The organism is Streptomyces sp. SID5469 (assembly GCF_009862865.1).
Classification (GTDB): domain Bacteria; phylum Actinomycetota; class Actinomycetes; order Streptomycetales; family Streptomycetaceae; genus Streptomyces; species Streptomyces avermitilis.
Window position 1 is genome coordinate 113884 of record NZ_WWIN01000001.1, and the last position, 115343, is coordinate 229226.

General features: G+C 69.6%; 91 protein-coding genes and 11 pseudogenes (1 of these 102 running past the window's edge). 73 read left to right on the top strand and 29 right to left on the bottom strand.

Annotation, left to right across the window (positions count from 1 at the left end):
• Both GTY58_RS00525 and GTY58_RS00530 read left to right on the top strand, forming a co-directional pair.
• On the top strand, window positions 1–983 hold the 3' portion of the coding sequence (locus tag GTY58_RS00525; protein WP_010981536.1) for a polyketide synthase. Its footprint begins 523 nt before the window's first position; only the last 983 of its 1506 coding nucleotides appear in the window; its start codon lies beyond the left edge, outside the window; the stop codon is at window positions 981–983.
• On the top strand, window positions 977–4711 hold the full coding sequence (locus GTY58_RS00530) for an aminotransferase class I/II-fold pyridoxal phosphate-dependent enzyme (RefSeq protein WP_010981537.1): 3735 nt from the start codon (window positions 977–979) through the stop codon (window positions 4709–4711). Before GTY58_RS00525 ends, GTY58_RS00530 begins: the two co-directional genes overlap by 7 nt.
• Before the next feature lie 273 nt (window positions 4712–4984).
• Here the strand turns inward: GTY58_RS00530 and GTY58_RS00535 are convergent, their stop codons facing one another.
• Entirely contained in the window at window positions 4985–5338 is a 354-nt protein-coding gene (locus GTY58_RS00535) for a hypothetical protein (protein ID WP_010981538.1), read from the bottom strand.
• A gap of 386 nt (window positions 5339–5724) precedes the next feature.
• Between GTY58_RS00535 and GTY58_RS00540 the strand changes: the two are divergent.
• A pseudogene (locus GTY58_RS00540) lies at window positions 5725–6728 on the top strand (IS256 family transposase); the annotation flags it as partial.
• Window positions 6729–6757: 29 nt separating this feature from the next.
• Here the strand turns inward: GTY58_RS00540 and GTY58_RS00545 are convergent.
• Entirely contained in the window at window positions 6758–7117 is a 360-nt protein-coding gene (locus GTY58_RS00545; RefSeq protein ID WP_037652246.1) for a hypothetical protein, read from the bottom strand.
• 934 nt (window positions 7118–8051) lie between these two features.
• Window positions 8052–8279 carry a hypothetical protein gene (locus tag GTY58_RS00550; protein ID WP_010981541.1) on the bottom strand — a complete coding sequence of 76 codons (228 nt, stop codon included), beginning with the start codon at window positions 8277–8279 and terminating at the stop codon, window positions 8052–8054.
• A 1474-nt stretch (window positions 8280–9753) separates the two neighbouring features.
• On the opposite strand from GTY58_RS00550, the gene GTY58_RS00555 reads away from it, so the two are divergent.
• The 4 genes and pseudogenes from GTY58_RS00555 to GTY58_RS40020 form a co-directional block, all read left to right on the top strand.
• Window positions 9754–10317, top strand: a complete 564-nt coding sequence (locus GTY58_RS00555; protein ID WP_010981542.1) for a hypothetical protein — start codon at window positions 9754–9756, stop codon at window positions 10315–10317.
• Window positions 10318–10571: 254 nt separating this feature from the next.
• Window positions 10572–11481, top strand: a pseudogene (locus GTY58_RS00560) (glycoside hydrolase family 15 protein); the annotation flags it as partial.
• 630 nt (window positions 11482–12111) lie between these two features.
• The gene (locus GTY58_RS00570) at window positions 12112–13347 is read left to right on the top strand and encodes a cytochrome P450 (protein WP_010981545.1); all 1236 of its coding nucleotides are present in this window, start codon (window positions 12112–12114) and stop codon (window positions 13345–13347) included.
• 216 nt (window positions 13348–13563) lie between these two features.
• A pseudogene (locus GTY58_RS40020) lies at window positions 13564–14025 on the top strand (transposase family protein); the annotation flags it as partial.
• 505 nt (window positions 14026–14530) lie between these two features.
• Here the strand turns inward: GTY58_RS40020 and GTY58_RS00580 are convergent.
• Window positions 14531–14797, bottom strand: coding sequence for a helix-turn-helix transcriptional regulator (locus GTY58_RS00580; RefSeq protein WP_078234656.1), 267 nt, complete (start codon window positions 14795–14797; stop codon window positions 14531–14533).
• 816 nt (window positions 14798–15613) lie between these two features.
• Here GTY58_RS00580 and GTY58_RS41195 point away from each other — a divergent pair.
• From GTY58_RS41195 to GTY58_RS00600, 5 genes and pseudogenes are all read left to right on the top strand, one after another.
• Window positions 15614–17356, top strand: a pseudogene (locus GTY58_RS41195) (PAS domain-containing protein); the annotation flags it as partial.
• Between the two features lie 320 nt (window positions 17357–17676).
• Window positions 17677–18120: an ATP-binding protein gene (locus GTY58_RS41460; protein WP_237528995.1), complete on the top strand. Its 444-nt coding sequence runs from the start codon at window positions 17677–17679 to the stop codon at window positions 18118–18120.
• A 368-nt stretch (window positions 18121–18488) separates the two neighbouring features.
• Window positions 18489–19117 (top strand): annotated as a pseudogene (locus GTY58_RS00590) (transposase).
• 11 nt (window positions 19118–19128) lie between these two features.
• Window positions 19129–19785 (top strand): IS6 family transposase, encoded by a 657-nt coding sequence (locus tag GTY58_RS00595; protein ID WP_202497587.1) that lies wholly within the window; start codon window positions 19129–19131, stop codon window positions 19783–19785.
• Between the two features lie 638 nt (window positions 19786–20423).
• Entirely contained in the window at window positions 20424–20939 is a 516-nt protein-coding gene (locus tag GTY58_RS00600; protein WP_137951137.1) for a hypothetical protein, read from the top strand.
• 697 nt (window positions 20940–21636) lie between these two features.
• On the opposite strand, the gene GTY58_RS00605 is transcribed toward GTY58_RS00600, so the two are convergent.
• A complete protein-coding gene (locus tag GTY58_RS00605; protein ID WP_037653187.1) occupies window positions 21637–22422 on the bottom strand; it encodes a hypothetical protein in 786 nt (261 codons plus the stop codon).
• 376 nt (window positions 22423–22798) lie between these two features.
• Here GTY58_RS00605 and GTY58_RS00610 point away from each other — a divergent pair.
• From GTY58_RS00610 to GTY58_RS00620, 3 genes are all read left to right on the top strand, one after another.
• Window positions 22799–23607, top strand: a protein-coding gene (locus tag GTY58_RS00610) for an IS5 family transposase (protein ID WP_197586338.1) whose coding sequence is annotated in 2 segments (ribosomal slippage) — window positions 22799–23146 and window positions 23149–23607 — 807 coding nt in all. Because the reading frame shifts where the segments join, the coding sequence is not laid out codon by codon here.
• Between the two features lie 65 nt (window positions 23608–23672).
• Window positions 23673–24857 (top strand): IS701-like element ISSav3 family transposase, encoded by a 1185-nt coding sequence (locus tag GTY58_RS00615; protein ID WP_010981556.1) that lies wholly within the window; start codon window positions 23673–23675, stop codon window positions 24855–24857.
• Between the two features lie 197 nt (window positions 24858–25054).
• Window positions 25055–25510, top strand: a complete 456-nt coding sequence (locus GTY58_RS00620; protein ID WP_338058977.1) for a hypothetical protein — start codon at window positions 25055–25057, stop codon at window positions 25508–25510.
• On the opposite strand, the gene GTY58_RS00625 is transcribed toward GTY58_RS00620, so the two are convergent.
• Window positions 25477–26670, bottom strand: coding sequence for an IS110 family transposase (locus GTY58_RS00625; protein WP_037651044.1), 1194 nt, complete (start codon window positions 26668–26670; stop codon window positions 25477–25479). The two genes, GTY58_RS00620 and GTY58_RS00625, sit on opposite strands and share 34 nt — an antisense overlap.
• A 233-nt stretch (window positions 26671–26903) precedes the next feature.
• Here GTY58_RS00625 and tgmC point away from each other — a divergent pair, with 233 nt between their 5' ends.
• Window positions 26904–28028 (top strand): ATP-grasp peptide maturase system methyltransferase, encoded by a 1125-nt coding sequence (gene tgmC, locus GTY58_RS00630; protein WP_010981559.1) that lies wholly within the window; start codon window positions 26904–26906, stop codon window positions 28026–28028.
• 79 nt (window positions 28029–28107) lie between these two features.
• Here the strand turns inward: tgmC and GTY58_RS00635 are convergent.
• Window positions 28108–28590: pseudogene (locus tag GTY58_RS00635) on the bottom strand (M48 family metalloprotease); the annotation flags it as partial.
• A gap of 37 nt (window positions 28591–28627) precedes the next feature.
• Window positions 28628–28992 (bottom strand): annotated as a pseudogene (locus GTY58_RS00640) (BlaI/MecI/CopY family transcriptional regulator).
• Window positions 28993–29109: 117 nt separating this feature from the next.
• Between GTY58_RS00640 and GTY58_RS00645 the strand changes: the two are divergent.
• Genes GTY58_RS00645 through GTY58_RS00665 form a run of 5 tightly spaced genes read left to right on the top strand, consistent with a single transcriptional unit; the run spans window position 29110 to window position 33079 of the window.
• Complete coding sequence (locus tag GTY58_RS00645; RefSeq protein WP_037651042.1) at window positions 29110–29778, top strand: DedA family protein; 669 nt, start codon at window positions 29110–29112, stop codon at window positions 29776–29778.
• Window positions 29775–30380, top strand: coding sequence for a phosphatase PAP2 family protein (locus GTY58_RS00650; RefSeq protein WP_010981562.1), 606 nt, complete (start codon window positions 29775–29777; stop codon window positions 30378–30380). The genes GTY58_RS00645 and GTY58_RS00650 overlap by 4 nt, the downstream gene beginning before the upstream one ends.
• Window positions 30377–31105, top strand: coding sequence for a phosphatase PAP2 family protein (locus tag GTY58_RS00655; protein ID WP_010981563.1), 729 nt, complete (start codon window positions 30377–30379; stop codon window positions 31103–31105). The genes GTY58_RS00650 and GTY58_RS00655 overlap by 4 nt, the downstream gene beginning before the upstream one ends.
• On the top strand, window positions 31059–31721 hold the full coding sequence (locus GTY58_RS00660) for a response regulator transcription factor (RefSeq protein ID WP_010981564.1): 663 nt from the start codon (window positions 31059–31061) through the stop codon (window positions 31719–31721). The genes GTY58_RS00655 and GTY58_RS00660 overlap by 47 nt, the downstream gene beginning before the upstream one ends.
• Window positions 31718–33079 (top strand): HAMP domain-containing sensor histidine kinase, encoded by a 1362-nt coding sequence (locus GTY58_RS00665; protein WP_010981565.1) that lies wholly within the window; start codon window positions 31718–31720, stop codon window positions 33077–33079. The genes GTY58_RS00660 and GTY58_RS00665 overlap by 4 nt, the downstream gene beginning before the upstream one ends.
• On the opposite strand, the gene GTY58_RS00670 is transcribed toward GTY58_RS00665, so the two are convergent.
• Entirely contained in the window at window positions 33060–33860 is an 801-nt protein-coding gene (locus GTY58_RS00670) for a membrane protein (RefSeq protein WP_010981566.1), read from the bottom strand. The genes GTY58_RS00665 and GTY58_RS00670 overlap by 20 nt on opposite strands.
• Window positions 33861–34109: 249 nt before the next feature.
• Complete coding sequence (locus GTY58_RS00675; RefSeq protein ID WP_010981567.1) at window positions 34110–34940, bottom strand: membrane protein; 831 nt, start codon at window positions 34938–34940, stop codon at window positions 34110–34112.
• A gap of 169 nt (window positions 34941–35109) precedes the next feature.
• Between GTY58_RS00675 and GTY58_RS00680 the strand changes: the two are divergent.
• A pseudogene (locus GTY58_RS00680) lies at window positions 35110–36188 on the top strand (sodium-dependent transporter).
• Here the strand turns inward: GTY58_RS00680 and GTY58_RS00685 are convergent.
• Window positions 36149–37531, bottom strand: coding sequence for a HAMP domain-containing sensor histidine kinase (locus GTY58_RS00685; protein ID WP_010981570.1), 1383 nt, complete (start codon window positions 37529–37531; stop codon window positions 36149–36151). The pseudogene GTY58_RS00680 and the gene GTY58_RS00685 overlap by 40 nt on opposite strands.
• Before the next feature lie 191 nt (window positions 37532–37722).
• On the opposite strand from GTY58_RS00685, the gene GTY58_RS00690 reads away from it, so the two are divergent.
• The 5 genes from GTY58_RS00690 to GTY58_RS00710 are packed head-to-tail and all read left to right on the top strand — an operon-like array spanning window position 37723 to window position 43256.
• Window positions 37723–38391, top strand: coding sequence for a hypothetical protein (locus GTY58_RS00690; protein WP_010981571.1), 669 nt, complete (start codon window positions 37723–37725; stop codon window positions 38389–38391).
• Between the two features lie 12 nt (window positions 38392–38403).
• Window positions 38404–39135 carry an ABC transporter ATP-binding protein gene (locus GTY58_RS00695; RefSeq protein WP_037651098.1) on the top strand — a complete coding sequence of 244 codons (732 nt, stop codon included), beginning with the start codon at window positions 38404–38406 and terminating at the stop codon, window positions 39133–39135.
• Window positions 39122–39835 (top strand): ATP-binding cassette domain-containing protein, encoded by a 714-nt coding sequence (locus GTY58_RS00700; protein ID WP_010981573.1) that lies wholly within the window; start codon window positions 39122–39124, stop codon window positions 39833–39835. The genes GTY58_RS00695 and GTY58_RS00700 overlap by 14 nt, the downstream gene beginning before the upstream one ends.
• Window positions 39832–42480 (top strand): ABC transporter permease, encoded by a 2649-nt coding sequence (locus tag GTY58_RS00705; RefSeq protein WP_010981574.1) that lies wholly within the window; start codon window positions 39832–39834, stop codon window positions 42478–42480. Before GTY58_RS00700 ends, GTY58_RS00705 begins: the two co-directional genes overlap by 4 nt.
• 29 nt (window positions 42481–42509) lie before the next feature.
• The gene (locus GTY58_RS00710) at window positions 42510–43256 is read left to right on the top strand and encodes a response regulator transcription factor (protein WP_037651040.1); all 747 of its coding nucleotides are present in this window, start codon (window positions 42510–42512) and stop codon (window positions 43254–43256) included.
• 129 nt (window positions 43257–43385) lie between these two features.
• Here the strand turns inward: GTY58_RS00710 and GTY58_RS40040 are convergent.
• The 4 genes and pseudogenes from GTY58_RS40040 to GTY58_RS00725 form a co-directional block, all read right to left on the bottom strand.
• Window positions 43386–43602, bottom strand: a pseudogene (locus GTY58_RS40040) (TIGR00374 family protein); the annotation flags it as partial.
• A gap of 468 nt (window positions 43603–44070) precedes the next feature.
• Window positions 44071–45045, bottom strand: coding sequence for an NAD(P)H-binding protein (locus tag GTY58_RS00715; protein WP_010981576.1), 975 nt, complete (start codon window positions 45043–45045; stop codon window positions 44071–44073).
• Between the two features lie 68 nt (window positions 45046–45113).
• Window positions 45114–46115, bottom strand: a complete 1002-nt coding sequence (locus GTY58_RS00720; RefSeq protein ID WP_197586336.1) for an alpha/beta hydrolase — start codon at window positions 46113–46115, stop codon at window positions 45114–45116.
• Window positions 46116–46169: 54 nt separating this feature from the next.
• The gene (locus tag GTY58_RS00725; RefSeq protein WP_010981578.1) at window positions 46170–46871 is read right to left on the bottom strand and encodes an SDR family oxidoreductase; all 702 of its coding nucleotides are present in this window, start codon (window positions 46869–46871) and stop codon (window positions 46170–46172) included.
• On the opposite strand from GTY58_RS00725, the gene GTY58_RS00730 reads away from it, so the two are divergent.
• A complete protein-coding gene (locus GTY58_RS00730) occupies window positions 46870–47130 on the top strand; it encodes a hypothetical protein (protein ID WP_037651038.1) in 261 nt (86 codons plus the stop codon). The two genes, GTY58_RS00725 and GTY58_RS00730, sit on opposite strands and share 2 nt — an antisense overlap.
• A 378-nt stretch (window positions 47131–47508) precedes the next feature.
• Here the strand turns inward: GTY58_RS00730 and GTY58_RS00735 are convergent, their stop codons facing one another.
• From GTY58_RS00735 to GTY58_RS00745, 3 genes are all read right to left on the bottom strand, one after another.
• Window positions 47509–48078: a TetR/AcrR family transcriptional regulator gene (locus GTY58_RS00735; protein ID WP_010981579.1), complete on the bottom strand. Its 570-nt coding sequence runs from the start codon at window positions 48076–48078 to the stop codon at window positions 47509–47511.
• Between the two features lie 233 nt (window positions 48079–48311).
• On the bottom strand, window positions 48312–49610 hold the full coding sequence (locus GTY58_RS00740) for an SNG1 family protein (RefSeq protein ID WP_010981580.1): 1299 nt from the start codon (window positions 49608–49610) through the stop codon (window positions 48312–48314).
• Window positions 49611–49883: 273 nt separating this feature from the next.
• A complete protein-coding gene (locus GTY58_RS00745) occupies window positions 49884–52067 on the bottom strand; it encodes an MMPL family transporter (RefSeq protein ID WP_010981581.1) in 2184 nt (727 codons plus the stop codon).
• A gap of 265 nt (window positions 52068–52332) precedes the next feature.
• On the opposite strand from GTY58_RS00745, the gene GTY58_RS00750 reads away from it, so the two are divergent.
• Together GTY58_RS00750 and GTY58_RS00755 are read left to right on the top strand one after the other, a co-directional pair.
• Window positions 52333–52968, top strand: coding sequence for a TetR/AcrR family transcriptional regulator (locus GTY58_RS00750; RefSeq protein ID WP_037651035.1), 636 nt, complete (start codon window positions 52333–52335; stop codon window positions 52966–52968).
• Window positions 52969–53044: 76 nt separating this feature from the next.
• A pseudogene (locus GTY58_RS00755) lies at window positions 53045–53484 on the top strand (GlcNAc-PI de-N-acetylase); the annotation flags it as partial.
• A 389-nt stretch (window positions 53485–53873) separates the two neighbouring features.
• Here the strand turns inward: GTY58_RS00755 and GTY58_RS00760 are convergent.
• The 4 genes from GTY58_RS00760 to GTY58_RS00775 all read right to left on the bottom strand — a co-directional run bounded on the left by GTY58_RS00760 (window position 53874) and on the right by GTY58_RS00775 (window position 58160).
• Window positions 53874–55040, bottom strand: a complete 1167-nt coding sequence (locus GTY58_RS00760; protein ID WP_010981584.1) for an L-dopachrome tautomerase-related protein — start codon at window positions 55038–55040, stop codon at window positions 53874–53876.
• 293 nt (window positions 55041–55333) lie between these two features.
• Window positions 55334–55852, bottom strand: coding sequence for a nuclear transport factor 2 family protein (locus tag GTY58_RS00765; RefSeq protein ID WP_010981585.1), 519 nt, complete (start codon window positions 55850–55852; stop codon window positions 55334–55336).
• A gap of 65 nt (window positions 55853–55917) precedes the next feature.
• Window positions 55918–56733, bottom strand: coding sequence for an oxidoreductase (locus GTY58_RS00770; RefSeq protein WP_037651033.1), 816 nt, complete (start codon window positions 56731–56733; stop codon window positions 55918–55920).
• A 785-nt stretch (window positions 56734–57518) separates the two neighbouring features.
• Window positions 57519–58160 carry a TetR/AcrR family transcriptional regulator gene (locus GTY58_RS00775; RefSeq protein WP_010981587.1) on the bottom strand — a complete coding sequence of 214 codons (642 nt, stop codon included), beginning with the start codon at window positions 58158–58160 and terminating at the stop codon, window positions 57519–57521.
• Between the two features lie 147 nt (window positions 58161–58307).
• Between GTY58_RS00775 and GTY58_RS00780 the strand changes: the two genes are divergently transcribed.
• The 5 genes from GTY58_RS00780 to GTY58_RS00800 all read left to right on the top strand — a co-directional run bounded on the left by GTY58_RS00780 (window position 58308) and on the right by GTY58_RS00800 (window position 63407).
• Window positions 58308–59219 (top strand): SDR family oxidoreductase, encoded by a 912-nt coding sequence (locus tag GTY58_RS00780; protein ID WP_010981588.1) that lies wholly within the window; start codon window positions 58308–58310, stop codon window positions 59217–59219.
• A 4-nt stretch (window positions 59220–59223) separates the two neighbouring features.
• Window positions 59224–60360: a hypothetical protein gene (locus GTY58_RS00785; RefSeq protein ID WP_010981589.1), complete on the top strand. Its 1137-nt coding sequence runs from the start codon at window positions 59224–59226 to the stop codon at window positions 60358–60360.
• Window positions 60357–61280, top strand: coding sequence for an alpha/beta fold hydrolase (locus GTY58_RS00790; protein WP_010981590.1), 924 nt, complete (start codon window positions 60357–60359; stop codon window positions 61278–61280). The genes GTY58_RS00785 and GTY58_RS00790 overlap by 4 nt, the downstream gene beginning before the upstream one ends.
• Window positions 61281–61371: 91 nt before the next feature.
• Window positions 61372–62283 carry a metal-dependent hydrolase gene (locus GTY58_RS00795; protein WP_010981591.1) on the top strand — a complete coding sequence of 304 codons (912 nt, stop codon included), beginning with the start codon at window positions 61372–61374 and terminating at the stop codon, window positions 62281–62283.
• A 23-nt stretch (window positions 62284–62306) separates the two neighbouring features.
• Window positions 62307–63407, top strand: coding sequence for a PDR/VanB family oxidoreductase (locus tag GTY58_RS00800; RefSeq protein WP_010981592.1), 1101 nt, complete (start codon window positions 62307–62309; stop codon window positions 63405–63407).
• A 247-nt stretch (window positions 63408–63654) separates the two neighbouring features.
• On the opposite strand, the gene GTY58_RS00805 is transcribed toward GTY58_RS00800, so the two are convergent.
• The 3 genes from GTY58_RS00805 to GTY58_RS00815 are packed head-to-tail and all read right to left on the bottom strand — an operon-like array spanning window position 63655 to window position 67543.
• Window positions 63655–66069 (bottom strand): hypothetical protein, encoded by a 2415-nt coding sequence (locus tag GTY58_RS00805; protein WP_010981593.1) that lies wholly within the window; start codon window positions 66067–66069, stop codon window positions 63655–63657.
• Window positions 66066–66404, bottom strand: a complete 339-nt coding sequence (locus GTY58_RS00810) for a helix-turn-helix transcriptional regulator (protein ID WP_010981594.1) — start codon at window positions 66402–66404, stop codon at window positions 66066–66068. The genes GTY58_RS00805 and GTY58_RS00810 overlap by 4 nt, the downstream gene beginning before the upstream one ends.
• A complete protein-coding gene (locus tag GTY58_RS00815) occupies window positions 66401–67543 on the bottom strand; it encodes a site-specific integrase (protein ID WP_010981595.1) in 1143 nt (380 codons plus the stop codon). Before GTY58_RS00815 ends, GTY58_RS00810 begins: the two co-directional genes overlap by 4 nt.
• 375 nt (window positions 67544–67918) lie before the next feature.
• Here GTY58_RS00815 and GTY58_RS00820 point away from each other — a divergent pair, with 375 nt between their 5' ends.
• From GTY58_RS00820 to GTY58_RS00860, 9 genes are all read left to right on the top strand, one after another.
• Entirely contained in the window at window positions 67919–68506 is a 588-nt protein-coding gene (locus GTY58_RS00820) for a hypothetical protein (protein WP_010981596.1), read from the top strand.
• Between the two features lie 40 nt (window positions 68507–68546).
• Window positions 68547–69065, top strand: a complete 519-nt coding sequence (locus tag GTY58_RS00825) for a DUF6248 family natural product biosynthesis protein (RefSeq protein ID WP_010981597.1) — start codon at window positions 68547–68549, stop codon at window positions 69063–69065.
• Window positions 69066–69205: 140 nt separating this feature from the next.
• A complete protein-coding gene (locus tag GTY58_RS40045) occupies window positions 69206–70069 on the top strand; it encodes a hypothetical protein (protein ID WP_242432099.1) in 864 nt (287 codons plus the stop codon).
• A gap of 363 nt (window positions 70070–70432) precedes the next feature.
• Complete coding sequence (locus tag GTY58_RS00835; protein ID WP_010981599.1) at window positions 70433–70912, top strand: hypothetical protein; 480 nt, start codon at window positions 70433–70435, stop codon at window positions 70910–70912.
• A 773-nt stretch (window positions 70913–71685) separates the two neighbouring features.
• Window positions 71686–72624: a hypothetical protein gene (locus GTY58_RS00840; RefSeq protein WP_048894183.1), complete on the top strand. Its 939-nt coding sequence runs from the start codon at window positions 71686–71688 to the stop codon at window positions 72622–72624.
• A gap of 41 nt (window positions 72625–72665) precedes the next feature.
• On the top strand, window positions 72666–73022 hold the full coding sequence (locus tag GTY58_RS00845) for a hypothetical protein (protein ID WP_010981602.1): 357 nt from the start codon (window positions 72666–72668) through the stop codon (window positions 73020–73022).
• Between the two features lie 120 nt (window positions 73023–73142).
• A complete protein-coding gene (locus GTY58_RS00850; protein ID WP_010981603.1) occupies window positions 73143–73859 on the top strand; it encodes a hypothetical protein in 717 nt (238 codons plus the stop codon).
• 437 nt (window positions 73860–74296) lie between these two features.
• A complete protein-coding gene (locus tag GTY58_RS00855; RefSeq protein WP_010981604.1) occupies window positions 74297–75211 on the top strand; it encodes a replication-relaxation family protein in 915 nt (304 codons plus the stop codon).
• A gap of 133 nt (window positions 75212–75344) precedes the next feature.
• Window positions 75345–75944 (top strand): hypothetical protein, encoded by a 600-nt coding sequence (locus GTY58_RS00860; protein ID WP_037651023.1) that lies wholly within the window; start codon window positions 75345–75347, stop codon window positions 75942–75944.
• Window positions 75945–76142: 198 nt separating this feature from the next.
• Here GTY58_RS00860 and GTY58_RS40050 read toward each other — a convergent pair whose 3' ends face one another.
• Together GTY58_RS40050 and GTY58_RS00870 are read right to left on the bottom strand one after the other, a co-directional pair.
• Window positions 76143–77570, bottom strand: a complete 1428-nt coding sequence (locus tag GTY58_RS40050; RefSeq protein WP_010981606.1) for a hypothetical protein — start codon at window positions 77568–77570, stop codon at window positions 76143–76145.
• A gap of 25 nt (window positions 77571–77595) precedes the next feature.
• On the bottom strand, window positions 77596–79017 hold the full coding sequence (locus tag GTY58_RS00870; RefSeq protein ID WP_010981607.1) for a hypothetical protein: 1422 nt from the start codon (window positions 79015–79017) through the stop codon (window positions 77596–77598).
• 720 nt (window positions 79018–79737) lie between these two features.
• On the opposite strand from GTY58_RS00870, the gene GTY58_RS00875 reads away from it, so the two are divergent.
• The 24 genes from GTY58_RS00875 (at window position 79738) to GTY58_RS40055 (ending at window position 106849) form a co-directional block, all read left to right on the top strand.
• The gene (locus tag GTY58_RS00875; protein WP_037651021.1) at window positions 79738–80670 is read left to right on the top strand and encodes a conjugal transfer protein; all 933 of its coding nucleotides are present in this window, start codon (window positions 79738–79740) and stop codon (window positions 80668–80670) included.
• Window positions 80667–81008, top strand: a complete 342-nt coding sequence (locus GTY58_RS00880; protein ID WP_037651020.1) for a hypothetical protein — start codon at window positions 80667–80669, stop codon at window positions 81006–81008. Before GTY58_RS00875 ends, GTY58_RS00880 begins: the two co-directional genes overlap by 4 nt.
• Window positions 81005–81580, top strand: coding sequence for a hypothetical protein (locus tag GTY58_RS00885; protein ID WP_010981610.1), 576 nt, complete (start codon window positions 81005–81007; stop codon window positions 81578–81580). The genes GTY58_RS00880 and GTY58_RS00885 overlap by 4 nt, the downstream gene beginning before the upstream one ends.
• Window positions 81577–84258: an ATP-binding protein gene (locus GTY58_RS00890; RefSeq protein ID WP_010981611.1), complete on the top strand. Its 2682-nt coding sequence runs from the start codon at window positions 81577–81579 to the stop codon at window positions 84256–84258. Before GTY58_RS00885 ends, GTY58_RS00890 begins: the two co-directional genes overlap by 4 nt.
• Window positions 84255–84605, top strand: a complete 351-nt coding sequence (locus tag GTY58_RS00895) for a hypothetical protein (RefSeq protein ID WP_010981612.1) — start codon at window positions 84255–84257, stop codon at window positions 84603–84605. The genes GTY58_RS00890 and GTY58_RS00895 overlap by 4 nt, the downstream gene beginning before the upstream one ends.
• 1 nt (window position 84606) lies before the next feature.
• The gene (locus GTY58_RS00900) at window positions 84607–87339 is read left to right on the top strand and encodes a hypothetical protein (RefSeq protein ID WP_010981613.1); all 2733 of its coding nucleotides are present in this window, start codon (window positions 84607–84609) and stop codon (window positions 87337–87339) included.
• Window positions 87336–88487, top strand: a complete 1152-nt coding sequence (locus tag GTY58_RS00905; protein WP_010981614.1) for a C40 family peptidase — start codon at window positions 87336–87338, stop codon at window positions 88485–88487. The genes GTY58_RS00900 and GTY58_RS00905 overlap by 4 nt, the downstream gene beginning before the upstream one ends.
• Window positions 88484–89131 carry a hypothetical protein gene (locus GTY58_RS00910; RefSeq protein WP_010981615.1) on the top strand — a complete coding sequence of 216 codons (648 nt, stop codon included), beginning with the start codon at window positions 88484–88486 and terminating at the stop codon, window positions 89129–89131. The genes GTY58_RS00905 and GTY58_RS00910 overlap by 4 nt, the downstream gene beginning before the upstream one ends.
• Complete coding sequence (locus GTY58_RS00915; RefSeq protein ID WP_037651018.1) at window positions 89107–91731, top strand: hypothetical protein; 2625 nt, start codon at window positions 89107–89109, stop codon at window positions 91729–91731. The genes GTY58_RS00910 and GTY58_RS00915 overlap by 25 nt, the downstream gene beginning before the upstream one ends.
• A complete protein-coding gene (locus GTY58_RS00920) occupies window positions 91728–92642 on the top strand; it encodes a replication-relaxation family protein (protein WP_010981617.1) in 915 nt (304 codons plus the stop codon). The genes GTY58_RS00915 and GTY58_RS00920 overlap by 4 nt, the downstream gene beginning before the upstream one ends.
• Before the next feature lie 185 nt (window positions 92643–92827).
• Window positions 92828–93112, top strand: coding sequence for a hypothetical protein (locus GTY58_RS00925; protein ID WP_037651016.1), 285 nt, complete (start codon window positions 92828–92830; stop codon window positions 93110–93112).
• A 278-nt stretch (window positions 93113–93390) separates the two neighbouring features.
• Complete coding sequence (locus GTY58_RS00930; protein WP_137951566.1) at window positions 93391–93996, top strand: hypothetical protein; 606 nt, start codon at window positions 93391–93393, stop codon at window positions 93994–93996.
• The gene (locus tag GTY58_RS00935; RefSeq protein WP_242432098.1) at window positions 93942–94814 is read left to right on the top strand and encodes an ATP/GTP-binding protein; all 873 of its coding nucleotides are present in this window, start codon (window positions 93942–93944) and stop codon (window positions 94812–94814) included. Before GTY58_RS00930 ends, GTY58_RS00935 begins: the two co-directional genes overlap by 55 nt.
• 108 nt (window positions 94815–94922) lie before the next feature.
• Window positions 94923–95540, top strand: a complete 618-nt coding sequence (locus GTY58_RS00940; protein WP_242432097.1) for an SAF domain-containing protein — start codon at window positions 94923–94925, stop codon at window positions 95538–95540.
• A complete protein-coding gene (locus GTY58_RS00945) occupies window positions 95540–96367 on the top strand; it encodes a hypothetical protein (protein ID WP_010981620.1) in 828 nt (275 codons plus the stop codon). The genes GTY58_RS00940 and GTY58_RS00945 overlap by 1 nt, the downstream gene beginning before the upstream one ends.
• On the top strand, window positions 96357–97850 hold the full coding sequence (locus GTY58_RS00950) for a CpaF/VirB11 family protein (protein ID WP_010981621.1): 1494 nt from the start codon (window positions 96357–96359) through the stop codon (window positions 97848–97850). Before GTY58_RS00945 ends, GTY58_RS00950 begins: the two co-directional genes overlap by 11 nt.
• Window positions 97847–98776, top strand: a complete 930-nt coding sequence (locus GTY58_RS00955; RefSeq protein ID WP_010981622.1) for a type II secretion system F family protein — start codon at window positions 97847–97849, stop codon at window positions 98774–98776. The genes GTY58_RS00950 and GTY58_RS00955 overlap by 4 nt, the downstream gene beginning before the upstream one ends.
• A gap of 18 nt (window positions 98777–98794) precedes the next feature.
• Window positions 98795–99679 (top strand): type II secretion system F family protein, encoded by an 885-nt coding sequence (locus tag GTY58_RS00960; RefSeq protein WP_010981623.1) that lies wholly within the window; start codon window positions 98795–98797, stop codon window positions 99677–99679.
• A 45-nt stretch (window positions 99680–99724) separates the two neighbouring features.
• Entirely contained in the window at window positions 99725–99940 is a 216-nt protein-coding gene (locus tag GTY58_RS00965; RefSeq protein WP_010981624.1) for a hypothetical protein, read from the top strand.
• On the top strand, window positions 99940–100365 hold the full coding sequence (locus GTY58_RS00970; protein ID WP_174514656.1) for a TadE/TadG family type IV pilus assembly protein: 426 nt from the start codon (window positions 99940–99942) through the stop codon (window positions 100363–100365). The genes GTY58_RS00965 and GTY58_RS00970 overlap by 1 nt, the downstream gene beginning before the upstream one ends.
• A 14-nt stretch (window positions 100366–100379) precedes the next feature.
• Window positions 100380–100823 carry a TadE family protein gene (locus tag GTY58_RS00975; protein ID WP_037651070.1) on the top strand — a complete coding sequence of 148 codons (444 nt, stop codon included), beginning with the start codon at window positions 100380–100382 and terminating at the stop codon, window positions 100821–100823.
• Window positions 100823–101275 carry a Tad domain-containing protein gene (locus tag GTY58_RS00980; protein ID WP_010981627.1) on the top strand — a complete coding sequence of 151 codons (453 nt, stop codon included), beginning with the start codon at window positions 100823–100825 and terminating at the stop codon, window positions 101273–101275. The genes GTY58_RS00975 and GTY58_RS00980 overlap by 1 nt, the downstream gene beginning before the upstream one ends.
• The gene (locus tag GTY58_RS00985) at window positions 101275–104742 is read left to right on the top strand and encodes a LysM peptidoglycan-binding domain-containing protein (RefSeq protein ID WP_010981628.1); all 3468 of its coding nucleotides are present in this window, start codon (window positions 101275–101277) and stop codon (window positions 104740–104742) included. Before GTY58_RS00980 ends, GTY58_RS00985 begins: the two co-directional genes overlap by 1 nt.
• A 310-nt stretch (window positions 104743–105052) precedes the next feature.
• Complete coding sequence (locus GTY58_RS40055) at window positions 105053–106849, top strand: DUF2637 domain-containing protein (RefSeq protein WP_242432096.1); 1797 nt, start codon at window positions 105053–105055, stop codon at window positions 106847–106849.
• Between the two features lie 115 nt (window positions 106850–106964).
• Here GTY58_RS40055 and GTY58_RS00995 read toward each other — a convergent pair whose 3' ends face one another.
• Window positions 106965–107519: an acetyltransferase gene (locus GTY58_RS00995; protein WP_010981630.1), complete on the bottom strand. Its 555-nt coding sequence runs from the start codon at window positions 107517–107519 to the stop codon at window positions 106965–106967.
• Window positions 107516–108784, bottom strand: a complete 1269-nt coding sequence (locus GTY58_RS01000) for an XRE family transcriptional regulator (protein ID WP_137951565.1) — start codon at window positions 108782–108784, stop codon at window positions 107516–107518. The genes GTY58_RS00995 and GTY58_RS01000 overlap by 4 nt, the downstream gene beginning before the upstream one ends.
• 203 nt (window positions 108785–108987) lie before the next feature.
• Between GTY58_RS01000 and GTY58_RS41465 the strand changes: the two genes are divergently transcribed.
• From GTY58_RS41465 to GTY58_RS41205, 5 genes and pseudogenes are all read left to right on the top strand, one after another.
• On the top strand, window positions 108988–110808 hold the full coding sequence (locus GTY58_RS41465; protein WP_010981632.1) for an ATP-binding protein: 1821 nt from the start codon (window positions 108988–108990) through the stop codon (window positions 110806–110808).
• 489 nt (window positions 110809–111297) lie between these two features.
• The gene (locus GTY58_RS01015; protein WP_161271973.1) at window positions 111298–112344 is read left to right on the top strand and encodes a hypothetical protein; all 1047 of its coding nucleotides are present in this window, start codon (window positions 111298–111300) and stop codon (window positions 112342–112344) included.
• A gap of 84 nt (window positions 112345–112428) precedes the next feature.
• Window positions 112429–113937: an amino acid permease gene (locus GTY58_RS01020; protein WP_010981634.1), complete on the top strand. Its 1509-nt coding sequence runs from the start codon at window positions 112429–112431 to the stop codon at window positions 113935–113937.
• Window positions 113938–114164: 227 nt separating this feature from the next.
• Window positions 114165–114566, top strand: a pseudogene (locus GTY58_RS41200) (glutamine synthetase); the annotation flags it as partial.
• 71 nt (window positions 114567–114637) lie between these two features.
• A complete protein-coding gene (locus tag GTY58_RS41205) occupies window positions 114638–115330 on the top strand; it encodes a glutamine synthetase (RefSeq protein ID WP_261172583.1) in 693 nt (230 codons plus the stop codon).
• The last annotated feature ends 13 nt before the right edge of the window (window positions 115331–115343 follow it).

A 115343-nucleotide genomic window follows, 5' to 3' on the forward strand; every position in this document is an offset into this window, starting at 1 on the left:
CGATCCACTCCTTCACCCTGCCCGGGAGCCTGCTCAACATGGCGCCCGCCACCGTCAGCCGGCAGTTCGGCCTCGGCGGCCCCAGCTTCGCCGTGGATGCGGCCTGCTCCAGCTCACTGATCGCCCTTGAGACGGCCGTCGCCCACCTGCGCCAGGGCACCTGCCGGATCGCTGTCGTCGGCGGCGCGTATCTCAGCCTCACCCCCGACGGCCTGGTCGGCTTCTCCCAGCTCGGCGCACTGTCCGCCACCGGGGTGTGCCGCCCCTTCGACAAGGACGCCGACGGGTTCGTCCTCGGCGAAGGCGCCGGAAGCGTCGTCCTACGACCGCTGCCGGACGCACTCGCCGACGGCGACCGCGTCTACGCCGTCATCAAGGGCATCGGCTCGGCCAACGACGGCGCCTCTCCCGAACCGCTGGCCCCCACCCCCGAAGGCCAGCTGCGGGCCATGCGCCGCGCCTACGCCGACGCCCGTGTGACCCCCTCCTCGGTGGGCTTCATCGAGGCCCACGGCACCGGCACCAGGGCCGGGGACCGCGCCGAGGCCCAGGCGCTGCGCCGGCTGCGCACCGAGTACCCCGATGACGATCCCGCCCTGTGCTACCTCGGCTCGGCCAAGGCCCTCATCGGGCACTCGCTGTCCGCGGCCGGCATCGCGGGGCTGATCAAGACGGCCCTGGTCGTCCACCACCGCACGATCGTGCCGCAGCCGGACACCACCCCCCACCCGGACCTCGGGATCGAAGCGGCCGGCCTGCGCTTCGCCCCCGCTGCCCGGCCATGGCCGAGCAGCGGGGGCCCGCTGCGGGCCGCCGTCAGCTCCTTCGGCTTCGGGGGCACGAACGTCCATGTGGTCCTCACCCCGCCGCCCGCCCCCCTCGGCCATGCCGCAGGCACCGCTGAGGTCCGCCCCCGTGCGACGCACCGAAGCCTCGCCCCCAATCCCGCCCCGGGCACCGCCCCGAACCCCACCTCGTGCTGATCTCGGCCGGCAGCCCCCGCCTGCTGGACGGGCAAATCGGTGAGCTGCTCGACTTCCTGGACCGCTCGCCCGGCACCCCGCCGGCAGCCATGGCCCACACCCTGGGCGGCCGCGAGATGCTCACCGCCCGGCTCGCGGTGGTGGCCGCCACCCCGGACGAACTGGCCGGGCGGCTGCGCCGAGCCCGCCGGCAGCTCGCCGACGGCGTCCGGGGCGACCTGGGCGACGGCGCGTTCGCCGCGGACGCTCCCCTGCCGCCGGAGCAGCGCCGTATCGCCTTCGTCTTCCCCGGCCAGGGCAGTCAGCGCCCCGCCATGATGCACGACCTCTACCAGCGGTCCGGCCTGTTCCGGGCGGCCCTGGACACGCTGGGCGCCCCGGCCCGCGAGCACACCGGCCTCTCTCCCGCCCAGGTGCTGTACGGACAGCGGGCGAGCACCCCTCCCGGCGATGCGCAGCTGCGGCAGCGGCCGGCCGGCACCGATGTGTGCCAGCCGCTGCTCGGCAGCGTCCAGATCGCCGCCACCCGCCTGCTGGCCGCCTGCGGCGTCAGCCCCGACCTCACGCTGGGCCACAGCGCCGGAGAATTCGCCGCGGCCGCCGCGGCCGGCGCGCTCACCGACGAGGACACCGTCCGGCTGCTGGCCCACCGGGGCGCCGCCCTGGCCCAGGCCGAGACCGGCGCCCGGGGCGGGATGCTCGCCGTGCAGAGCGACAAAGAGACCTGCAGGCGGCTGGTCCACGGGATCGACGACGTGTGGTTCGCCTGCTTCAACCACCCGCGGCAGGTCGTGGTCAGCGGCACCGTCCAGGGCCTCGCCGCGCTGCGGCGCGCCTGCGCCGCAGCGAAGGTCGCCGCGGTGACGCTCGAAGTGTCGAACGCCTTCCACTCGCCGCGGCTCGCCAGTGCCGAGGCGGCCATGCGCGCGGATCTCGCCCGCCGCCCCGTCACCCGGCCCCCCGTGGCGTTCGTGTCGTGCGTGAGCGCGGCCCTGTGCAGCGACCCCGCCGAGCTGCGCGAGCTGTGGGCCCGCCACGCGTGCGCGCCGGTCCGCTTCGAGGAGGCCGTCCGCAGTGCCTACGCCCACGGCGCCCGCGTCTTCCTCCAGGTGACCGGTAACCGCTCGCTCCTGGCCTCTGTCCGCCGCAGCCTCGCCGGCCACGGCGACGTTCGTCTCGCGGGCACCGACGGGCCGGCGCCCGACAGCGGACGCGGCTTCCTCCAGGCCCTGGCCCACCTCGCGGTCCTGGGCGCCCCGGTGGACCCCCGCGCCCTGATCCCCCAGCAGGACCGCCGGCTGCTGGACCTGCCGGTGGCCCGGCTCGACACCCAGTCCTACTGGATACGGCAGCCCCGCCGACCCGCAACCCCCGTGAACCCGGTGAACCCGGTGAACCCGGTGAACCCGGTGAACAACGAAGCCCCGACCGCCGGCGTCCCGCTCCGGCCCGCACCATTCGGCCCCTGTGGCGCCCCGCGCACCGAACAGCCGGCCACCGGCCGGACGACGGCCGGGGAAACCACCGGGGAAGCCACCGGGGAAACGACCGGGCAAACGGCCGGGGAGGCAGACGGGCAAGCGGACGGGCCGGCGACTTGGCAGGCGACCGGGCAGGAAGTGCTGCACGAGGCGCTCACCCTGCTGCGGGAACAGGGCGCGCTGCTCACCCGCCTGAGCGAAGCCCTCGGAACGCACCACGCCACCGGGCCGGCGGCGCAGAGCGAGGCCCTGCCCATAGCCTCCACAGCCCCGGCAGCCTCCGCTCCCCCTGCCCCGGCAGCCTCCGGCATCCCGGCTGTCCCGGCCGTGCGCTGCGCACCGCCCGCCGACGACGATCCTGCGGCGGCCTCGGCGGACGCAGACCGCCCAGCGGCCCGGAACATCACGGACATCACGCAGATCAGGGAAGCCGCAGAGGCAACAAAGGTCTCAGAGGCCACGGAGGCCACGGAGGCCGGGGAGGCTGCGGAGGCTGCGGAGGCCGCGGAGACGGTGTTCGCTCACGTGGCGCGGATCAGCGCGTTCCCGATCAGTCATCTGCACGGGCGGCAGCTGCTGACCGACGATCTCGGTTTCGACTCCCTGATGCTGACCGACCTGTTCGCATCCCTCAAACGGCAGTGGCCCTTCCTGACGATCGACGAGAAGACCTATGACCGGCCGACCGTCGAAGGCCTCATCACCATGATCACGGACGGCTCCGCGGACACCGCACCGCTCACCGCACCGCGCACCCGGCCGACGGGCCGCCGGGAGGCGGCAGATGCCCTCGCCGCACCACAAGCCGTCACCGAACCAAACGCCGAACCAAACGCCGGACCGGGTGCCGGCCCAGGCGCCGGTCCGGATGCCGGTCCGGACGGCGACGCCCTGCCCGACCCGCCCGCCGTCGGCCCGCACGCAGTGCCGCCGACGCGGACCGGTTTGCACGCGGTACCGCCGGCGCACACCGGCCTGCACGCGGTGCCCGCGGCGCGCACCGGGCCCGCCACCGCCGGCCTGCCCGAGCAGCAGACACAAATCGAGTGCTTCCCGGAGGTCACCGCGCACAACGAGCGCTTGGCCACGTACAGCCGACTGGGCCTGCCCAACCCGTACTTCGTGGTCCATGAACGCGGCATGACGGACACGACCGTCGTCGGCGGCCGCGAGCTCCTGTCGTTCTCCAGCTACAACTACCTGGGCATGGCAACGCACCCCCAGGTCAACGAGGCAGCCAGAAAAGCCATCGAACGCTGCGGCACCTCGGTGTCCGCCAGCCGGCTGCTGTCCGGCAGCCGTCCCCTGCACCTGGAACTCGAAGCGGAACTCGCCGCCACCCTCGGATGCGAGGCCGCGATCACTCTCGTCAACGGGCACGCCACCAACGTCACCGTGATCGGGCACCTCGTCGGCGAGGGCGACCTCATCGTCCACGACTCCCTCGCCCACGACAGCATCATCCAGGGATGCCGGCTCTCCGGCGCGAGGCGGCGGCCCTTCCCGCACAACGACGCGGCCGCCCTGGACGCCCTCCTCACCCAGGTCCGCCACCACTACCGCCGCGTCCTGGTCGTCGCCGAGGGCGTCTACAGCATGGACGGTGACATCGCCGACCTGCCCGCCCTGATCGAGGTCAAGCGCCGGCACGGCGCGCTGCTGATGATCGACGAGGCGCACAGCATCGGAGTGATCGGCGCCGCGGGGCGCGGCATCGGCCAGTACTTCGACGTGGACCGCCAGGACGTCGAGCTGTGGTCGGGCACGCTGTCCAAGGCGCTGGCGAGCTGCGGCGGTTACGTCGCCGCCGGCCGTACGGTGGTCGACTACCTCCGCTACACGGTTCCGGGCTTCGTCTTCAGCGCCGGCATGACTCCCGCGAACACGGCCGCGTCCCTGGCCGCCCTGCGCGTGCTGCGGGCCGAACCGCAGCGCGTGGCACGCCTCAAGGAGAACTCCGCCCTCTTCGCCCGCCTGGCGCACCGGGCGGGCATCGACACCGGACCCAGCCACGACACGCCGATCATCCCGTGCATCGTCGGGGACTCGGCGAAGACCCTGCAGCTCGCCGAGGCGCTCTTCGAGCAGGGCATCAGCGTCAACCCCATCCTGTATCCGGCGGTACCCGAGAAGGCGGCCCGGCTGCGTTTCTTCATCACCTGCGACCACACGCCCGACCAGATCCACCACACCGTGCGGGAACTGGCCCACGGGCTGCGGCAGGCGGACACCGCCCCCGCCGCCTGAAGGCACCCCTGCGGCGTACACCCGCCGTTGCGGGCGACCGCACCGGGCCCGGCCCCCGGGCCGCGGCCGGATCCCGGGCAGGGCAGGCATCGACACCGCCGCAAAGACACCCCTCTTGCAGGCTGTGCCCGGGCCGAGGAGCGCCGCTGACGCGGCCCCCGGGCGGGCCGGCCGGCCCCAGGACACCCCGGCCCGGGACACCCGGGCAGCAGGGCGTAGCGGCGCGCCGCCCGGTCCGTGCACCACTACGCCGTGCCCATGAGCCGCCCTGTCTCAGCGGAACTCGTGGACCACCTCGATCTCCCCGGCCATGTGGGCGTTGAAGTCGTCGAGCTCTGCGGCCGGAACCCACAGTTCGAGAATCGTCTGCCCGCCGGCCTGCCGGACGGGATACCGGCGCAGGAACTGCGACTCGACCTCGAACCGGGTGACGAAGCCGGCACCGTCGTGCTTCACGTTCCAGTCCCGCGCGATCTTGACCGCGTAGTCCTCGTTGAGGACCGGGTAGAAGAACGGCTGCCCCAAAAGCCGCGCGGGCCACGCCCGCCACTTCAGTTCCCGGACCAGGTCCAGCTCCTTGGGGCCGGTGGGGCGCCACAGGGTCGTCGTTCCGTGCCGGCTGGTCATGTGGATCACTTTCTGCATCCGGGAAGCCGCGGGATCGGGGATCGGCCCGGCCGGGGAGAAGGGGACGATACCGCCGGCCCGGACCCGCCGGCCACGCAGTTTTCGGCACCCCGGCCGCCGTGACCGGCCAGACATCACAGGACACCACCAAACTGACAGGACATCACCGAGATGGCGTCCCTTGTCGTGGTGGAGCCGATCACGGTTGGGGAGTGCGCCGGGGGCGTGTGCTGACCTGATTGCCGCTCCCTGCCCGCAGGGCGGGCCACCGTGCAACTCTCCGTTGTGAAAGGCCAGTTCAACGTGGGAGGTGCAGGGTGGCCCTGTCTCAGCGGCGACCTGGACCTCGCGATCCCCAAGCTGCGGTCAGGGAGCTTCTTCCCCGCGAGCTGCGGTCAGGGAGCTTCTTCCCCGCGCTGCTGGAGCGGCGCCGCCGCATCGACCAGGCCCTGTACGCCGTCATCATGGAGGCCTACGTCCGCGGCGTGTCCACTCGGTCGGTCGACGACCTGGTCAAGGCCCTCGGTGTGGACACCGGGATATCCAGGAGCGAGGTCTCGCGTATCTGCCAGGACCTGGACGGCGAGCTGACCGCGTTCCGTGCCCGGCCCCTGGATCACGTCCGCTTCCCATACATCTATCTGGACGCGCCCTACTGCAAGGCGAGGGTCGAGCACCAGATCGTGTCCCGGGCCGTGGTGATTGCCACCGGGATCACCGAGGACGGCGGCCGGGAGGTGCTGGGCGTGATGGTCGGCGACAGCGAGACCGAGGTGTTCTGGACCGAGTTCTGCGTCACCTGCGCGAACGCGGTCTGACCGGTATCCGGCTCGTCATCGGCGACCATCACGTGGGACTGGTCAAGGCCATCCGCAAGGTCATGCTCGGGGCCGCGTATCAGCGCTGCAGGGTTCACTTCCTGCGCAACGTGTTCAGTTTGATCAACAAGGAAGCGGCCGAGATGGCCGCCGCCACGATCCGCACGATCTTCGCCCAGCCCACCGCCGACGCGGTCCGCACCCAGCTCGACACCGTCGCCGGCATGCTCGGCAAGCAGTTCCCCAAGGTTAAGGCGATGCTGCTGGAGGCGAAGGACGACCTGACCGCCTTCGCAGCGTTCCCCGAGCGTCATGGGAAGAAGATCCAGTCCACCAACCCGCTGGAGCGGATCAACCGCGAGGTCAAGCGCCGCACCGATGTCGTGCAGGTCTTCCCGAACGACGACGCCCTCCTGCGGCTGGTCACCGCCGTGCTCTTCGAGCTGCACGACGAGTGGATCGCCTTCCCCCGCCGCTACCTGCCCGAGGGCAGCATGAGCCAGCTTTACCCTGCTGAACTCCCCGAACAAGCCCCCGCACTAGCCCACACCACCAGCACGACGGCCGGTTGATCGGCCACGCCACAAGGGGCACGCGCCCCTCAGGACATCGATGGGTTGTGGACCTCGTTGCGCTGCGGGTCAAAGCAGGTCAAGCCGTGTTTTTGCGCAAGGGCGAAGACCGCACGAGAGAAGTCATCGGCCCGCGACCAGCCGACGCAGAGGATCAACCGATGCTCGTTTACGTCGGGGCTCACGCTCCACACGAGGTCATCGATCTCATCGTCATCCGGGTCGTCGGGGTCGGGGAACCCGACCAGCAGATCATCCAGGAGGGCAAGATTCCGCGGGTCAGGCTGAACAACGGTGTCATCGCCGGCTGCCAAACTCTGGCAGACAAGGAGTGCCCGGTCGACCGTGATCGGCATCGGCTCGTGCCAGACATAGAGATCGAAGCTCATTGCAATACCACCTGCATGATCGGCCCTTCTTGAGGTGATCACCTTCGCGGGCTGGGGCCAGCCTGGCAAGACCCACACCTCCAGCGAAGCACCGCTCCAGACCACCTCAACGGCCTGGTCACCGCGGTACGCAAGCCCACTGAACCCCCAAATGAGCCCCCGCGCTACCCAACACCACCAACACAACGTCCCGTTGATCGGCTACACCACAAGAAGGGACGCGACCCATCACCGGGCCGGCGAGCAAGGGCGCCTTGCTGAACCGAGCGCGCCCGGCCGGGCCCCGTCGGCCCTCGGAGCCGGGCAGACGCGGCCCCTGGCGTCCAGGTCGTTCGTACCGTGGCGCGCTCCGCCCGAACGCCAGGGGCCACGCCCGCTCCACGGTGTGCGGGCCGACGGCGGACGGGACGGGAGCCGGGGTGAGTTGCGGGATGGAAGGGCTGGGCCGGTGACAGGCCCAGGACCGCGACGGGAGATGATCCGCTCATGCGCATACGACGAGAGGCTCGTTGGTTCTTGTGGGGACTGTGGCTTGCGTGTCTGGTGTTCTCCATCTGGTTCTTCGCAGAGGTGATCATGCTCTTCCTGCAGGCCGAGTCCTGGTGACGCAGCGAGGTGTCGTGCCCCTGCCGTGCCCGATCGACCGGTAACTGACGGGGAGCCACGGTGGTTGACGGACAGCGCACAGGAGAACGGCCTCTGACCGGTTTACCTGGTCAGGGGCCGTTCTTCTGCGGTGGGTGCGGGATCTGAACCCACGGCGGCATCGCTGCCACGACGGATTTCGAGACCGCCCAGAGCCTGACTCGCCCAGTGGGACTCTGCCGGCCGCGTGGTCCCGTGGCGGCAGGGACCCGCAGAGAGCGTCGCCGAGCGCGGACAACGCGCCGGTCACCGCCTCGTCAGGGCAGCCCCCACCCGGCCGCGATCTGCGCTATTTGTCCGCCCGGTAGAGCTTGATGTCCTTGTTGACGAAAAGGTGCACGTAGCCGCACCGCCAGCAGATCAGGCCGGTGGCGTTCTCGTCGGCCCAGGCCAGCTTCATGAACTCCATACCGGTGCTGTTGAGCAGGACACCACGCTCTCGGAACAGGTCGCCTCGGCAGATCTGGCAGGTGAGCCAGACCTCGCCCAGTGATGCACGTACCGGCTTGCTTGCCATCGAGTGAACGCCCCCCGCGTCTGTGTGGTCAGCACGAGACTACGCACGAGACTACGGCGCAGCGGAGATTCGGTTGCGTGATCTTCCAGACAAACGGGTGACCCTCATCGAGGCGGCGCGTGCCACGCCCGTGCCACTGGCCGCCATGGACCACGCCCGCTCCACGGTGTGCGGGTCGACGGCGGACGGGATGGGAGCCGGGGAGAGTGGTGGGTAACTGATGGTGGTGAAGAACAGCGCCTTCCAGGGGGTTGCACGTCCCGACTGAGTGTCCAATCTGCCCAGCAACGCTGTCGAACAGCGGCAGACGAGCACGTACGCCAGCGGACCAGCACCGCAGATGACGTGTACGCCAGCCCATGGCACAGCCCCCACCCAAGCTGCTTCGGGACGAAGCAGTCGCGTCGCTGAGGTGCGTTGCATGAGCGGCGACGTTCTGGTCTGCCCTGAGTGCAGCCAGCCCATGAGATCTGGTGGCCTCGTGCTCTCCGAGCGGGAGGACGATGGTCGACGGACCTGCCGGGCGCTGTGGACGTGCACCGCCCGACACGTCCTGTGGCAGTGGGCCGACCGGCCGGACGAGCCATTGCAGCTCTGCCCTGTGCCACAGCTGTTCCGCTGACATCCAACGCTGACATCAACGACCACGAACAGCCGCGACAGTCAGCACCCGGCAATGGCCCCCACACACGAGCTGGACCGCAGCCGCGCAGGGGCACGATCGAACTCCTAAAGCGGGTGTCGGCGTGCCGGCCGTGCCACATCCCGCGGTCAACCGCGGTCAACGAGGGGGCACAGCAGTCGAGATGCGCGGCTGAGGCGGGCTGTGCCTGTAGCGGGAGTGACCCGAGTTCCTGCAGCAGCCGTCACCACCAGGCTTACCAGGCGGGGTCAGGTGCAGGCCTGCATGCACGGAACGGATACCCGGTACTTGCACCATGCTTCCCCGGCGCTGTCATGCGGCATCACGGCGGCCCCGCACCACAAGCACACCACATCCGGCGGGCAAACAGCGGGAAAGCGCGGGGAGCGGGGGCGGGAAAGCGGGGAAGAGTGCCGGCAGTGACGGCGGACCCGGACACCGCGCAGGGTCCGCAGACAGCCGGCCTGCCCGGACCAGGCTCCCAACCGGCCCTGGCAGAGCACGGCTTGCCGAGCCCAGGTCCTTGAGCGCGCAGCACGGCCCCCAGAATCCTGTATGCAGCCGCGCAGCCGTACAGCGGGCCGGCAGGGCGCCGGAGCGGGCCCGGGAGGAGGCCGGCACTTCTCGCGGCCCCCGGGCGGGACGCCTTACGCCCGCCGCCGTTCAACTGGGCACGTCCGGGCCGCCGGTAGCGGCGGGATCCGGCCAGTGATCAGTTACGCTGACCGCTGCCGCGGCGCAGACAGTTTCGACGCCCGGGCCCCTGGCGTCCCTTGCGGTGTGATCCCAAGGCCCCTGCCAGGCACTTTCTTGGTGACCGCAGAGGGAGACATGTTCAGCAAGCGACTGATAGCGGCCGCAGCGACCGCGGTGGTGATAGCCGGGCTGGGCGCATGCGGCAGCGAAACCGGGAACGGGAGCGGGAGCGGCGGCGCGGACCTGGGGTCCTCCTGGAGCGACGACGCCGGCCGGAGCGGCCAGGACGCCGCCCCGCACGCCCGGCCGGACACGGACACCGTGCGGGGACTGCGGGACTCGGTCCGCCACCTCTCCAGGAAAACCGCCAAGGCCACCCGCCCGCACCTGGTCAACAAGTGCACGCCTGCCACCCGGCGGGCCAAGCACACCCAGCAGAGGGGAACGGGCACCCGGAAGAAGACCCGCACCTGGTACACCACGGAGCACTACCAGGACTGCAAGAAGGTCCGCAACGGCACCGAGACCTACACACGAACCGTCAGGCCGCAACAGTGGTGCGTGCGCCTGGACGACGTCGACGGCGACACCTCCCAGGACGACCGCTGGTACCAGGTCACCCGGACCACCTACGACGAAGCCCTCACCATGGCCGAGCACACCCGCATCGAGTTCACCCCGGCCGGCACCGGCTGCTGAACACACCCGGACACCCGCCCCCCACCCGCACAGAAATCACCGCCTGAACACCCCGCGAGCGAACAACCTGCCGGCCAACCGGGCCGGCCCTGCCGCCCGCCCACCCGGCAGACCCTGAACAGCCCGGCACCCCCGCCCACAGCGCACCGAACGGGACAGAGCGGGGCGGAGCCGGAGCCGGCGCGGAGCCGGAGCCGGAGCCGGGGCGGAGCCGGAGCAGAGCCCGGGGCAGGGAAGCCGGAGCCGGCGCGGAGCACGGAACCGGAGAGCGGGATCTGCAGGAGCGGGAGCTGCGGCGGCTGCCCGGCTACGAGAGCTCCGGCCCGGTCCGGATCGGCAACGGGGCTGCGAACCAGTTGCAGCTCGACGTGTACGGCTACGTGGTCGAGACCCTGTACCTCGCCCACCAAAGCGGTGTGGCCCGCTGCGGCGACACCGCGGTCCTGCACCAGCGGCTGGTCGAGCACCTTGCCGAGCGGTGGCAGATGCCCGACGAGGGCATCTGGGAAGTCCGAGGTGAGCGCCGCCACTTCGTGCACTCCAAGGTCATGGCCTGGGCCGTGGTCGACCGGACCATCCGCCTGGTCGAGGCCGGCGCCCTGGACGCCGGCCTGTGCGCTCTGATGGAACTGCGCGAGGCCATCCGCCACGAGGTGTGCACCCGCGGCTTCGAGCCGGTTTGAGGCACCTTCACCCAGTCCTGCGGATCGCAGGAGGTCGACGCCGCTCTGCTGCTTCCCGCGGGTGGGATTCCTGTCCCCCGGCGGCCCCCGCGTGCTGGGGACGGTGGAGGCGGTGCGCCGGCAGCCGGCCACTTTGGAGGGATTCGTACGGCGCTACCCGACCGCAGGAGATCACGCGGGGCTCGACGGCCTGGACGGTGACGAGGGGGGCCTTCCTGCTCTGCTCGTTGTGGATGGTCGACGCGCTCGCTCTGACCGGCCGCCCGGCCAAGCCCACGGTCTCTTCGGCCGGTTCCTGGCCCTGCGCACCGACCTCGGCCTGCTCGCCGAGGAGTACGACCACGTCACCGGATGGCAGTTGGGAAACTTCCCGCAGGCGTACAGCCACATCGGGGTGATCGGGTCCGCGCTCCTGCTGCAGCAGCTCGGCTCGGGGGCGCCCGCAGCCGAGGCCGAAGTGCTCCTGGCGGCGGATGTCTGATAAACGCGACCGTCACCGCCTTGGTCATCCTGCTTGCCGCTGCGACAATGGTCGCCGTGGCAGCAGCCTGGGTCGCCTACCGCCGCTGGCAGATGGCGCGGCAGCAGGCCCGCCTCCTGGCGCGCGAACAGCAGGCGACCGCGCGTGCCCCTGCAGAAACTGGTTCACAAGACGCTGCCCCAGATCCACCAGGCGGCCGGTCGGATCGCAGACCTGCACGCCGGCGACGCCTGCGTGCGCGAGGCCCTGGACACGGTCCTCTACCGCGACCCGCCGCTCGCGAACGTCGCGATGGCCTACCCGCCCCGGCCGTTGGACATCGGCGGCTTCCTGCTGCCGACCGGCCAGCCGGCAGTCATCAGCTGCGCCGCCTGCAACAACGGCCCCGCCCTGGGAACACAGCGCCCGCTGGGCAACCGGGCCCACCTCGCCTGGGGCGCCGGCCCGCACCGCTGCCCGGCCGGTGCGCACGCCTGCCTCATCGCCGAGATGCCCTCCATGTCCTGGACACCCTGGCCGAGACGGACCTCGACGGCCGGCGCGCCGGCCTCGCCTGGCGCCCCGGCCCCTTCCACCGCTCGCTGGTCGCCCTGCCCGTCACTTTCCCCACGAGCTGAAAGAGACCTCAACGTGTCCGAACAGCAGATAATCGTCCTCGACCCGACCGGATCCGACCCGGACGCCGAACACCAGGCCCTGCGCGAGCGCGGGTCCGCCGCGCTGGTGGACATCCTCGGCGTGCGCGCCTGGTCCGTCTCCGACCCTGCGCTCCTCAAGCAGCTTCTGACCAGCAAGGACGTCTCCAAGGACGGCCGCGCCCACTGGCCGGCCTTCGCCGAGACCGTGCCCACCTGGCCGCTGGCTCTGTGGGTGGCGGTAGAGAACATGTTCACCGCCTACGGCGACAACCACAGCCGCCTGCGCCGCATGGTCGCCCCCGCCCTGTCGGCCCGCCGCACCGCAGCCCTCCAGGCGGACATCGAGGCCCTCGTGAACAGCATGCTCGACGGCCTCGACGCCTTCCCTGCCGGCGAGGTGGCCGACCTGCGCAAGCACCTCGCCTATCCGCTCCCGATCGCCGTCATCGGCAAGCTCATGGGCGTCCCCGCCGACCGGCGCACCGAGTTCCGCACCGTAGTGGACAACGTGTTCGCCACCCACCTCTCCGCCGAGGAACAGGCCGCGAACACCGCCGCCCTCTACGCCCTGCTGGACGCCCTGATCGAGATCAGGCGCGCCGAGCCCGGCCAGGACATGACCTCACTGCTGATCGCCGCCCGCGACGAGGAAGACGGCTCCGCCTTCAGCGACGCCGAGCTGCGTGACACACTCCTGTTGATGATCAGCGCCGGGTACGAGACCACCGTCAACGTCATCGACCAGGCCATCACCACCCTGCTGACCGACCCTTGCCAGCTCGCCCACGTCCGGGAGGGCCGCTGCACCTGGCAGGACGTGGTCGAGGAGACTCTGCGCCACCAGCCCGCGGTCAAGCACCTTCCCCTGCGCTACGCCCGCATCGACATCCCCCTCCCGGACGGGCAGACGATCAAGACCGGAGAGGCGATCCTCGCCTCCTACGCTGCCGCCAACCGCCACCCCACCTGGCATGAGGACGCCGACCGCTTCGACGCCACCCGCCCCAGCAAGGAACACCTCGCCTTCGGACACGGCGTCCACTTCTGCCTCGGCGCCCCGCTGGCCCGTCTCGAAGTCGCCACCGCGCTGCGCCTGCTCTTCGAGCGTTTCCCCGACGCCCGACTCGCCACGGAGCGGACCGCGCTGGAGGCACTGCCGAGCTTGATCAGCAACGGACACACCTCCGTCCCCGTGCACCTGCGCCCGACGTCCAGCGCCAGTAGCTGATCGTTAGCTGGTGTGACTTCTGCTGCTGGTGCGTCAGTTCCTCGCCGGGGCCCGAAACTGGAGTTGTTGCTGCTGTCTGATGACGAGCGGGCGGAGTCGGAGCGGTGCACGCGCCGGGCGACACCGGCCCGGGCCCTGGCCCTGCGGGCGCGGATCGTGCCGGCGTGTGCAGGGCCGGACGTACCGCCGTTCGTCGCGGTCGCCCCAGAGTTGCGGGTGGCCGCGGACACGGTCCGAAAGTGGCGGCGGCGCTTCCTCGCCCGGCGGCCGGACGCACTGGCCGGCGAGCCGAGGCCGGGCCGGCCGCCCACCATCAGCGTCGATCAGGACACGCAGCTGGTCGTGGCGGCCGGACGCCCACTGCCGGGCAATCGCCACGGCGCCCGCGCCTACCGGGAATCGGGTGCGGCCCGCGCCGTCAAGAACGCGCCCCTCCTCGGCGACGGCGGCTATCGCGGCACACCCGCCCTCATCCCGCACTGGCCGCGTAAAGACCGACCGCTCACGCCTCAGCAGCAAGCCGGCAACGCAGTCCACCGCAGGGCCAGGGCCTGCGTCGAGCACGCCTTCTCCCGGAGGAAGACCTACAAGATCCTCCGTGACTGCCGCTTACGCGGCGACGGCGTCCACCAGGCCATCCTCGCCGTGGCCCGGCCGCACCATCTGGCCCTCGCCGGGCAACCCCACCTCGGCCAGGGACACTCCCTGCACTTCCCCAACACCGGCTTACGGGACGTCATTCAGCCGGAGCAGGGCCGGGCGGGGCCAGGCGGAGGCGGAGCGGGAACGCAAGTGCGCTGTCGCCGACACCCCAAAGGCCATCGACGGGACTCCTCCCGCGGGCCGCAGCCCGGCCCGGAAGCGGGGACAGGCAGGGCCGCGGGCGGGGCCCTGGGGCGGGTATCCGGTGGCGAAGCGGTGCCCCAGCCCTGCTGCTGCCTACCGGGCCGGGCCGAGGTGGAGGTACTCGGCCCGGGCCGGTGAGCAGCCGCGAGTACAGAGCGCGGTGTCTGCCGGGCGCGGCGTGTGCCGGGCGCGGCGTGTGCCGGGCGCGGCGTGTGCCGGGCGCGGCGTGTGCCGGGCGCGGTGGGTGCCGGGCGCGGTGGGTGCCGGGCGCGTGCGCGGGTGCCGGCGGATGCCCAGGGCGTCTTCCCGGCGGCTTCCCGCTCGGGGCGGTAGTGCGTCACAGGCCCAGGGAGATGGCCAGCCGGGTGAGTTCGGCGGTGCTGCTGATGTTGAGCTTGGCCCGGATACGGCGGAGATAGGCGTCGACCGTGTGCTTGGACAGCCCCATATGGCGGGCGGTCTGCAGATAGGTACGCCCGGCGGCGATGTGCCGCAGCGTCTCCCGCTCACGCGGGGCCAGCACAGGAGCGGAGGCGGGGGCGGAGGCGGGGGCGGGGGCGGGGGCGGGGGCTTCGGCATACGGCGCGGTGAGTGTGAGACTCATGGGGATTTCCTCCGACAGGTCGGTCCGGTCATCACTGCTCACACCCTCGGAAGCAGAGGACAAATGCCTGAAAGATGCTGTTTGTCCCTTTTCGAAAAGCCTGGCCCGCCGACTTCATGACGCTGTCCGCCGACTGTCACAGGCACGTCACAGGGCACGCCCGCAGGCAACGCCACCCCGCGAGATCCCCTCCCCCGCCACCCGGCCACCCCCGGCACGGCACGGGAGCGGCACGGCACGGGAGCGGCGCAGCACGGAAGCGGCGCGGCACGAGGCGGCGCAGCACGGGGGGCGGAGCGGCGCAGCACGGGGGCGGCGCGGCACGAGGCGGCGCAGCACGGGGGGCGGAGCGGCGCAGCACGGAAGCGGCGCGGCACGAGGCGGAGCAGAGGCGGGCGGTGACTGCGGCGGGCCGAGGCTCTGCGTGCCCCGGCGGCCGGCAAGGCCCGGCCAGGCCCCGCCGACGGGGCCGGGCAGACCTGCGAGGGGGGCAGGCAGGGCTGGCGACCGGGCAGGCCGGCCGGGGAGCCGCGGCCCGGCGGGGACGGACGGCCCCGCCGGGCCGGGGCAGGCTGGCTCTGAGCCGGCCCCGCGGGGCCGGGGCAGGCTGGCTCTGAGCCGCCGGCCGCCTCCCGGGGCACGGCCCGAAGCACGGCCCGGGGCACGGCCCGGGGCACGGCCGGCGGCGCGGCCGGCGGCGCGGGCCTGGGGCACGCCCCCTGGCGGCAGCGCCGGGTTGGTGCTCCGTGCCCCTCAGGATCATGCTTGTCAGGAGGGCCCCGGCCGTACAGGACGCGAAGGGCGAGATGAGCGGCGATGGAGCGACTTCCCACCCCTGCCGGCCAGCAGGCGGACATACCGGACGCCTCCCCCGCACCGGCCTGCACGGCCACCGCCACCATCAGTGAGCAGGGCATCGTGACGGGGTGGAGCGAAGGCGCCCGCGAACTGCTGGGCTACACGCCCCCGCAGATCGTGGGACATCCCGCCGCACGCCTGCTCGCCGACGGCACGGGCGAACAGGCACGGCGCGAGACAGCCGGGCGCGAGCGGTTCAGCGGCCAGGTGGCACTCCTGCACCGCGACGGCCACCGGCTGCTGCGCAACCTCCTCGCGCACCGCCGCACACCGCAAGGACCGCAGCCGGCCGAGTGGCTCGTGGTGTCCGCGGTGACCGCGGCCTCCGCAAGTCCCCGCACCCCCGACAGCCAGGCCCTGCGGGAATGGGTGTTCAGCCAGTCCCCCTGCATCCTGGCCGTCTTCGACACAGACCTGCGGCTGGTCACCGCCAACACCGGCATGGAAAGTGCGCTGCTGCTCCCCGAGGAACAGATGCGCGGGCTGCGCCTGCCGGAGATCACACCCGGCCCCGCAAGCGAAGAAGCCGAAACAAAAATGCGCCGCGCACTGGAAACCGGCCAGACACAGCACATGCAGGCCTACCTCCACCCCACCGGGGTGAGCGCACAGCGCGGCTGGTCGACCACACTGGCCCCGCTGAAAGACCCCGGCGGAACGGTGCGCGCCGTATGCCTGGCAGCCCACCACCGCCAGCAAGAACACCTGGCCCGGCAGCGGATGCTGCTGCTCAACGATGCCGGAGCCCGCATCGGCACCACCTCCGACATCCAGCGCACCGTGCAGGAACTGGCCGACGTCGCCGTTCCCCGGCTCGCCGACTTCGCCGCCGTCGACCTGCTGGACGTCCCCCGGCGCGGCGGCGAACCCGCCCGCCTCCCCGCCACCGGCCCCATCACCATGCACCGCACCGCCCTGCACACCACCCCCGACAACCACACCAGCCACACCAGCCACACCAGCCACGACGGCGACGACGGCGACGGCGGCGACACGCACCCCGCCACCCCGCCCGCAGCCGGCGAGAAAATCCTCTACCCGGCACAGTCACCGGTGGCCCAGTGCCTGGCCCAGGGCCACGGCGCCCTGTACGAAGCAGACGACCCCGCACTCACCCGCTGGGCAGCCAACGACCCCACAGCCGCCTGGACCCGCCGGCAGGGAACCCACTCGGTGATGGTGGTACCCCTGCGCGCCCACGGCACCACCCTCGGCGTCGCCCTCTTCGCCCGCAGCCACCGCCCCGAACCCTTCGAAGCAGACGACCTGTGGCTCGCCGAAGAACTCACCGCCCAGACCGCCGTCCACCTCCACAACGCCCACCGCCACGCCCGCGAACACACCACCACCATGACCCTGCAGCGCAGCCTGCTCCCCCAGAAACTGCCCGACCAGGGAGCACTCGACATCGCCACCCGCTACCTGCCCGCCGGCAGCAAAGCCGGCGTCGGCGGCGACTGGTTCGACGTCATCCCCCTCTCCGGCGCCCGCGTCGCCCTCGTCGTCGGCGACGTCGTCGGCCACGGCATCCGCGCCTCCGCCACCATGGGCCGCGTCCGCACCGCCGTACGCACCCTCGCCGACGTCGACCTGCCCCCCGACGAACTCCTCACCTACCTCGACGACCTCGTCATCCACCTCGCCGCCGACGAAGGCGGCGGCGCCGAAGGCACCACCGAAACCGCCGCAGGCATCGGCACCACCTGCCTCTACGCCGTCTACGACCCCACAACCCGCCACTGCACCATCGCCCGCGCCGGCCACCCCCCACCCGCCGTCGTCACCCCCGACGGCAACGTCCGCTTCCTCAACGTCCCCGCCGGCCCCCCACTGGGCCTGGGCGGCCTCCCCTTCGAAACCCTCGAAACCCAACTCCCCGAAGCAGCCTCCTCACCCTCTACACCGACGGACTCCTCGAAACCCGCGACCACGACATCGACGAAGGCCTCGACAAAATGTTCCACGCCCTCGCCCGCCCCGCCCACAACCTCGACACCGTCTGCGACAGAATCCTCACCACCATGCTCACCCACCGCCCCGACGACGACATCGCCCTCCTCATCGCCCGCACCCGCGCCCTCAACACCAACCAAATCGCCACCTTCAACCTCCCCTCCCACCCCGCCATCGTCGCCCAAGCACGCCAACACACCACCACCCAACTCACCACCTGGAACCTCACCGACACCACCTTCACCACCGAACTCATCGTCAGCGAACTCGTCACCAACGCCATCCGCTACGGCCACCCACCCATCCAACTCCGCCTCATCCACCACAACCACACCCTCACCACCGAAGTCTCCGACACCAGCAACACCACCCCCCACATGCGCCGCGCCCGCACCTACGACGAAGGAGGACGCGGCCTCCTCCTCATCGGCCAACTCGCCCAACGCTGGGGCACCCGCCACACCCCCACCGGCAAAACCGTCTGGACCGAACAAACCCTCACCCCCAACTAATACTGAATTCCGCTTTCGTTGGGTATAGCGGCTGGTAGCGGGGCAGTTGCGGGTGCTCGGGGCCGGTGCTGGGTAGTGGTGCTGAGGGCACGGCCGGGCCGTGACGAGGGCGAGCGGGAGATGGTCCACCGCCTGGCGTCGGCCAGAAAGGCGCCGAAGGTTGTGGTGGAGCGCTGTCGGACGGTGGAGCTGAGCTGGGGCGGGTGGCTGGTGCCGCAGATAGCCGACGAGCTGCGGTGCGGTGTGGGGCAAGCCCGCACCACCCACCCGAACCCTCAGACGCCGCTACACGTACACCGTTTGAGGACAGCACTAATAGGACTCCATTAGGTCTTCCTGTCGGGCCTGTTCGGGAGCATGTTGGGTGTGTGGACGCACATGAAGTGAACAGTGTCCGGGCGACGTTGGCGTTATACATCGCTGATGTGTTCGTGTCGATGCCGCGCAAGGACCAGCGGCCAAGGGTGACTGCTATATGCGGGGACTGATGCTGGACGGTCGCCGCAAGTCGATCCAGGCGATGGCCGCGCGGTTGCCGGACGGCAACGAGCAGAACCTGCAGCAGTTCGTGAACCAGTCGACGTGGGATCCCGTGCCGGTGCAGCGACGGATCGCCGAGCGGATGCTGCCGTTGATCAACCCGGTGGCCTGGGTGATCGACGATGTGTCGGTGCCCAAGGACGAGAGGATGTCGGTCGCGGTGGCCCCGCAGTACTGCGGGGCTCTGGGCAAACGGGCCAACTGCCAGGTCGCGGTCACCGTCCACGCCGCGACCGACACTGCCTCCTGCCCGCTGCAGTGGCGCCTGTTCCTGCCAAAGGAGTGGGCCTCGGACACCGACCGCCGGGCCATCACCCGCATCCCACCCGAGGTCGCGCAGGCACTGTCACGTTGGCTGACGGGGTGGGATGATCTCCTGGTTGATCAAGCTGGTAGGGGTCGTCCGTGGGGAGCACGTCGCCGTCGTACAGGGGGCACCGGTACCCGGTCGAGGTGATCTCCCACTGCATGTGGCTGTACTTCCGGTTCCCGCTCAGCTTCCGCGAGGTCGAGGAGCTGATGCTCCAGCGAGGCGTCATCGTCTCCTACGAGACAGTGCGTCGCTGGTGCGCCAAGTTCGGCCAGGCCTACGCGAACGGACTGCGCCGCCGCCGGCCCCGGCCCGGGGACAAGTGGCACCTGGACGAGGTGTTCGTCAGGGTAAACGGGGAGCTGAAGTACCTGTGGCGGGCCGTCGACCAGGACGGCAACGTACTCGACATCCTCGTCCAGAACCGGCGGGACAAGGCCGCCGCCCGACGCTTCTTCCGCAGGCTGATGAAGGAGACCCGGTCGGTGCCGAGGGTGGTCGTCACGGACAAGCTCCGCTCCTACGGCGCGGCCCACCGTGAGGTCATGCCCTCCGTCGAGCACCGCTCGCACAAGGGACTGAACAACCGGGCCGAGAATAGCCACCAGCCCACGCGGCAGCGTGAACGTGCGATGAAGGGCTTCCGCAGTACCGGTGGAGCCCAGCGGTTCCTGTCCGCGTTCAGCGGCATCTCACCCCACTTCCGGCCCCACCGCCACCTGATGACAGCCTCTGACCACCGAGCCGAGATGACCATCCGCTTCGCCATCTGGGACCAGATCACCGGCGCTGCCAGCCGGCCCACCACGGCCTGAACAACAGGCCCGGACCGCAGGCCCACCATGCCCCGACGCACCATCAGACAGTCACGCACCCAACAACGTGACAACGCCCTGCCCGGCGTTCCGAGGCGGTGGCGGGTCAGGCGGCGGTCGGTGCCGGTTGTCGAGCCACCCTCCGAGCCGGATACCCACGCCATCCTCTCCGTCTTCACCAGCCATGTTCTCGACATGCTTCCTTGGGACTCGCAGGTGACCTTCGCGGGTGTGGAACTGGCGTGCCGCGGCCAGGTGGGGTGGGTGGCCCACCGGTTGGCCTGTGTCCGGCGCGCAGGCGGCTGCTCTTCCCCGTTGGCGGGTTCGAGTCCGAGGACGCTGTCCAGCAGCCTGGCTTTCTAAGCGGGATCTGACACCACTTGTCGTTCAGGGACGACACGCCCGGTGCGGGCGGAGAGTGCTATCGCCGAGTTTTGACAGTACTTGGGGTCTTGCGATGGGGGATGGCTGTGCTTGTTCGTGATGAAGGGGTGCCGATGCCGCCCAAGTCCGGGCAGGACGCCCCCAACAGGCATAGGGTCGGCGGTGACAGGCAGCACGGGGAGGACTGGTTGAGCGGGGGTAGGTCACCGTCGCCGGATTGGCGGAAGCCGTCGCCGTTGGGCCTCGGGGTCGCCGTGGACGCCGTCACCAATGTCGCCGCCCCGCTGCTGGCGGGGTTCGCGATTGCCACCATCGGGGTCGTCGGCGCGGATGGCGGCCACTTCCGCTGGCCCGGGCCGGTCCTGCTGTGCCTGACGCTGTCGGCGCTGCTGTTTGTCACCTGCGTGCAGTTCGGGTTCCACGCCCGGCGGCACCTGTACTCGTTCGCGGACATCTCTGCTTGGTGGTCGGACGAGGAGATGAGAGATCACCGCGACCTGCTGCGCGAGGAGCAGAACGCCGACTTCCAGCTCTGGAACCGCTGGCGCGGGCGGGCCTACACGGCGTACAGCGGTGGCATGGTCATGCTGTGGCTGGGGGTGGCCCTGGTTCTGGTGCCACCGGCACGGAGTACATCGCCTGACACGGAGTTCCGCTGGGCTGCAGCCGCTGTGGCGGTCGGCGCCGCCGTGGTTGAGGCCGTATGGAGCATGTATCCGCAGGTAAGACTCTGGTTTCAGCGGCGCCGAGTCCTTAGGGGGAACGCGTGACGGACAGCACGGGAAGTCCGGGAGTACCCGACGAACAGCCCATCGAGCCGAGACCGAGGCTGGACCCGGAGCGCAGAGCGCCCCAACCAGTACCGCCGCCGTGGCAGTCGGCGCCGCAACCAGTACCGCCGCAGTTGCCGCAGGCGGCGCCGCCTGCGAGAGCCGACTGTCCGAGTTGTCATCACTCGCGAAGGCATCATCGGGGCTGCGAGCTGGAGTCACTGAGCGTTGAGCTCGCGTCCTTGCTCGGCTACACGGCGGCGCGGGACCGCGTCCCAGCAATGGATGACGGCGAGGACCGGTCCCCGTCCCGTCCGGTTCCCGGCGGAGTGCGTGGGTGGCTGCACCGACTGCTTCGGCGTTGACCCCGAGCCGTCGCACCGGCATCCGGGGCCCGATCGCATTTGTGGGGTCCTGCCGCAGCGACAGGCGGTCAAGGCCGGGATGGTCCCCGGAAGGACCGCTCCAGCAGCGGAGAGACTGCGGCGATCACAGGCCAGACTCGCCTGCTCCACCGCTGGTTTCTTCGCTGGCAACACCGGGTCGGTGTGGCTGTTGGAGAAGGTGGGCTGCCAGCGAACCGAGACGCTACGGCACGGCGGTCATTGAGCACCTTGTGCCGGTATTCCACAGCGACCATTGCTTCCTCTGGGCTCTCACGTCCCAGTCTCCAGGTGTCCACGATCAAGGGGAAGCTTCACTCGGGCGCTGCACCACCATTCCGGGTGTCGATGACCGTGACATCCAAGAGGCTGTCCACCTCGCGCATCAGCAGACGAGAAAGCTCAGCCCGGCACCGTCGGGCGGCCAGAAGACTCTCTTGCGCCTCTGTAAGAGTTGCATCAAAACCCTGTGCCGTGGGTCCTATCCTTATCGCTCGCCGCAACTGAAAAGAGGTCCTGTTGAGCGCGTCCACAATCAGGAAGGCATCCCCGGTGACTGATGGGTGACGCGCTGACTGTGCGGCGACACGTTCTTCCACGGCAGGGGAAAAACGGATTATGCCGCGGGAGAGCTCTACTTCGGCGCTGACTGTGGTCAGCATGATCCGTAGCCCATCCTCCAGCGCACCGTACCCGGCGCTCTGCAGGGCATCCCGGCAGCGATAGTGGGCCGCCAAGAACTCACTGAGGTCCAGGGCCAAGCTTGACTCGCGGCTTTGCTCCAGATCAATGATCGTTTGATCGAGGAGGTCGTACCACGCGGCAACTGCCTGACGAACCAGCACCACACGCGCCACGGCCGCCTTGCGCTTCTCCACCTGCTCAGTTGCCTCGGAGTCCGCTCTGGCAAATTCCCGATCTGCCTGCATCTCTAGCCGCTCTCGTTGCCGAAGTTCTGCCTCGACGCGTACGAGTTCTCGCTCTTCCCTCGCCTGCAACAGTGCCCGCTTCTGAACCTGAATAGGGCCCCAGTAGGCCACAGCCCCGGTGATAAGAGTGCCACCCAGGACACCGAACAGACCGTAAAGTGCCTCAGACATGGTGTTCCCCGTATCGCGAGGGGCCGAAGGCCTCAAGCCCGACAAAGCGTCTCAGCGCTCTAGCGTCACCAGCTCAGACTTCGCCCACGAAGACCCGGCGCTCACGCCTCCATGAGCCGAAGCCAACCGCGGGCCTTCTCAGGTAGCACTGTAGAACCGCCGGGCCACCTCTCCGTCGCCGGCCCCCGCCTCGATCAAGTCAGCGGCTGCAAGACGGACTTGTTCGCGCCGATCCCGCTCCTCGGCCGTCAACCCACCACCATCGGGATAGCTCATCCTTCCGGCATAGCGCGGCCCACGACAACTGTCACGACCCCACGTAACCCACACCCTTAAGACGGCGTTTCTTATGGCGTGATCGTTCGTTGAACCGTGTATGACGGATCTGGTTGAGCGGCTGGTGCCGGATGAGTTGTGGGTGTTGTTCCGGCGGGTGGTGCCTCCGACAGAGGTGATACGTCCGCAGGGCGGCGGCCGGCGCCGGGCGGGTGACCGCGAGGCCCTGGCCGCGATCATCTTCGTGGCGACCTCGGGCTGCACGTGGCGGCAGCTGCCGCCGGTGTTCGGCCCGAGCTGGCAGACGGTCTACCGACGCTTCGCCCAATGGAGCCGGGCCCGTGTCTGGGCCCGGCTCCACCGCGTCATCCTCGACGAACTCGGTGCCCGCGGCGAGTTGGACTGGTCACGGTGCGCGATCGACTCGGTCAGCCTGCGGGCGGCAAAAGGGGGCCACTGACGGGACCGAATCCGACCGACCGAGGCAAGTTGGGATCGAAGATCCACCTGATCACCGACCGGAACGGACTGCCTCTCTCGCTGGGCATCTCAGGCGCCAACATGCACGACAGCCTCGGCCTTGAACCGCTCGTGCGCGGGATCCCGCCGATCCGGTCCCGGCGAGGACCGCGTCGGCGGCGACCCGGCAAGCTCCACGCAGACAAGGGCTACGACTACGACCACCTGCGGCGATGGCTCCGCAAACGCGGCATCCGCCACCGCATCGCCCGCAAGGGCATCGAGTCCTCAAAGCGGCTCGGCCGCCACCGCTGGGTCGTCGAGAGGACCGTGTCCTGGCTCGCCGGCTGCCGCCGACTCCACCGCCGCTACGAACGCAAGGCAGAACACTGCCTCGCCTTCGCTGACATCGCCGCAGCCCTCATCTGCCACCGCCGCCTCACCAAATGAAACGACGTCTAATACTGCAACGGTGCTTGCCGTGACTGGTGGCCAGTTCAGTCGTTGGTCTGGTTATGGGTGGGGACCTTGCTGGTGTCAGGTTGTGGGCGGGTGAACTCGAGGCGGTGCACGAGCGGTTCGTGCACCGGTTCAGCCGGGAAGAGCCGCGTCAGTCGGCGCTGGCCTATATGCGGGGGCTGGTCGCGCCGCTGGAGCGGAAGAACGGCTGGACGCTGGCTGAGGAGGCCGGGCATGCCGGTCCCGATCGCATCCACCGGTTGCTGAACCGGATCGAGTGGGACGCCGACGAGGTCCTGGACGACGTGCGTGACTACGTCGTCGAGAACCTCGGCGACCGGGATGCCGTCCTGATCGTCGACGACACCGGATTCCTGAAGAAGGGTGTCCGTTCGGCCGGGGTCCAGCGGCAGTACTCCGGCACCGCGGGACGCACGGAGAACTCCCAGATCGGGGTCTTTCTCGCGTATGCAACGGGCCGCGGACGCACGCTGATCGACCGGCGGCTGTATCTGCCCACGTCCTGGACGGATGACCGCGAGCGATGCCGACGGGCAGGCATCGACGACAGTGTCGCCTTCGAGACGAAGGTGGCCATGGCCAAGGCGATGGTCCGCCGGGCCATCGCCGACAGGATCCCGTTCGGCTGGGTGACGGCGGACGCCGCCTATGGCTTCAGCAAGGGCTGGCGGTTCGAGCTGGAGCAGGCGGACGTCTTCCATGTCATGGCCACCACCCGGCACGACACCGTCGTCACCCGCTGGTCCATCGACCACCCCGTCCACGACCTGTTCCCCGGCCTGCCCCGGCAGAAATGGAAACGCCGTTCCTGCGGCGAGGGAGCCCACGGCCGGCGGATCTACGACTGGGCCCGCGTCGAGGTGAGGCCCTGGCACCGCGAGGACCGCCGGCACTGGGTTCTCGCCCGCCGCAGCGTGAGCAGGCCCGAGGAGATCTCCTACTACATCGCCTACTGTCCCGCCGGCACCACGCTGGACGAGCTGATCCGCGTCGCGGGCAGCCGATGGGCCGTCGAGGAATGCTTCCAGACGGCGAAGCAGGAATGCGGTCTGGACGACTACCAGGTCCGCCGCTACCCCGGCTGGCACCGCCACATGACCCTGGCCATGGCCGCTCATGCCTGCCTGACCGTCCTGCGAGCCCGTGAACTGGACATCGGGAAAGCAGAAACGGATCCTCCCAGCTCATCCACTACAGCCTCGCCGAGATCCGACGACTGATCACCCGCCTCACCGACCGCCGCCCCACCCCGATCGACCACATCCTGCATTGGTCGACATGGCGCCGCCGACGCCAACACCAAGCCCGCATCAGTCACTACAAACGACGCGGACACAGCCCCTGAAACCTGCCCAACACTCAGAACAAGCACCGTTGCAGTACTAGTGTCGAACGCAGCGACCAGTGGCCTTTGTTCGTGGAATCTGGACACCACTGGTCGCTCAGGCCGAGAGCACCCGGTTTCGCCGGAGAGCGACTCTTCCAGCAGCGCGTCAGCAAGAGCGCCGACATTCGCCTTACCGCCGTCGGCGATCACCTCACCGCCGTCCGGATCGACGGCTCACCCGGGATCGACTGGCGCCGCCACTACGAGGCACTCACTTACACCCCGGTCCCCGTCCCGCCCGAGATCACCAAAGGGGTCCGCGCCTACCTCGACGCCTTCGGCCTGGTCTTCGGTGCCTTCGACTTCGGACTCGGCACAGATGGCCGCTGGCACTGGTACGAGTGCAACCCCAACGGGCAATGGGCCTGGTTCCCCGACAACATCACCGCCCCCATCACCAACGCTCTCGCCGACCGTCTCCAGCACCCCCAAGGAACTTTCCAATCGTGTTGTCAAGCCGCTCTCGTGACGGGAGGTGAAGTGTGAAAGCACTCTCCGTCACGGATCATCGCCCACAGAACGTTGAGTCGTCGGCGTGCGAGAGCCAGCAGGGCCTGCTTGTGGCCCTTGCCCTCGCCTCGCTTCCGGTCGTAGAACGCCTTCGAGGCGGGGCAGCACTGGAGGCTGACCATGGCCGACAGGTACATGGTTCTCAGCAGACCACGGTGGTAGCGCCGGGGGCGGCGCAGGTTGCCGCTGACACGGCCGGAGTCACGTGGTCTGGGGGCCAGGCCGGCGAAGCCGGCCAGGCGGTCGGGGCTGCCGAAGGCGTCCATGTCACCACCGGTCGCGGCGAGGAATTCAGCTCCGAGCTTGGCTCCCATGCCGGGCAGACTGCGGATCACCTCGGCGTGCGGATGCTCGCAAAACTTGACCTCGATCAGGGCGTCAAGCTCGGCGATCTCCTCATCGAGGGCCATCACCCCCTTCGCGAGGCGGACCACCATGGCGGCGGCCAGCTTCTCGCCGGGCAGCGCGGTCTGCTGGGCCTGGGCGGCCTCCACGGTCGTCTTCGCCAGTGCGGCGGCACCCCTGACTTTGCGGTTCTTCAACCACGTCTCGATCCGGCTCGCGCCTGCTCGACGGATCGCGGCCGGGGTCTGGTAGCCGGTCAGCAGTACCACCGGCCCCCGGTTCGTCAGTTCCAGGGCACGTTCCAGCGCGGGGAAGATCTCCAGGAGTTGGGCGCGGAGACGGTTGATCTGCCGGGTGCGGTCGAAGACCGCGTCCAGACGGCGGGTGGTCAGCGTGCGCAGGTCGACGGCGATCTCATCGCCGGGCCGCAACAGGCCCAGATCGCGACGGACGCGGGCCTGGTCGGCGATGACGAAGGCGTCCTTCGCGTCGGTCTTCCCCTCGCCGCCCTTGTAGGTGGCCGAGGCACGGTGGACCGCCAGACCGGTCAGGTAGGCGACCGGCTGGCCGTGGCTGACCAGCAGGCCGATCAGCAGCGCGGCACCACCGTGATTGAGGTCCACAGCCCACAGCGCGTCGGCGGATATCTCCAGGACATCGCCGATCAGGGCAAGCAGTTCACTCTCGTCATTTGCGACCCGGCGGGACAGCAGACGCTTGCCGTCCGCGTTGATCACCACGCAGTGGTAATGCGTCTTGCCGATGTCCACTCCGGCCCAGATCTCGGGCACGTTCCCCTCCACCAGCTCGCCCTACATCGATCCCGCAGACGACCTCGCCGACGTCGTCCTACGCAGCGATCGGAGTCGCATCTCCCAATTGGCGGTCGAGTCGTCGCGGGGCTCCGGGCGGCCAAGTTCCTTGAGCCATCCCTACGGCGCCCCAATGACAGCCATACCCAGAACCCCCGGGCCCTCCGATCTTACGAATGACCAGAGCAACCACCCTTGAAAGGTAGGACCCCATGACCGACCCCGCCGACCTGCGCCGCCAACTCGCCAACACCATCCCCACGGATGACCCCGCCTGGCGCCATGCCCTCCAAAGCGTGCCACGCGAAATCTTCCTCGGCGACGCCTTGTTCCGCCTCACCGGCCCCCAGTGGGAACCCATCCACCGCGACCAGACCGCCCCCGGCGAGTGGCTGCGCCTCATCTACCAGGACACCACCTGGGTCACACAGATCGACGGCGTCAACGCGGCCGACGCCTGCAGCCCCACGACCGGCCGCCCCACCTCGTCCAGCACGCTGCCGTCCCTGATCGTCCGCATGCTCGACCTCGCAGGCACCCGCGACGGCGACAACGTGCTGGAGATCGGCACCGGCACCGGCTACTCCACCGCCATCCTCTGCGAACGCCTCGGAGACGAACACGTCTTCTCTGTCGAGTACGACCCGGGCCTGGCAGCCGCGGCGGCTGACCACATCCACGCCGCCGGTTACCACCCCACCCTGAACACCGGAGACGGCCTGGCCGGACACAAGGACGGCGCCGAATACGACGCGATCATTGCCACCTGCGCTGTCCGCCACATCCCCCCGACCTGGCTCTACCAAGTACGCGCCGGCGGCACCATCACCACCACCATCAGCGGATGGATGCTCGCCTCCGGCCTCATCCGCCTCACCGTCCACGACGACGGCACCGCCACCGGCCGATTCGCCGACGACCAGATCAGCTACATGCTCGCCCGCCCCCACGAACGCCCACCCCGCCCCACGTACTACCAGCACCCCGGCCACACCCGCCCCACCCGCGTAAACCCCGCCCTCCTGGACGACTGGACCGGCCACTTCCTCGCCCAGCTCGCCGCACCCTCAGCCGAACTCATGAACACCACCGACGGCGTGATCCTGGTGGACGTCGCCACCGGATCACAGGCATGGACCGAACCAGCCGGGAACAGCTGGCACGTCCACCAGCACGGCCCGCTCAACCTCTGGGACCAGGTGGAGAACACCCTCACCACCTGGCAGAGGGCAGGCTCACCCCCACAATCCGACCTCGGCATGACCGTGGAACCGGACGGCACACAACGGGTATGGCTCGGGGCCCCCGACGGCCCCTCATGGGACCTGCCCGTCTAGCACCGCACGCACCGAGGTACGAGACCATCCGCCCCGGACGACAAGCCGCTGAACCAATCGACCAGGAAGCAGTGGTGGCCCCCTGGTTGTGGGCGCGCTCGTGGGCGAAGAGAGCGTCGCGCTCGTCGGGTTTGAGGCTGCGCAGCATGGCGGTGGTGACGACGATGCGGTGCGGGCGTCCGGGCAGGGCGTAGGCGTCCGGGTGCGGTGAGTCGACCACGCACAGATCGCCAGCGGTAGGTCGCCGGTCGGCCTCGGCGCGGGCGGTGCGGAAGGCGCGCGTCTGGCGCAGGGCCGAGTGTGCGAGGGTCCAGGCGCCGATGGTGAGCAGGCCGGTGGCGATCGCGGCCGCGGGCAGGACCAGGTAGCCCGTGGGCGTGCGCAGGGGGTGGGCGAGTTCACCGAGCGCCGCGAACGCCGGCAGCTTGAGCAGTCCGGTCAGGACGAGTGCGCCCAGGGCGGTCACGCAAGCACCCGCCAGCACCAGGGCGGCGGCGGTCAGCGCCCACAGAGCGGTGGCAGGGGCCAGTCGGTCGAGGGCTCGCCGGGCGAGTAGCGGCATCACGAAGGGCAGCAGCAGCGGAATCAACAGAGGACGGTCATCCCTCGTCGGCCTCCAGTAGCTGGCGCAGAAGCTGTTCGTCGTCCGGATGGAGCTGGGCGACGAAGCGGGCCAGGACGGTCTCCCGGTCAGTGTCACGGTCGAGCTCGGTATGCATGCGCCGGGCGGTGAGCCCCTGGGTGTCCTGCACGGGGTAGTAACCATAGCCACGCCCCTGCGGTCGACGACGCCCTTGTCGTACAGGCGGGACAGGATCGTCGTCACCGTCGTGCGGGCCAGGTCGGAGGCGAGTTCGGCCTGCACCTCACCCGGGGTGAGGGCCGCCTCGGCGGCCCACAGGGCGGCCATGACGGCGGCTTCCAGCTCGCCGGCCGGTCGGCGCTCGTCCTTGGCGTCGGTCATGGGAACGATCGTCACCCCATCTTCGTCTACAGTTCAGTAGACCGTCTACAGAATTGTAGTCACCCGGGTGGCGCTTTCGCGTGCCCCCACCCATCCAGTATGAGAGGGCCCGCGTTCATGACCGCACCCCTGTTCGCAGCCTCACAGCTCGCGGTGAATGTCCTGAGCGCGCAGTCCCTGCTGGCCGCCTTCGGTGTGCTGGGGGTCGGCGTGGTGATGTTCGCGGAAACCGGGCTGCTGATCGGCTTCTTCCTGCCCGGTGACTCGCTGCTGTTCACCGCAGGCCTGCTGTGCACGGGGAGCGGCCAGCACGGGGTGAAGCTGTCGCTCGCTCCGCTGCTAGTGGCCGCGGCTGTGGGTGCCCTTGCCGGTGCGCAGTGCGGCTATGTGCTCGGCCGGAAGGCCGGCGGGGCCCTCCTGGCGCGCAGCCGTTCGGTCCGCCTGCGCGAAGGGGCCCAGCGGGCCGAGGAGTTGCTGGAGCGGTACGGGCATGCGAAGGCCATCGTGCTGGCCCGGTTCGTGCCCGTGGTGCGGACGGTCCTAAATCCGATGGCGGGCGCGTTGGGCGTACCGGCGCGGACCTTCACCGTGTGGCAGGTCGCCGGCGGACTCGTGTGGAGTCTGGGGCTCACGCTGGGCGGCTACGCGCTTGGTTCGTCCATCCCCAATGTGGACCGCTACCTGCTGCCGATCATCGCCGTGATCGTGGCCGTGTCGTTGCTTCCGCTCGCTGCCGAGCTCTACCGCTCCCGCCGCGCAGCCAAAGCGAAGGAGGTACGTGGATGATCCTCGCCTTCGACGGCTCCTCGATCGACGGCACCGCCTACACCGACGTGGTGGATCTCGCTCACCGCTCGCCCGGCTGGCTTGACGACATGGTGGCGGCCTGGTCGACGTACGGACTGGCGGTGTTCGCCGCGCTGATGGCCGTGGGCTGGTGGCGGGCGCGGCGGGTGAGCCCGGCTGCCGCGGTGAGCGCGCTGGCCGTTCCGGCGATCGTCTTCGCCGCATACGGGGTGAACGACGTGCTGAAACTGCTGGTACGCGAGGACCGGCCCTGTCAGAGCCTGCAGGTGATCACGCTGGAGGCGTGCCCTGCGCCGGGCGACTGGTCCTTCCCCAGCAATCACACGGCCATCGCCGCCGCGGCCGCCATGGCCCTGCTCTTCGTCTCCCGTCGGCTCGGCGCCGTCGCGGCCGGGGCCGCCTGCGCGATGGCAGCCTCCCGGGTCTGGGTCGGCGCGCACTATCCGCACGACGTCGCTGCAGGAGTGGTCGTCGGCGCCCTCGTCGCGGCGCTCGCGATGGTCACGCTGCGCCGCCAGCCCGATTCCCTGGTCCGGTGGATCACCGGTACGCGGCTGCGTCCGCTGGTACTGGCGTCATGAAACGCAGTGACCTCGGCGAGCTGGCCGGCAGCGTCGGCTTGGGGGCGTGGACGGCATTCGGCGTGCTGACCATGATCGTGATCGGCGACGGCCAGCCGCTGTACGGGGATGAGGACCTGCTGTCCTGGTCCGTCGGGCACCGCCCGGACGTGCCGGTGGCGCTGGCCCGCGCCCTGACCGCCACCGGAACCGGCGCCATCCCGTACGTCCTCGCCGTACTGGCGGGAACCATCGCCGGACGCACCCTGCGCCAACGGGCCGTCGCCACCGCGCTCTGCCTCACCTGCCTCGGCGCGGGGCAAGCCGCGCGGTACGGCGTGATGGCGCTCGTCGCCCGGCCCCGCCCCACCCGAGTGGACTGGGCCACACCCGCCTCGGGGTGGGCGTTTCCCTCCGGCCACACCACCACGGCCGCCCTGACCGCCGGACTGCTCGTCATCGCCGTGTACACACGCTCCCCGCCCGGCAGGGCCCTGCTCGCCCTCGTTTTCGGCTGCTGGGGCGCGCTGGTTGGGCTGACCCGCGTCTACCTCGGGGTGCACTGGTTCACCGATGTCGTCGGCGGCTGGCTGTTCGCCGTCGGCTGGCTGGGGCTGTGCCTGTGCGCCGCTGCCTGGTGGCTGCCCGAAGCGTTCATCACAGGTACGACGGACATAGACCAAAAGCCGCCGGAGGACCATGCGCCACAAGATCCTGGTCGTCGAGGACGATCACGCCCTGCGTGACGTCCTGCTGCGCGGCCTGCGCGACGAGGACTTCGACCCCGTACCCGCCCCGGACGGGGCATCCGCCCTGCGGCTGGCCACCCGTGACATCGCCGCGTCGGTCCTGGACATCGGGCTGCCCGACGCGGACGGCCGGGACGTGTGCCAGGCGATGCGGGCGAACGGATTCCTCTCCCCCGTCATCTTCCTGACCGCCCATCACCGGCTCACCGACCGGCTGTCCGGGTTCTCCGCCGGGGGCGACGACTATCTGCCCAAGCCGTTCCACCTCGCCGAACTCGCCGCCCGACTGCGAGCGGCCGTCAAACGAGCCGCACCACTTCCTGCGGCCACGGCCGGTGATCTGGTGCTGGACCCCGTCCGGCACAGCGTCAGCGTGCGCGGTACCCCGGTCGACCTCACGCCGACGGAGTTCCGTCTCCTGGCGGCGCTCATGGCGGCATCCGGGGGCATCGTGCGCCGACGCGAGCTGGTCAGAGCGGGGTGGCCCGAGGGAGCCCAGGTCAGCGACAACACCCTCGACCAATACCTGACCCGGCTGCGCCGCAAGCTGCGTACGGCGGGCAGCGATCTGACGGTTACCACCGCCCGCGGGATCGGCCACCGCCTGTCATGAACTCCATGTTCTCCCGCCTGGTGCCGCGCACCCTGCGAGGCCGCCTCTCCCTGGTGGCCCTCACCACCGCCACCCTCCTGATGGTGGTCCTCACCGTCGCCTTCAACACCGTCATCCGGCACCGCCTCCAGCACCAGGCCGACGACGAGCTGCACACCCGGGCCGCCGCCGTCGCCACCACCATCGACACCAGCGGCCCCACGGTGCGCGTCCTGGAGACCTCCAACGACCAGCTCCTCGACACGAACGTGTGGATCTACGCGGGCACCCGGCTGCTCGAACAGCCGCCATCCACCACAGCCCACAGCACCCTCGCTCACGCCGCCGACAGCCTCGCGCGGCAGGATGGGACACACTGCCTGACTGCCGAGGAACCAGACCCCGCCCAGCTGTGCAGCCTGCCCGTATCCGACGGCCGGAGCACGGCGACCGTCGTCACCGCGCTGGACCTCTCCCCCTACCGCAGCTCGGCAGCCACCCTGCTTTGGGCATCGCTGTGCCTCGACGCGGTGATGCTCGCCTGCACCTACCTACTGACACGCCTCGCCGTCGGACGCGCGCTGCGTCCCGTGGCCACCATGACCGACCAGGCCACCCAGTGGAGTATCGTCGCCTCCGAGGAACGCTTCGGCGCCGCTCGACGTCCGACCGAACTCGCCCGTCTAGGCGCGTCGTTGGACGCGATACTGGACCGCATCCGCGCCGTCCTGCGCCATGAGCAGCAGCTGACCGGCGAGTTGTCACACGAACTTCGCACCCCGCTCAGCCGCATCATCGCCGAACTCGACTGGTGGCAGGCCCGCCCCCGCTCGGCCGCCGAAACCGAAGCCACCCACGAGGTGATCGCTGACGCCGCCCGGTCCATGCGCAGCATCTGCGACACCCTGCTCAACGACGCCCGCAAGGGCACGACCACCACCCCCGGAACGGCCGAGATCCTCCCGGCACTCCACCGACTCGCCGCATCCCTGGAGGCACCGGTCCATGTGACAGTCGACGCACGTAGCGACAGCGTCCCGCTGGAGGCCGGCGTCCAGGCCGCCCTCCTCGAACGCATCGTCAGCCCGCTCCTCGTCAACGCCGTCCGCTACGCCACCTCGCACGTCACCATCACCGCGAGCCGGGAGCCCGGCGGCGTACGCATCGACGTTGACGACGACGGTCCCGGGGTACCCGAGTCGTTCGCGGCGCAGCTCTTCCAGCCCGGCCGGCGGGCCGACCCCGACGACGGACGCGGCGGAGCGGGCCTCGGGCTGCCGCTCGCGCGACGCCTGGCCCGCTCCGTCGGCGGTGACGTGACGTACGACCCCGGTCACAAGCCCGGGGCGCGGTTCACCGTCAGGCTGCCCGCTGGGTGACGGCCTCCTGCTCGGCTGACTCCGGACTCGAGAGGGCGGTCCGGCGCTCCCGCACCTGGGCATACGCCATCAGGCCCACCAGGATGGCCAGCAGGACGGCCGATGAACCCGCGGTGCCGAGGTCGAGACCGCCCTTGGCGACCGGCTTGGTGAGGAAGTCACCTGCGGTCGCGCCCAGCGGGCGGGTCAGTACGAAGGCGAACCAGAACAGCAGCACGTTCGGCACCACGGGCACCTTCATCAGGACGAGAAGCATCGCGAGCATCCCGGAGACGAGCAGCGCGCCGCCCGCGTAGCCGAGGCCGGAGCTGTCGGAGAGGAAGTCGCCCATGGACGTGCCGAGGGTGTTGGAGACGAGAATCGCTGACCAGAAGAGGGCTTCGCCGCGGAAGGTGACGATGTCACGGATGACGAACGTCATCCCGGTCAGTTTCCACACCGCGAAGACGGCGATCAGGAGAGAGATCAGGATCGCGGCGCCGACGGGGTAGCCCAGGCCCAGGCCCTGCGGGCCCCAGCCCAGCGACGTGGCCCCGCCCGAGAGGAACTTGGCGCTGGCGTCGCGGTTCATGAAGTCGGACATCGTCGTACCGGCCATGCTGGTGGACAGGATGACCGTCCAGTAGAAGAACGGGTTGTAGCGGCGGGACCTGAGCTGGACCACCAAGGTCACCACGAAGATCAGGAACAGGGCGATCGTGGTGAGGAAGTAGCCGAGCTTCAGGGTCTGGGCGAACAGGTCACCGGCCGTCTCGCCCAGGGTCGTGGCGGCGATCTTCATGATCCAGAAGGCCAGGGTGACCTCAGAGCTTCTTCATCACCGACCTGGTCGTACTGGCGACATCCAGGTCGGTGAAAAGTTCTGACTTCTCCAAGAGGGAGTGCTCCTGTTCGTGCAGGGCGCGGGGCGCTCATCAAAGGGCGAGCACCCCGCGAGACGGTGGGGACAACCGCGCGCGGCGCGGCGGTTGCGTCGGTGTCCGACCCTGCCAGTGGTGATCTGAACGCATCCTGAACGCCGGCGCGACGCTTACGCCGTACGGGCGAGGCGCTCCGGCTCGGTGACGTCCTTGCGCGTCACCGCCAGGAACACCACCAGTCCGAGGATGACCGCGAGGAACAACACGCTGGTCACCACGGTGCCCAGGCCCAGGCCGCCGTCACCGGTCGGCTGGGAGAGGTAGTCGCCCATCGAGGCGCCGAGCGGGCGGGTCAGGACGTAGGCGATCCAGAAGCTCCACACGGCGTTCGCCCCGAGCGCGAAGCGCGCCACCGCGACCGCGGCGATCGCCAGGGCGAACAGGACCGCGGAGACCCAGTAGCCCAGCGCCATGCGCTCGGCGACCAGGTCACCGGCCGACGTGCCCAGCGCGAAGGTGAACAGGACCGCCAGCCAGTAGAAGGACTCCCGGCGCAGGGTGTCGATGCTGTGGATGGACAGCGTCCGCTCGCTGCGGTACCAGGCGACGAACACGACCGCCAGGAGGACCGCGAACACCGCGGTGGTGGTCTCCAGCGGTATGCCCATGTTGTCGGTCAGGTTGTCACTGACCAGGGTGCCGACGACGCTGATCAGGGCCACGGCCGTCCAGTACGCGCCGGGCCGGTAGGCGGTGGTACGGAACTGAACGACGAGAATCACCGCAAGCAGCACGCTCATCAGCAGCGACACACCGGTCAGGCCCAGTCCGGCCTTCTCGTTCAGCAGGTCGGCCGCGGTCTCGCCGACCGTCGTGCACAGCACCTTGATCACCCAGAAGTACACGGTGACTTCGGGCACCTTGTTCCAGCGCAGACGGTGGCCGGGGGCGTTCGGGGCGGACCCGTGGACCGCCGCTGTCTCAGAAGTCTCAGATGTCATGAGGCCCGACCGTGCCACCGGGAACCTGAACACATCCTGACTGCCGCGCGGCATCACCCGCCCCCGCCGGCCCGCGCGGGGAACATGTCTGCCATGCACAGCGACACGGCCCACCCGGTCATACCGGCACTCCGTCCCAGCCCAGCCCCCACGACGGAAGCGTGCTGCCATGACCATCCCCCACTCCCACGGCCGCACCTGTGCCGACCACGCGACGCACTGGCTGCGCCGCCGCCTCGGACGGGCCGTCGCGCTCGCGTATCTCGCCGCCGTGCTGCTGCCCGGCCCGGGCCGGTGGCTGCGCCACACGCATACCCTGGTGGGGACTGGACTCCCCCTGTACACGGCCTCGTTACTGCTCTCGCTGGTCCTGTTCTCGGCCGGACTACAGGTCCCCGTGCGAGCACTGGGACAGCTGCTGCGACGGCCCCGGGCCTGCTGGCAGGGCTGATCCTGCATCTCGCGGCGCCGCTGCTGATCATCCCGCTGGTGGCGTTCCTGCTGCGCCGCTCGCCGGATACCGACGGCGGCAGCGGTCTGGTCACCGCGATGATCCTTATCGTCGCGATGCCGGTGGCCGCGGGGGCGACGGTCTGGACCGGCAAGGGGCACGGTGACCAGCCGACCATGGTCGGTCTCGTCCTCGCCTCCACGCTGGTCAGTCCGCTCACGATCCCCGTGACGGTGGGCGCGCTGGCGCCGCTGCTCAGCGGCGGCTACCCGGACGCGCTGGGCCCGGCCAGGGACACGATGAACAGCGGTTTCGCCTTCGCGCAAGTCGTACTGCCATGCGCGGCGGGCCTCATGTGCCGTCTCGTCCTGCCGGCGCGCCTGCTGGACGGTGCGGGGCGCTGGGTCGTGCCCGTGGCGCTGGCCGGCTCGGCGGTCCTGACGTACGTGAACGCGAGCGGCGCCCTGGGTGCCCTCCTGGCCCATCCCCGTCCGCTGCTGCTGATCGCGGCACCGGTCGTGGCGGCGGTCGTCTGCGCGCCGTCCTTCGCGGTAGGACGCCTTGCGGCGCGCGTCCTGCGTCTGGACGCCCCGGCCGCCTCCTCTCTCACCCTCGCCTGCGGGATGAACAACAGCAGCGCGAGTGCGGTCCTGATCACCACGACCCTGCCCGACAAGCCGCACCTGCTGCTGCCGGTCCTCGCGTACGGGCTGTTGCAGAAGACGGCCGCGAACAGGGTCGTACGCATGACTCGCCCTCACCGCCCGCCCGGACCGCCCTGCCCCGCCTCGTCCTGAGGATCCCCATCGCCCCGGCGACCGTCCGACTCGTTTCGGTCTTCCGCCCCGTGTCCTCCTGCGGCCCGTACCGGGAGCAGCAGCGTGAACGTGGTCGGCGCGCGGTTCGCCAGGGAGAGCCGGCCCCCGAGGGAGACAGCGAGGTCGCGGGCGAGCGAGAGGCCGATGCCCGTGCCCGCCCCGCCTTCGGTGTGCCCGCGCTCGAACAGCCGCGCGGAGTCACCGTCTGCCGTGCCCTCGTCGGCGATGTCCAGGGCGAGGGCGTCGTCGAGGTCGCGGACCGTGACGCGCACGGTGCCGTGTCCGTGGACGCGGGCGTTGTCGAGCAGCACGCCGAGGATCTCGGCGACGGGCCCGCCCGGGACGCGTACGTCGTCCGGCACCTCGCCCGTATCGCACTCCAGGCGTCTTCCCTCGCGGGCGAACAGCCCGTGCCACCGCTCCTCGGTCTCCCGCAGCAGCCCCGTGACCGGCCGGTCTGGCGCGACCGGCTGAGGCAGCCCCGCGGAGCCGGACAGCCGAAGGACCTCCTCCACGGTGTGGTGCAGCCTGCGGGTGGCGGCCAGGGCCTCCTCCAGCACGGGACGGGTGTCGTCGTGTTCGAGTCCGGCTTCCAGGGTGAGCTGGAGGCCGGTCAGCGGGGTGCGCAGCTGGTGGGAGGCGTTGGCGGTGAAGTTGCGTTCGCGGAGCAGGAGTTCGGCCAGGCTGTGCAGCATCTCGTTGTGGGTGCGGGCGACCTGGTCGATTTCGCCGATGGCGCTGGGGGCGGCCCGCGCGGTCAGGTCGCCGCCGGTGACGGCTCGGCAGTGCCGTGAGAGGTCCTCCAGGGGTGCGGCAAGCGCCCGCGCCTGCCGGCGGGCGACGAGGACGGCCACGGTCAGCGCCAGCACGGCCACGCCGAGCAGGAGCGCCCAGCCGACGAGGATGCGGTCACGCACGTCCTGGACGGCGGAGGAGACGCGGACGACGCCGATGACCTGCTCGTCGTGGGAGACGGGGACGGCGGCGACGAGTTCACCGCCCCCTGTCGACCGGGTCACCGTGCCGGTCAGAGCGCGGCGGGCCGTGTCGTCGCCGATCCGGGGGCCGCTGCCCGCGCGCAGCCGCAGCTGCGGGTCGTACAGGCCCAGGCGCCCGCCGTCCGGAGGCGGCGGCAGCTCCACCGGGTCACCGGTCGCGTAGTCCGGACTCACGCGGACGGCGCCGGCCAGGGCCGCCCGCTCCAGGGCGTCCCGCTGGTCCGCGTACAGGGAGAACCTAATGGCGAGGGCCAGGGGGACGGCGAGGAGGACCATGGCGACCAGGACGGCGGTCAGGGCCACCCGCACCACGCGCTGTCTCATGCCCCCATGATGCGGGCCGCCGCCTGCCCGTACGGGACCCGCCGCACGCTTTTGCCGTCGTCTAACCCTCGCCGTGCGGGACGTTAACCGGCCGCCTTCTAGCGTCGGTGCCATGACCACCCGTCCGGCGCACGACTGCCCGGTCGGATCGGCAGAGCGTTCCCTAGGCGTCTTCCAGGAGGGCAGCAACGATGGCACGTGTACATACCTTCGGCGTCGTCGGGCTCGTGCTCGCCGCGGCGGTGACCGCCGGGTGTTCCGGGGCCACCTCCGGCTCCGGATCTAGCTCAAGTTCCAGCTCAAGTTCCGGTGCCGCTACCACCGCTGCTTCCACGGGTGGCTCCAGCAGTGGCTCGGGCAGCAGTCCGGCGCCCACCGAGTCCAATCCGCCCGGCGACATCCCCGACAACCAGGCATTCATCGCCTACCAGCCGTCCGGCGGTGCGTTCACCGCGTTCACGGTGAAGGTGCCCGAGGGCTGGGCCCGTACCAGCCAGGGCAGCACCACGGTCTTCACGGACAAACTCAACCGCGTCCAGATCTCCGCCGCTGCCACCTCGAACGCGCCCACCGTCGGCTCGGTCGCTCATCAGGTCGTGCCCCAACTGCGCGGCCACGTCTCGAAGTTCGCCAGTCCGAAGGTGTCCACGGTGACCCGGAAGGCCGGTACGGCCGTGCTGCTGACGTACCAGGGCGACTCCGCCAATGATCCGGTCACCGGCAAGGTCGTGCGTGACGCGTTCGAGCGGTACGCCTTCTACCGGCAGGGCCACGAGGTGGATCTCACCCTGTCCGGCCCGGTGAATGCCGACAACGTGGACCCGTGGCGCATCGTCAGTGACTCCTTCACCTGGAAGTGAGGGGTGAACACCATGCTGGTCCCACCGTCCGACGAAGCCCTTACCGCGCGGGAGCTGTACCGCTTCTTCCGGGCCGGTGAGGAGGAGACGCTCGCGCTGCGGGGGGTGTCCCTGCGGGTGCGGCGCGGTGAGACGGTCGCCGTGGTCGGGCCGTCCGGAGCCGGCAAATCCACCCTGCTGTCCTGCCTGGCCGGACTCGACGAACCCTCGGGCGGTGAGGTGCGCGTGGACGGCGTACGCATCAGCCACCGACCGGAGACCGAACGGGCCCGGCTGCGCGCCCACCACATCGGCGTCCTGCTGCAGACCAGCAACCTCGTCGCCCACCTCAGCGTGCGCGACAACGTCCGCCTGACGCACAGCGCCGTGCGTGGCCGGCCCTCCGCGTCCGTAGGAGACCTGCTGGCCGAGGTGGGGCTCGCGGGGCGGGCACACGCGCTGCCCCGACAGCTGTCCGGCGGCGAGCTGGCGCGCGCCGGGCTGGCCGTCGCGCTGGCCAACTCCCCGGCCGTCCTGCTGGCGGACGAACCGACCGGCGAACTCGACGGCGGCACCGAGCGCATGATCCTTCAGATGCTGCGCGACCGCGCCGCCCTGGGCTGCGCGGTGCTGATCGTCACCCACAGCGCCGAAGCCGTCCGGATCGCCGACCGGGTGATCGCTCTGGACGACGGCAGGGCCCACGAGACCACCACGTCCCAGGCCCGCACACAACAGCAGGAGGCCCACGATGCCGCCCCGTGATCACGCGATACCGGCCGGCAAGCCCGTGACGTCGTTGGACGAGGTGCTCGTCGACTGCCGCAACGCGGCTCTCACCTTCGGCCGGGGCGCGACCGCCGTGGTGGCGGTGCACGGGGCGAACCTGTGGGTTCGCTCCGCAGACCGGCTCGCCATCGTCGGCCCGTCCGGGTCGGGCAAGTCGTCGCTGCTGCATCTGCTGGCCGGGCTCGAGCAGACCACCAGCGGCACCGTCACCTGGCCCGCCCTGGACGGCCCGGGCGGCATCGGGATCGTCTTCCAGGGCGACAGCCTGATCGCCGCCCTCGACGTGGTCGAGAACACCGCGCTGCCGCTGGTCCTGGCCGGAGTGCCGGACGGCGAGGCGCATCGGTTGGCCGCCGAGGCCCTCGCCCTGGTGGACGCCGCCGATCTGGCCGAGCGGCTACCGGAGGAGATCTCCGGCGGGCAGGCACAGCGCGTCGCCGCCGCTCGCGTCCTGGCCCAGTCCCCTCGGCTGATCCTCGCCGACGAACCCACCGGCCGGCTCGACCACACCACCGGCGGGCACGTCCTGGACGCCCTGCTGACCGCGGCCGACCAGACAGGTGCGGCCCTCGTCGTCACCACCCACGACCCGGCCATCGCCGCGCGACTCACCACCCGACTGGCCATGCGCGGTGGCCGGCTGCTCACCGTGGACGAACCGCAGGAGGCGTCATGAACACCGCTTGGGCCGGCGGGCTGGCCCGCCACCGCGCCGGACGACTCCTGGCCGCCCTGGCCGGCATCGCCCTGGCCGTCGCCCTCGTCGCCGCGCTAGGTTCGTTCCTCACCGTGTCCAAGGCGACCATGACGCAGCGCGCCGTGCGCTCCGTCGCCGTGGACTGGCAGGTCGAGGTGCAGCCCGGCGCCGACCCGCAGGCGATGCTGTCCCTGGTGCGGAAGGCCCCCGGCATCCGCACCGCCGTCCCGGTCGGCTTCGCCCACAGCTCCGCGTTCACGGCCCAGGTCCAGGGCAGCACGCAGACCACCGGCCCCGGCATGGTGCTCGGCCTCCCCGACGGCTATCAGAAGCTGTTCCCCGGCGGGATCCGCCCGCTGACCGGCGGTACCAGCGGCGTGCTGCTGGCCCAGCAGACCGCCTCCAACCTGCATGTCGCCCCCGGCGACACCGTCGGCATCCGGCTTCCCGGAACGGGCGTACGCCAGGTCCGGGTGGCCGGCGTCGTCGACCTGCCGCAGGCCGACTCCCTGTTCCAGAAGGTCGGTGCCCCCACCCAGTCGCAGCCCACCGCGCCGCCCGACAACGTCGTTCTGCTCCCCTCCACCACCTTCACCTCGCTGACTGCCCAGGCGCCCGCCGCAGGCGTTACCACGCAAATCCATGCCGCACGCGACGCCAAGCTGCCCTCCGAGCCCGCCGCCGCGTTCAACACCGCGACCCGCGGTGCCCACAACCTGGAGGCCCGCGCCTCGGGCGCGGCGATCGTCGGGAACAACCTGGGTGCCGCCCTCGACTCCGCCCGCCAAGACGCCCTCTACGCACAGATCCTCTTCCTGTTCCTCGGTGTGCCCGGCGCACTCCTGGCCGCCGCACTGACCGCCGCGGTCGCCGCAGCCGGTGGTGAACGGCGCCGCCAGGAGCAGGCGTTGCTGCGGCTGCGCGGACTGCGGCCGGGCCGGATCGCCACCCTGTCCGGCATCGAGGCCGGGCTGGTGGGGGCCGGCGGCGCCGCCGCCGGACTCGGCATCGCCGCCCTGTTGGGCCGTCTCGCCTTCGGATCGGCCTCGTTCGGGACGAGCGCGGGCACCTGGATCCTCTGGTACGCCCTTGCCTTCGTGCTCGGCGCCGTCGTGGCCGCGGGCGCCGTCCTCGTCCCCGCACTGCGCGACCTGCGCGGCGTGACGGTCGCCGACACACGCAGGGCCGGGCGCCGTACAGGCTCCGTGTGGTGGATGCGCTACGGCGTGGACTTCGCCCTGCTGATCGGTTCCTGGCTCATCTTCCGCGCCTCGTCCGGCAACCAGTACGCCCTCGTCCTCGCCCCGGAGGGCGTGCCCAGCATCTCCGTGTCGTACTGGGCGTTTTTGGGCCCGGCCCTGCTGTGGATCGGCTCCGCGCTGCTGCTGTGGCGGCTCACGCTCCTCGCGCTCACCCACGGCCGCCGCGTCCTGGCCCGGCTCTCGCTCCCGCTCGCCAAGAACCTGGCAGGGACAACGGCCGCCGTCCTCTCCCGCCGCAGGCGGCCGCTGGCCCGCTCGGTGGTGCTGCTGGCACTCGCGGTGTCTTTCGCGATCTCCACGGCGACCTTCAACGCCACGTACAAGCAGCAGGCCGAGGTCGACGCGCGGCTCACCAACGGCGCCGACGTCACCGTGACCGAGCCGCCCGAAGCACGGACGCCGCCCGGCGCCGCCGCTTCCCTCAAGGTCTCCGGCGTACGTCATGTCGAGGCGCTCCAGCACCGATTCGCCTACGTCGGATCCGACCTCCAGGACCTCTACGGCGTACGCCCGGACACGATCACCTCCGCCACCTCCCTCCAGGACGCGTACTTCTCCGGAGGCACCGCCGGCACCCTCATGCGCAAGCTCGCGAAGCAGCCCGACGCGCTGCTGGTCAGCGCGGAGACCGTCACCGACTTCCAGCTCTCACCCGGCGACACGGTCAACCTGCGCATCCAGGACGCTCACACGAAGGCGCTGCGCACCGTGCCCTTCCACTACGTGGGCGTCGCCAAGGAGTTCCCGACCGCGCCGAAGGACAGCTTCTTCGTCGCCAACGCCTCCTACGTCGCCCAGGCCACAGGCAGCGACTCGGTCGGCGCCTTCCTCCTGGACACCGGCGGCACCCACCAAAAGCAGATCGCCGCCCACCTGCGCCGACAGCTCGGCACCAGTGCCACCGTCAGCGACCTCACCCAGACCCGCGGCACCGTCGGCAGCAGCCTGACTGCCGTCGACCTGGCGGGACTGACCCGGATCGAGCTGGCCTTCGCGGTGCTCCTGGCCGCCGGGGCCGGCGGACTGGTCCTCGCGCTCGGCCTCGCCGAACGCCGCCGCACCTTCGCCATCGCCACCGTGCTCGGCGCGACGCGACGGCAACTGCGCGGGATGGTCCTCACCGAGGCGATCCTCCTGACCGCGGGCGGTCTGGCCGGCGGCGCGCTCATCGGCTGGGCCCTCTCCGAGATGCTCGTCAAAGTCCTGACAGGCGTGTTCGACCCTCCGCCCGCCGACCTCGCCGTCCCGGGCGCCTATCTGGCGCTCACCGCGTTCGCCGCGACCGTGGCCGTACTGGCCGCCGCGCTGAATGGGGTACGCCGCGCCGCCCGACCCGCCGTCGAAGAACTCCGGGATCTGTGAATGCCCCGCCCGGCTCTACGCTGCCCAGCATGCGAACGCCCGCCGCACCGGACCGCAGCCGCTATCGCGTCCTCGTCGTCGAGGACGACGACACCATCGGCCGCCATCTGGAAACAGGACTGCGCAGCAACGGCTACACCCCGACGTGGAGCCGGACAGGCACGGGCGCCCTCACCGAGTCCGCGCAGACCCAGTACGACGTGCTGCTCCTGGACCTGGGACTGCCCGACATGGACGGTCTCGACATCGCCCGCACCCTGCGCGCCCGCCTCCCCGACCTGCTGATCATCATCCTCACCGCCCGCACGGACGACATCGACGTCATCGCCGGACTCGACGCCGGAGCCGACGACTACCTGGTCAAACCCTTCAGCCTGACCGTGCTGCTCGCCCGGCTCCGCGCCCATTTGCGCCGCCGGGCCATCGCCGCCCCGCCGCAGCAGCCGATCCGGCTCGGCGACCTCGTCCTCGACGTCACGGCCCGCCGGTGCACACTCCACGACCGTGAAGTCGATCTCCGCCCCAAGGAGTTCGAGCTGCTCGCCGTACTCGCCCGGCACGCCGGAGAGGCCGTGTCCCGCGAGGTGCTGATGGCTGAGGTCTGGGACGAGAACTGGTTCGGCCCCACCAAGACCCTCGACGTCACCATGGCCGGCCTGCGCCGCCGCCTGGCCGACGCTGCCAACGCATCCCCGATCCCTGCGGCGCTACCGCGGATCTCCACCCTGCGCGGGCACGGTTACCGCCTTGAGCCCCACGCGGTGCCGCCCGTCTGAGGCTGACGGCAGCGGCCTGGCCATCGCCCGGAGCGTCACCCACGCCACGGAGACATCGCCATGGAGTCGCAGGGCCCGGCAAGGGTGCGCCGTTCACGGTGCGCATCCCGCTGACGGCATCGGTCAGGCTCAGAGCACGAAACGCCGGGCCAACAGCCCCAGCACCAGCAGGCCGGGCACCAGAGGCAGGCAGCCGGTAACCGGACACCGCCGACACCGCCACGAATCCAGACGCGCCTGCCGCGGTGAGCGCAAGCGCCAGCGCCGCGTCCAGCGAACCCAGCCCGCCAGGGGTGGGCAGTAGCGCCGCCGCTCCACTCGCAACGAGGTACGCCAACAGCACCCGGGCGAAGGGGAAGCGGGACCCCGGAATCGACAGACGCGGGGCATGGGGTGAGGCCAGCAGCAGCACGGCGACCAGGCCGGCGCGCACGATGCCACCGGCAGCGGCCTTGACCGCGAGAGCGGTCGCCGAGCGCGCGGTGCCTGGGTCCGCCTCCGCGCCAAGGGCTGGCCGATTATTGGCAGGGACCGATATACAGGAGTCGGAAGTAGTGCCGGAACAGAACCCGGCTAGCCACTCTGCCGAACTGAGGGTCTGGCGGCACCAGAAGGGCGGCGCTGGTCGGGCTGCTGGGCCTCTACATGGCGTACCGGAGCAGGAACGGAACCTGCCAGGCGATGACGATGTCGGCCGTTTGCCGGGCGGCGCCCCCCGGGGACGCCCAGTGAGGCGCTGCCCGTCCTTGATCAGCCGTCTTGGCCCTGCGGTCCGACGAACTGCATGGAGAGGTGGGCCGGATCGCTCAGCGGCTCAGGCAGACGCCAGCTTCCGGATGCGCGGATGGTTCTCCAACGCCCACCGCACGGTCTTCGGTGGGCGTCCGAGCAGGGTTTCCAGCTGGTCGGTGACGCCGCGGTATCCGCCGCCGCCCATCAGCCGGGTCAGAGTCTTCAGGTGCTCCGCGGTGTGTGGGAGCGCGCCCAGGACGGTGTCGACGTAGGTCTCGTTCCAGGTTTCGACGTCTTCGGGAACGTAAGTGACCTGGCGTCCCAGCGCGGCCGCGTAGTCCTCCGCGAACCCGTGCATGTCCTTCAGCTCCGGGCCGTTGAGGTCATAGGACTTCGAGATGTGCGGAGCCGGGTCCGCCAGGATCTTCACGCACAGCTCCGCCACGTCGTAACCCGCGATGGGCGCGAGCCGGTGGTGGCCGAAGGGCAGGCGCAGTTCACCGTTGGCCAGCGGCTCCAGCGCCAGCCAGGTCATCAGGGGGTTCTCGACGAACATGGCCGCCCGTATGTTGACGGTCGGGAGGCCGGACCAGTCCAGCACCTGCTCGGCGACCCAGTGGGCGCGCTGCTGCGGCGACCAGTTGGCGACGAGTCCGCCGAGCCACGCACGCCGCTCTTCCTCCGGCGCGGTCATCTTCTCGAACGTCATGAACGACTGCTCGTACTCGGAGATGTTGACGAAGACCTCGATGTCGCCCTGGGCCCGTGCCGCGGCGGCCATCAGGCTGACGGCGTCGGTGTAGTACGGCGACAGGCTCATGCTGAAGTAGATGCGGCGGACGCCCTTCAGTGCGGCGCTCACGTCGGCGATGGTGAGCAGGTCACCGACGAAGACCTCGGCCCCGGCCTGGCGGAGCGCGTGCGCACGTTCGTCGTCCTGGCGCACGAACGCGCGCACCGGGTGCCCTTGTTCGAGCAGCATGTCGACCGTCGTTCGGCTCACACCGCCGACTTCGCCGGCGGCACCGGTGATCAGGATGGGGTTGCGCTCTGACATCAATGTGTCCTCTGTCTGGTGGGGGGAGTCAGCTGTTGAGAAAGCCACGAGGCGGGTGCCGCGTAACGTCATCGAGGCGCGGAGCCGTCGATGCGGGTGAGGAAGTCGAGGAGTGCGGCGTTGACCTCGACGGGACGCTCCTGCTGTGTCCAGTGGCCGCAGCCCGGCAGCACCACCGGGCCCTGCAACTGAGGCGCGACAGCGCTCAGCGGGTTGCCCGGGCCGCCCTGGCCACGGAAGATCTCGCTCAGCGAGGGACCCCCGTCCGGGCCGCGCAATGAGGTGACCATGTCGCGGTCTCCCACGACGTACAGCGCGGGGACGTCGATTCCGCGCCCCCGGAACGGCGCGAGCAGTTCGTTGTTGCGTTCGATGTTCCGGTACCAGTTGAAGGCTCCGGTGAACGCCCGCTCGCCGTGCAGGGCGAAGTCCTCGGCGTACGCCTGGATGTCCTCCTCCGTCAGCCAGGCCGGAAGAGCGGGCGATTCCGGCATGATGTCCAGGAGGCCCAGACCGTCGGGTATGACCAACGGGCTTGGTTCCCGGCCGAGCGGATTGTCGCCCGAGGCACCGACCAGGAAGCGGCGGAAGGAGTTCGGGATGTCCTTGGCGAACTCCGCGTCGGCAACTCCCGGCTGCTGGAAGTAGACCTGGTAGAAGCCCTCGCCGTACTGAGTGCGGGTGATCGAGGGCGGGACCATCCCGCCGGGCAGAATGGGCGGAATGCTGAGCCCGGCCACCGCGCGGACCTTGTCCGGCCGCAGCATCGCCGTGGTCCAGGCGACGGGTGCACCCCAGTCATGACCCACGACGACCGCCTGCTCCTCCCCCAGCTCCTCGATCAGGCCGATCACGTCGCCGACGAGGTGGAGCAGGGTGTACGACGCCACGTCCGGCGGCTGCTCGCTACGGGCGTAGCCGCGCTGGTCAGGGGCGACGACCCGGTATCCGGCCGCCGCCAGCGCCCCGAACTGGTGGCGCCAGGAGTACCAGCTCTCCGGCCAGCCGTGCAGCAGCAGGACCAGCGGCCCCTGCCCCTGCTCGGCGATGTGCAGCCTGACCCCGTTCACGTCAACGAAACGGTGAGTGAGCGAACCTTCCACAGCAACCTCCTTGAATGCGTGCTAATGCTTCAGCTGGGCGTACATGTCTTCCAGGTCGGCAGACAGCTGCGACTTGACCCAGCGGGTGATGTCGTCGGCCAGCACCTCGTGCGCTCCCGCCTCGATGCCGTCGAGTGCGGCCACGGCGATGTCGCGGGGGTCGGCCTTGGGCGCGTCGACGCCCGAGGTCATTTCCGTGTCCACGTAGGCCATGTGGAGCCCGGTCACCGCGATGCCGCGCGGCTGCAACTCCAGGCGCAGGGAGTTGGTCTGCGACCACAGGGCGGCCTTGGAGGCGCCGTAGGGCGTGCCGTCCGCCAGCCAGGACAGAGCGGAGTGGGCGTTGAGGATGTGGCCCCCACCGTTGCGCTCGATGACCGGCACGAAGGCCCGGGTGACCAGCAGCGGCCCGTAGAAGTTGGTCTCCAGATCCCGGCGCACGTCCTCCATCGGGGAGTCGAGGTACGAAGCGCGGACGGAGGCGCCGGCGTTGTTGATCAGAATGGTGACGTCCTGGGCCTGCTCGGCGGCCGCCGCCACAGATGCCGGGTCAGTGGCCTCCAGCGCCAGCGGAACGGCATCGGGGTGAGTCACCGTGCGCGGGTCACGGGCCGTGGCGTAGACCTTGCCGGCCCCGCGCGCATAGAGCGCCTCGACCAGCATCTTGCCGATGCCGCGGCTGCCTCCGGTGACGAAGACGCTGGCGCCCTTGATTGCTGTCATGACTACCTCCACGAAGATGAAAACCGATCGGTTTCACTACCGTAAACCGATCGGTTTCGTCATGCAAGTCGGGTTGAGGAAGGTGACTGCGGCGCGCGGTATCGAGGGGGGCCGGGCGGCGCTCAGGCTTCAAGGGCTGGCCAGCCGCGTGTCCATCGGTGAAATCGGTACTCGCCGGGCGCAGGCCGGTGGGGCCGCGAGCCTGCCAGCAGGGATCGACGTGGCCTGGCTGGACCTCAGGTGGGGTTCAGCGGAGTGACGCGAGGAGTGGCGTTCCCGTACGGCTCGGTGTCGCCGACATGCTCGGCCGCGCGTTCCGAGTCGGCGGCCAAGGGCGGTCAACTGCCGGCGGCGCAAGGACAGCCCAGGTACGGCAGGCAGGTTGGCGAGGCTCGCAACGACAGGGAAGGCAGGCCCGACGGCCCCGGCGACCTCTGTGGCGACGCGACCTCGCGACGAAAGACCCAGTCCCCGGGGGCTGGCGCGCGGCCCCATCGGACGGATCGCGCATTCTGCGACTTCCCTCCGATTGCAGGGAAGCAGGGGCTGAGGCCATGGGTGCTCCTCCGGCTGCCGGAGTCGGGCATCAATCCGAAAGAGCGCTTCGGTCGCCGATCCTGCTCGAAGATAGGGCGGATCAGTGCATGTCTGCGGCATCGAGCAGGGTGGTCAGGGTGGGCACGATGAGCCCGGTCAGATTGTCGGCGCCGATCCCCGCTCGGGCGCTGGCGCCGTCGAAGACCAGGATGAGCTGCCGGGCCAGCAGGTCGGGATCGCTTGCCCCACCCCGTTCGGCCTCGGAACGGAAAAAGGCCATCAGGTCCGCTTTGATCTGGTAGGCCACCCGGCTCGCGGGGTGGGCCTGATCCTTGAGCTCGATCTGCACAGCCAGGTACCGGCAGCCTTGGAAGTCGGGCGCACCCGCCTGCGACTCCACCCGCTCGAAGACGTACAGGATCCGCTCGCGGGGGGAACGGCCATCGTCCGCCGGGGGCAGGGCCTTCGCCACGAAGGCAGCGGAACGCTCCTTCAGGCTCGCCGCCAGCAGTTCATCCTTGCTCTCGAACAACTGGTACATGGAGCGCTTCGACACCCCCGCTGCCTTGCACAGCGCCTCGACGCCGATGCCGACGCCGTCGCGGTAGGTGAGCGCGGCCGCGGCCTCCAGCAGCCGCTCCCGGGGACTTTGCTTCACTTCGGTAGTCATACCGCGAGGTTAACTCGAATCGGACGAAAAAGAAACCGATCGGTTTCCGTGGAGTGTCGGGGGACACTCCCGCCGCCGGTCGGACGCGTACAGGCCGCTCAGAGGCTCGGCGACGGTCTTGGGGGAGAGACCGTCGCCGAGCCCTGATGGTGCACGCGCCTCTCGTCCCCACGGGGTGACGCACACCGGGGCCACTCCGAGTGATGGCCCCGTCCTGGGTGAGCCGCGTTCCGCTACGCCGGGGCAGCGGTCTTCGCGGGCTCCGTCTCGGCGGGGATGCGGTGCAGCCCCTTGCGGTCGTACCAGCCCGTCATGCCGAAGCCGAAGAGGGCGGCTGCCGTGAGGCCGACGGCCATCATGACCCAGCCCCGGGTCAGGCCGGCGTCGGCCTGGGCGTCGTAGTAGAGGATCGAGCGGATGCCGCCGGTGATCTGCCGCAGCGGTTCGAACTCCGCCAGGAAGCGGTAGAAGCCGGGCAGCGCCTGAAGCGGCGTGGTGGCGCCGGCCGTCGGCACCGCCATCCCGATGAAGACCAGCGTGACCACCAGCATGCCGGGCGTGCCGAAGACGGCAAGGAGGGTGAGCGCACCGATCCCGGAGACCGCGATGGCGCACACCGAGAACAGCCACAGCAGCGGTAGGTGGGCGGCGTCCATGCCCATGAGGCCGATCGCGCCCACCATGACCAAGGTTCCCATCAGCAAGGACAGCCCGGCCATGAGAGTGCTGCTGATGGCGAGGGTCTGCACCCGGGTCGCCCGGATCAGCGGGCGGTGCAGGCGCAGTGGGCCCATGTCGTTGTGGGTGTAGCCCAGAGCGTGGTCGACCTGGCCGCTGATGACGTTGGCGGAAAGCATGCCGACGACCACCAGGACCAGCGCGTAGTAGAACGCCGTCAGGCCCAGACCGCTGTGCGAGTCGAGCGGATGGCCGTCCTCGACGGCGACGGCGGCCGGGTCGGCCAGCAGGACGCGTGCCGCGGCGGGTAGCTTCGCCTGTCCGGTCCCGCCTTGGGGCGTGAGCTCCTTGCCCACCTGGAGCGAGGCGTTTTCGGCCGCCTGTGTCGTCGCAGTCCGGGCCAGGCTGGATCCCACGCTGCCGGCGGACTGGTTGGTCAGCACCGTCAGCGTCGGACGGGTCGGGACCCCGGTAGTCGCGGCACCGGTGAGTGCGGTGGTGGCGGAGGTGAAGTCGGCGGGGACGACGAGCGCGCCGTACAGCTTGCCCTTGCCGAGTTCCTCCTTCATCTCCTTCTCGTCCATCACCTTCCAGTCGATCTTGCCCCCGCTCGCGGTGGACTTCTTGATCGACTCGGTGATCCGAGCCCCCAGGTTGACCTGCTCGCCGCCGACAGCGGCCCCCTTGTCGGCGTTGACCAGGCCGACGGGCAGATTCTTCATGTGATCGACGGGATCGATGTTGGCCCCGACGTAGAACACGGTGAACAGCAGCGCGAGGACGCCCGTGATGACGCCGTTGGCGATCCACAGGGGTTTGGCACGCAGGACGCGGAACGGGTGAATCCCACTCATGACTTACTCCGGTCTCGGACAACACGCTCATATCCGGAGAAGGGCGGACAGCTTCATTGCGGTCCGGTGACCCTCGGAACGCTCAACCTCGGCGCACACGGCCGTCGACGCGGAACCGGGGATACAGCACCCCGCCGGGACTCCGGCTGATGAAACCGGTCGGTTTCAAGTCCATCGTAAACCGATCAGTTTACAAACTCCAAGTCCAGGCGTCGCGACGGCAGCGAGGACCGAAGAGCCTCGGGTGAAGGCGCTTCGGCCTCTCGGGAGGGTTCAGCCCGTGGCGACGGGGACCCGCTCGCCGGCGGTGTCGTCGGCCGGCATGTCGGTCTCCTTGATGCCGAACCGGTCGTAGAAGCGGGCGAGTGGGCCCGGAGCCCACCAGGCCGCTCTGCCCAACAGCCTCATGACGGCCGTTCCCAGCAGGATGCGCACCACCAGCACGTCCACCAGGACCGCGAACACCATGCCGACACCGAAGAGCTTGATGGTCAGCACATCGCTCATCCCGATCGCCGCGAGCGGCACGCACATCAGCAGCGCCGCGCTCACGACCAGGCGGCCGATGGACTGCAGCCCGCTCGCCACGGCTTCCGTGCTGTCACCTGACTTGTCGTACTGCTCCCGCATCCGGGACACCAGGAACACCTCGTAGTCCATGGAGAGTCCGAAGATCAGCGCGAAAAGCATGATCGGCATGTTGGGCTCGATGTTGCCCGTCGGATCGAAGCCGAGCAGGTTGTGCAGATGGCCGTCCTGGAAGATCCAGACCAGGACGCCGAAGGTCGCGGTCAGCGACAGCATGTTCATCGCGATGGCCTTCAGCGGCAGCAGCACTGAGCCGAACGCGAGGAACAGCAGGAGGTACGTCATCACCGCGATGTAGAGCAGCATCCACGGCAGGGTCTCGCCCAGTGCGTCCAGGGTGTCGTCGTAGACCGCCGACTCGCCGCCGAAGTACGCGCGGGCGCCCGGCGGTTCGGGGACGTCCTTGAGCCGGTTCACCAGGTCGCGCGCGTGGGGCGAGATGGGATTGCCGTCGTAGGTGACCGACACCCGGGCCGTGGTGCCCTCGACTCCGGTGATCCGGGCGCTCGTGGCGCCCTCGGTGGCGCCGAGCCGCTCGGCGTACGCCTTCAGCGCCGCGCCCTGGTCCTTCGAGGTGCCGTCGGACTTCAGCACGAGCAGGGAGTCGATGGACTTCACCGCGTCGCCGTCGAAGTCGTGCTCCATGGCGTCGAAGACCTGGCGGCCCTCGGAACTGCTCCGCAGTTGCTGCGCGTTGATGGAACCGAACTCGATCTTCGAGAACGGCAGGGCGAGCGTCAGCAGCAGGCCCGCCGCGCCCACCACCACAACCCGCCGCCGCCGCATCAGGCCGTGCCCGAACCGGTACCAGGCACCCTCCCCTGCCGCCGTCGGCCGCCCTGCCTTCTTGCGGCGCAGCGGGAAGGCGTTGACCTTCGGTCCCATGACGGCGAGCAGGGCGGGCAGCGCGACCAGTGAGAAGAGCACCGCCAGCAGGACCGCGGCCACACCGCCGTACGACATCGACTTCAGGAACGTCGACGGGAAGAGGGTCAGGCCGGCCAGCGCCGCCGCGACCGTGGTGCCGGAGACCATCACGGTGCGCCCGGCCGTGGCGAGGGTGCGCCCGATCGCCGCTTCGCCGGTGTAGCCGGCCGCCAGTTCCTCGCGGTAGCGGCTGACGATCAGCAGGCCGTAGTCGATGGCGACCGCGAGACCCAGGATGGTGACCAGGCTCATGGAGAACACGGACACGTCGGTGATGTTGGCGATGGTCCGCAGGACGGCCATCGAACCGAGGATGGAGAGCACGCCGACGAGCAGCGGGAGGAAGGCCGCGGTGAGACCGCCGAACACGACCAGCAGGAGCAGGAAGAGCACGGGGGCCGAGATGATTTCCGCGATTCTCAGGTCGTGTTCGATCTTCTCACTGGCCTGGTGGCCGGTGGGCACCGTTCCGCCCTGCAGCGTCTGAAGGCCGGGTGCCGGGATCTTGTCCTTGACCGCCTCGTACGCGTCCTCCTTGGCCTTCTCGCTGCTGCCGTGGAGGTTCAGGGCAACGTAGGTGGCGTGCCGGTCGTGGCTGACCTGCGTCGGCATCCTGGTCGTCCAGAAGTCCAGGTAGCCGGTCACCTCCGACTTCGGCAGGGACGCCAACTGCTGGACGACCGCCTGCTGAAAGGACGGGTCGTCGACGGTGCGGTCCTCGTCCCGGTAGACGATCACCGCGTCGGGTGTCCGCTGCGGGAACGCCTTCTCGGCGATCTTGGCAGCGCGCACGCTGTCCGAGCCGGGGTCCTGGAAGCCGAGCGGTGTCAGCGAGCCGAAGACTCCGGCACCGTAGGCCCCGGACAGGACGGCGAACAGCAGGGTCAGTATCAGCACCGGCTTTCGCCTGCGGTACAGCAGACGCCCAAACCCCTCAAACATGACTTCTCCTAGATCGTTAGCCGGCGCCGGGCAGGACCGTCCGAAAGTCGGCGCCAAACGAACCGTAACAGTGTTTTTATTGCTCGACGCAACGCGGTTGCACACCTCTCATCCGGAGAGGGGTCGAGCGACCCTGCCCTGAACTGCCGATATGCAAGAGGATCTCGTTCGGAAGTGGCGGGTCCTGACGTGGGGCGCAGCGGACGACAGCAAGCCAAGGCGATACCGAGAAGCATTCGTAACGGCGTTGCAATACGATGGCGCCATGGCCAGGCTCAAGACACATGACGAAGCACTCCGGCTCCGGCTCCTGCACCGCGCGGCCGCCACGGTCTTCGACCGCGGCACGGCCGCGCTGAGCCTGCGACAGCTCGCTGCGGACGTGAAGACCTCGACCACGGCGGTCTACTCACTGTTCGGCAACAAGGCGGGTCTGCTCAGGAGCCTGTACGAGGAGGCCGCGCGGCTCTTCGCCGCACGCCTGGCAGCCATCCGTCCCACGGACGACCCGGCCGGCGACGTGATCCGACTTGGGCTCGTCTATCGCGAATACGCCATCGCCAACCCGCATCTCTACGCGATCCTCTTCTCCGACCGCAGCGTTCAGTGCCCGTCCGAGTCGGAGCCGGAGAGGCCGCGTGAGGCCATCGAGACCTACCGGCCCCTCGTCGACGCCGTGCGGCGCGGACAGCAGGCAGGGCAGTTCGGTTCGGAGTCCGACCCGGAGGTCATCGCGCTGTCGGTCTGGGGAACGGCCCATGGCCTGGTGTCCCTGGTGCTGTCGGGGAACGAGCCGCCCGGGCTCGCGGTCGCCGACTGCTATGAGCGGGCCCTGGGGGTATTGGTAGCGGGGTGGCGAGTGAGCGAGGGGGAGGTTCAGGGGTTCGCGGACGTGCCGTGAGCCCGGAGCCGGTACCGCTCCGAGCCTGAACGTACGGTTCAGCGCGACTCTTTCGGGTCGCGTCCCTCGAGGTGGGACCTACGACCAGAACGGCTTCTCCGGCCACCCCGATCACATCCAGGCGAACCGGATCACGATGGCAGCGCTCTGTCGCTGACCGGGATGACGTCGAAGGTGTACTGGACGACGGCGCCGCGCTCGATGATGAAGAAGTTCGGGCAGATCATGCGCGATTTGGGCGCGGACCGGGAGGAGCCGGGTCCGTCCGAGGCCGGAGAGGGGCCCGAAACCGGCCTGCCCGACCAGGAAATCACCACGTGGGTGGACACCACTGAGTTCGGCAGCCAGAAGTTCGACGCGCTGGCCGCGCACGCCAGCCAGGGTCAGAACATCTTCTTCCTGCGGAGGAGCAAGGAGAGGTTCACTCAGCTCATGAGCGTGGAGACGTCCGTCCGGGTCCTCGACACCACCGGCGCGCCCCCGCCCGAGAACGACCTCTTCGCCGGCCTGCGCTGAGCTCCAGTCACCGACCGTCCTTCGGACACACGGAGAACCGCAGCCTGCACACGCCGCACCCCGAGCGACGTTGTCGGAGCCTTCTTCAAGGCGGACGACGCGCGTGCTGTCCTCGTTGAAGGCCAGGCCCCTCGGCGCCGGCCACACCGCGAGCTGCTGCTTGACCTGTCGGGCCCGTCCGCACAAAGCCATCAGATGGTCGGCATAACGGATCGCCACCGGGTGCCCGGCTCAAACCTACCGGCCTGCCTCATCCCATCAGGAAGGTATGGGCCCCCGGCTGCTTCATCCAGCCCATGCGGGGCGACGTTCAACAGCGTCGAGCTGACACCCCGCCTTGTGGAGCCCTCTCCTCCGACCAGGCGGCCGCCTGACGCGGGCCGGAGAGGTCACACGAGCCTGACCGGCCCGGCGTCGATCGGCAGGCGGACCAGGAGATAGGGCTTGCGGCGCAGGTCCTTGCCCTCGTGGAAGGGCGAGAGCCGGTTGAGCTGGTTGGCGATGGCGTACAGGTGCCGGTCCGAGGCGACGGACAGGGTGTCGACCCAGAGCAGATCGCGTCCCTGGGCGAGGGTCCGGTAGGTGCCGTTCGGGCTCCTGCGCCAGATCGCGTTGTGTTCGAGGTCGCCGCCGTAGAGCCGTCCCTTGTCGTCGCTCTCCAGGCCGTCGGCCATCGGCTTGAACCCCAGGTCCTCGACCGTCGCCGCCACCTCGGCGTCCGTGGCGTCCGGGTTGGCGAGGGCGTCGGTGGACACGCTGTGCAGCCGGCGGCTGGACAGCGGGCAGTAGTAGAGGCGCGTGCCGTCGGCGCTGAGAGCGATGCCGTCGGAGCCGGTCTCGTAGTACGTGGGCTCGCCGCCCGCGGGGCGGACCATGAAGGGCTCACCATCGATGACCGGAAGGAACCGCTCGTCCGGGAGTGCCGAGGGGTGCCCGGTCAGTCGCCGCCAGGAGCGGCCCGTGGCGAGGTCGACCACGACAATGCCGTTGGAGCCGCCCGAGTCGGTGATGAACGCCGTGCCTTCGGCGCCGCGCCGCAGGTCGAAGCGCACGTCGTTGAGGTAGCTGTTCGCCGGCACCACCTCGGGCGGGAAGAGGATCTTCCGTACGATCCGGTCCGTGCGCAGGTCGACCGCCACGAGCTTGGGACCGCCGTAGGAGGACCCGGCGAACCCCGGGCTTCCGGTGTCGAGAATCCACAGCCGGTCGGCCCCATCGACGACGACGCTCTGCACCGACTGGAAGTGCCCGGCCAGGTCTGAGGCGTCCTGACGGTTCACCTCGGCGTCGGGGTAGGCCACCGGCTTCCCGCCGCGCAGTTCGGCGACGGTGAACGGAACGTCGTCGCCCCAGCGGGGAAAGTTGACGAAGATCCGGCCTCGGCGCGAGACGGTGACACCCGTCGGCATCGCACCCCAGAAGCGGGCAACGACCGCGTAGTGAACGGCTGTTGAACCGGAGGGGGAGGAGGAGTAGGCGTAGGCGTAGGCGGGCCCGGCGAGTTGGGTGGCGGCCAGCGAAGCGGTGGTCGCCGCAAGGAACGTACGTCGGTTCATCGAAGCGTCTCCTGGAGGTCAACTTGCTGGAAGGCGCGGCGAGTTGCCGCATCACCTCGGCGCGTGGGGGAATTGGCCGGACGTCTGCCGTGGCCGGTGGAGGACGGTGCCTCCAGCAGCCGCTCTCGGGGAGTCGGCTTCGCCCGCCTGGTCAGGGCGAGCCGGAGTCCACCTGGACGGCAGGTACCTCGTACGTTCCTGCGACCTGAAGTCGTCCGCCGAGGACATCGCCTGCGGCTGCCGCCAACTCCTGGAAGGGGAACGGGGTCAAACGGCCGGTGGATCTGGTGCTCTCAGGGCTGCCGGGCTGCCGGGCGGGTCTTCGCGACCATGCTGCGGTCCCCCGAGGAGACCATCGCGTGAATGGGTACGGTGCTGACGCTCATGAGCGTCGCAAGGCCCCGGCGGCCCTGCTGGCGGGCGAGCGCCGGACCCATGAGGTGCATCAGGGCGGTGAGGGCCGGCATCGGACGCCCGAAGAGCGTGATTTCCGTGATGCGTGCTTGGTTGTCGAGCCGCAGCATCTGCACCTCCTCGAACGACTGGGAACCCACCCGCGCCCGGTAGACCAGGGCGTAGGTGTCGCCCTCGCCGGTCTGGGTGTGGTAATGGACGTCCTTGACCGCCGCGAACGCCGAGGTCAGGAAGTCACGCAGCTGGTCAGATCCCTCGAAGCGGAACTGGTCGGTGAGAGGCGAGCTGAGCACGACGTCCGGGCTCAGGCACGCGACCGCGGCGTCGACATCACCGCGTTCCTCGGCGGAGCGCCAGCGCGCGATGGTAGTAGCGGCGGAGTCCAGGGTCTCGGACACGGGTCTCTCCCGGTATCAACGGCACGAACGGGTTTGTGGGTCGCGGGATGCGCGGGTGGCAGATGTCAGCCGGTGAGCTTGTTCATGCTGCGGATCTGCTTGTCCAGGACCCAGGCGGGAACGAAGCGGAGCATGCGCGCGCGTCCGGCCATCGGGCCAGCGGCGTAGCGCAGTTTCGGCTTGGTGTCGGTGGCTGCCGTGACGATCGCCTTGGCGACCACGGCGGGGTCGTCGCCGGCCTTGATCGCCTCCGTCATCAGGCGGTCGAAGACGTGCCGCTGGTCGGCGTAGGTCTGCAGGGGGCTGTCGGGCTTGGCGCTGTTGGCCTCGAATCCGGTGTTGGTGTAGGCGGGTTCGACCAGGAGCGAGCGAACCCCGTACTGGCGGACCTCGTGGTCCAGGGACTGCGAGTAGCCCTCGATCGCGTGCTTGGACGCGCCGTAGACGGCCATGTAGGGAGCGGGGATGAAGCCCTGCACGGACGAGAGGTTGATGATGCGTCCGCGCCCCCGGGCACGCATGTGCGGCAGGACCTCCTTGACCATGCGCATGACCCCGAAGACGTTGATGTCGAAGACGCCCTGGGCCTGCGCGAGTGAGGTTTCCTCGACCGCGCCGATCGAGCCGACGCCGGCGTTGTTGACCAGGACGTCGATCCGCCCGAACCGCTCGATCACCTGCTGGACCACGGCGGTGACCAACTTGTCACTGACCACGTCGAGGTCGAAGAACGTCACACCCTGGAGCGGGGTGACGCGTGAGGTGTCGCGGCCCGTGCCGGCCACCTCGAAACCCGCCGCGACCAGCGCGAGCGCGGTCTGCTTGCCGATACCGGAGGACGCACCCGTCACCAGGGCCACCGGCCGATTTGTCGTCATCATGCACTCCCGAAGCCATCTGGGAAACCGGCCGGTTTCCCCTTGACCTCACTGTAAACCGATCGGTTTCCACTGCGCAAGCTCAAGCACGGAACTGATCCCGGGCCGCGTCGCCGGCCGGCTTCAAGTCGAGCTGACCGACGCCCGCCGGCATGGCGGCGCGCGCCGGATGAGCAGGCGGGAGAGACGCGACAGCACCATCAGCGCGCTGCGATCGCGAGTTCGGGCCCAAGGGCTGCTACGGCATTTCCGCCGAGGCGATTGCCAGGCAGGCCGGTGCCACGCAGCCGTACCTCTTCCGACTCTTCCCGGGCGAGAAGGCGACCGCCGCCACCTTGACGCGGAGCACGGAAGAACGCCCTCCTGGCGTTCGACAGATGGCCAAGGACGGGCGGCACGAGCGGGCCTCACATGCCATGAGCAGCTCAATGGGGATCGGATACGTGCGGCTGGTCTCGGCACACCCCGAAAACGCTGCAGATGCAGGTACGGGGATGTCTGGTCGCGGCAGCCGCCAGGCACACCAAGCAGCAGAAGCCCTCGGCGGCGTCGGGTGGGACAGGCGCGAGCCCGATGCCGTCGACGATAATCACCAGCTGGGCGCAGTGCTCGATTCTGGCGAATGCGTCCACCGCGCGAATGGACAGTGACTGCGGTCGAGGACGCAGGCACCTAGCGGGTTTGGGCAGCTGCGGGCGCCCAGCGATAGCGGCAGGGCCTGTCTGGTGAGCAGGGGGTGTGGGCTGCCGTCTGGTGCAGAAGCTCCTGAGGGAATCCGGCCTGCCTGATCAGAGCTGATCGCTGATGGCTCGGTAGGCCGCGATGTACAGGGTGTGGCACAGGTCGATCAGTTCTTCGACGGTGGCCTTCTGGTGGCCGAGCGTCCAGTCCACGAGCAGTTCGTTGACTCCGCCGACCAGACTCATCGCGGTCATGGCGAGCCGGCTGGAGGAGGCTTCCGGGTCAGATAGCGGTCCGACGACGGCGGCGACCATCGCGGCGAATTCGTGCAAGACGTCACGGCGCCGCACTTCGAGGCGGGGGCTGGCGCCCACGACCTCGATGAGCACCAGGCGGGCCTTGCGTGCGTCGCCGGCCAGTGTGCGGATGAAGACCTCGAGTCCGGCGCGCAACTGGGCGTCGACATCGGGTGCGGCAGCGGCTGCGGCCTGCGCGGTCTCGGCGATGATCGTAGTGATCAGCTCGTCGTAGACCCCGGCGAGAAGGTCTTCGCGGTCGCGGAACGACTCGTAGAAGTAGCGCTCGGTCAGTCCGGCGTGCGAGCACACCTGCTTGACGGAGGCCGAGGCATATCCGGCTGTGCCGAACAGGTCGAGGCCCGCCTGGATGAGGCGGGTGCGGCGCTCCTGCTGTCGCTGCGCCGCGTCGCGTCCGCCGTAGCGCCGCCCGGCGGTCTGTGTGCCGGTCATTTCTCCCCTTCGCAGAGGTGTTGACACCGGTGTGCTCCGAACTGACACTCTAGCTTGTCAGTTCATCTGACATGGTGTCGTGTCAGACGAGCGCGAGGTCCGCCGGCCGCTCGGCGCTCATGCTCAGGGCAAGAAAGGGGCTCGACCGTGGCAGCACCGCCCAAACACCCGAATACGTCCAGCCGGAGAGACCACGACAAGCTCGCCCGCACACAACCGCTGACCGGCCGAGTGATCGCGGTCACCGGGGCGGGCCGCGGAATCGGGCGTGCCGTCGCAGCCCGGCTCGCCGCGGCCGGAGCCGCCGTGGCGATCGGCGATCTCGACACGCGGCTCGCCACGGAGGCGGCCGGTGCCCTCAGCACGCGTCCCGGTGGCCGGCTGCTCGGGCTGCCTCTCGACGTCACCGATACACCTTCCTTCGAAGACTTCCTGCGCACCGTCGAGACCCGGCTGGGACCGATCGACGTACTCATCAACAACGCCGGAATCATGTGGGTGGGCCCCTTCGCGGAAGAACCGGAGGAAGCCGCCCTGCGCCAGTTCGACGTCAACGTCCACGGCGTACTGCGCGGGATGAAACTCGTGATCCCGGGAATGCGGAAACGCGGTCGCGGCCACGTGGTGAACATCGCCTCCGCCGCCAGCAAGGTCGCCCCGGCCGGCGAGGCGACCTACGCGGCGACGAAGCACGCACTCCACGGCTACAGCACAGCCGTCCGCGCCGAACTGCGCGGCACCGGCGTGCACATGTCCCTGGTGATGCCCGGAGTCGTGGACACCGAGCTGGCCGTGGGCACCGCGACCGGACCCACCCGACGCCTGACGACGGATCAGGTGGCCGACGCGGTGCTCGACGTCGTGCTGCGCCCGCGGTTCGAGGTCTTCGTTCCCCGCCAGGTAGCCGCCCTGACCCGCTTGGCCGCGCTGCTGCCGGGCCGAGCCCGCGACGCCCTGCATCACCTCCTCGTCCCCAACCAGCTCGCCGCCCTGTCCGACCGGTCGGTCCGCGCGGCCTACGAGCAGCGCACCCGCACCGCCCGCCACCCCGAAAGTTGAGCCCGTGACCACCACGCCCAAGCCGGCGCCCAGCGCGAAGAAGGCCCAGGACGCCGCCGCTCCGCGCCCCATCCCCGAATTCGAAGGCGTCCACGACGTATGGCCCCGCGGCGACCGGCTGAGCGCCGTGCGCAGCGCCGCGGCCACCTACCGGGAGCGGTTCGTCCAGCAGGGCCGCATCCACGCCGTCCGCAGTTTCGACATCGCCGCCGCCCCGTACCCGACCCGGTTCGGCTTCCACGGCGCCGCGCTCGCCGTCAACCCGTTCGTGAGCATCGTCAACCGGATGCTCGTCGTGCAGTTCGACGGCTTCGACGGCGAGCCGAAAACACTGGTGTGGGAGCCGACCGTCGCCGCCGGAACGGCTCAAGCGCCGTTCTACGCACAGCTCAAGCGTCTGGCGGGGGACTTTCTCACCGAGCACGTCTTCGCCCGCTTCTACCAGGACCCGAACACCGTCCTGCCCTCCTGCGGTCTGCGACCCGAGGACGTGGACTTCGTCAGCTTCGACCACCTGCACGTCCAGGACGTGCGCATGATCATGGGAAGTACCCGCACCATTCCCGGCGAACGGGCGCCCCGCGAAGCGCTGTTCCCGCGCGCCCGGCTGCTGGTACACCGCAGGGAGCTGGGCACCTTCGAATCGACGCATCCGATGCAGTGGGCCTGGTACGTCGACGGAGGCATGGACGGCGTACCGCCCGAGCGCGTCACCGCCTTCGACGGCGATGTCGAACTCGGCGTCGGCGTCAGCCTGCTGTGGACCCCCGGCCATACGGACGGCAACCACTCCCTGGTGCTGAACACCCCTGACGGCGTGTGGGTCTCCTCCGAGAACGGCATCTCGGCCGACAACTGGCAGCCCGAGCTCTCCCGCATCCCCGGGGTGCGCCGCCACGCCGCGTTCTACGGCCATGAGGTGGTGCCCAACGCCAACACCCTGGAGGACTCCCTCAACCAGTACGACTCCATGGTCAAGGAGAAGACCCTCGCCGACCCCAGCCGGCGCGATCCGCGCTGGCTGCAGATCCTGCCCTCCTCGGAGCTGGCCCCCTTCAAGCGGCACTGGCCGGTGCGGCCCAGCTTCCTCCACGGCGGTCTGAACTACGGCGAACTGACCCCTGCCGGTGGTCGCCGATGACCGGCCCGGCCGCCCGCCGGATCGCCGCCGACGGCGTGGAGCTGGCCGCCTACCAGTGGGGAACGTCCACCGCTCCTGCGGTGGTGCTGGTCCACGGCTATCCGGACACCAGCGCCGTCTGGCACCCCGTCGCCGACCGCCTGGCTGACCACTTCCACGTCACCGCCTTCGACGTACGGGGAGCCGGTGCCTCCCACCGGCCAAGGGGTCTGCGCGCCTACCGGATGTCCCGAATGGAAGCCGACCTGGAGGCGGTTCTCGACGCCGTGAGCCCCGACCGCCCGGTGCACCTGGTCGGACACGACTGGGGATCGATCCACTCCTGGGAATCGGTCACCGGCACCCGCCTGGCCGGGCGGATCGCCTCGTTCACCTCCATCTCCGGACCCTGCCTGGACCACGTAGGCCACCTGATCCGGGCCCGCCTCCGACCGCGGCACCCGGATCTGCCGAAGGTGCTGAGGCAGGCCGCACGATCCTGGTACATCGCCTACTTCCATCTCCCGCTCCTGCCCGCCCTGACCTGGAGAGCACTGGGACACCGCTGGCGCGCCTTCCTCACCGGCTCCCAAGGTGTGCCCGGGCACACCCCCTACCCCGCGCCGACGCTGGCCCGCGACGCCGTGTCCGGCACCGCGCTGTACCGCGCCAACATGCTGCCCCGCCTGCTGCGCCCCCGGGACCGGCCGACCACCGTCCCGGTTCAGCTCATCATCCCCACGCGCGACTTCTGCGTCACCCCGGTGCTGTCGTACGGAGTGGAGCACTGGACGGGGCAGATACAACGGCGCCCGATCGACGCCGGGCACTGGGCACAGCTCAGCCACCCCGAGGAGGTCGCGTCCCGGATCGCGGAATTCGCCCACCGCATCGAAGACGGCTCCCGCCGCACTCCGGACCGCACCGCGCACCCGATCTGACAGCCCAACAGACCGGCAGGGCCGGCAGTACTGGACGACTGCCTGACCACCCTTCCGCACACACCGATCGCCGACGGAGGAGGAACCCGTCATGTTCCGAGCCGCACATGCCCACCCGGAGCGTCCGTCCGAGCCCATCGACCACCACGACCTGGTGCTGCAACCCCGGGACGTCACCTTCGACTGGAGCACCACCCCGCTGCACTGGCTGCCGGGTGAGCCCTTCGCCACCCACACCTTCGATGTGCTCCACCTCATGCTCCCCGAGCTCGAACGCTGGTTCGTGCGCACCTTCGAGCAGGCCCTGCCATTGATCACCGACGACCGGCTGCGCGAGGACGTACGCGGCTTCATCGGCCAGGAAGCGATGCACGCCGAGGCGCACCAGGAGGTCCTGGAGCACCTGCTCGCCAAAGGGCTGGACCCGGCCCCGTACACCCGCCAGTCCGAATGGATTTTCCGAAGGGTGCTCGGAGACCGGCCGGAACTGACGCCGGCCGCCACCCACGCGCACCTCCTCCAACGGCTCGCCCTCATAGCGGCCTTCGAGCACTTCACCGCGTACATGGGTCACTGGATTCTCAGCAACGGGCACCTGGACCGGGCCGGCGCGGACCCCGCGATGCTCGATCTGTTCCGCTGGCACGGCGCGGAGGAGGTCGAACACCGCTCGGTCGCGTTCGACCTGCTGGTGCACCTCGATCCCCGCTACCGGCGCCGAGTGACCGGCATGCTCGTCACCGCTCCGGTGCTGACCCGGCTGTGGATCCGCGGAGTCCGCTTCCTGATGAGCGCCGACCCCGAACTCGACGACCGGGTCGAGGTCCGCTTCCGCGACTACCTGGCCGCCGCCCGCAAGGACCTGTTGCCCCCGCCGGTCTCGTTCGCCCGCTCGGTACTGCGCTACTTCCGCCCCGGCTACCACCCGACCCAGGAGGGCTCGACCCAGCAGGCGGTCGCCTACCTGGCGACGTCCCCCGCTGCCCGAGCGGCCGCCCAATGACCCGGCAACCAGTGAGGCCTCCCATGGACACCAGCACACCCCTCACCCGGCCGCCGGACCTGTACGGCCGACCGCGCAGCGACTCCTTCATGCAGAAGCTGGCTGCTCTCAGCGACCACGCAGTCACGCGCCTCGCGCGGCGCAGCACTCCACCCAGGCACCCGCAGGCCGCCGAGACGCCCGCGATCCGGGAACTGGTGGTCGCCACCAAGCACCAAGAGGCCGAGGATGTCGTCTCCCTGCGGCTCGCAGCACCCGACGGGGGAATACTCCCGCCCTGGCAGCCCGGCGCCCACATCGAACTGCACCTGCCCTCCGGCCGCAAGCGGCAGTACTCCCTGTGCGGCGACCCTGCCGACCGGCACCGGTACCGCATCGCGGTGCGCCGCATCGCCAACGGCCAAGGCGGTTCGGCCGAGGTACACGACGCCCTCTCAGACGGTATGCGGGTCGCCATCACCGGGCCCCGGAACGCCTTCCCCTTCGCCGCCGAAGCATCCATCCTGCTCATCGCGGGCGGCATCGGAATCACCCCGATCCTGCCGATGGCCCGGGAAGCCGCCCGACGCGGCCTGGACTGGAGGCTCGTGCACACCGGCCGCAGCCGCGGCTCGATGCCCTTCGCGGCAGAGCTCGCCGAACTCACGGCCGCAGCCCCCGGCCGGGTCACCATCCGTCCTGACGACGAGTCCGGCGCGCCCGAAGCAGCCGATCTGCTGAGCTTGAGCCCGGCGACGGGTGCGGTGTACTGCTGCGGACCCGCGCCAATGATCGACGGCGTTCGGCGCGCGTTCGGTGACAGCCGCGCGTCAGCCCTGCACTTCGAGCGTTTCGCCCCGGCCCCGATCACGGACGGCCGTCCCTTCGAACTTCAACTGGGCGAGACCGGACGGGTCCTGCCAGTGCCGTACGACCGCTCCGCCCTGGATGTTCTTCACGACGCCCTGCCAGACCTGCCGTTCTCCTGCCGCCAGGGATTTTGCGGCACTTGCCGGGTACAGGTGGCCCATGGCCATGTCGATCACCGTGACCGCCGGCTCACCGCCACCGAACGTGCGGCCGGCGCCATGCTGCCCTGCGTCTCGCGCGCACCGGAAGGAGAGCGGTTGGTGCTGGAGCTGTGAGTGGGGGCCGCGCCCATAGAGCGCGGCCGTCGCCGCGAGGAACCTCAGCGGCAACGTTGATACCCGCCCCTTGGCGCGCCCCACCGCCTGGACTACCGTCCACGACCGCCCGCACACCGGGCACTCCGCATGCTCTCCCCGCTGCATCGCAGCCACCCGCTGCCGGGCCCGCTCAAGCCTCCGCCACCATCGTCTGCGGCAGCGGATCACCACACTCCCGCGCGGTGTCCTCCCACCATGCCAGTCGTCACTTGTCCGAGTCACTTCGGCGGGCAATTTCAGCAGCGTATGAAGTCTTAGCCGTTCTCTTGGCCCAGCTGGTAGCGGTTGAGGTACTGAGGCCGAGAAGGCGGTTGACGACTGCGGCTGGGACTTCGGCGGTCAGGTCGCGGATAGCCGCCGTGCGGCTGGGCAAGGACCGGATACCCAGCCGCTTGAGTCGGGCAGCGAGAGTGATATGGCTGAGGTGCTGGCCCGGACGGATTCCGGGGAACAGCCAATGAGCGTCAATCTGCCCGATCTGGCCGTCGCGGCGGCGATCAGCCGCGATCTGCTGAATAAGGTTGCCCAGTTCGGGAGATAGTTCAAGAGGCTCCTTGCCGAGGCGCAAGAGGACGCTCTTCTCGCGCACGACGACGTGATCGGCAGTGAGACGGATGATCACGCTGAAAGGCTGCGCGTAGAGAAGACTCAGCAGGCCGGCAACACGGTCGCGTGCGTCGAGCTGGTCGTCGCCGAGGAGCCGGTGGGCGATCTCTCTTCGTTCGTCCTCGTCGAGAGCTTGGGTCGGAGAGTTCTTGAGACGCGCCGGGATGCTGATGTTTGTCGCTCGCTTGGTGCGGACGGCCCAGAGAACCAGGTCACGAGCATATTGCCGTGTAGTGGGGCCGCCTTCCAGCCAGCGGTCGAGATCACGCTGGCCGACAGCCTCAAGATTCAGGCCCTCGGCTCGCAGCCAGGCCAGGAAGCCGACCGCTGCCTTGACGCTGCGGCGGGCGGACACCGCCTGGCCAGCGGTGATGGGCTTGCGACGGGAGTACTTACGCAGACGAGTCAGGTGGGTCCAGGTGGCAAATGCCTGGATGGTGTGGCGGTCGGAGAGATCTGCAATGGCAGCGACAGCGGCGGCGATCCATCGCTCTGCCGCGACCAGTTGTTCGTCGCGTCGCGGCAGGGCGCCGGCAGCGACGAGGATGGCCCGAAGGTGTTCGACGGCCTTGTCTGTTCGGGCATCGAGTGATTCATGGTCGAGGGAGCATTCTGCGGTGGCTATCTCGCGGAGTACCGAGACTGCTGTGTTCCGCTTTTGTAGCCAGTCCAGGACGCGGACGTGATTGCTGGCCATCAGGGTCGAGTGAAGTTGCATGAGTGGGGCTGCGACGGCTCCGTCAGGGCCTGCCAGCAACGCGGTGAGTTCCTCATTGCAGGCGCATCGATGGCAGAGGCCGTGGTGCCGGAGTCGTTCGACCGTGCCGCAGCGGGTGCAGGCCTTGAAGGAGACGGGGTTCTTCTTGAAGCAGGTCTCGCAAAGGGGGCCGTTGGCGGTTCGGGCCTTGACGGGCATGGTGCGGCCGCAGTCCAGGCAGGGTTCTCGCAAACGCGTGCAGTTTTCGCAGCGTGGCATGCCGCCGGCGACGCCGAAGCACGGGCGGGCGTGCCCGCAGAGCAGGCAGATTGCGACGGGTGGCCGGTAGCAGGTGTCACAGAGGGGGCCGGTCGGGCTGTTTCGTCTGATAATCGGCCGGAGTCGGCCGCATCCGGAGCATTCTTCATGGTTGATCGGGTCGGTCCGGTCACAGTGGTTGCAGATGGATTGTCCGTCGGGGCTGCGGCGGGCGACGGGAGAGCGGCGCTTACAACGAGAGCAGTTGACGGCCTTGCGGGTGTTGTAGCAGGTCGGGCAGACCCTGACATCTCCCAGGGTGTTGCGGAGCGTCACGCTGGTGCGGCCGCAGTGGGGGCAGGGCGGGCGGACGATGGCTTGCGCTCCGGCGTCCCGGAGGGCATCGATCAGCGCGATGACCTTGGGGGTTCCGTGGCCGGCGTTCCCGGTCAGCATTCCGGGCCGGTCCTCCAGGTCCCAGGCCAGCCGCCGGACGTAGTGGGGACGGCCGCGGGTAATGGTGGTGATGATCTGGCGGACGGTCTCTGCCGGGACCGTGGGGTCGACAGTGGCAATGTGATCGCAGATCCGCTGAGCCCAGTCGATATTGTCCTTCGGCTGGCAGCTGCTGCAGAGTCCTTCGCCATTGCGGCCCGTGTAACGGATGACCCGGGGCAATCCGCAGTCGGCGCAGGGCTGTTGCTGGGCTCGTGCGGTGGCGTCGCAGTAGGCGCAGACGCGGAGTTTCCCTCGTCGCTGCGGGAGGGGTTCGGGCTTGCCGCAGCCGGCGCAGAGGGGAACGGCGACTTGGCGGGCGCCGTGTGCCAGGAGCTTGTGGATCAGCCGTTCGACGGAACGAGAGCCTTCGGGGCGCCTGGACGTCAGCAGTGCGGGATCGGCCGTCAATGTTTTTGCCAGGCTCCGGCGTGCGGTCCGGCTGGGGGCGGCTTGCTTCACCGCATCCCGGATTTGCTCCACAGTCAGATCAGGCTCGACCCGCGCGACCATGTCCACGATGGTGCCGCAGGGATCAGAGAGGATCCGGTCGGGCTGGGTCACGGCTCTGACCGGGGGACGATCCGGGCCCGCTTGGGGCGGAACGACCCGACGCTGGTGTCGGCGTCGCCGACTGCACGCTTCGGCTTGGCAGCCGAGGAGGCCGAGGCTACTGGCTCGATGAGGTCGTCCATCGAGCAGTCCAGGATGTCCAGCAAGGCCATGAGAACTTTCAGGCTCAGTCGCTCGGGTCGCTCAGTCACCAGCCGGTAGACCTGGCTGGAGGACAAGTCGATGCCGCGTTCGGCCAGCAGAGGTTGCAGGGAGATCGTGGAAAACATGCCGCGGGTCGCCATGACCTCGCGCAGTTTCCACCGGTAGTCGAGCTTTGCCGTCATCGTCTGCTCCTGCCGCCGGGGCCAAAGTCCTGCAGATCGCGCTGGAGCGCTGAGTCGATTGCCTTCCGCATCATGGTGTTCGCGAAGTCGCCGGACACGCCGGTGTAGAGAGCGGTCGTGGACGCATACTCGTGGCCGACCTGCTGCTGGATGAAGACCGGGTCGGCCCCGTCCTCGATGCTGTGCGTGACGTACGAGTGCCGCAAGCAGTGCGGCACCAGGTCCTCGTCGAGCTTGAGGGCCTTGCGATAGACGGAGAATCGCTCGTCGATCTCCTTCGCGGACAGGCGGGTGCCCCGTTCACTCAGCCACAAGGCTTTGCTCCGGTCGTGCCCCTTGAACCGCGGCCGGATGTTGGTGGTGTAGTCCTCAACCGCCTCGACAGCCCACGGCATCGTGCTGCAGACGCTCCGCCGTTTCGGTGGCTGGCCCCGGGACGACTTGCCATAGCGAACCTCAAGCATGCCGAACCGTCCGAACTCCTTGGCCTTGGGATTGCGATACCAGTCGAAGGTGTCCAGCCGGGCAGTCTCCGTCCGCCGCAGGCCCCAGCCATAGATCACCTTGAACAGGGTCGCGTCGCGGTAGGCGGTCAGGGCTCCCTTGCGGCCGCGTCGGATCGCCAAGTCGACGCGTTCGTCGATGTGGTCGAACAACTGCTGCAGTTCCCCCCGCGTCATCGGCCGGCGGTCGGGATCACCCTCGTAGTCCAGCAGGTGATCGAGGGTGTTCCACTCGTGGCAGACCTGGATGGGATGGGTGCCGAACCGCCTCTCGCACTCCACGGCCCAGTCGTAGCGAGGATCGAGGAGGTAGTCGCAGAACATCCTGACGGCCCCCTGCGTCGCCCTGATCGTCGACGGCTGCAAGTGCTTCTCTGCGACCAGATGCGTCGTCCATTCATCCATGTCCGCGGCACCCCACGTCCATGGGAAGGCGTCGGCGAACTTCACGAACCTGCGGATGGTAGCGATCCGGTCGCTCACCGTCTTCTCCTGCAGGTGCCGGCCGCCTCGCTGCTGGCGGCCCCACCCCGTGAGCATCGCCTCAAGCACCGCATCCGCCGGGTGCAGGAGACGTACGCCCTCGACCAACTCAAGTCGCGCGGACCCGATGGGTGCTTCTACGTCCCTGGCCACAAACCCCTCCCGCAGAACGCAAGTATCTTGCAGTAAACGGGAGGGTGACGCTAGTCCTGCAGGTCAGCGGGCTCCATCCTGCGAGCTCGAAGCGAAGGCGAGCGTCAGCAGATGCACTGGCAGACGACGTAGCGGACATCTGGATCACTCACCTGATGCAACTTCCGGCGCTTGGCGGAGGAACTCTTCGCCACCGCCCCCGCCCGCGTGATCGACAAGCAGGACCAGAACTTCGAGCAGCACTGGGACGCCCTCGTCTCGGGCTCCACTGCCCAGCTGCCCCTCCTCTGAACCGCCCCTCACCGCCACCTCCGGAAGGACTTCCCGTGGGCGCACCCATGCCCTCAGGCCCCGCACCTCCCCCGCGTCTCCGCCATGCTGTACCTGGCCACGCCGTCCGGAGCTGACGTACGGGCCGCCATGCAGGCCGGACTCCTGGCCTGCATGACGACCCCGGCCCAGGGCAACGTGATCCCGCCCGGCGCCCTGTACGCGTGCGACAACGGCAAGTTCGGCAAGGGATGGCCCGGCGAGCAGGCCTGGTTCGCGTGGCTGACGGCGACCGTCAACCGCTACAGCCGAGGCCGCTGTCTGTGGGCCGTCGCCCCCGACGTCCCCATGGACGCCGCGGCCACCCTCGCCGAGTCGCTGCCCTGGCTGGAGCCCATCCGCGCCCTCGGTATCCCGGCCGCATTCGCCGCCCAGGACGGCAGCGAGCACGGCCTCATCCCCTGGGACTCGATCGACGTGCTGTTCCTCGCCGGCAGCACCGAGTGGAAGACCTCACCGGCCGCCCACCGGCTGGCCGTTGAAGCCCGGAAGCGCGGCCTGGCCGTCCACATGGGCCGCGTCAACTCCCGTCGGCGGCTGCGCATCGCGCAGGCCTTCGGCTGCACCAGCTGCGACGGCACCTACCTCGCCTTTGGGCCCGACACCAACCTCCCCGCCTCCTGGCCTGGATGAACGAACTCCACGCCACGCCCACCCTGTTTGGAGACGAAGCATGACGACCCGACTGCGCCATATCGGCGCCGCGATCATGGGCATCCTCGACCCCATTCCCTCCACCGTGCCCTCCCCGATGAGGGAGGAGGAAGGCGCCTGGGTACGCGCGCACGCCTGGACCAAGGGCCTGCGCAAGATCGAGGACGCCTACCCCTGCGGCTTCCACCGCTGGTGCTCCTGCGAGCGCGGCATCTGCCCCGGTTGTGCCTCCGGGCACCACGACCGGTGCGTCAGCGCCGGCGGCCCCCGCGTCGACGAGCACGCCGACACCATCACCGACGCCCAAGGGTTCGTCGTCGCCGTGATCCGGTTCAGACCTGGCCAACGGCCCTGCCGGTGGATCTGCCCCTGCCCTCACCCGACGGCCGTCGAAGAGACCGCCGAGACGGGCAAACCCGAGAAACCCCCTGCCGCCCAGCACGCCGTCCCTGCGCAGCGGCCTGCGGTCGCCCCGGAGGGACAGCTCCCCCTCTTCGCGAGCGGCCCGCAGGAGCACGGGGACGGGGAGGCACCGTGAGGTTCCCGGTCCAGGAGACCCTGCCGTTCGAGGACCTGCCGGAGGTACCGACCGCGTCCCCCTGGTGCCAGCGGTGGCGCGAGGGGAGGCATTCCTGGGCGCATGTCCGCGACGGAGGCTTCGACGCCCGCCGATACACCGTGGACGTCATCCCCGACGAGGAGCCCGCCAAGGGGTTCGTGCTCGCACACCATTACTCCGGCTCGTACCCGGCGGTGACGGTGCAATTCGGCCTGTACGACGTCGTCGACGGCGAGAGGCGGCTCTGCGGGGTGGCCGTGTTCGGAGTGCCGGTCAGCACCGCCGTCCTCACCAAGCCACTGCCCGAGCTCCGGCCGTACACCGAGTCGTTGGTGTGCTCGAGATTCGTCCTGCTGGATGAGTGCCCGGCGAATTCGGAGTCGTGGTTCCTCGCGAACTGCCTAAAACGCCTGCTCGCCAGGGGTGTACACGGAGTCGTCTCGTTCGCGGACCCTGTCCCGCGCCGGACCGCTTCGGGACTTCTGGTCATGCCTGGGCACGTCGGCACGATCTACGCAGCCACGAACGCGGTCTACGCCAGCCGGGCCACCGCCCGGACGGTGAGCCAGCAGCGGCTGGACGAGCTGTGCGCGGAGGTTGAGCAGATTGCTGAGCTGCTGGTCGCCCGCCCAGAGGCGGCGGGCGAGGCGATCGAGGCGTTCAACGCGATGACCGGTCACGACTACGTGGCTCTCGACTTCGCTGAGTACTACGGCAGCAGGAGCCTGGAGGAGTTCGCGAAGGAGGCGGCCCGGCCGGCTCGCCCCGTGGTTGCGGACATCAACCGGGACGAGCTCGTTGAGATCGTTCGCAGACTCCTGACTGCCTCTGCGGAGAGCGGCTACTATCTGCGGCTCCTGGAGGCGAACGTGTCGCATCCCCGGGTGAGTGACCTGGTCTTCCATCCCTCGGACATCCTTCAGGACCCGTCTGCGGAGCAGATTGTCGACGAGGCTCTGAAGTACCGGCCGATCGCGCTCTGAGCGAATCGAACGACACCGTCACCCTCCGCGATCGCTCCCCAAGATCTGTGCCAGAACCCCATCGGGGTCGGTCAACCGCAAGGTAATCCGGTCACTCAGCGTGGCTGCACCACAGAACCTGAGGCAGAACCACAACCCGTGAATAAAGCCAGGCGTAGTGAACTCCATGATCTTAGAAGCCGTCCCTGTCACATTGCGGGGCACCGCTGCACTGACAGATCATCACGAACTGGGCGTCACGCAAACATCGCCGGAGCCCTGGGTGCAACTCCCTCCCCCAGCGAAGATCAGAGTCGCCTAGAGTGTTGCTGCCTCATGAACACGTCACACGACGGCAGTTCACACAGCATCAGGAAGGTGCCCATGAAAATTCGCCGAATACTTACCTGGTTGGCCGCTACGGCAGCAACCACTGCCCTGATTCTCTTCGGGGCTTCGCCAGCAAGCGCCACCGTGTACTGGCAGACCTACAGCACGAACTCGAACTGGCACTGCGGACCCACCACCAAGACCCCTCTCTCGAACTATGTCGTGTTCCAGACGTGCATCGTCGTCACGCCCGACAAGACCAAGGGGCAAGCTGTACTGATTGTCACGAACAGCAGTACCAAGGACGTCATCCTCCGACAAGGTGAAGTCCACTCTGACGAGCTGTATGGCGTGAACGGGTATTCCACGTGCACCTACGACTACACCCTCAGCAGCGGGCAGTCCCGCGCCTGCTTCGGCCCGACGGTGGCGTTCAGTACATGCGGAGATGGCTACGCATGGGGGGTCCTGCACGCCAACAGTTTTGACTACGCCATGGGAACGGAAACAGTCAGATTCGTTACCACGTGCTGACGCCCCCCTGCTGAGGCTTCTTCTTCCGCCTGCGTAGTCCATCTCGCGCGTTGCAGTCCGGCGAGTCGTTCGGCGAGGAACGGGGCGCTCGGTGTCGTTCCCAGTCACCTCCAGCGCCGCTCCCGGGTGCGGGGGTGGTGAGGGGCAGGAGGGCGAGGGCGGCGGCGATAAGGCCGCGCTGCACGGTTTTGATCATGCACTGGTGATAACGGCCATGGTGGGGGCACTGTCCGGGCTTTGAGCTGTGCGCCGCCCGTGTGGGGGGATTGGTCGTACCGGAGAAACGACACGCCTCACACAGCCGGGGACCTGGCGGTGCCGCAGCGAACTGCGCCCCTGCACCTACGGTGTCTCAGCGGGCCTCACTCGGACGTACGGACACAAAATGCGATACCTCGAAGGCGCGCGCACCGTGGAGGGCAGGCGGCCCGGCCCGCATGCCGCCGCCCCGGCCCGAACGACGTGTCCGCAGCCCCCGGCCACGTACACCGGGCATCGCACCGGTCGCTGCGCGGACGGTGAGGACCCGGAACCGTGACGGCACCGGGTCCTCACCCACTTCGCCCGACTCATGCGGGACTGCGCCTCATCAGCCTGCCGAGAGCAACGCCCGGGCATGGCGAGATTGGAGCGGGCAGGATCAGGGGAGAGCGCCCCACCGGTTGGGCGTACTGCAGGGGGAGGGTACGTGCCGAAGCCAGCGAAGAAGCGCGGGGTGCGGATCCCGTGGGTCACCGACGCATGCGGGGATCGCTACGACCGATCCGAGATCAGTGGCCGGCCTGATCGCGATGGACGCCGCCCGCCAGGCAGGCGTCGCCGACCGCGTCTGGACCGCCCACGCGAGTCTGGGACCGATGGAGTGGCCCGCCGTCACCGTGGACGGAGTGCGCTGGCCGAGTGCCAGCGAACTCGCTGCACAGCACAGCCAGGCCCTCGGCGTGCCGCCCGAGCGGCATGTCGAGATCCGCCGCAGCCGTGAAGTCGACGGTGAACGGGTGCCGTTCGACCTACTGGCCTTCATCGCGGAACGAGGCGACTGGCCCTGGCTCGGCCGGGCCCGCACCTGCACGGGCCCGTGGAAGACGAAGATGGTGTACCAGGCGTTCACCCCGCAGGTCCGCGCGCTCAGGAAGGAGACGGACGGCCCGCTGATGTTCGCCAACGTGCTCGGGATGCGGGCCGAGGAGAGCCCGGACCGACGCAACCGGGAGATGTGGCGCCGTACTACCGACAACTCGGCCCGGATCGTCGACGAGTGGCTGCCCGCGCACCAGGTGAGCACCGAGGAGGTCTGGGAGCGCACGATCAGCGCGGGGCTGCCCTACCACTGGTGCTACGACTCGTACCCCGGTGCCAAGGACCGGGGTGGTTCCAGTCGCTGTTCGTGCTCGGCCTGCACCCTGGCCAATCACCGCGATCTGCTGCTGACCGCCGGGCGCCGGCCGCGGATGGCCGAGTTGTGCGCGCTGGTCGAACGTGTCCGCCAGGTGCCGTTCAACCCGAACATCACCATGGCCGAGCTCATCGCGCTGTCCCGCCGGCGCGATGCCCCGGACCCCGGCGTCTTGGTCGAGGAGACCGAGGACTTCGAGCGGATGGAACGCGACGTCCACGCCGCCCTGCGCAAGCCGCCCACATGGGACTCCAAGGCCCGTACCGGGCCGGGCGAGATCCTGCACAGCGCCGCCGGGTGCGATGGCTGCCACTGACCACCACACCGGCGCTCACCCCCATCCGGGAGGGATACTCAATGACGATGACGACGACCCAGCGCATCCTCGACCTCGCTGCGGCGGCACCGGCCAGCCACGGCGAGGACCTGGTGCTGCTCCTGGCCGAGGCAAACGAGCTGTACCAGCAGGGCCTGCAGGAGCTGCACCGGGAAATGGCATCGCGTCTCGGCGGGCTGGCCACCGAAGACCTGATGTTCGCCGCTGAGACTGCCGGTATGCCCTGCGATGCCTCGCAGGACCGCGACGAGGTGATCCTGCTGCTGGCCCTGGTCGAGTGGGAGATGACGCCGGCCGCCATCGCGTACGCGGAGATGGCCGAGGACGCCGCGCGCCGCGGTGTCTGCCTGGTCCCCGAGGAAGGCCGTGAGCCGTGAGCGCGACCGTCAGAGAAGAACCTTGAGCCGCGGGCTGGACCTCCAACCGCAACTTCTGCCATTATTTGCGTTGTGAGTCGGGCTGGCCGGCTCACTGCTGACAGGACGGACGGTTCTGCCATGACCTCGCGCCGTGAGCCTCGCCTGGCCGACGCTGCCGAGATCGCGGCTGAACAGGGCCTGACACCCTCACGGATCAGCCAGTTCTACACCGAGCGCGCGGAGAACGCGGCCGGCAGGACATTCCCCGATCCTGTCGACAAGCGCGGCCGCGCCCGCCTGTGGAACCACGCGGAGGTCACCGAGTGGTTCGCCGACCGGGCGCCGTCACGGCTCGCTGAACACGCACCGCCCTCCCTCCCTCCGGGGACGTTACTGAACGCGGCGGAGGCCTCGAGGTATCTCGGCTACAAGAACTCCAGCCAGGTCACGACCTTCGTGCGCGATCACCCCGGTTACTTCCCCGAGCCGGATGTCGTCGAAGAGAAGGGCACGGCGGCGAACCCCTACCGCCGGCAGTTGTGGAAGGTAGAGACTCTGCAGGCGTGGATGGCCACCCGGCCCGGCCGCGGAAGACGAGCCGGAGCCAAGGAGGCGCCGCCGCTGCCCGACGTGCCGGTCGACGGCGATCCCGAGGAGCTTCTGGGGGCGAGCCAGGCGGCCGCCCTGCTGGGGTACAAGACCGTCGGCTCCTTCTCGAGCAGCCTGTCCCAGGGCAACCTTCCGCTACTGAAGACCACGGACGGGGTCGCAGAGAATGCCGGGCGCCAGAACGGGCGCCGGCGGTGGACGCGCCGGCGCATCCTCGAGCAGGCAGCCCAACGGTCCAAGAAGTAGTACCCCTGGCGGTGCGCGGAGCTCCGCTCACCGCCCCATGAACGCGACAGCCGGCTTTGGGTGTTGGTCCCTTGCGGGCCGGGTGTCGCACGATGGCCGGCATGGCGCGGCTCGCCACCGCGCCCCGCAGCAGCCTGGCTGCTGCGGACCGGCCATCGCCGAACTTCTCGTGGGGCCGCCCTCTTTTCAGTTCGCCAGTGGCCCCTGGCTCAGCAGATGACGGCCCTCGCTGCCGGAGCGAGCTGCCCTTGCGGATGGGCGCGGCCCGTGGTCGGGGCCATGGATGCCGAGCAGAGTGCAGACCGCCAGGCTGTTTCGCCTTTGTGACCATGGTCGGGGCTTCTTGGTCGGGGACCTGGTCGGGGCCGACGGGTTTCCTCGAACAGCAACCGCAGGTTTCCGTCGGAGACCACCACGGCCGTGGAAGGAAACATCTCATGAACAGCGCCGCACAGAGTATTCCGGCGACGGCAATGGCCCCCACTCCCGCTGAGCCCTTGACCCACCAGGTGCTGGCCGGGCTCGCCCAGCACCGCATCGCCACCACCAGCCAGATGCGTCGGATGTTGCGACCGGACGGCACGCGGCAGCTGATGTCCCGCGTGCTGAACAGGCTACGTTCCGACGGCTTCGTTGACTGCACGGTGCTGCCGGACGCGAACCGAACCCGTACCAACGCCTGGTACCTCACGCAGGAGGGCGCACGGCTGACCCGGGACCTGCCCGTCCTACGAGGACGGCCGCCCTACCCCATCTCCTCGATGACGGCAGCATCGCTGAAGACCCCGCACACGCTCGCCGTCGTTCGCGCTCACCTTGCTTTCGCCGCAGACGCCCGCCGGCTCGGGCACGAGCACGGCCCCTGGGACTGGACCCCTGAGGTGTCCCACTCCATCGGTGAGGGTGAGCGGATCGTAGCCGACGCGGTGATGTACTACACGGTCGTCGAGAGCGAACACCGGCGAAAGCTGCGCGCGTTCGTGGAAGTCGATCGCAGCACCATGAGCAGTGAGCGGCTGGCCGTGAAGCTGATCGAGTACGCCCGCCTGTTCCAGTACGAGGCCCAGCCCGTCGGCCGGCGGAGGCAGGCGTCCGTAGGTCCTGCGTGGCTGCGCTGGTATCCGGTTTTTCCCCGTGTGCTCTTCGTGCTCACAGGTGCCTCCCGGGTCAGGCTGGAGAATCGGATGAGCGATCTGCAGGCGATGGTGGCTCAGCACCCACTCGTGGCGGGTCTCGCTCGGGAGGTCCGGCTGGGAGCCGCCGTGCTTGAAGACCTGGAGCAGCACGGTCCCGCCCAAGACGTGTGGATGCCTCTGGTCGGAGGTAATTCGCGCCCGTGGACGGACCTGTGAGGTGAACGGCCGGTGGTCGCTCAGCGGGGAGGCCGCCAGCGGGTGAACACGCGAATCCCTCGCCGGGGGCGTACACGGTATATACGCAGCCCTTATAGAAGGCGCCTAGGTCCCGCTCGGTCTCCAAGGACCCGTGCAACAGGAAGTAGCCGAGCTGGTCGTAGACCTGCCAGGCCCGCTTCAGCAGGAAGCTGGCGAGGCCCTGGCCGCGGGCCTGCTCGGCTACCGCCAGGCCGTGCACTTTGCCAATGGCCACGCTCAGGATCACAGCCTGCACGTTGCTGTACCCGTACTCCAGAGCCCGCTCGATGATGGTTCCGGGGGCGGTGACGGACAGAGCGCCGATCGGCTGGTCCTGCTCGTTGGCGGCCACGAGAGTCAGGCTGACACTGGCCATCGAGTCGGCCCTCGGGTGCCCGATGGTCCGGCGCGCGAAGTCCTCGAAAAATGTCTTGGTGGTGCCGTCCAGACCGTCCAGGAGGGCGGCACCTGCGGTGCCCTGCTCGATGGAGGACCGCAGACCGGGATGAGCCGGGCCCCGGCCGTGTCGAGCAGCGCGTCGACGGTGTCCGCGTCCGCTGCTGTGGCGAGCCGCACGCGGGTGCCGGCGGGGCCGGGCCAGCCCTTCCGTAGCCGGTCGGCGGACAGCCGTACTCGTCTGCTGCTGCCCTTCTTCGCGGTGCGCTTCGCCATGGATAGCCCCCGGGGTCGGCGTGAACTGGGACGAAGCTGAGCGCCATGAGGGATGCTGTCCACCGCGAACGCCGTTCAAGGACCGTTTCCCGGCCGAATGCGCCGCACAGCGAGCACAGGCGCCGGCGCCAGCGTTAAGTGTTGATCAGTCTGCCGCCCCAGGACGCCGGTCCTGGGGCGGCAGACGTTTGTCTGAACCATCGTGGCCGCTGATCAGCGTTCTGCTCCCACGCTGCTGTCAGGCGCTCTGGCACAGCGGCGGCAGGAGTCCGTCGCCCGGCCAGAAGGGTTGCTCGGCCGCGACGCCGGTGAGGAACATGCCGACCTCGGTCAGGACCTTGGTGCGGTCGTCCGGTCCGTAGACGGTGAAATCCCCTGCTGCAGCGTTGAAGGCGCGCACTTGGTTCTCGGGGCCTGTGCAGATCAGGGCCCGGGCAACTGCGGGAAGTCCGAGGCTGAGGGCGTCGCACCTCTGTGTCTGCACGAGTTGCACCAGGTCGGCGGTGACACGTTCCCAGTCGCCGACCGTCGGCCAGTCGGCGCCTCCGTTCAGTTCGTGGGTAAGGGTGGCAAGCGGGATGACCTCGCGCGGCTGCCGACCTTGGGTGAGGAGGTCGTGGATCCGGGTGCCGTCGGGCTGCAGGATCCACGGGTGGAGCAGGGTGTCGGCGGCGACCACGGTGGTGTTGATCTCCAAGGTTCCGGGTCCGGGGTAGTAGGGCTCGTGCGCGAAGAGCAGGTAGATGTCTGAGGTGCGGGCAGCAGGGTTGGATTGGGGCATGAGGGGTGTTCCCTTCGGCGGTGAGGTGCCGGGCGTGTGCTGAGGTGCTTGCCGGTACGGGCGAGGCGGCCGCTCCGGCTCGCGGGCCTGGTCGGCGTCGGCCGGCGCTGACCGGGCGGATGGGTACCTGAGGACCTGGGCGACCTGGTGGGTGAGCTGGAGCATCAGCCGTTCGCGTGCGATGAGTTCACAGGAGGCCGAGCGGGTGTCCTGGGTCTGGAGCAGGTCGGCGGCATCCCAGAGCAGGTGCTGGCTGATCTGGGCCGACCGGCGCAGTTCGTAGCGGTCGCTGACGGCGGCGGCCTGGACGAGGTAGGTGTGCAGGGCTGCGAGGCGCTGGAGGTAACAGCAGGCGCTGGCGCCTTCGACGCTGCGGACGTGTTCGCGGGCCCGGGCGTCCAGCGTGGTCGGCAGGTGTTCGGCGAGCAGCGGCGCGAGCACGATCGCTGGCAGGGCGACGTCGGCGGGGATGCCATCGGCCATGGCGAACAGCCCGGCCAGCAGGCTGAACAACGCGACCGCGACGGTGACGACGCGCAGCGAGCCGGGGGTGCCGGGGGCCAGGCTGATGCGTCGGCCGGGGCGTCTGGTAAGCCAGCGCAGCGCCAAGCGCTGCGTGGGTGTGGCCGATGGGGTGAGGACCCCGATCTGGTGAGGGAGTTCGGGCTGGGAGCCGTCGCCTGGGATCGTCCAGGCGAGCCAGCCCCACCGGGTGCGCTCGTAGACGAGTACGGGTTCGCACTCGGCTGTACAGGTGTGGTCGCGTACGTGGCCGGTTCGCAGGGCGCGTGCGTGTTCCGCCTCCCACCGGCCCAGGTCAGCCGGGAAGGGGTGCAGGTGCTGGGTGAAGCCGCTTGGCGTTGGTCTGCGGCGGGTGTCGGTCACGAGTTGCTTCCTTCCGGTTGGTCGGTCAGGCGGAGGCGCACGTCGTGCAGCGGCCGTCGCCGTCGGGGTGGGCTCGCTTGCGAGTTGGTCCGGGGCAGGTGCGGCACAGTGGCCAGCCGAGGCAGGTGGGGCAGAGGTCGTCGCCGGGGGCGGTGGCGGGCACGCCGCAGCCGGCGCACTCGACGAGGGCCCGGTAGGTGAGGGCTTGGGTCACAGAGCGGGCGGCGGCCGCTGTCGATGACCGCTCTCTGGTCGCCTCCGCGAAGGGTTCGTCCAGCGGGGCCGCGCCGGGGCGGGCGGCGGTAGCGGGCGGCGGGTAGGCCTGGGCGGCGCGGAGCCGGGCGGCGATGATCGCGCCGATGGAGGTGCGCACCAGGTTCGGCAGCGGTCGGCTGGTGATGACGTGGCGCAGCTGCTCGGCGCTCCAGCCGGCTTCCAGCATCACGGTCGCCACGCGGCCTTGATCGGTCAGTGCCGGCCCGGTCAGCAGGAGTTCGGGACGGCTCGCCCCGATGTCCAGCAGCAGCCGGATACCCGCGTGCATCTCGTCTGCTGGAGTCGGCGGCTTCGGCGACGTTGTCGCGTGCGAGGGGACCGTCCGTGCGTTCGTGCGCGCGGCGTCGCCGCGGTCGCACGGACGGAGGGGGTTGGTCTTCTGCTTCGTGGTGTTCTTTCTGTTGGTGTTCTTAGTGGGGCGATTAACCGACGTCGGGTTATCCACCGGTGGAAAACCCGACAACGGTTGCGAGCTGGTGTTTTGCAGGCTGGGCAGGTCCGTGATGAAGTAGGCGGCCGCGCCGAGGGTGCCGTCGGGGTGGCGCTCGCGTTCTCGGAGGAGGAAGCGGTGCTTCTCCAGCTCTTTCAGCCCGCTCTTCACGGCTGCCTCGCCGTCTCGGCCGCGGCGCGCCAGGTCGGTGACGCTCATCCGCCAGCCGTCCCGGTGCGTGCTGATGTAGCCGAAGACTCCCTTGGCCTTGAAAGAGAGCCGGGCGTCGCGGAACAGGCCGTTGGCGATCTGAGTGAACTGGTCCGCCGCCATCACCCCACGGCGGACCCCTGCCCCGAAGCCCGCCCCCGCCTGCGGCGCTGAGACGAACGCCGTGCCAGCCGTCTGCGCGAGCGCGGCGTCGGCGATGGCTGGGTGGTCCGTGATCGAGTAGACGATGTCGCCGAGGGTCCCGTCGTCGTGCCTGAGCTGTTCGCGGATGAGGTAGCCGTGCCTCTGCAGTTCGCTCAGACCGGCGCGCACGGCGTCCCGCCCGTCAGGTCCGACGCGCACGAGGTCGGCGACTGTGACGTGCCAGCCGGTGACGTGGGTGCTGATGTAGCCGCAGATTCCCTTCGCTTTGAAGGAGAGCCTGCTGTCGCGGAAGAGGCCGTTGGCGATCTGGGTGAACTGGTCTGCCGCCATCACCCCACGGCGGATCCCCGCCCCGAAACGGGTCATCGTGCTCCCTCGCGCGCCATGAGCGCGCGGCCGCTGATGCCCTGGAGCGAGGGTGCGGGCGCGAGGTGGCCGGGGCCGCTGAGTGAGGAGAGGTGCGCGAGATCCATGCCGTCAGCTCACCCGGCGCCCCCGACCAGGCTGACGGCCACCGGCCCCGACCACCGGTCACGATGCGGCAACATGCGTACTGGGCTGCCGTGGTCGGGCTCATGGTCGGGCCGACCATGAGCGTCCTGGGTGCTCGGGAAGGATGCGCAGTCGCGGTTGCGCAGCGACGGTGGCATCCATTGCGCATGCAGTTGCGCAAGGGAGTTGGGGGGCCTGCGCAGTCGGCATGTGCGGGCGGCTGCGCACGGTTGCGCCGCGGTTGGCAGGGGGCCTCGGTCTTGGGGCTGCGCACTCGGCCCAGTTGTGCGCAACCGGGCTGCCGCGGCCCTCCTTCCGGTGACGGCGCGATCCCGAACCGTCAGCGGACTCTCCTTTCCGTACCGCCCGGGGCGCTTGGGCAAGTTCCCCGTCCCCGGCGCCTTCGTGATGGTGGTCCGCTCGGTCATGCCTGGTACCCATGGTCGGGGCTGTGGTTGGGCCGACCATGAGCCCGACCACGGGTTTTGTGTCCCCATCGTGACCGTGGTCGGGGGTTCATGGTCGGTGGTCGGGTCGGGGCTTGCGGGTTTTCTCAAGGTCAGCAAGTACACGTTCTGACCTGGGAGTTTGACCATGTCCCCTGGCAAGCAGGCCGCGGAGAGCGGCGCTGCCCCTGCGATGGCCGCAGGCGTAGAGCTGGAGAAGATGAGGCGCCGCGTGCGTGTGTCGCGCCTGGCCCTGTTCACCGCGATCGCGGCCGGCCCCGTCGCCCTGGGCGTCGCGGTGATGTCCGGCCCGACCACGGTTGTTGCCGCCCCCTTGGACAAGCCGACTGCTGTGCGTAGCGCCGTCGCTTCCGACCCGGCGGGCTATGCGCAGTTGTTCGTCGACGCGTGGTTGCGCAGCAGTGCCGACGACGCGAACAGTGCGCAGGCGCGGCTTGCGCAGTCCCTCGCGCCGGACGTCGATCTGCCGGATCCGGTCGCCGGTGCGCAGCCGAAGCCGGCAGCGGTGACCGCTGTGCGCAGTGCGCAGCGCGAGGACGGCGAGTGGGCGGTGACGGTGGCTGCGCAGTACGCGGACGGCCGTGTGCGCTACTTCGTCGTGCCCGTGGCGGCCGACGCGAGCGGCAGCTCGTTCGCCGTGACCGGCGCCCCCGGTGTGGTGGCCGGCCCGGCGCGTGCCGCGGTGTCCCAGTCGCTGTTCGGCGTGAGTGTTCCGTCCGGCGGCGATCTGGCGTCTGCGGTCGGGGAGTTCTTCGGCGCGTACCTGACCGGGGCCGGGGAGGTGGACCGCTACCTCGCGCCCGGGGTGAAGCTGTCGCCGGTCTCCCCCGCCCCGTACACCGCGGTCACCGTCCAGGAGGTGTGGGGCGCTGAGGAGGCCGTGGCCGCCGAGGAGGTGCCGGCCGACGGTACCAAGGTCCGTGTCCGCGTCCAGGTCGAGGCCAGGGATGACGCCGGGCGCTGGCCGCTGGCGTACGACATCGATCTCAAGTCCCGCTCTGGCCGGTGGGAAGTCGCGGCGCTGGAGTCCGGGACTGGCGGGGGCGGGGGTGCCCGGTGAGCACGGTGCAGAGCCTGATGCTCGCCGGCCGTCTGGACGAGACAGGCGACGGCTGGATCAACATGCTCGAGAGCTGGGCGACCAAGGGGTTCAAGGCGGGCCTGATGGCTCTCGTGGTGATCGGCATGGTCCAGAAGTTCAGCCTCAAGGCCGGCCTCGGTGCCCTGCTGCTGATGGTCATCGCGCTGGGGCTGTACGACAGCCGTAACGACCTGGCGGACATGTTCACCGACGAGGTGAAGAACCCGTCCAAGGGCGCTCCCGCCGTGCCCGGCATCGTGCGCGGTCCCGATCCGCTCGCCCGGGTGCACTCCGACGGCACGGGAGACGGGCTGTGAGCGCCGCGACCATGGGGCGGGTGGGCCGCTTCTACACCTCCGCCCGCCGCCACCCGTGGGTGCTGGGGAAGGTCGCCGACTGGAAGATCCCGCTCGGCCCATATACCCCGGCACAGATCGCGGTCGCCGTCGGCGGCGGCTTCCTGCTGGTCAAGACGATCAGCTGGTGGTCGTGGATGGGCCCGGTGCCCATCGTGGCCTGGGTCCTGACGGTCTGGGCGGTGCGCCGCCCGAAGATCAAGGGGCGCGCCCCGTTGCAGGCGGCGCTGGGCTGGGTGCTGCTCGCCTGGCAGCCGCAGGGTGGCCGGATGGGCGGCCGGGCCGCCCGGGACCGCCTTTCTCGTCCTCTGTTTGGCGGTTTCACCCTCGAGGTGGCTGCTCCCGCTGTCCCGGTCATGGCCACGCTCCGCGTCGACCAGCCTGCAGCCGATCGCAAGGCGCGCCGGGGCCCGGCGGTCCGTCCGTCCGCGCGGCCGCGCTCGGCGCCGCAGGCGCGCCCGGTGTCGGTGGGGCCGGTGTCGGGCGTTCAGCAGTTGCTCGCCCTCGCCGAACAGGCCGGGGGTGCGCGGTGAGGGTGCCGATCCGTCACATCGCCGGGCATCTGGTGTGGTCGACGCACGGCAGCGTGTGGGCCCTCTACCGGCTGCACCCCGGCCCGGACGAGCGGGGCCGCCGGGAGGAGACCGTCCAGGGGACGTACGTTCCGGCTGCGGTCCGGGACGAACAGCTCGCCAAGATCACCCACTTGATCCGCTCGCTGTCCGGGGCGCCGCGCCTGTTCGGGCTGTGCGCTCAGGTCGACCCGGGCGAGATTGCCCTGCGCATGATCGAGGGCATCGAGCCCGGCGAGACGGCGGCCGACGGCGGTCCGCATCCGTGGGTGGAAAACGTCGAAGCCACCCTGGACCTGCTGGGCGAGCAGGAGATGCACCGCCGCACCCTCTGGCTGGCGGTGCCGCTGCAGAACGAGGCCGCCGGCGGGCAGATGACCGCGTCGCTCGGCGCGATGTGGGCGGACGTCGCGCCGATGCTGGGCATGCGGGCTGCACCCGTGGCGCGCCGCGAGGTGAGCGGCTACCGCGAGCAGGCTTCCCGGGTGGAGGCCGCGCTCGCCGGCGGCGTCGCCTTCCGCCCGGCCCGCCCGGCGGAGATCGTGTGGATGATCCAGCACACTCTCCACCGCGGCCTGGAGGAGCCGCTGCTCACCGAGGCCGAGACCAGCGACCTGTACGGCGGACAGCTGCGGGCGGGGATGCTGCAGTCCCCCAGCTACGCCGATCTCGGCCAGGTCCGCCTGCAGGAGGGAGGCGTCGACCTGGCGCTCGACGACGTCGAGGGCCTGTCCGGCGGGGACCGGATCGGCCGCTCGGGCCGTAAAGCCTGGTGGCGGCTGAAGACGTCGTCGCCGCTGCGGCGGCGCTGGCTGCAGGTGGAGTCCGACGCCGGGGTGGGCTATCAGGCGCAGTTGGCGCTGGCCGAGTGCCCGCCCGCGGTCAGCCAGGACGCCGCCGACCTGTTCGCCCAGCTGGAGACGCTCGATTTCCCTGTCGACTACACCGTCGACCTCACTCTGGTCCCGGCGGAGAAGGCCCGCGACCAGGTCCGGCGCAAGAAGAACGAACTGGTCGACCAGGCCGACCAGTACGACGCCCGCCCCACCGGCATGCCCGCCTCCCTGACCGATGCCGCCCGCGACCTGGGCGAGCTGGACGCCCGCCTGTCGCGTACGTCGGTCGAGGTCGAGGTCCAGTCCGTCACCGTGCTGACCGTGTGGGGGCCGACCGCCGCCGTGTGCGACGCCCGCGCCCGGGCCCTGGCCGCGCTGCTCGGCGGCGCCGACTACCGGGCCGTGCGCCCCGCCGGGCTGCAAGAGGCCCTGTTCACCCTCGGTCTGCCCGGCACCGCGCGGCCCGGTGTGGTGCGGGAGTTCACCCAGCACCAGGTCAGCGAAGACTGGGCGCTGGGCGGGGCCTTCACCGCTGCGGAGGTCGGCGACCCCAACGGCATGTTCCTCGGCATCGACCTGGACTGCGGCACCACCCGCCCCGTGATGATCAACGTGGCGGACGCACCCAAGCAGGACGCCTCCGCCTCCATGGGAATCGTCGGCGATCTCGGCGCGGGCAAGAGCGTCCTGGAGAAGCTGATCTCCGAGTCGGTGTGGGCGCGCGGCGGGGTCGCGATCTGCATCGACCGCACCCCCGTACGCGAGTGGGCCACCTTCGCCCGCACCGCAGCTGCGGGCCGCTGCCAGATCATCGACGCCGCCCAGGCGGAGGTGTCCATCGACCCGCTGCGCATGTTCGACGGCCCCGAAGGCCGCCACTACGCCCTGTCCTACCTCACGCTGCAGCTCGGCATCGGCCCGATGAGCACCAACGGGGAGGTCCTGCACCACGCCGTCGAGCGGGCCGCCGCCGGCGACGCCCCCTCCATGCACCGTGTCCTTCAGGTCCTCGACGAGATGGCCGGGGCACAGGCGGGCAAGCGGCAGGACGCGGCCGCCACCCTCGCCGGCCTCATCCGCGTAGTCGCCAGCAACCCTCTTGCCGCGATGGTGTTCGACCCCGCGCTGCCGCCCGTGCGGCTGGACGCCTCCGGTGCCTCCGACATGATCGTGATCACGACGACCGGTCTGAAGCTGCCGCCGAAGGCCGCGTTCGACAAGCCCGAGGTCCTGCACCAGCAGCCGCTGGAAGCCCTGATCGGCCGCGCGGTGCTCTACCTGATCGCCGCGATCGCCCGCCAGACCGCTTTCGAGGACCCGGAGCGGTTCACCGCCGTGGTGCTGGACGAGCTGTACTGGCTGACCTCTTCGGCCGAGGGCACCGCCCTGGTCCACGAGATCCTCCACGACGGCCGCAAGCACGGCGCCGGGCTCCTCGCCGGCTCCCACGATGCCGAGGAACTCGGTCCCGACCGCGGGCTGATGGCCTACCGCGCGCTCGCCCGCACCGCAGACCGTGAACGCGCCCGCAGAGGACTGGAGTTCCTCGGTCTCGACCCGCACGACCCCGAGCTGCTGCGGCTGGTGACCACCGGCCTGTCCCCGGTCGGACAACGCGGCCGCGAAGGCGAGTTCCTCATCGCGTGCCCGCGGCAAAACACCGGCCGTATCAAGGTCGTCATCCCCCGCATCGAGCGGATCTCCTCCTCCATCACCACCACACCTGGACGCCGCACCACTGCGCCCGGGTCCGCGCCGCTCGCCGGCGCAGCCACAGGCGACCGTCCGAAGGAACTCCGATGACCTCTTTCGCACCCAGCCGTTCCCGGCGCCTCGCCGCAGCCGCGAGCGCTCTCACGGTGATCGCCGTGGCCGTCGGCGTGCTCGTCCTGGCGCTGGGGGTGAGCCTGCCGGAGGCCTGGTGGCCGCGCACCGGACAGGCCTTCGCCGCCGACGCCGCCAAGGCGCCCGCAGACCCGTGCGATCGGATAGCCGGTCCGGCCAAGGCGTACTGCGAGCGCGGCCGCCATGCCACGAGCGCCCAGGCCGGCGGTGACGCAGCCGCATGGAAGCTGCTGTCGGCCGCGACGGCGATAGGCGCGCTCGTGATCTGGCGACGCCGCGCGCATACGAGGCAAGGGCGGGCTTGAGATGTTCCGTCCAGACCGCGGCACGCTGCGCTCGGTCGGCTTCGTCCTGCTGGTCACCGGCGTGTTCGTCATGGTGAACAGCCAGGTCGTGTACGCGGCGAGCAGCAACAGTGAGACCGGTGACCTGCTCACCCCGTTGAACATCACTTCCTCCGAGGGGGTGCCGATCAACGGGTACGAGCTGAACGCCGAAGGCGGCTCCATTGTCGCCTTCAAGACGCAGGCCCTCGCGTTCGCTCTGTCTGGGCTGTTCACCCTGATCCGGATGCTGGTCGGCCTGGCGGGGTGGGCGATCGAGGTGGCCTTCCGGTTCCCGCTGCTGAAGATCTTGAGCCGTCCGGCGCAGAAGGCCGCCGACACCTACGACAACGTGGTCGTGGACACGCTCGGGCTGAAGGGTCTGCTGCTGGCCTGGGCGTTCGTGTTCGCCGGGTTCATGATCGTGCGTGGCCGTGTCGGCCGCGGTCTGGGCGAGATCTTTCTGACTCTTCTCATCGCGGCGTTCGCCGCCTCGGCGTTCGTCCGCCCTGACACCCTGCTCGCCCAGGACGGACCGCTGGGGCAATCCCAGCAGGTGGCCGCCGAGGTCGCGCAGCAGAGCGTCAACTCCTACGACTGGGGAGGCAAGCTCGCCAGCAAGGGGCCGTGTGAGGGCATGGCGGGCAGCGCGGAGATCACATGCCTGGAGCGTGAAGGCGAAGGCCCGGTCTCCGCGGCAGAGGTGGCCCGCCCGATCCAGGACTCGATCACCAACGCGCTGATCGTCAAGCCGTACATGCTGCTGCAGTACGGGCGCATCCTCGACCCCGCCAAGCCTGCCGACCGCAGGGCCTACGCCGTCCATCTGATGTGGGTCACCGGCGGATACAAGGCGGGCGCCAAGAAAGACAACGAGGACAAGAAAGACGCCTGCGCCAAGATCAAGGGCGAGGCGAAGAAGTACTGCGAGCGCGACACCGACGTTGTTCCCGGGAACAACGGAAGCGGCACCCTGCCGGAGCTCACCCCAGGCGGTGAACTGCTGGACGCCTCCCACGCGATCGTCACCGACGAGGACCGCGAGTTCTACGCCTTCCTGCAGGACATGAAGAAGACCGGTGACGTCGGCAAGTCCTGCGCCGCCTACGCCGAGAAGCCCACCTGGTGGCGGGTCGGCGGGGCCGCCCTGCTGCTCATCGCCACGTTGTTCATCTGCGGCATGCTGCTCTCCAGCGCCATTGTGCTGCTGGGCACCCAGGGCATCTGTGCGGCAGCCGCGGCCGCGGGCGGTGTCACTTTCATCGCCGGCATGCTGCCCGGGCCCGCACGCCAGTCAGTGTGGAAGTGGCTGTCGATCTGGGGCATCTCGGCCCTGACCGTGGTCGGGGTCTGCGCCTTCGTACCGTTCTTCGGCATCGCCGTGGACGCCACCATCACCAACGGCCCCGACCTGATGGTCGAGCGAATCCTGCTGATCGATGTCCTCGCCATCGCGGGCACGGCCGGACACCGCAGGCTCCTGACCGGAATCACCTCCTTCGGGCGGCGCATGGCCATGCGGATGCGCTACGCCAAGGTCGGCGGCACCCACATGCCCGGCGACACCTCCGAGCTCGGCGCCGCGCTCGCCATGAACTCGCCCGCAGCACTGGGCGGATACGGCGGGGGCTTGCGCGCCTTCACCGGCGGCGGTGGCGGCCGGTTCGGGCTGCTCGGCACCCGGCAGCGGCTGATGGGCGCGCTCACCTCTTTGTTCGACGGGGCGGGCATGCCGGTGGACACCGGCCGTGTCCTCGCCGACGCAGGCGCCGAAGCCGGTCGCGGGCTCGCACCGCTCACCGCGGCGGCCGCCGTGAGCGGGGCGGGGGCGCGACTTGGCGCGAAGGGCACCCACTGGCTGCTGATCGGCCGGCGGCCGGACAAGGAGCAGTTGGCCAAGTGGCGCAAGCCCACGGCTGACGGCGACCCGGACGCGGGCGGCCCGGACGGCGGCCCGGACGGCGGTTCAGGCGGCGGAGGGCCGCGCCGTCCTGGCGGTCCGCCCGATCGTTACCGCGACGAGGACGGCCAGGTCGTCGACCGCCGCACGGGGCAGGTGCTGCACGACCAGAACACCGACCGCACGCTGCTGTCGACGCGCGCCCACAACCGTCTGGTGCGCTTGCGCGGGTACCGCATCCTCAACCGGGGCGGCCGCGCCGCATACGGGACGACAGTCGGGCTCCCGGCCAATGTCCGCCGGGCCCGCTCGGGCAAATCGCAGTACTTGCTGGACGCCCGGCAGCAGGTGCAGGTCTGGGGCAACACCGTCCGCGAGGACGGCCGGGCCTGGGCCGACACAGGACGTCATGTCTCTCGTGTCCTGCGGGAGCACACCGACGACAGCGGCGGCCCCGGCCCCTTCGTCACCCGTCGCCTGCCGGCCCGTCCGGCACCGGCTCCGCGGCCGACCGGGTCCTCCAGTTCTCCAGCCCGTACGCGACAGGCCTCCCCACGGGCCAGCGCGTCCGCGTCTCCGGCCTCGGTCAGCACACGGCCGAGCGCGCCGCCGACCTCCCCGCCCCGGCTCGGAAGCGGTGCGCCCCGGGCTGCAGCAGGCGGCAGACCAGGGCGGACCGCTCCCCCCGGCGACGGTGGCGCGGAGGGTTCTGCAAGCACCGGCAACCGGGCCCGGATGCAGGAGCTGATGCGGCAGGCCGAAGCGCTGCGCGAGATGCGGGCACGGTGGCAGGTCGAGGACGGTGAGGACGGGTGAGGACGGCCCGGCGCCGCAAGACGCAGTGGGGGTGTGTGGTGGTGCTGTTGCTGTTCGCCGCCGTGTGCTGTGCCGCACCGGCAGGGAACGCGATCAGCGCGTACGTGGCGCTGAAGACGGGTGCGAGCGCCGACGGCGGGGTCGCCGAAGGCGGCACCGCTGCGGACATCCCGCCGCGCATGCTCACCGCCTACAAGAAGGCCGTCCAGCAGGTCGGGAAGCATGTGCCCAAGTGCCAGGGCATGCGCTGGCCGATCCTGGCCGGGATCGCCAAGGTCGAGTCCAACCACGCCGTGGGCCGGAACATCGCCGACAACGGCGACATCCGCCCGCGCATCTACGGGGTGCTCCTCAACGGCTCCGGGGCCGGCGGGAACACCACCGCCTTCCCGGACACCGACGGCGGCAAGTGGGACGGAACCGCCAGTGGGGAGCGCGCGGTCGGACCCTTCCAATTCTTGCCGTCGACCTGGGAGGGCATCGGCGAGGACGCGAACGGGGACAAGACGGCCGACCCGCACAACGCCGACGACGCCGCGCTCGGCGCCGCGGCCTATCTCTGCGGCAACGGACGGGACTTGACCAAGCGGGCGCAGCTCAAGGCGGCGATCCTCCAGTACAACCACTCCAATGAGTACGTCTCGAACGTGCTGGGCTGGATCGACCAGTACACGGCGGCCGCGAAGGACCCGGACCTGAAGAACGTCACGGGCAAGGTCCGCACCGTCATCGAGGCGGCGCTCTCCCAGCGGGGCGTGCCCTACTCGTGGGGCGGCGGCAACGCGAGCGGCAGGTCGTACGGCATCTGCTGCTCCCCCAGCGGAAAGAGCGGCGCAAGCATCAAGGGTTTCGACTGCTCGGGGCTGACCCTGTACGCCTACGCGAAGGCTGGCATTCAGCTGCCGCGTACGGCGGCTGCGCAGGCCGGGGTCGGCCAGCGCATCCCCACGAGTCTCGGGTCCGATGCGCTCAACGCCGGCGATCTCGTCTTCTATGCCGACGCTCCCGGTCATGACTCGACGATCTATCACGTCGGGATTTACGTGGGCAGCGGGCAGATGGTCAACGCCGCCCGTCCGGGGACCGTTGTCCGCCTGGACGCGGTCAACGCGATGTCGGGATACGCGGGAGGGGCCCGCCTGCTGTGACCACGTCCCCGGCGCGCTCGCCGCGCCTGCTGCTGATCGCCACTGGGGTCCTGGTCGTGGCCGGGGTGATCCTGCTGACGGTGCCGCATACGCAGAGCGCACCCTCAGCTTCGGCGCCACCGCGTGCGGCCGCTCCCACGTCGCATCCCTCGGCGTCCGCTTCTGGCGGCCGTACTGGGCAGGCCAGCGGGCTCGCGCCGGCCCCGGCCTCCACCGCGTCGGCACAGTCGGCCAGCGCGTCCGCGCTGCCGCCGCACGGCGAGGGCACCGCCGGCGATGCCGTCATCCACAAGTCGTTGGAGGACGCCTGGCCCGCCGATCTCGCCGCCGACGAGGAGCGCAAGCTCCTCGCGGCCGGCCGTGGCCTGCTGCGGGCGGACGCCACCGGGATCGGCCGCGCCAAGTGGCCCGCGATCTTCGGCGACCCGGACCAGGCGGTCGCACCGGCGTTCGCCACCGCCCGTTTCCGTATCCAGGCCGCCATCGCCCGCCGTGACGGCAGCCCTAACAAGGCGGTGGTGCACCTGGTGTGGGCGGGCACCGACCGCGGCGGCACCTACACCGACCGGCGCATCACCGACCGGTACTTCACCCGCACTTCGACGAAAGGAGCATCCACGTGGACTCCGCAGCCCCGTACCTGACCGGCCAGGCGGCGCCGTCAGCGTCCGGCTCGGTATTCGGCATGTTCACCGGCATCATTCACACCGTCGGCTGGGTGATCGCCTACTGGTACGTTCCCGTGGCTGCCGCCATCGTCATCTGGGCCGTGAGCGAGACGGCGGTACGCCGCCTGGCGAGGAAGGCCTCGGCCGAGCGGATGGCGCTGGAGCTCGTGCCGTCGCGGCACTTCGACCCCGGCCTGGAGGAGATCTTCCGCCGCGGAGTCCAGCTCGCCCGGGCCTCGACGAGCATGCCGTGGTGGGCGCCGCGCCGTACGAAGGCGGTGCAGATCCGGCTGCGCGCCGACGGGTCCAGTCCGCTGCGCTACCGGATCGAGGGTCCCGCCGGCGGCGAACGTCTGCTGTCGATCACTCCCTTCGGCCCGGGCGTCACGGTGAACCGGGCTCGTCCCCTCGTCGACAAGCCGCGTGAGCATGTGGTGCGGGCGGAGTTCATCCTGCGCGGCAAGCCCACGGCCCCGCTGCGTGAAGTGCCGCTGGACCCGGACCCGTTGCAGCCACTGATCGATGCCGTCTGCGACCTGCGGGCGGAACTGGGTGACCTGGCTGAGATACGGCTCGACATCCAGCGGGCCCCCAAGTGGGCGCTTCGGGCGCGCCGTGTGCAGCTGATGTCGGACGCTCGCCGCAGGGAGCGTCGCGAGGCTCAGCGGGCTGCCAGGTGGGTGCGGCAGGACGCCACCGGCATCGAGGACTCGCTCGCCTGGCAGTTGCAGCAGTTGGTCAGCCGGAAGCAGGACGGGGGCGGGCGCCGTCTGGTCATGCCGCCGGTCCCCCGCCGGGTGGACCCCCAGGACGCGCTGGGCAAGCTCGCCGGTGACGACCATCTCGTCCGTGTGCAGCTGCTCGTGATGTGCGCCTCGAACACCGAAGGGCGGGCCGAGGCGAGGCTCGCCCAGCTCCAGGCCGCGTTCGACGTGTTCGGCGGGGGCTCGCGGTGGGCGATGCGCGGGTGGCGCGTAGGTCCGTGGCGGTTCGGCGCGGACCGCTGGCCCAGCCGGCGCGGCTTCGAGCGCCGCTGGCGGCTGGGACACTGCCAGCCACCCCGCCCGAACTGGGTGCGCCTGGAGGAATTGCTCGGCCTGCTCAAGCCGCCCACGGTGCACTGCCGTCTGCCGCTGCTCGCCGCAGACCTGCCGACCTTCGAGTTCGGGAACCCCGAGTTGCTGCTGCAGGGCATCTACCGCTCCCCCGACGGTCGTCGGCGCTTGATCGCCAGCTACGCCAAGGAGACGCTGTTCGAGGTAGGGGTGGGCAAGGCGGGCGGCGGCAAGACCGAACGCGCCCTCGCTCAGGCGATCGGCTGGGCGCATGCCGGAGGCGGGCTGCTGTTCGTCGACCCGCACCGCGACTCCTGGCCCCGTGCTCTGCCGTTCCTGGCCCACGACGCGCTGATGCAGCGGATCGCACTCATCGACCTCAACGCCCATGGGACTTCTCCGCACGTGAGTTGCTGGAACCCGCTCGGTATGCACCAGGGCCAGACAGCGCACGAGGTCGTCGAGGCCACCGCGGACGCCTTCGCGTCCGCGCTCGGCTGGGACGACGCCAGCGCACCCCGCGCGCTGACGATCCTCACCGCCGCCCTGGCGGTGCTGGTGGCCGTCAACGAAACCGCATGCCAGGCCGGGCGTCCGGAGGACCAGGCCACGGTCTTCCACCTGCGGGCGCTACTCACCGATCCGCTCTTCCGCGCTGCGGCGCTCGCCGGGGTGGAGGGACGGCTCGAGGAGGAGACCCGCTCCTGGTGGCAGACGGTGTTCCCGACACTGCCCGCCGACTCCTTCGCCGTGGTCCTCAACCCGATCGCCCGCCTCGCCGCCAACCCCGTCACCCGCGCGTTCCTCGGGCAGCCGGCCGGCGTCTACAACATCCGCGGCGCGATGGACTCGAAGATGATCGTATGGGTGTGCCCGGGCGGGAACGGACCCACCGACCGGCTGATCACCGCGCTGCTCGCCCGGGACCTGCTACGCGCCGTGCGCTCCCGCCGCGACACCCCCGAAGGCCAGCGGGTGCCGTTCCGCCCATACTTCGACGAGCTGATCACCCTGACTGGCGCGGCCCCCGAAACGATCGCCAGCATGTTCGAGGACTTCCGCAAGTACAAGGTCCACGTCCACGGCATGACACAGCTGCTGGCCCGCCTGCCCAACCCGGTGCGGCTGTCCCTGGTCCAGAACGCCTCCACCCTGGCCTCCACCGCCGGCTCACAGTCCGCCATCGCCCCGATCACCGCGGAATGGGGCGACCGCCCCGGCCCTGACATCGTCGCCGCCCTGGACCGGTTCGAGCACTACATGTCGCTGACGGTCAGGGGCGCTCGCGTCGGCCCCGTCCCGATCACCGGTCCGCACCTCGACGAAGTCTTCGCCGACTACGCCCGCCCCCGCCAGGCGGCAGCACTGGAGCGCTCCGCCCGGGCCATGGCCGGGGCTGCGCCACTGGACCAGCTCACAGCACTCGCCACTAACCAACTGAACCGTGTGGGCGACTTTCTCGCCCAGCACGCCCCCACCACCCGGCCCGCCGCACGGCTGCAGAAGAAGGGATACCAGTGACCACCGCCTTCGAGACCCTGTCGTCCGGCCGCACACCGAGTCCGGTCGAGCCGCTGCCGCATCAGCTCCTTGCGGTGCTGGGGCAGCACCGGATGGCAACAACCGGTCAGCTCCACGACCTGTTGCGGCCTGACGCGGCGCGGCAGACCGTCTCCACACCGTTGAACAAGCTGCGCCGCAAGGGCCTGGTGGACTACGCGGTGCTGCCGCAGTCCAACCGGTCGCGGGCCTGGTACCTGACAGGGGAGGGTGCCCGGCTGGTGAGGGACTTCCCCGCGCTCCGGGGCCGTCCGCCGTATCCGATCACCTCGGCCACGGCTGCCTCGTTGAAGACACCGCACACCCTGACCGTGGTCCGCACCCACCTGGCGTTCGTCACCGATGCCCGCAGGCGTGGGGACGAACACGGTCACCTGGACTGGACACCCGAGGTCTCACACCCGCTCAGCGACGGCGAGAAGATCATCACGGATGCGGTGATGCACTACACCCTCATCGGTGATGATCAGCGGACAAAGCTCAGGGCATTCGTCGAGGTCGACCGAACGACCATGAGCAGCGAGCGGCTCGCGTCGAAATTGATCGAATACGCGCGGCTGTGGTCGTACGAGCCGCAGCCTGCCAGCCGGTCCCGAGCACGTCAGCCGGCCGTTCCCGGTGCCGTCTGGCTGCGCTGGTATCCCGTGTTTCCCCGGGTCCTGTTCGCGCTCACCGGAGCCTCCCGGTACGTACTGGACAACCGGATCTCCGACCTGCAGGCCATGGTGGCGCAGCATCCGCTCGTGGGCACGCTGGCCCGGCAGGTTCCGATGGGCGCGGCGGTCCTGGAAGACCTCGAAGACAAGGGTCCTACCCGCAATGTCTGGGTGCCTCTGGCTGGCGGCAAGCCGCGGCCCTGGACCGAGCTGTGACTCGGCAGTCTCGTGTCGACCGAATGTCGCAGCCTTGCAACTGCTTCGGAACTCTCTTGACGTTTGCTTACGCGAACCATTAGTTTACTTCTGCACACCGGGTCGCGCCTTTCAAACGACCCTGCGTGTCTCGGACTTGGGAGAACCAGATGCCTCAAGCTGCTAGTGAGATTCGCATCCCTGAAATGGCTTCGGGTGCCGAATGGCCCGTCGACACCCAGGCCGTCTCGTTCGTCGGAAGCGCCTGCGTAGTCCAAGGGGCCGACGACTTCGACCTGGACGACCTGAACCTGGTGCGCCATCAGTTCCCAGGCCGGCGCGTCACGCTCGACGGAGACGTGATCACCGTGTGGCCGACTCCCCTACAGGTCGGGCGAGGTGAGCAGCATCCGTACGCGCTCAACGCCGCCGAGGTTGGCCACCGGAAGAACCGACAGCGCGAGGTCTCGTTCTTGCGAACAGGGCGCTGAAGCGGTCCGCACGAAGCCAGGACCGGCCCGGAACATGTGCGGACGGAACGAGCCAATACACAGGACTAGAAATCGACATCCGGTTCCGAAAGTGACCGGTTAAGTCCCGAGTTGTACGAGTGAACTCCAATATCAAGCTGGGAAGTTGACTGGCATATGCGTAATCTTGCGGTCACGCAACGCATTACCGCAGCTGGACCAGGCCGCGGTACCGGGCCGCCGTATACCGGAGGCCGGAGGCAGCGGTCGCATCGCACCGCGTCGCACGGGGAGACAACGTGACACGCACAAAACGACGCTCGTCAGGGCTCAGGCTCGCCGCTGTTCGCACCCGGAAGCACGCCACAGCCGTACTTCTCGCGGGCAGTCTGGTGGCGCTTGCCGGTTGTAGCGATAGCGGCACGGACGCGTCACCGCCCCAGCCCAGCCGTACTCAAACGGCTAGCCCGTCGTCGTCCCCCAGTTCCACAGCTGATGCGGAGGACGCCGCCGTCGTCGCCGCGTACACCCGCTCCTGGAGTGCGCAGACGGAGGCCTACAGGAAGGCATCCTCCGCAGGCACCGATCTGAAGAAGAACACCACTCTCCGGGCCCTGGCTGACATCGAGAGCGACCTGGCTGCGATGCGGGAGGCCAGGCAGGTAACGACCGGGATTCCGGTGATCCACCCGAAGGAACCCAAGGTGACCCACGGTGAGATTCCCAAGGCCACCCTCACGGACTGCGTCGACACTACGAACTGGACGCTGATCGACAAGGCCTCGAAGAAGCCGGTCCCGCTTCCATCGGAGCGACTCATCAAATACGTCAGCACCGCGACGCTTGAAAAGTGGGGGACGAAGTGGATGGTCACGGAGTTGACCGCGAAAGATCAAGCCTGCTGACCCGGCGCCTGTCATTACTCATCGGCGCCCTCGTCCTGGCCGCGGCAGGCACCGCGCACGCCGACGACGACCCCGATGTCGGGGCGGGCAAGTGCCAGGTCATCAAGTTCTGCGTCGGCGTCGGCGTGGACGACGAGACCGGCGGGAAGGGCACCCAGACGGGCTCGCAGGGCAGCAGCGGCAGCAAGACGCAGTGCAAGCTGACCAAGGTCAACCCGAAGCCGCCGGCCAACCATCCGGTCTGGAACGGCGCCGACCCCAAGAAGAGCGACCTGTACTTCCGCGCTTGCACGGACGGCGGCGACGGTTTCGTCGTCGTACCGCAGGGCCAACCCGCACCCCAGGTGGACCCGCAGGAGCTGGCGCAGCGCGCGGTCGACTCGATGACGCTGCTCGGCCCGGACATCGCCAGCCCGCGCGGGGCCGGGAAGTACACGGTCGGTGTGCCGACGTGGATGTGGGTCAACCAGAGTGCCACGACCTTCGGGCCCAACACCGCGTCGGCCTCGGCGGGCGGGATAACCGTCACCGCTACCGCGAAGGTCTCCAAGATCGTGTGGCAGATGGGCGACGGCGCCTCCGTGACGTGCAACGGCCCGGGCACGCCGTACCAGGCGTCCGAGGGCATGGCCCAGTCACCTAACTGCGGACATGTGTATTCCAAGAGCTCAGCTGGTGCCCGCAGCGGCAAGTACCCGGTGACCGCGACGTCGACGTGGACGATCGACTGGCAGGGCGGCGGAGCTGCCGGCCAGCTCACCGAGATCCGGCAAACCAACGTGCAGGTGGCGATCGGCGAGCTGCAGGTCGTCAGATAACGCCGCCGGAAGGACAGAACGTTGAGCAAGTCCCAAGAACGATTAGCAGCCAGCCCCAACGGAGTCCCCCAGCAGGGACGAGTATCCGGCGCGGTTGCTCCCCCACGGGTGTCGGCCCGCAGGCGCCGGCCGGGTGTCATCGCCCTGTCGCTGGCGCTGATCGCCGCTGGAGGGGCCGGTGTTGCCGTCCTGCTGCTCCAGGTCGGCCACCGCACCGAGGTGGTGACCGTGGCCCGCGATGTCCAGGTCGGCCAGGTCCTGAGCGAAGAGGACCTGGGCAAGGCTTCCATCGCCCTGGACCCGGCCGTCAAAGCGGTGCGTGCCGGTGACCTGGATTCAGTGGTGGGCAAGCGGGCCGCTGTGGAGCTCAGGCCCGGTTCCCTGTTGGCGCCGTCGCAGGTGACGGAGGATTCCTTGGTGAAGGCCGGCGAGCAGCTGGTGCCGATCGGGCTCAAGTCGGAACAGGTCCCGGCCACCGCGCTGGTGCCGGGCCAGAAGGTGGAGCTGGTCCACGTCCCGGCGCAGGGCGTGGAGGACACGGGCAAGTCGTCCGGCCTCTCTCCGAGGACCATCGCCGGGCGGGTCGTGAAGGCGTCCGGCGCCGCCCCTGGTAGCGGGGTTGTGGTCGTCGATGTCGCTACTTCTGCGGATGACGGTCCCATCGCCGCTGCGTGGGTGTCGGCTGGCACGCTGCGCCTGGTCCTCGCTGCTCCGGACGGTAGCTGATGGCTGTGATCGCGCTGGCCGGCTGCAGCGGCGCACCGGGAGTAACCACGAGTGCGCTGGCGCTGCTGCTGTCGTGGCCGCTGGAGCAGGGCCGGAAGATGATCCTGGCTGAGTGTGACCCGGACGGCGGGGCCGTGCTGCACGGTCTGCTGCAGGGCACGCTCGGCGACCGGTACGGGCTGCGGAACCTGTCGGTCGCTGCTCGCAAGGGCGAGTCCGGTGACGCTTTCTGGCGGCAGCTGATCGATTTGTCCAGTGACGACGGCAAGCAGGAGTCGCCGCGCGACCGGCTGTTGCTGCCGGGCATCACCGACCCCGCGCAGGCGGCGAGTCTGGTTTCGGTGTGGAAGGCGCTGGCGGTGGCCTTCCGCGGCATCGACGCCAGCCAAGGCCATGACATTCTGATCGACCTCGGTCGCACCGGGGCCTTCGGGCCCTCCGCGGTCTTGGCCGAGCAGGCTGACGCGGTGGTCGTGGTGGTGCGCAATACCCTGCGCTCCCTGCAATCCGCGCAGGCCCGGGTGGCCGTTCTGGAGAAGCGGGTCGGCGATGTCGGGCTCATCGTGATCAACGAAGGGCCCTACCCCGCTGGCGAGGTGCAGCGGGTGCTGCAGGTGCCGGTGGTGGCGACCCTTCCGTATGCGCCGAAGGACGCCCAGGTTCTGTCCGACGGCGCCGATCAGCCGCGCCACTTCACCAAATCCGCCCTGATGAAGGCCTCCCGGACGTGTAGTGCCCTGCTGGTTCAGCGGGCCGCTGCGCGGCGGGCCCGCCTCGATCCGCGGGCAGCGTTTGTTGGGGGCGGGGAGGTGACCCGTGCGCGGTAAGCCGTTGCATCCCGATCCCACCGTGGCCCCGCCACCTGGCCGCCCCCAGCCGGCCTGGCCTCATCAGGCGAATGGGACGGCTGCCGGTGCTGCCTCGAGTACGCACGCGCTCGGCACCGCCACGCCTCAGGTCACCGTCGACTACCAGGTGGCCCGGCATATCGCCGGCCAGGTCGCCAAGCAGCGCGAGGAGTTGCTGAAGGCGAAGCCTGATATGGACCGGGCCAGCGAGCAGCAGCGTTGCCTGGACTGGATCAACGAGGCGGTCGCGCTGTGGTCGGACTCGGCGGCGATGGCGCCGCAGGAGGATGAGGCACTGCGGCGTGCCGTCTATGACCTGCTCTTTCGGGCCGGGCGGCTGCAGCCGTATCTGGATGATGAGCGGGTCGAGGACATCATCATCCAGGGCCCGGACGAGGTGTGGCTCGACTACGGCGACGGTGAGCGCCGGATGGTCGGGCCGATCGCGGAGTCGGAGGACGAACTGCTGGAGTTATTAAGGGAGTTGGCCCGGAGTTCCGGGCACAACGAGCGCACCATCTCCACGGCGAACCCGACCCTGGCCCTGTCCCTGCAGGACGGCTCCCGTCTGCAGGCGATCACCGGGCTGGGCCCGATGACCTATGCGGTCATCCGCCGGCACCGGGTCTCCCACGCCGGTCTCGACGACCTGGTGCGGCTGGGCACGATCGACCCGATCCTGCGCGACTTCCTCGGCGCGTGCGTGCGCGCGGAGAAGAACATCATGATCGCGGGGAAGCAGAAGGCCGGGAAGACCACCTTGCTGCGGGCGATGCTCAAGGAGTTCGGCCCGGAGTGCCGGTTTGCGACCATTCAGACCGAGGACGAGCTGTTCGCCCACGCCAACGGCTACCACCGGCAGGTCGTCTCCCTGGTGGGCCGCGAGTCCAACGGGGAGAAGGACGTCACCGGGCGGGGTGCTGGCGAGGTCACGCTGTTGGATCTGATGCATCCCGCGTTGCGGATGTCGCTGGAGCGGATCGTGGTGGGCGAGGTCCGCGGGCCGGAAGTCGTGGCGATGATGCAGGCGTTGACGAACGGGTCGGGCGGCAACCTGTGCACGATTCACGCCCGGCGCCCGGACATCATCTTCGACCGGATCGCCGAGCTGTACGCGCTCGCTCAGGACAACCTGTCCGAGCAGCTCGCCTACCGGCAGACCGCCAACGGCCTGGACTTCATCGTGTACGTCGACATGACCGATGAGACGCAGATCGGCGGCCGCCGCCACCGCTACGTCTCCCACGTCCTGGAGCTGACTGGGATCGGCGAGAACGGCCGTCCCGCCACCAACACGGTCTTCTCCCCCGGAGCCGAGTTCGGCGAGCTGCGCGCGGTGCCGAGGATGGATCCGGGCTGCGTCGACGACCTGCGCCGCGTCGGCTTCGACTCCGCCCAGCTGCAACAGCCCTACGGGGCCTGGCAGGCGCCGCTGCAGCTGAAGGTGGGGGTGATCCGATGACCCTGTTGTGGGGGTTGTTGAGCGGCATGGCCGTCATCGGCGGGCTGATCGGCGTGGTGGCAGGCCTCGTGGGCACGACGGCGCCGCGCCGGGCTCCGTTGCAGCAGCGGTGGCAGGCCCTGCGCGCCGGGAAGGACCAGGGCGAGGACGTCCGGCTGCGCCGTCGGACCCTCGCGGCCTTGGCGGTCGTGGTCTTCGTGGCCGTGTGGCTGGTCTCGGGGAATTTTGTGGGCGGCGCGCTGCTCGGCGTGGCCGTGGTCGGCGTGCCCTGGCTGATCAGCCCGGCGCAGATGGCGCAGGAACGCATCGGCCAGCTGGAGGCCCTCAGCGAGTGGACGCAGCGCCTGGCCGGCCTGCTGCGGCTGGGCATGGGCCTGGAACAGGCGATGATCACCAGCCGTCAGGGTGCACCGGACGAACTTGCCCCGCAGATCGTCAATCTGTCCGACCGGCTGCGTCTGGGCTGGCGGCCGGATGGAGCGCTACGCGCGTTCGCCGAGGAACTGAACGACGTCACCGCGGACAAGGTGGTCGCCGCGCTCATCCTGTCCGTCAACGACCGCGGCCCGGGCCTGGCCCAGGCGCTGGAGGACCTGGCGGGAACGGTCCGCGACGAGGTCGCCAAGAAGCGCGCCATCGAGGCGGACCGGGCGAAGCCGCGGACCACCGTGCGGTGGATGACCGTCATCACCGTGGGTGTCGTGGTGGCCGGGTTCTTCGTGCCGTCCTATACCAAGCCCTACTCCACGCTGCTGGGGCAGCTCGTGCTCGCCTTCCTGACCGTCGGGTTCATCGGGGTGCTCGCCCTGATGCGGCAGCTGGGTGCCTTCCGCCGCATCCCGCGCTTTTTGATCACCGACCCGTCCAGCACAGTCCGGCTGCCCCTCGCCGGCGACGGAGCCGGGCGTGCCGGTCGCTGGCCGTGAGCCGGAAGGAGTCACGTCGTGAACCTGTTTCCCGTCGTCCTGACCGGTGGCGCGGTAGGCGCCGGCCTCGCGCTGCTGGTGCGGGAACTGCTGCGCCCTCAGGCCGCGTTGGGGCCGGCCCTGCAGCGCAGTGCCCCGGCCACCCTGACCATGCCCGAGCCGGAGCTGGACCGCGAGGAGGTGTGGGGCCGCTGGCTGCTGGCCCGCCTCGAGCGCCTGCCCGGTGTGCGGATCCCCACGATCAACCTGGCCCTGCTGGGGCAGGGGCGGGGCCAGTTCATGCTGAGAAAGACCACGCTCGCCGCGCTGGGTCTGCTCTGCCCGGTCATTGCGACGATTCCGTGGATCATCGCGGGCGTCTCCCTGCCGTTCTACGTTCCCGCCGGCGTGGGCCTCCTCATCGCGGGACTGCTGTTCATCACACCGGATCTCGCGGTCCGTGACCAAGCGAAGCGGGCCCGGGAGGAGTTCGCGCACGCCCTGTCCGCCTACCTGGACCTTGTCGCGCTCAAGCGGGCCGCCGACGCCGGCCCCGCCGAGGCGCTGGAGAAGGCCGCCGAGGTCGGCCTCGGCTGGCCCTTCCTGTTTCTGCAGGGCGCCCTGCGACGGGCCCGGATGGAGAAGATCCCGCCCTATCAGGCGCTGACCGAACTCGCCGCCGAGTACGACCTGCCCGTCCTTGACGACGTCGCCGACATCATGCGCGGATCGGCCACGGACGGCGCCGCCGTCTACAAGGCGCTGCGCGCTCGTACCGCAGCGCTCAACTCCGAACTGCTGGCCGATCAGGCCGCGGAGGCGAACGCCGCCAGCGAGAAGATGACCGCCCCCGGCGCCTTGCTGGCGGTCCTGGTGATGCTGCTGATGGCGTTCCCCGCGGTCATCCGCATGCTCACCGTCTAAGGCCACCCCGAGTCACTGAACCTCTGAAGGAGCAAGGAGCACAGCATGAAGCACACCGCAGCCCGCACCTACCGTGCGGTGCACTGGGCGACCACGCGTCTGCAGGAGGGCCTGGAGGAGGCCAAGCGCAGGCCGGACCGCGGCGACATCAGCACCACCACCGTCATCATCTGGGTGGCTGCCGTCACCGGCGCTGTACTGATCGCCGGGACCATCGCCGTCGTGATCTCCAAGTACAACGGCAAGCTCACTGGGCTGTGATGTCTCCTCCGGCGCGGCTGAAGGACTGGTGGCAGGGACGACGATGGGGCGACGACCGCGGTGACACCTCCATCCAGATGGCGATCATTTTCCCGTTCGTGCTGATCGCCACGGTGGCCGTCATCCAGGTCTCCATGTGGTACTACGCACGGCAGATCGCCCTGACCGCTGCTCGCGAGGGCCTCACCGCGGCCCGCGCCTACGAGTCGGGTCCGGCCGACGGTGCGGCCCAGGCACGGGAGGTGCTGGGGCGCGTCGCGGGTGACAGCCTGCGCGGCTACAGCGTGTCCGCCAGCAGCAACGGGCAGCGGGTGCGGGTACAGGTCTCCGGCACGGCCATGTCGATGATCCCGGGCGTTCCGGGTCTGCAGGTCACCCAGTCGGCGTCCGGTCCCGTGGAGCGCTGGACGGTCCCGGGAAGGTGAACTACGTGCGATACATGGCCCGATGGGCTCGCAGGCTTCGCAGCGATGAGGGCAGCGCCGCGATCGAGGCGGCCATCATCCTCCCGTCGCTGATCATGTTCCTGTGGCTGGCTATCGCCGGGGGGCGCCTCGTCACCTCTGGCTCGAAGATCGACGCGGCAGCTGAAGATGCGGCCAGGGAGGCGTCCATTCACCGTACGGCGGGTGCCGCCCAGAGTGCCGCGCACGCGGCGGCCGCCGAGTCGCTCAACGACCAGGGCATCACGTGCGCGTCGACCAGCGTCAGCGTCAACACCGGCGGCCTCAGCGTGCCGGTGGGCCAGGTAGGGACGGTCACCGTGACCGTGACCTGCACGGTCGATCTGTCGGATCTCCTGCTGCCGGGCGTGCCCGGGGCCCGGACCCTCACGTCGACAGCCACCTCCGTAGTGGATCAGTACAGGCAGCGAGGTGACTGATGAGCTTCCGGCAGACAGGGCTGAGCCGGGCACGGTGGGATGACCGGGGAGGCGTCACCGTGTTCGTCGCCGTGTGCGTCCTCGCCCTGATCGGCATCATCGGCGTCGCCGTCGACGGCGGCAGCAAAATGCGTGCCACCGAACGCGCCGACTACATCGCCGGCGAGGCCGCCCGGGCCGGCGGGCAGGCCATCGACCCCGCCGAGGCCATCAGCGGCACAGCGATCGTCGTGGACCTGCAGGATGCCCAGGCCGCGGCCCAGGCCTACTTACGCTCGGCCGGCGCCACCGGCACGGTCAGCGTGTCCGGCGACGGCAAGACCCTCAACGTGAACGTCACCGGCTCGTACGACACGAAGTTCCTGTCGGTGGTCGGGATCGGCTCGTTGTCAGTGACCGGCCAGGGCAAAGCCACCCTCCTGCACGGCGTTACCGCTCCCGAAGGAAACTGATGCGCACCACCCACTCCCCCGCCACAGCGGCCGGCCGCACGCTGGGCCGGGTCCTCAAGGCCGTGCTGAGCCTGCTCGTCCTGGCCGCCGCGGTCGCCGGGCTGCCGCTGCTGCTGGCCTGGGTCACCCCGGCCATCTGGGCCTCCAGCCACGACGACCTCACGCACTTGCTGGACCGGCAGGATACGGGGGCGGCGTTCCTGCTGCTGCTCGTCGCGGTGGGCTGGATCGGGTGGGCGCAGTTTGCGTTCTGCGCCGTACGCGAGCTGATCGCGCAGGTGGGGGGCCGGAGCTGGCAGGCCCCGCGCAGACTTGGCGCCTCGCAGCGTGCCGCGGCTCTCCTGGTCGGCAGCATCCTGGTGCTGCTGCCCACGAGTTCGGCCCTGGCCTCCGACGCCCACGCCTCACCGGCCACCACCGAGGCCCGCGTCCCCGGCCAGGCCCCAGCCCCGCAGACCGCCGAGCCCGACCAGACCTTGCCGGACTCCGCAAGCACACCGGCGTCCCGTACTTCGTACACGGTCCGCGCGACGCGTCCCGCACAGAGCCTGTGGGGCATCGCCGAAAGGGAGTTGGGCGACGGAGAGCGGTGGCGGGAGATCGCCGCCCTGAACGAGGGCCGAACCATGGTCGACGGCCAGGTCTTTCGCGCGCACGGCTTTCTGCAGCCCGGCTGGCAGCTGGAGATGCCTGATACCGCCGCTGCCGCGGGAGGCATCCGTACACAGCTGGGCAGGGCCGCTCCCACTGCTGAAGGAAAAAATGAGCACGTTGTCACGGTCCACTCCGGCGACTACCTGTCGAAGATCGCGGAAGAAGAGCTCGGCGACGGCGGCGAGTGGCCACGCCTGTTCAAGGCCAGCCGGGGCAAGACGCAGCCGGACGGCCTGCCCGCCATCTCCGACCCGGATGTGATCTACGCGGGGCAGCAGGTCACTGTGCCCGGCGCCCAGCCCGACCCGCACACGCCGCCACGGGACGGCGACAACGGCGATGAGGCGGGCAGCCAGGAGACCACTCCCCCAGCCACCCAAAAGCCTGATGGCAAGCAAAAGCCGGGCGATGACAGGAGAGATGAGCAGGCACCAGCACCGGGCACCACCACAGCGCCCGCGCCAGAGTCATCGGCCCCCAGCACCCCAGCCAGCCGTCCCGCCGAGCAACCGGGGCAGGAACAGGGCTCTCCTTCCGCGACGGCGTCCGCGACGCCGCGGCCCGGCACCAGCCCCGCACCCTCTGCCGCCGCCCCGTCGGCCACGGCCGAGGCGCCGGGCTCCGCTGACTCCTCCCCCGCCACCACGGCGTCCGAGACGCCGCCACCGGCACCGGCACCGGCACCGGCCAGCAGTCCGCTGAACCTGCGCACTGTTCTCGGTGCCGGCACGCTGCTGGCGGCCGCCATCACCGGCGCTCTTGCCCTGCGCAGGACGCTGCAGCGCCGCCGCCGCACGCCTGGTGAGAAGATCGCCATCGCATCAGAGACCTCTCCCGCCGAGGCGAAGTTGGCGGCGGCCGCCGAACCGGGCGGCGCTGCCCGCCTGGACGTGGCCCTACGGACCCTGGCCCACCAGGTGGCCCACGAAAAGGCTGCGGATCTGCCCCCGATACGGGCCGCGCGGATCGGCACCCGCACAGTGGAGGTACTGCCCGAGGGCCTCGCCCGCAAGCCGCAGGCGCCCTTCGTGGCTGGGCAGGCCGGCTGGTGGGTGCTGCCCGCCGAAGCAGTCCTCCTGGACGAGGAGACCGCCCGCGAGGTACCGGCGCCGTATCCGGGACTGGTCACAATCGGCAGCACCGAGTCGGGTGACCTCCTGCTGCTCAACCTCCCCCAGGTGGCCGCCCTGTTGCTGGACGGCAACCCGGTACACATCACCGAGGTGTGCACGTCGCTCGCCCTGGAGCTCGGGATGAGCCCGTGGGCGAGCGAGGCCGAGATCGTGACCATCGGGTTCGGCGAGGACCTGCCGCAGCTGCTGCCCACGTCCCGGATCGCACACATGCGCCACGCCAGGCACGCACTGCGGGACCTGAGCGAACGGCTGCTGGAAGCGCACCAGATGCCCGAAACCAGTCATCAGCCGTACCTGCTGCTGTGTGCGTCCACGCTGGACGCCGATCTGGCCTGGCAGTTCGCCGACATAATCGACAAGGCCCAACACGTTCCCGTCACCCTCATCGCCCCCGCAAGCGCTGCGGCCGCGTCCTTCCCCGACGCCGAAATCCTCAACGCCTCACTCAGCAAGCCCCAGCAATTCGACTACATCGGCTCTGAGATCACGGTGCAGCGTCTGGAGCATGCCGCCTACCTGCAGATCACCACCGCGCTCGCCATCTCCGCGCAACCCGCCGACCCAGCCGAGGGACCATGGGAAGAGGTACCGCACGAGCCGGACACCCCGCAGCGCCCCCGTCCACTGGACTTGGCCAAACCCACACAGTCTGGCGACGGCGAGAAACCCGTGCCGGCGTCCCCGTTCACCGCGGGCACCGGTGACAGCGAGATCTACCCGGCACTGCTGGCCGCGTCCACCGACCCCGCCAGCCTGAAGCTGCTGCCCGACCCGAAAGCGCCTGGCAAGGCCCCTGCCGAACCCGGGACGGAACCCGCCGAAATGACGCCCGACGGACGGGCACCGCAGAAGGCAGCGGAGGCAACCGGCCGCCCGCAGGAGACCCCGGCAGCCGAGGCCGTCGGCGAAGATACCCAGGCGCAGGACCTGCACGCGCCGGAGATCCGGGTCCTGGGCCCCGTGGAAGTGACCGGCGTGGCCACCACCGGCCACGGCCCGAGCCAGGCACGGCTGGCCGCCTTGCTGTACTTCCGGCCGGGCCGCAGCGCCGACGTGCTGTGCGCCGACATGGACCCGGTCAGCCCCTGGTCCACAGCCACACTCAACGCCCGCCTGCAAGGCCTGCGCCGCGCCCTGGGAAACGACCCGGCCGGCAACGCGTACGTGCCCAGGCGCCGGTCCGGCGACGACCCTTACGAGCTGTCCGAAGCCGTCCGCTGCGACTGGGCACGGTTCACCCAGCTCGCCCAGCGCGCCCTGCCCCAAGGCACAGCCGGACTGCCGGACCTGGAAAAGGCACTCGGCCTCATCCGCGGCCGGCCCTTCGGGACCCGCCCACTGCCGTGGGCCGAGCCCTACCAGCAGGAAATGAGCACCCGCATCATCGATGTCGCCCACACCGTGGCCACCTACCGCACACCCACAGGCCCGCACCACGACCTGACCGCCGCCAGGCAGGCCATCGCAACCGGTCTCGACGTCGACGACAGCGCAGAGCTGCTGTATCGGGACTGGATGCGCATCGAGCACGCGGCCGGGAACCGGGCCGGACTGCACACCGCGATCACCCGAATCCAGGACATCAACCGCAAGATCGACTGCTCCCTGGAAAACGAGACCGAGCAGCTCATCAACGACCTCCTGGGCCCCACCGGCGGACGGGCACGTGGCCGATGAGCGAACCAGCACGCAGGCCCCCCACGCTCCATATGGCCCTCCACCGAGCCCCGTCAGACGAACACCCTGCCTTCCGAACCCGTGGCGACAGCAGTGACGGCGCAGCGGCCACCCGCACCCGGGCTTGTGTCCTCGGGTATGCCGCCGCACAACCGGCCTGCCCACAAGCCCGCCGCATCCCGCCGTCGCCCACCACAACCGCCCGGGCAGAGCGCCCGCATCGGCCTGCCCATCAGCACCGTCGCGACTTACGCACCCCAGCGAAAGCCGAACACAGATGAAGTCAGGAGCAGATAGCGGCCAGCAGCCCGTGAAGACAGCTTCTCAAAACCAGCTGCTGTGCCTTGGCCGGGCACAACGCCTCGTGATCTCCGCCGTCGTTCTCGGCGGGCTCACCATCAGCGGTATCGGCTTCGCTGGCTCGTACACGGCCGTCCGCGCACTCGCCCTCAAGAAAGGCTTCGGGAACTTCAGCTATGTCTTCCCGATCGGCATCGACGCAGGCATCTGCGTCCTGCTCGCCATGGACCTGCTCCTCACCTGGATCCGCATCCCGTTCCCGCTGCTGCGCCAGACGGCGTGGCTGCTGACGGCAGCGACGATCGCGTACAACGGCGCGGCAGCCTGGCCGGACCCCCTGGGCACCGCCATGCACGCAGTGATCCCCATCCTCTTCGTGGTCGCGGTGGAGGCAGCCCGGCACGCGATCGGCCAGATCGCCGACATCACGGCCGACAAGCACATGGAAGGCATACGCATCACCCGCTGGCTCCTCTCCCCCCTCCCCACCTTCCTGCTCTGGCGCCGCATGAAGCTGTGGGAGCTGCGCTCCTACGAGCAGGTCATCAAGCTGGAGCAGGAACGTCTCGTCTACCAAGCCCGCCTCCACACCCGCTTCGGCCGCGCCTGGCGCCGCAAGGCCCCCGTGGAGTCGCTGATGCCGCTGCGCCTGGCCCGCTACGGCGTCCCACTAACCCAGACTGCGCCCACGGGCCTCGCGGCAGCCGGCATCGAACCGGTGCTGCTGCCTCCGGCACCACAGCCACAGCCACAGGCCGAACCGGCAGACACAGTCGGCCGTGGGACGGGACAGGTCACCGCAGCAGCCCTGGGAAACCAGCCCGCTGCCGCCACCGGTGGCGAATACATCCAGGCACTCCCAACGGATGAAAACACAAGGCCCGCGACACCCCCCAAGGCCGGAGACCCCAGCTACCCCTGCGACCCCAGCCATGCACCGCGGAAGCAATACGAACGGGACCGAACAGCCCAGCAGCCAGCCGGCAAGCCGAACCCCACCGTGGTACCCGACCACGACGATTCCTCGCAACCGGAAGCCAGCGACACACCTGAGACGCCACACCACGAAGAAGCTTTAGACGAGGAGGAGTCCCGTGCCCGGGAACACAGCCGACTCTCCCCTACCTACGGATACCGGCTGGCCTCCGCTCATGGCCCACTACCAAGCCAGTACGTCCTGGACCACCACGAGGTGACCAACCCTGAAGGACATCCCCCGTCCCTTGAGGAACCGGACACTTCCCTAGACAGTCTTCTGCCACAGCAGCCCAGGGATTCGCGCCGCGACGACGGCCGCTCCCCAGAGCCGGCGGCAACCAGCCCTGTACGCGGCACAAGAAGCGAACCAGGACGCACCCCCCGTGCAACCCCTTCTGCAGAGCACCGCGCTCACAGCCCGGAACCTGCACTCGAGGAGACCCCCGACGCGGAGGCCGGGGACTCATCACTCCCTGACCTCACCGCAGTTGACCACTACTACCTGGCCTGGAACGACTTCCAGCAACAGCACGGCAAGGAACCAAACGGCACCGAACTATCCGCCCACCTCGCCCAACGCGGCATACACGACCGCGAAAATCACCCCATCAAACCCAAAACGCTCACCCGCTACTTCCTCGAATTCCGGATCTACGACGCTTGGGCCACCCACCGCGCCCGCACCTCCCGCACGGACAGCGAACCCGTCCTCAACGACCTTGCCTACCAAGGCATCACAGCTCAGTACAACCGGCCCATCCAAACAACCGACCTCGAAAAACGCCTCCCAGGATTCGAACGCCGCTGGCACGCACTCAGCTGCCACTGAGTACGGGCTTGCGCTCCTCCCACGGACAGAACAGCAACCACACCACCCTCGCAGGCAAGCCACCCCTCAGCCGCGTGAACAACGCTGCGGGTCGATACATCTGGGGTCTGTCGGCTCAGTCGAGCTTCGTCGGTCGGAGCATCACCGCGAACACGGGAGAGTCCGGGAACGGCTGCTGCAGACCGATGGAGCGATACCCCCAGGCCTCGTACCGGGCCTGCACTGCCCCGTTACCGGCCGCGGGGTTGACCAAAAGCGTCACTCGCTCCTCTGTTCGGCCGTGGAGCCACGCCTCGTGGAGCTGCCAGGCGACGGAGCGTCCCCTCCACGACTTGCGCACCACAATCTCGTTGAGGGAGACGGTGCGGTGGCCATCCTCGTGGGTGGTCTCGGCAGGAAGGGGTTCCTTCATCGAGTCCCACCATTTCGTGTCCGGTGCCAGGGCGGTGCCGAAGCAGAAGCCGACTGGCTGCCCGTCCTCGTATCCCAGAGCTGCGGACCAGCCCGGACGTGCAGCGTAGGCAGACAGCCGCTCGTTGAAGCGGTCGCGGTCGTAGAACGGGCCGGTGAGCCCAAAGTCCCGGTGTCGTACTTCGACGTGGAGATCGAGTATGGTCTCGCGGATCTCGTCCAGATCCGCAGCCCCGTAGTGCCTCACGTTGACGGTCACGCAATTCCTCCTCGGGAATAACGGTCGGCCCACTCGGTCACGAAGTGTGCTCCGGCCGCCTCAGTGGTCAGATCCTGGTCGAAACGCGCGAACAGGGCCTTGGTGCGCCCTGACAGTGAATCAGGGTCGTCTGGCAATTTCGTCAGCGCGGTAGCGCATGCTGCGTCTGCGTCCCCTTGCCGAAGTTGTGTCGTCGCCAAGAGGACCGTGTAGTAGACGCGGTTGCGGTGATAGTCAGGCCGCAGGCCGGACAGCGCGCGGTGTAGGTGGGCTTCGGACTCCTCGTTCCGGCCCAGCCGCATCATTACGAGGCCGGCCAACCCCTCGAATTCGGCCCGGTCGTAGAAGTCCATGTAGGCCGGGCGGAGCTGCTCTGGGGTGGCGCGCTCGTACGCGACCTCTGCCTGGCCGAGGGTTCGCACGGCTGCAGCACGCTCTCCAGCTCCCGACTGCACACCAGCCAGACGGGCGGCGGCCAAGGACCGGAAAAGCGGGTCGCGGCGGCACACCTGAGTCTCCCGGCCCATCTGCGCCGCGGCGAGGGCGTCAGGGAACTGCCGCTGCTGGAGGTGAAGCAGGGCGGCGTGGCCCCACATCCGCATCTCCATCCCGGCATCGCCGGAGAGCCGCGCAAGGCGCAGGCCTCGGTCGAGGTGCCGTCCCGCGCGCGCGGTCTCCATCCGGTCCAGGGCCGCCCACAGGGCGGTGCCCATGAAGGCGGCGGCGAGGAAGTACAGGCGTCGGCGAACGCGCTCGCTGGCGTGGCCGATGGCCATGAGGTCTAAAGCGTGCTGGGCATGGGCGACGGCCCGGGTCTCTAGGCCGACGGTGAGACCCGTCGCGGCGTCCGCGGCCACCAAGCGAGCAAAGTTCTCTTCCAGCCGGTTGGCGTCGACCATCCCAACGCGGGAAGCACCACTGGACAGATGGGCGGGCCGTAAAGCGGCGGCCGTGAGGGATGCGGTCGCCGTGGTGAAGGCGCGTCGACGCACGTCATCATCCTCCGATAGTGCAGGGGTACGACGAGGGGGAGGTATGAAGCCCAGTTCCTCCGCGCTCACTCCGAACTCTGCTTCGAGGACGATCCGTTGTCTCTTATGCGGCCAGCGAGTTTTCCCGGCGAGCCAGTGTCGGACGTGCCGATCGGACAGCGCGCCGAGTTTCCCGGTCAACGCCTCGATCCGCTGGTTCAGACGGCTTGCTAACTCCCCCTGACTTAGTCCAGACCGCTCCATAGCTGCTGCGAGATTGACGTTCGCCGTCACGGCCCCACGGTAGTCCTCTACCCCGGACTCCGGCCCTCCGAAGGTAAAAATTTCCGGTCCGAGGCCGACGGGCCCTCTCCGCTTTTTCCTTTGCCCTGCGCGTAGTCGCCCGTTGACTAACGAGGCAGAGCAACGGCGCTGAGCGTCAAGTGCCCGGTGCCGCTGCACCCGTTCACTACTTCCGTCGATCCGGAGGACTGGGCATGACATCGACTGCGCTCGACGCACTGACGAGCGCCATCCCTCGCTCCGTGCGTACAGGCCACGAGGTGTCCATCGAACGCGATCCCGCTTCGATGCCGGGACACCTCACGAAGGCAGACTCCGTCTGGCCCGGTCGGCTCCGTCGCATTATCCGGGCCGGTCTGAAGCTCTGGAACCAGCCGGCCCTGGTCGAGACCGCGGAACTCCTCACGACAGAGCTGGTCACGAACGCTTTCCGCCACGGCAGCGGTACCGACATCGGCTTTCGCTTGCTCATCAGTGGCGATCACGTCGTCATCGAGGTCCGGGATGGCTCTCCGGATCGGCCCGTCCTGCGCCGCGCGTCCCCTGAGGACGAGGACGGCCGCGGTCTCGCCCTTGTCAGCGCCATGGCCGACGAATGGGGCACGACCTCCGACGGCACGACGACCTGGTGCACCCTCCCTCTCCGCAAAGGATCTGACCACCCGATGCAACGCACCGCCACACCCGTACCGTCGTTACGCGAGTACCCCGCCATTCAACTCCCCGGAAACCCCAACACGGTCACTCGAGCACGCACGATCGCCCGATCTGGACTCACCGTCCTCGACTGGCAGGGAGACGTTCACGCTGCCACAGAGGTGGTAGCGATCCGGCGAACACCCCAGCCTGCGACCCTGCTTACTGAGGAAGCGAAAGGGACAGTGATGGACTGGCGAACGCGGGCCATGCGCCTGGCCGGCGAGGTCGTCCGACCGGAGTCACGCTGGCACGAACCGGTAGCCACCGTGCCGCGGCACGAGTTCGTGCCGCGCTGGTGGCAGAGCGACGGTGACGCCTGGTTACTGCGTGACGGCCCGGCTGCCCCGGATGCCTGGCTTGAGGCGGCCTACACCGATCAGACGCTCGTGACCCGCGTCGACGCGTGCCCCGCCGATCATGCCGCCCCTGGCGCCATGGCCAGTGGAACGCCGACGTCATCGTCCACGCTGCCCAGCTTGGTCGTGCGGATGTACCGGCACGCGATGATCGCCGAAAATTCCGATGTGCTGGTGACCACCGGTACCGGCTACGGAACCGCCCTCGCCTGCGCCCGGCTCGGCCATGCCCGGGTCACGAGCATCGACGTGGACGCCGACCTGGTGAAGGCGGCCTCGGACCGGCTCGTGCTGGTGGCGGGGTACCGGCCACAGATGGCTGTTGGCGACATCACCGGTGAACTGCCCGGCGCCTACGACCGGATCATCGCCACGGTGTCGGTGCGGCCCGTGCCCGTTTCCTGGCTGTCCGCTCTCCGGCCGGGTGGGAGGCTGGTGACGACCATCGCCGGTACGGGGCTGATCCTGGCCGCCGACAAGACCAACGAAGGCGGCGCTACAGGCCGTATCGAATGGGACCGGGCCGGGTTCATGCCGACTCGCCACGGCGCCGACTACGGGCCGCCCGCAGACGACGTGTGGCAGGAGGCGGCAGAGGCAGACGGAGAGGACGTCATCACCAGCCGCTACCCGCTGCTATACCCGCCGGATGCATGGGACGTGATGTCGATGCTCGAGCTCCAGATCCCCGGCATCACGTACCGGCGCAGCATGGACGGTGGCAACCGCACCGTGTGGCTGCTGCACCCCGACGGCTCATGGGCCCGCGCCACAGCCCGCGGGTTCCTCGACTCGCCGACCGTGCACCAAGGCGGCCCGCGCCGGCTGTGGAGCGACCTGGACCGCATCCGCAACCGGCTCAACCGCGAGGGCGCCCTGCCCGTGTACGGAGCCCAGGTCACCATCACGCCGGATGGAACAACCACCCTGACACGCGGCTCCTGGTCCTTCACCCTCTGAGGCTGTGGGGGCTCGGAGCCCTCTCCCCTAGGACGGCTCTCGCCATGTCTGAGCTACTGACCACGGTGCTCGACCATGCATGACCCGCCCCAGGGACGCGGGCGCCGAGCACCCACGGCACCGTCACCAAAGTCTTTGACCGGCTGTTTCTCTGCGTGCGCGACTACGCTCCCCTCCCGCCAAGTGGCATGTCGGCCTCAATGGAGGCCGAGCACGGCCGGGGCTTCCTGCTCGTCTTGTGCAGCGTTGACGACCACGGAGTGTCCCCGGCAGCACACGATGGTGAAATCGTCTGGGTCACCATCCTTGAGCGCCCCCAGTAGCCGTCAAGCCGCCGGAAACGGCCGCATGACCCCCTCTGCTGTCCGTCACTGCCTCTGATCTGCTGCCGAGCGCAGTCTTCCGCTTTGGCCTCCCCGTGCTGAGCAAGTTGGCTGCCGCTCAGCGGCACTCGCCCCCCTTTCGAGGACTCTCCTCCATGCCCCTTTTATGTATGACGGGCCGGGTGCCCTCCCCGCGTCCCTCTCTTTTCGTGGCGGTGCGCCGATGACCCGCGATGACACGCCCCTGATCACTCACCTTGCGGGCCGTGACGAAGAACTCCGCCTCGCTCTCGAAGATCTCGGGCTGGACCGGTATCTCGCCGCAAAGCGCCTGCTTCGGGCCACGGGTACCGACTGGGGGCTGCGCACCTCGCGCAGTCAGGTCCTGGCCGTCGTCGCCGCCAACAGCCGTGCGATCGAGTCGTGGTGCTCGGAGGAGCCCGAGGACGTGGACGCGAGGATGATGTGGGCTCGCGTGCTCACCCAGAGGCTACTCAACGCTCACCGCAGGGGACTGTCGGGTCAGGACCTGGTCAACGGTGTCCACACAGTCTGGGCGGCGTGCAGGGCTGCTGCGGAGCGGTGGCCCGAAGACCCGGTGCCCTACGTGTGCTACCTGGCGCTGGCGCAGACGGACATCGACCAGCGGTTTCCTCACAGTCCGGTGCACTGGGCCACGCCGGCCGATGCCATGCTGCCGCCGGGTCCGTGGAGATTGCTGAACTGGGTCAACCAGCGGGATCCCGGCAGCCGGGAGGCGTATCACCGGATGCTCCAGGTCTTTCAGGCCCGCGCCCGGGGAGCCCTGGATTTTGCCCAGTGGGTAGCCTCCGTCGCACCGGAGGGATCGGCGCTGAAGGTTTTGCCGCTGTACGCCTACGTCGAGTCCTACCGGCTGCTTCGGCAGCGTTCGCAGAGCGTCGGTGTGATCGCTTACTGGGCCACCGAGGACAAGGCTCACTACGCCCGTCAGGCCCTGTACGGCTGGTTCGCCCACGCCGATCCGCGCTCACTGTCCCTGCTGGACCTGAACTACCTGGCGCACGGACTGACCGCCACCGGCGTGGGACAGGCCACTGCCGTGTTCGAGGAGATCGGCAACCACGTCACGCCCGCCCCGTGGATCCACGTCACCCCGAACCCCCAGTGGTGGCAGGACGATTTCCGTTCCGCACGCCGCAGAGCGCTGACGGCTACAAGCGGGCGCCGATGACCATCCGAGCACCCCCGCAGCCCTGCCCCGCTCACCGTTGCCCCCTTCACCCTTCACCCCCCTTTCGATCAGAGGATTTCTCCGTTGTCTGCGAGAAGAACCAGAGTCCAGCTCGACGATGACGCCGCGCTGCGCGCGCACGGCTACCACCCCGAACTGGCCCGCCGGATGGGCGGGTTCGGGAACTTCGCCATCAGCTTCTCCGTGATCTGCATCCTGGCCGGCGGCATGACCTTATTCGGCTACGGCCTGAACACCGGCGGCCCCGCCGTCATGATGTGGGGCTGGGTCGGTATCGGCTTCATGACGCTGCTGCTGGGCATGTGCCTGGCCGAGGTGACCTCCGCCTACCCCACCTCGGGCGGCCTGTATTACATGGCTCACCGGCTCGGCGGGCCCCGCTGGGCCTGGGTGACGGGCTGGCTCAACCTGCTGGGCCTGCTCGGCGCAATCGCCGGCATCGACTACGGCTGCGCCCTGTTCATCGGCGCGTTCGCCAGCCTCCAGTGGGACCTTGTGCCCACACCCGAGACAACGATCCTGATCTTCGCGGGCATCCTGCTCCTGCACGGCACTTTGAACGCGCTCGGCGTGCGCCTGGTCAACGTCCTCAACAGCATCTCGGTGTGGTGGCAGATCTCCGGCGTCCTGCTGATCGGAGGGACCCTGACCCTCGCCCCGGCCGAGCACCAGAGCGCCGGCTTCGTGTTCGGCCACTTCCACAACGCCACCGGCTTCACCAGCCCCGTCTACGTGGCCGCCCTCGGCTGCCTGCTGGCCGCCTACACGTTCTGCGGCTACGACGCCTCCTCCCACCTCTCCGAGGAGACCAGCCAGGCACAGGTGTCGGCGCCCAAGGGCATCGTCCGCAGCATCGGCTACTCATGGATCGCCGGGTTCATCCTGCTGGCAGGCATGCTGTTCGCCGTCCAGGACTACACCGGCACCCAGGGCTCGAGCACAGGCGTGCCACCGGCGCAGATCTTCATCGATGTCCTGGGCACGGGTGTGGCCAAGGGGCTGCTGATGGTAGTGATCGTGGCACAGCTGTTCTGCGGAAACGCGGAAACCGCCGCGGCCTCCCGCATGGTGTTTGCGTTCTCGCGGGACGGGGCTCTGCCGTTCTCCTCGACGTGGCGGCGTGTCACCCATCGCACCCGCACCCCCATCGCCGCGGTGTGGCTGTCCGTGGGCGTCGCGCTGGTCCTGGCGCTGCCGAGCTTGTATTCGCCGGCCGCGTACGCCGCCGTCACCGCGATCAACGTCATCGGGATCACGCCTGCGTACGTGATCCCCGTCTACCTGCGCCTGCGTGCCGGTGACCGCTTCCAGGCGGGCCCGTGGAACCTTGGTGGCTGGAGCAAGCCCCTCGGCTGGATCTCCGTCACCTACGTGGCTGTTCTGACCGTCGTGTTCTGCCTGCCGCAGGCCTCGCCCGTCACCGCACAGTCCTTCAACTACGCGGGCCTCGCGCTGGCGGTGGTCCTGCTCCTCGCGTGGGCCATGTGGATCACCAAGGGCAAGCGGCACTACAAGATCCCCCCGCTCGGCAGTGCGGCCGAGAACACGGCACTCGCCGGTGAGGTGATGTGATGTCCGGCCAGATCAGCCACCACCTCTCCCCCACCCCCGCCCCCGGGCTGGTGACACTCGAAGAGCTCGGCCACCTCGTTCAAGGCCGTGAGATCGACACGGTGATGGTCGCCGTCCCGGACCTGAGGGGCCGGCTGATGGGCAAGAACCTCGACGCCCACCACTTCCTGACCAAGCTGCCCGGCGGACCGGAGATGTGCGCCTACATCCTGGCGACAGACGTGGACATGAACCCGCTGGACGGGTTCGAACTCGCCGGCTGGCACACCGGATACGGAGACCTGCGTGTCGTCCCCGACCTGGGCACCATCCGGCGCCTGAACTACCTGCCAGGCACGGTCCTCGTACACGGCAACGCCGTACACCCCGACGGCCGCCCCGTCGCCGTCGCACCACGGGAGATCCTCCGCAGCCAACTGCGGGCCCTCGCCGTCCACGGCCTGCAGGCACGCGTCGGCATCGAGAGCGAATTCGTCCTCTACAAAGGCACCGAAGCACAGCTGCGCCGATCCGGGTTCAGGAACCCGACACCCGTGTCCCCCGACAACCTCGACTACGCGCTGGACCGCCCGCCCGCCCTGAACGCGTTCTTCCACGACCTGCACAACGCCCTGCACGAAGCAGGCGCACCAATCGAGGCCATCAAAACGGAAGGAGCCCCAGGCCAGATCGAAGTGGCCTGGCCCTACGGGACACCCCCGTGGGCGCATGCGACACCTACACCCTCCACAAACACGCCGTCCGTCACATCGCCGCACAACACCGCCTCACACCCACGTTCATGGCCGCCCCGCAGACCGGCACCGGATCCGGCCTCCACCTGCACATCTCCCTGTGGCGCGACGACGAGGCGGCCTTCGCCATGCGTCCACGCGAGGAGCTGCCCGAGCTACTCCAGCACTCCATTGCCGGGCTGATCGACGCACTGCCGCAGCTGGTTCCGCTGTACGCACCCACCCCCAACTCCTACAAACGATATGTCCGCCACTCCTTCGCCCCCACCAACTACACCTGGGGACGCGACAACCGCACCTGCGCCATCCGCATCACAGGCCACCACGCCTGCACACACCTGGAAGTACGCCTGCCGGGAGCCGACGCCAACCCCTACCTCGCACTCGCCGCGACCATCGCGGCCATCGTCTACGGCCTCAACAACCATCCCAAGCTCCCCGAGCCCTGCACCGGCGACGCCTACCACGCTGCCGACCCGCTCCCCGTGCCACGCAACCTCGAAGAAGCCCTCACCGACTTCCAACAAAGCAGCATCGCACTGCGCGCATTCAGCACACCCGTAGTGCAGCACTACGCCCGCGCTGCCGAGGTTGAGATCGAGGCACAGCACGGCCAGGTCACAGACATCGACCGCAAGCGGGGGTTCCTCCGTGCGTGATCTCCTCCCTCGT

What these genes read in the sequence shown, in the direction of transcription:
- GTY58_RS00535 (WP_010981538.1), bottom strand. Translation starts at nt 5,338, where the DNA reads ATGACCAGCCGGCACGGAACGACGACCCTGTGGCGCCCCACCGGCCCC.
- GTY58_RS00545 (WP_037652246.1), bottom strand. Translation starts at nt 7,117, where the DNA reads ATGAGCTTCGATCTCTATGTCTGGCACGAGCCGATGCCGATCACGGTC.
- GTY58_RS00550 (WP_010981541.1), bottom strand. Translation starts at nt 8,279, where the DNA reads ATGGCAAGCAAGCCGGTACGTGCATCACTGGGCGAGGTCTGGCTCACC.
- GTY58_RS00555 (WP_010981542.1), top strand. Translation starts at nt 9,754, where the DNA reads ATGTTCAGCAAGCGACTGATAGCGGCCGCAGCGACCGCGGTGGTGATA.
- GTY58_RS00580 (WP_078234656.1), bottom strand. Translation starts at nt 14,797, where the DNA reads ATGAGTCTCACACTCACCGCGCCGTATGCCGAAGCCCCCGCCCCCGCC.
- GTY58_RS41460 (WP_237528995.1), top strand. Translation starts at nt 17,677, where the DNA reads ATGCTCACCCACCGCCCCGACGACGACATCGCCCTCCTCATCGCCCGC.
- GTY58_RS00595 (WP_202497587.1), top strand. Translation starts at nt 19,129, where the DNA reads ATGTGGCTGTACTTCCGGTTCCCGCTCAGCTTCCGCGAGGTCGAGGAG.
- GTY58_RS00605 (WP_037653187.1), bottom strand. Translation starts at nt 22,422, where the DNA reads ATGTCTGAGGCACTTTACGGTCTGTTCGGTGTCCTGGGTGGCACTCTT.
- GTY58_RS00615 (WP_010981556.1), top strand. Translation starts at nt 23,673, where the DNA reads ATGGGTGGGGACCTTGCTGGTGTCAGGTTGTGGGCGGGTGAACTCGAG.
- tgmC (WP_010981559.1), top strand. Translation starts at nt 26,904, where the DNA reads ATGACCGACCCCGCCGACCTGCGCCGCCAACTCGCCAACACCATCCCC.
- GTY58_RS00645 (WP_037651042.1), top strand. Translation starts at nt 29,110, where the DNA reads ATGACCGCACCCCTGTTCGCAGCCTCACAGCTCGCGGTGAATGTCCTG.
- GTY58_RS00650 (WP_010981562.1), top strand. Translation starts at nt 29,775, where the DNA reads ATGATCCTCGCCTTCGACGGCTCCTCGATCGACGGCACCGCCTACACC.
- GTY58_RS00655 (WP_010981563.1), top strand. Translation starts at nt 30,377, where the DNA reads ATGAAACGCAGTGACCTCGGCGAGCTGGCCGGCAGCGTCGGCTTGGGG.
- GTY58_RS00660 (WP_010981564.1), top strand. Translation starts at nt 31,059, where the DNA reads ATGCGCCACAAGATCCTGGTCGTCGAGGACGATCACGCCCTGCGTGAC.
- GTY58_RS00665 (WP_010981565.1), top strand. Translation starts at nt 31,718, where the DNA reads ATGAACTCCATGTTCTCCCGCCTGGTGCCGCGCACCCTGCGAGGCCGC.
- GTY58_RS00670 (WP_010981566.1), bottom strand. Translation starts at nt 33,860, where the DNA reads ATGAAGATCGCCGCCACGACCCTGGGCGAGACGGCCGGTGACCTGTTC.
- GTY58_RS00675 (WP_010981567.1), bottom strand. Translation starts at nt 34,940, where the DNA reads ATGACATCTGAGACTTCTGAGACAGCGGCGGTCCACGGGTCCGCCCCG.
- GTY58_RS00685 (WP_010981570.1), bottom strand. Translation starts at nt 37,531, where the DNA reads ATGAGACAGCGCGTGGTGCGGGTGGCCCTGACCGCCGTCCTGGTCGCC.
- GTY58_RS00690 (WP_010981571.1), top strand. Translation starts at nt 37,723, where the DNA reads ATGGCACGTGTACATACCTTCGGCGTCGTCGGGCTCGTGCTCGCCGCG.
- GTY58_RS00695 (WP_037651098.1), top strand. Translation starts at nt 38,404, where the DNA reads ATGCTGGTCCCACCGTCCGACGAAGCCCTTACCGCGCGGGAGCTGTAC.
- GTY58_RS00700 (WP_010981573.1), top strand. Translation starts at nt 39,122, where the DNA reads ATGCCGCCCCGTGATCACGCGATACCGGCCGGCAAGCCCGTGACGTCG.
- GTY58_RS00705 (WP_010981574.1), top strand. Translation starts at nt 39,832, where the DNA reads ATGAACACCGCTTGGGCCGGCGGGCTGGCCCGCCACCGCGCCGGACGA.
- GTY58_RS00710 (WP_037651040.1), top strand. Translation starts at nt 42,510, where the DNA reads ATGCGAACGCCCGCCGCACCGGACCGCAGCCGCTATCGCGTCCTCGTC.
- GTY58_RS00715 (WP_010981576.1), bottom strand. Translation starts at nt 45,045, where the DNA reads ATGTCAGAGCGCAACCCCATCCTGATCACCGGTGCCGCCGGCGAAGTC.
- GTY58_RS00730 (WP_037651038.1), top strand. Translation starts at nt 46,870, where the DNA reads ATGACTACCTCCACGAAGATGAAAACCGATCGGTTTCACTACCGTAAA.
- GTY58_RS00725 (WP_010981578.1), bottom strand. Translation starts at nt 46,871, where the DNA reads ATGACAGCAATCAAGGGCGCCAGCGTCTTCGTCACCGGAGGCAGCCGC.
- GTY58_RS00735 (WP_010981579.1), bottom strand. Translation starts at nt 48,078, where the DNA reads ATGACTACCGAAGTGAAGCAAAGTCCCCGGGAGCGGCTGCTGGAGGCC.
- GTY58_RS00740 (WP_010981580.1), bottom strand. Translation starts at nt 49,610, where the DNA reads ATGAGTGGGATTCACCCGTTCCGCGTCCTGCGTGCCAAACCCCTGTGG.
- GTY58_RS00745 (WP_010981581.1), bottom strand. Translation starts at nt 52,067, where the DNA reads ATGTTTGAGGGGTTTGGGCGTCTGCTGTACCGCAGGCGAAAGCCGGTG.
- GTY58_RS00750 (WP_037651035.1), top strand. Translation starts at nt 52,333, where the DNA reads ATGGCCAGGCTCAAGACACATGACGAAGCACTCCGGCTCCGGCTCCTG.
- GTY58_RS00760 (WP_010981584.1), bottom strand. Translation starts at nt 55,040, where the DNA reads ATGAACCGACGTACGTTCCTTGCGGCGACCACCGCTTCGCTGGCCGCC.
- GTY58_RS00770 (WP_037651033.1), bottom strand. Translation starts at nt 56,733, where the DNA reads ATGATGACGACAAATCGGCCGGTGGCCCTGGTGACGGGTGCGTCCTCC.
- GTY58_RS00775 (WP_010981587.1), bottom strand. Translation starts at nt 58,160, where the DNA reads ATGACCGGCACACAGACCGCCGGGCGGCGCTACGGCGGACGCGACGCG.
- GTY58_RS00790 (WP_010981590.1), top strand. Translation starts at nt 60,357, where the DNA reads ATGACCGGCCCGGCCGCCCGCCGGATCGCCGCCGACGGCGTGGAGCTG.
- GTY58_RS00795 (WP_010981591.1), top strand. Translation starts at nt 61,372, where the DNA reads ATGTTCCGAGCCGCACATGCCCACCCGGAGCGTCCGTCCGAGCCCATC.
- GTY58_RS00800 (WP_010981592.1), top strand. Translation starts at nt 62,307, where the DNA reads ATGGACACCAGCACACCCCTCACCCGGCCGCCGGACCTGTACGGCCGA.
- GTY58_RS00810 (WP_010981594.1), bottom strand. Translation starts at nt 66,404, where the DNA reads ATGACGGCAAAGCTCGACTACCGGTGGAAACTGCGCGAGGTCATGGCG.
- GTY58_RS00820 (WP_010981596.1), top strand. Translation starts at nt 67,919, where the DNA reads ATGCTGTACCTGGCCACGCCGTCCGGAGCTGACGTACGGGCCGCCATG.
- GTY58_RS00825 (WP_010981597.1), top strand. Translation starts at nt 68,547, where the DNA reads ATGACGACCCGACTGCGCCATATCGGCGCCGCGATCATGGGCATCCTC.
- GTY58_RS00835 (WP_010981599.1), top strand. Translation starts at nt 70,433, where the DNA reads ATGAAAATTCGCCGAATACTTACCTGGTTGGCCGCTACGGCAGCAACC.
- GTY58_RS00845 (WP_010981602.1), top strand. Translation starts at nt 72,666, where the DNA reads ATGACGATGACGACGACCCAGCGCATCCTCGACCTCGCTGCGGCGGCA.
- GTY58_RS00850 (WP_010981603.1), top strand. Translation starts at nt 73,143, where the DNA reads ATGACCTCGCGCCGTGAGCCTCGCCTGGCCGACGCTGCCGAGATCGCG.
- GTY58_RS00855 (WP_010981604.1), top strand. Translation starts at nt 74,297, where the DNA reads ATGAACAGCGCCGCACAGAGTATTCCGGCGACGGCAATGGCCCCCACT.
- GTY58_RS00870 (WP_010981607.1), bottom strand. Translation starts at nt 79,017, where the DNA reads ATGACCCGTTTCGGGGCGGGGATCCGCCGTGGGGTGATGGCGGCAGAC.
- GTY58_RS00875 (WP_037651021.1), top strand. Translation starts at nt 79,738, where the DNA reads ATGTCCCCTGGCAAGCAGGCCGCGGAGAGCGGCGCTGCCCCTGCGATG.
- GTY58_RS00895 (WP_010981612.1), top strand. Translation starts at nt 84,255, where the DNA reads ATGACCTCTTTCGCACCCAGCCGTTCCCGGCGCCTCGCCGCAGCCGCG.
- GTY58_RS00900 (WP_010981613.1), top strand. Translation starts at nt 84,607, where the DNA reads ATGTTCCGTCCAGACCGCGGCACGCTGCGCTCGGTCGGCTTCGTCCTG.
- GTY58_RS00925 (WP_037651016.1), top strand. Translation starts at nt 92,828, where the DNA reads ATGGCTTCGGGTGCCGAATGGCCCGTCGACACCCAGGCCGTCTCGTTC.
- GTY58_RS00945 (WP_010981620.1), top strand. Translation starts at nt 95,540, where the DNA reads ATGGCTGTGATCGCGCTGGCCGGCTGCAGCGGCGCACCGGGAGTAACC.
- GTY58_RS00955 (WP_010981622.1), top strand. Translation starts at nt 97,847, where the DNA reads ATGACCCTGTTGTGGGGGTTGTTGAGCGGCATGGCCGTCATCGGCGGG.
- GTY58_RS00965 (WP_010981624.1), top strand. Translation starts at nt 99,725, where the DNA reads ATGAAGCACACCGCAGCCCGCACCTACCGTGCGGTGCACTGGGCGACC.
- GTY58_RS00970 (WP_174514656.1), top strand. Translation starts at nt 99,940, where the DNA reads ATGTCTCCTCCGGCGCGGCTGAAGGACTGGTGGCAGGGACGACGATGG.
- GTY58_RS00975 (WP_037651070.1), top strand. Translation starts at nt 100,380, where the DNA reads ATGGCCCGATGGGCTCGCAGGCTTCGCAGCGATGAGGGCAGCGCCGCG.
- GTY58_RS00980 (WP_010981627.1), top strand. Translation starts at nt 100,823, where the DNA reads ATGAGCTTCCGGCAGACAGGGCTGAGCCGGGCACGGTGGGATGACCGG.
- GTY58_RS00985 (WP_010981628.1), top strand. Translation starts at nt 101,275, where the DNA reads ATGCGCACCACCCACTCCCCCGCCACAGCGGCCGGCCGCACGCTGGGC.
- GTY58_RS41465 (WP_010981632.1), top strand. Translation starts at nt 108,988, where the DNA reads ATGACATCGACTGCGCTCGACGCACTGACGAGCGCCATCCCTCGCTCC.
- GTY58_RS01015 (WP_161271973.1), top strand. Translation starts at nt 111,298, where the DNA reads ATGTATGACGGGCCGGGTGCCCTCCCCGCGTCCCTCTCTTTTCGTGGC.